The organism is Vibrio barjaei (assembly GCF_001639065.2).
Classification (GTDB): domain Bacteria; phylum Pseudomonadota; class Gammaproteobacteria; order Enterobacterales; family Vibrionaceae; genus Vibrio; species Vibrio barjaei.
This window is the reverse complement of sequence record NZ_LQXO02000005.1, coordinates 172,233-287,575: the sequence shown is the minus strand read 5'-3', so window position 1 is coordinate 287,575 and position 115,343 is coordinate 172,233. Positions and strand designations below refer to the sequence as shown.

At 43.4% G+C, this 115,343-nt stretch carries 108 protein-coding genes and 2 riboswitches (2 of these 110 cut by a window edge); of the genes, 52 read left to right on the top strand and 56 right to left on the bottom strand.

Annotated features, from left to right (window positions below):
• On the bottom strand, positions 1-1,860 hold the 5' portion of the coding sequence (locus tag AWH66_RS02255; RefSeq protein WP_063605076.1) for a hypothetical protein. 636 nt of this gene lie to the left of the window's left edge; the window shows 1,860 of its 2,496 coding nt (coding positions 1-1,860); the start codon lies at positions 1,858-1,860; its stop codon lies beyond the left edge, outside the window.
• A 659-nt stretch (positions 1,861-2,519) separates the two neighbouring features.
• Complete coding sequence (locus AWH66_RS02250; RefSeq protein WP_063605075.1) at positions 2,520-3,764, bottom strand: DEAD/DEAH box helicase; 1,245 nt, start codon at positions 3,762-3,764, stop codon at positions 2,520-2,522.
• 370 nt (positions 3,765-4,134) lie between these two features.
• Between AWH66_RS02250 and AWH66_RS02245 the strand changes: the two genes are divergently transcribed.
• On the top strand, positions 4,135-5,538 hold the full coding sequence (locus AWH66_RS02245; protein WP_063605074.1) for a uracil-xanthine permease family protein: 1,404 nt from the start codon (positions 4,135-4,137) through the stop codon (positions 5,536-5,538).
• 187 nt (positions 5,539-5,725) lie between these two features.
• Here AWH66_RS02245 and AWH66_RS02240 read toward each other — a convergent pair whose 3' ends face one another.
• The gene (locus AWH66_RS02240; protein ID WP_063605073.1) at positions 5,726-6,724 is read right to left on the bottom strand and encodes a metal-dependent hydrolase; all 999 of its coding nucleotides are present in this window, start codon (positions 6,722-6,724) and stop codon (positions 5,726-5,728) included.
• Between the two features lie 270 nt (positions 6,725-6,994).
• On the opposite strand from AWH66_RS02240, the gene AWH66_RS02235 reads away from it, so the two are divergent.
• Both AWH66_RS02235 and AWH66_RS02230 read left to right on the top strand, forming a co-directional pair.
• Positions 6,995-8,329, top strand: coding sequence for an MFS transporter (locus AWH66_RS02235; RefSeq protein WP_063605072.1), 1,335 nt, complete (start codon positions 6,995-6,997; stop codon positions 8,327-8,329).
• A gap of 190 nt (positions 8,330-8,519) precedes the next feature.
• Positions 8,520-9,233 carry a GntR family transcriptional regulator gene (locus AWH66_RS02230; RefSeq protein ID WP_006069428.1) on the top strand — a complete coding sequence of 238 codons (714 nt, stop codon included), beginning with the start codon at positions 8,520-8,522 and terminating at the stop codon, positions 9,231-9,233.
• A 36-nt stretch (positions 9,234-9,269) separates the two neighbouring features.
• Here AWH66_RS02230 and AWH66_RS02225 read toward each other — a convergent pair whose 3' ends face one another.
• Entirely contained in the window at positions 9,270-10,469 is a 1,200-nt protein-coding gene (locus AWH66_RS02225) for an enolase C-terminal domain-like protein (RefSeq protein ID WP_063605071.1), read from the bottom strand.
• A 264-nt stretch (positions 10,470-10,733) separates the two neighbouring features.
• On the opposite strand from AWH66_RS02225, the gene AWH66_RS02220 reads away from it, so the two are divergent.
• Positions 10,734-12,167 carry a PTS transporter subunit EIIC gene (locus AWH66_RS02220; RefSeq protein ID WP_063605070.1) on the top strand — a complete coding sequence of 478 codons (1,434 nt, stop codon included), beginning with the start codon at positions 10,734-10,736 and terminating at the stop codon, positions 12,165-12,167.
• A gap of 37 nt (positions 12,168-12,204) precedes the next feature.
• Here the strand turns inward: AWH66_RS02220 and AWH66_RS02215 are convergent, their stop codons facing one another.
• From AWH66_RS02215 to AWH66_RS02180, 8 genes are all read right to left on the bottom strand, one after another.
• A complete protein-coding gene (locus AWH66_RS02215; protein ID WP_063605069.1) occupies positions 12,205-13,122 on the bottom strand; it encodes a LysR family transcriptional regulator in 918 nt (305 codons plus the stop codon).
• Between the two features lie 84 nt (positions 13,123-13,206).
• The gene (locus AWH66_RS02210; RefSeq protein ID WP_063605068.1) at positions 13,207-13,965 is read right to left on the bottom strand and encodes an MOSC N-terminal beta barrel domain-containing protein; all 759 of its coding nucleotides are present in this window, start codon (positions 13,963-13,965) and stop codon (positions 13,207-13,209) included.
• 47 nt (positions 13,966-14,012) lie between these two features.
• The gene (locus AWH66_RS02205) at positions 14,013-14,642 is read right to left on the bottom strand and encodes a LysE family translocator (protein WP_063605067.1); all 630 of its coding nucleotides are present in this window, start codon (positions 14,640-14,642) and stop codon (positions 14,013-14,015) included.
• Positions 14,643-14,644: 2 nt separating this feature from the next.
• Positions 14,645-15,388 (bottom strand): 2Fe-2S iron-sulfur cluster-binding protein, encoded by a 744-nt coding sequence (locus AWH66_RS02200; protein ID WP_083399928.1) that lies wholly within the window; start codon positions 15,386-15,388, stop codon positions 14,645-14,647.
• Positions 15,309-16,016: a hypothetical protein gene (locus tag AWH66_RS02195; protein ID WP_143081449.1), complete on the bottom strand. Its 708-nt coding sequence runs from the start codon at positions 16,014-16,016 to the stop codon at positions 15,309-15,311. The genes AWH66_RS02200 and AWH66_RS02195 overlap by 80 nt, the downstream gene beginning before the upstream one ends.
• 310 nt (positions 16,017-16,326) lie before the next feature.
• Positions 16,327-17,097 carry an SDR family NAD(P)-dependent oxidoreductase gene (locus AWH66_RS02190; protein ID WP_063605064.1) on the bottom strand — a complete coding sequence of 257 codons (771 nt, stop codon included), beginning with the start codon at positions 17,095-17,097 and terminating at the stop codon, positions 16,327-16,329.
• Positions 17,098-17,115: 18 nt separating this feature from the next.
• On the bottom strand, positions 17,116-17,775 hold the full coding sequence (gene gntA, locus AWH66_RS02185; RefSeq protein ID WP_167360922.1) for a guanitoxin biosynthesis heme-dependent pre-guanitoxin N-hydroxylase GntA: 660 nt from the start codon (positions 17,773-17,775) through the stop codon (positions 17,116-17,118).
• Between the two features lie 75 nt (positions 17,776-17,850).
• Positions 17,851-18,240 carry a hypothetical protein gene (locus tag AWH66_RS02180; RefSeq protein WP_063605062.1) on the bottom strand — a complete coding sequence of 130 codons (390 nt, stop codon included), beginning with the start codon at positions 18,238-18,240 and terminating at the stop codon, positions 17,851-17,853.
• A gap of 547 nt (positions 18,241-18,787) precedes the next feature.
• Between AWH66_RS02180 and AWH66_RS02175 the strand changes: the two genes are divergently transcribed.
• The 4 genes from AWH66_RS02175 to AWH66_RS02160 all read left to right on the top strand — a co-directional run bounded on the left by AWH66_RS02175 (position 18,788) and on the right by AWH66_RS02160 (position 21,137).
• The gene (locus AWH66_RS02175; RefSeq protein ID WP_063605061.1) at positions 18,788-19,192 is read left to right on the top strand and encodes a glycine zipper family protein; all 405 of its coding nucleotides are present in this window, start codon (positions 18,788-18,790) and stop codon (positions 19,190-19,192) included.
• A 10-nt stretch (positions 19,193-19,202) separates the two neighbouring features.
• Positions 19,203-19,523, top strand: coding sequence for a DUF3302 domain-containing protein (locus tag AWH66_RS02170; RefSeq protein WP_063605060.1), 321 nt, complete (start codon positions 19,203-19,205; stop codon positions 19,521-19,523).
• 4 nt (positions 19,524-19,527) lie between these two features.
• Complete coding sequence (locus tag AWH66_RS02165) at positions 19,528-20,523, top strand: HlyD family secretion protein (RefSeq protein ID WP_063605059.1); 996 nt, start codon at positions 19,528-19,530, stop codon at positions 20,521-20,523.
• Between the two features lie 95 nt (positions 20,524-20,618).
• Entirely contained in the window at positions 20,619-21,137 is a 519-nt protein-coding gene (locus AWH66_RS02160; protein WP_063605058.1) for an MAPEG family protein, read from the top strand.
• 83 nt (positions 21,138-21,220) lie between these two features.
• Here AWH66_RS02160 and AWH66_RS02155 read toward each other — a convergent pair whose 3' ends face one another.
• From AWH66_RS02155 to AWH66_RS02080, 17 genes are all read right to left on the bottom strand, one after another.
• The gene (locus AWH66_RS02155) at positions 21,221-22,117 is read right to left on the bottom strand and encodes a LysR substrate-binding domain-containing protein (protein ID WP_063605057.1); all 897 of its coding nucleotides are present in this window, start codon (positions 22,115-22,117) and stop codon (positions 21,221-21,223) included.
• A 154-nt stretch (positions 22,118-22,271) separates the two neighbouring features.
• The gene (locus AWH66_RS02150; protein WP_063605056.1) at positions 22,272-22,808 is read right to left on the bottom strand and encodes a hypothetical protein; all 537 of its coding nucleotides are present in this window, start codon (positions 22,806-22,808) and stop codon (positions 22,272-22,274) included.
• Positions 22,801-23,130 (bottom strand): HPF/RaiA family ribosome-associated protein, encoded by a 330-nt coding sequence (locus tag AWH66_RS02145; RefSeq protein WP_063605055.1) that lies wholly within the window; start codon positions 23,128-23,130, stop codon positions 22,801-22,803. Before AWH66_RS02145 ends, AWH66_RS02150 begins: the two co-directional genes overlap by 8 nt.
• Positions 23,131-23,184: 54 nt before the next feature.
• Entirely contained in the window at positions 23,185-24,348 is a 1,164-nt protein-coding gene (locus AWH66_RS02140; RefSeq protein WP_063605054.1) for a BamA/TamA family outer membrane protein, read from the bottom strand.
• Positions 24,349-24,409: 61 nt separating this feature from the next.
• The gene (locus AWH66_RS02135; protein ID WP_063605053.1) at positions 24,410-25,222 is read right to left on the bottom strand and encodes a hypothetical protein; all 813 of its coding nucleotides are present in this window, start codon (positions 25,220-25,222) and stop codon (positions 24,410-24,412) included.
• Between the two features lie 179 nt (positions 25,223-25,401).
• Positions 25,402-25,677 (bottom strand): nitrogenase-stabilizing/protective protein NifW, encoded by a 276-nt coding sequence (locus tag AWH66_RS25290; protein ID WP_083399927.1) that lies wholly within the window; start codon positions 25,675-25,677, stop codon positions 25,402-25,404.
• 131 nt (positions 25,678-25,808) lie between these two features.
• The gene (locus AWH66_RS02130; RefSeq protein WP_063605052.1) at positions 25,809-26,906 is read right to left on the bottom strand and encodes an alkene reductase; all 1,098 of its coding nucleotides are present in this window, start codon (positions 26,904-26,906) and stop codon (positions 25,809-25,811) included.
• A gap of 10 nt (positions 26,907-26,916) precedes the next feature.
• Positions 26,917-27,303, bottom strand: coding sequence for a lactoylglutathione lyase (gloA, locus tag AWH66_RS02125; RefSeq protein WP_006069411.1), 387 nt, complete (start codon positions 27,301-27,303; stop codon positions 26,917-26,919).
• A 211-nt stretch (positions 27,304-27,514) separates the two neighbouring features.
• Positions 27,515-29,686 carry a catalase/peroxidase HPI gene (gene katG, locus AWH66_RS02120; RefSeq protein ID WP_063605051.1) on the bottom strand — a complete coding sequence of 724 codons (2,172 nt, stop codon included), beginning with the start codon at positions 29,684-29,686 and terminating at the stop codon, positions 27,515-27,517.
• A gap of 196 nt (positions 29,687-29,882) precedes the next feature.
• Positions 29,883-30,092 (bottom strand): hypothetical protein, encoded by a 210-nt coding sequence (locus AWH66_RS25850; protein ID WP_063605050.1) that lies wholly within the window; start codon positions 30,090-30,092, stop codon positions 29,883-29,885.
• 259 nt (positions 30,093-30,351) lie between these two features.
• A complete protein-coding gene (locus AWH66_RS02110; protein WP_206360032.1) occupies positions 30,352-31,524 on the bottom strand; it encodes a MerR family transcriptional regulator in 1,173 nt (390 codons plus the stop codon).
• 138 nt (positions 31,525-31,662) lie between these two features.
• Positions 31,663-32,565, bottom strand: a complete 903-nt coding sequence (locus AWH66_RS02105; RefSeq protein ID WP_063605048.1) for an AraC family transcriptional regulator — start codon at positions 32,563-32,565, stop codon at positions 31,663-31,665.
• 3 nt (positions 32,566-32,568) lie between these two features.
• Complete coding sequence (locus tag AWH66_RS02100; protein ID WP_063605047.1) at positions 32,569-34,641, bottom strand: ATP-dependent helicase; 2,073 nt, start codon at positions 34,639-34,641, stop codon at positions 32,569-32,571.
• Positions 34,642-34,786: 145 nt separating this feature from the next.
• A complete protein-coding gene (locus AWH66_RS02095) occupies positions 34,787-36,334 on the bottom strand; it encodes a glutamate synthase-related protein (RefSeq protein WP_063605046.1) in 1,548 nt (515 codons plus the stop codon).
• Positions 36,335-36,436: 102 nt separating this feature from the next.
• Entirely contained in the window at positions 36,437-38,752 is a 2,316-nt protein-coding gene (locus AWH66_RS02090) for a hypothetical protein (protein WP_063605045.1), read from the bottom strand.
• 185 nt (positions 38,753-38,937) lie between these two features.
• Positions 38,938-39,852 (bottom strand): sigma-54 interaction domain-containing protein, encoded by a 915-nt coding sequence (locus AWH66_RS02085; protein WP_063605044.1) that lies wholly within the window; start codon positions 39,850-39,852, stop codon positions 38,938-38,940.
• A 122-nt stretch (positions 39,853-39,974) separates the two neighbouring features.
• The gene (locus tag AWH66_RS02080; protein ID WP_063605043.1) at positions 39,975-40,691 is read right to left on the bottom strand and encodes a GntR family transcriptional regulator; all 717 of its coding nucleotides are present in this window, start codon (positions 40,689-40,691) and stop codon (positions 39,975-39,977) included.
• Between the two features lie 256 nt (positions 40,692-40,947).
• Here AWH66_RS02080 and AWH66_RS02075 point away from each other — a divergent pair, with 256 nt between their 5' ends.
• Positions 40,948-42,369, top strand: a complete 1,422-nt coding sequence (locus tag AWH66_RS02075; RefSeq protein WP_063605042.1) for a glycoside hydrolase family 1 protein — start codon at positions 40,948-40,950, stop codon at positions 42,367-42,369.
• A 71-nt stretch (positions 42,370-42,440) separates the two neighbouring features.
• On the opposite strand, the gene AWH66_RS02070 is transcribed toward AWH66_RS02075, so the two are convergent.
• Both AWH66_RS02070 and narQ read right to left on the bottom strand, forming a co-directional pair.
• A complete protein-coding gene (locus AWH66_RS02070; RefSeq protein ID WP_006069402.1) occupies positions 42,441-43,073 on the bottom strand; it encodes a response regulator in 633 nt (210 codons plus the stop codon).
• The gene (narQ, locus tag AWH66_RS02065) at positions 43,060-44,784 is read right to left on the bottom strand and encodes a nitrate/nitrite two-component system sensor histidine kinase NarQ (RefSeq protein ID WP_063605041.1); all 1,725 of its coding nucleotides are present in this window, start codon (positions 44,782-44,784) and stop codon (positions 43,060-43,062) included. Before narQ ends, AWH66_RS02070 begins: the two co-directional genes overlap by 14 nt.
• A gap of 240 nt (positions 44,785-45,024) precedes the next feature.
• Between narQ and napF the strand changes: the two genes are divergently transcribed.
• The 7 genes from napF to AWH66_RS02030 all read left to right on the top strand — a co-directional run bounded on the left by napF (position 45,025) and on the right by AWH66_RS02030 (position 52,923).
• The gene (gene napF / locus AWH66_RS02060; RefSeq protein WP_063605040.1) at positions 45,025-45,504 is read left to right on the top strand and encodes a ferredoxin-type protein NapF; all 480 of its coding nucleotides are present in this window, start codon (positions 45,025-45,027) and stop codon (positions 45,502-45,504) included.
• A 39-nt stretch (positions 45,505-45,543) separates the two neighbouring features.
• Complete coding sequence (locus AWH66_RS02055; protein ID WP_063605039.1) at positions 45,544-45,849, top strand: chaperone NapD; 306 nt, start codon at positions 45,544-45,546, stop codon at positions 45,847-45,849.
• A complete protein-coding gene (gene napA / locus AWH66_RS02050) occupies positions 45,846-48,335 on the top strand; it encodes a periplasmic nitrate reductase subunit alpha (RefSeq protein WP_063605038.1) in 2,490 nt (829 codons plus the stop codon). The genes AWH66_RS02055 and napA overlap by 4 nt, the downstream gene beginning before the upstream one ends.
• A 76-nt stretch (positions 48,336-48,411) precedes the next feature.
• On the top strand, positions 48,412-48,873 hold the full coding sequence (locus AWH66_RS02045) for a nitrate reductase cytochrome c-type subunit (RefSeq protein WP_063605037.1): 462 nt from the start codon (positions 48,412-48,414) through the stop codon (positions 48,871-48,873).
• 26 nt (positions 48,874-48,899) lie between these two features.
• On the top strand, positions 48,900-49,478 hold the full coding sequence (locus AWH66_RS02040) for a NapC/NirT family cytochrome c (protein WP_063605036.1): 579 nt from the start codon (positions 48,900-48,902) through the stop codon (positions 49,476-49,478).
• A 10-nt stretch (positions 49,479-49,488) separates the two neighbouring features.
• The gene (locus AWH66_RS02035; RefSeq protein WP_063605035.1) at positions 49,489-49,623 is read left to right on the top strand and encodes a TIGR02808 family protein; all 135 of its coding nucleotides are present in this window, start codon (positions 49,489-49,491) and stop codon (positions 49,621-49,623) included.
• A 156-nt stretch (positions 49,624-49,779) separates the two neighbouring features.
• Positions 49,780-52,923: an HD domain-containing phosphohydrolase gene (locus tag AWH66_RS02030; protein WP_063605034.1), complete on the top strand. Its 3,144-nt coding sequence runs from the start codon at positions 49,780-49,782 to the stop codon at positions 52,921-52,923.
• A 69-nt stretch (positions 52,924-52,992) separates the two neighbouring features.
• Here the strand turns inward: AWH66_RS02030 and secF are convergent, their stop codons facing one another.
• The 3 genes from secF to AWH66_RS02015 form a co-directional block, all read right to left on the bottom strand.
• Entirely contained in the window at positions 52,993-53,895 is a 903-nt protein-coding gene (gene secF / locus AWH66_RS02025; RefSeq protein ID WP_063605033.1) for a protein translocase subunit SecF, read from the bottom strand.
• Positions 53,896-53,897: 2 nt separating this feature from the next.
• Positions 53,898-55,721, bottom strand: a complete 1,824-nt coding sequence (secD, locus tag AWH66_RS02020) for a protein translocase subunit SecD (RefSeq protein ID WP_063605032.1) — start codon at positions 55,719-55,721, stop codon at positions 53,898-53,900.
• A 107-nt stretch (positions 55,722-55,828) separates the two neighbouring features.
• Positions 55,829-56,296, bottom strand: coding sequence for a hypothetical protein (locus AWH66_RS02015; protein ID WP_063605031.1), 468 nt, complete (start codon positions 56,294-56,296; stop codon positions 55,829-55,831).
• 158 nt (positions 56,297-56,454) lie between these two features.
• Between AWH66_RS02015 and AWH66_RS02010 the strand changes: the two genes are divergently transcribed.
• On the top strand, positions 56,455-56,850 hold the full coding sequence (locus AWH66_RS02010; protein WP_063605030.1) for a hypothetical protein: 396 nt from the start codon (positions 56,455-56,457) through the stop codon (positions 56,848-56,850).
• 31 nt (positions 56,851-56,881) lie between these two features.
• Here AWH66_RS02010 and AWH66_RS02005 read toward each other — a convergent pair whose 3' ends face one another.
• Positions 56,882-57,553: an SH3 domain-containing protein gene (locus tag AWH66_RS02005; RefSeq protein WP_071487840.1), complete on the bottom strand. Its 672-nt coding sequence runs from the start codon at positions 57,551-57,553 to the stop codon at positions 56,882-56,884.
• A 376-nt stretch (positions 57,554-57,929) separates the two neighbouring features.
• Here AWH66_RS02005 and AWH66_RS02000 point away from each other — a divergent pair, with 376 nt between their 5' ends.
• Both AWH66_RS02000 and AWH66_RS01995 read left to right on the top strand, forming a co-directional pair.
• Positions 57,930-58,889, top strand: a complete 960-nt coding sequence (locus AWH66_RS02000) for a phosphate/phosphite/phosphonate ABC transporter substrate-binding protein (RefSeq protein ID WP_063605028.1) — start codon at positions 57,930-57,932, stop codon at positions 58,887-58,889.
• A 14-nt stretch (positions 58,890-58,903) separates the two neighbouring features.
• On the top strand, positions 58,904-61,066 hold the full coding sequence (locus AWH66_RS01995; RefSeq protein ID WP_083399926.1) for an EAL domain-containing protein: 2,163 nt from the start codon (positions 58,904-58,906) through the stop codon (positions 61,064-61,066).
• A 113-nt stretch (positions 61,067-61,179) separates the two neighbouring features.
• On the opposite strand, the gene AWH66_RS01990 is transcribed toward AWH66_RS01995, so the two are convergent.
• Together AWH66_RS01990 and AWH66_RS01985 are read right to left on the bottom strand one after the other, a co-directional pair.
• Positions 61,180-62,154: a GGGtGRT protein gene (locus AWH66_RS01990; protein WP_063605026.1), complete on the bottom strand. Its 975-nt coding sequence runs from the start codon at positions 62,152-62,154 to the stop codon at positions 61,180-61,182.
• 15 nt (positions 62,155-62,169) lie between these two features.
• The gene (locus AWH66_RS01985; protein ID WP_006069385.1) at positions 62,170-62,862 is read right to left on the bottom strand and encodes an iron-sulfur cluster assembly scaffold protein; all 693 of its coding nucleotides are present in this window, start codon (positions 62,860-62,862) and stop codon (positions 62,170-62,172) included.
• 106 nt (positions 62,863-62,968) lie between these two features.
• A riboswitch (Fluoride riboswitch) is annotated at positions 62,969-63,033 on the bottom strand.
• Between the two features lie 317 nt (positions 63,034-63,350).
• On the opposite strand from AWH66_RS01985, the gene AWH66_RS01980 reads away from it, so the two are divergent.
• Positions 63,351-65,063: an ArnT family glycosyltransferase gene (locus AWH66_RS01980; RefSeq protein ID WP_063605025.1), complete on the top strand. Its 1,713-nt coding sequence runs from the start codon at positions 63,351-63,353 to the stop codon at positions 65,061-65,063.
• Between the two features lie 397 nt (positions 65,064-65,460).
• Entirely contained in the window at positions 65,461-65,640 is a 180-nt protein-coding gene (locus tag AWH66_RS01975) for a hypothetical protein (RefSeq protein WP_063605024.1), read from the top strand.
• Between the two features lie 40 nt (positions 65,641-65,680).
• Here the strand turns inward: AWH66_RS01975 and AWH66_RS01970 are convergent, their stop codons facing one another.
• Positions 65,681-66,451 carry a transcriptional regulator gene (locus AWH66_RS01970; protein WP_063605023.1) on the bottom strand — a complete coding sequence of 257 codons (771 nt, stop codon included), beginning with the start codon at positions 66,449-66,451 and terminating at the stop codon, positions 65,681-65,683.
• 288 nt (positions 66,452-66,739) lie between these two features.
• Positions 66,740-68,362 carry an ABC transporter substrate-binding protein gene (locus AWH66_RS01965; protein WP_063605022.1) on the bottom strand — a complete coding sequence of 541 codons (1,623 nt, stop codon included), beginning with the start codon at positions 68,360-68,362 and terminating at the stop codon, positions 66,740-66,742.
• Between the two features lie 165 nt (positions 68,363-68,527).
• Between AWH66_RS01965 and mpaA the strand changes: the two genes are divergently transcribed.
• The gene (gene mpaA, locus AWH66_RS01960; RefSeq protein WP_063605021.1) at positions 68,528-69,265 is read left to right on the top strand and encodes a murein tripeptide amidase MpaA; all 738 of its coding nucleotides are present in this window, start codon (positions 68,528-68,530) and stop codon (positions 69,263-69,265) included.
• A gap of 9 nt (positions 69,266-69,274) precedes the next feature.
• Here mpaA and AWH66_RS01955 read toward each other — a convergent pair whose 3' ends face one another.
• Positions 69,275-69,493 carry a hypothetical protein gene (locus tag AWH66_RS01955; RefSeq protein ID WP_124941326.1) on the bottom strand — a complete coding sequence of 73 codons (219 nt, stop codon included), beginning with the start codon at positions 69,491-69,493 and terminating at the stop codon, positions 69,275-69,277.
• A gap of 239 nt (positions 69,494-69,732) precedes the next feature.
• Here AWH66_RS01955 and AWH66_RS01950 point away from each other — a divergent pair, with 239 nt between their 5' ends.
• The 4 genes from AWH66_RS01950 to AWH66_RS01935 all read left to right on the top strand — a co-directional run bounded on the left by AWH66_RS01950 (position 69,733) and on the right by AWH66_RS01935 (position 73,612).
• A complete protein-coding gene (locus AWH66_RS01950; protein ID WP_143081448.1) occupies positions 69,733-70,134 on the top strand; it encodes a hypothetical protein in 402 nt (133 codons plus the stop codon).
• A gap of 98 nt (positions 70,135-70,232) precedes the next feature.
• A complete protein-coding gene (locus AWH66_RS01945) occupies positions 70,233-72,332 on the top strand; it encodes a protein-disulfide reductase DsbD family protein (RefSeq protein WP_063605166.1) in 2,100 nt (699 codons plus the stop codon).
• Complete coding sequence (locus AWH66_RS01940; RefSeq protein ID WP_063605019.1) at positions 72,322-72,849, top strand: protein disulfide oxidoreductase; 528 nt, start codon at positions 72,322-72,324, stop codon at positions 72,847-72,849. Before AWH66_RS01945 ends, AWH66_RS01940 begins: the two co-directional genes overlap by 11 nt.
• A gap of 25 nt (positions 72,850-72,874) precedes the next feature.
• Positions 72,875-73,612: a DsbA family protein gene (locus AWH66_RS01935; protein ID WP_063605018.1), complete on the top strand. Its 738-nt coding sequence runs from the start codon at positions 72,875-72,877 to the stop codon at positions 73,610-73,612.
• On the opposite strand, the gene AWH66_RS01930 is transcribed toward AWH66_RS01935, so the two are convergent.
• A complete protein-coding gene (locus AWH66_RS01930; protein ID WP_063605017.1) occupies positions 73,605-74,549 on the bottom strand; it encodes a LysR family transcriptional regulator in 945 nt (314 codons plus the stop codon). The two genes, AWH66_RS01935 and AWH66_RS01930, sit on opposite strands and share 8 nt — an antisense overlap.
• Before the next feature lie 100 nt (positions 74,550-74,649).
• On the opposite strand from AWH66_RS01930, the gene AWH66_RS01925 reads away from it, so the two are divergent.
• Entirely contained in the window at positions 74,650-76,002 is a 1,353-nt protein-coding gene (locus tag AWH66_RS01925; RefSeq protein ID WP_063605016.1) for an MATE family efflux transporter, read from the top strand.
• Positions 76,003-76,072: 70 nt separating this feature from the next.
• Positions 76,073-76,405 carry a zinc ribbon domain-containing protein YjdM gene (locus AWH66_RS01920; protein WP_063605015.1) on the top strand — a complete coding sequence of 111 codons (333 nt, stop codon included), beginning with the start codon at positions 76,073-76,075 and terminating at the stop codon, positions 76,403-76,405.
• A gap of 119 nt (positions 76,406-76,524) precedes the next feature.
• Here the strand turns inward: AWH66_RS01920 and AWH66_RS01915 are convergent, their stop codons facing one another.
• Together AWH66_RS01915 and AWH66_RS01910 are read right to left on the bottom strand one after the other, a co-directional pair.
• Positions 76,525-76,965, bottom strand: coding sequence for a YtoQ family protein (locus tag AWH66_RS01915; RefSeq protein ID WP_063605014.1), 441 nt, complete (start codon positions 76,963-76,965; stop codon positions 76,525-76,527).
• Positions 76,965-77,276 carry a putative quinol monooxygenase gene (locus AWH66_RS01910; RefSeq protein ID WP_063605013.1) on the bottom strand — a complete coding sequence of 104 codons (312 nt, stop codon included), beginning with the start codon at positions 77,274-77,276 and terminating at the stop codon, positions 76,965-76,967. The genes AWH66_RS01915 and AWH66_RS01910 overlap by 1 nt, the downstream gene beginning before the upstream one ends.
• A gap of 86 nt (positions 77,277-77,362) precedes the next feature.
• Here AWH66_RS01910 and AWH66_RS01905 point away from each other — a divergent pair, with 86 nt between their 5' ends.
• Positions 77,363-77,767 (top strand): VOC family protein, encoded by a 405-nt coding sequence (locus tag AWH66_RS01905; protein ID WP_063605012.1) that lies wholly within the window; start codon positions 77,363-77,365, stop codon positions 77,765-77,767.
• A gap of 18 nt (positions 77,768-77,785) precedes the next feature.
• Here AWH66_RS01905 and hutZ read toward each other — a convergent pair whose 3' ends face one another.
• Genes hutZ through hutW form a run of 3 tightly spaced genes read right to left on the bottom strand, consistent with a single transcriptional unit; the run spans position 77,786 to position 80,354 of the window.
• Positions 77,786-78,322 (bottom strand): heme utilization protein HutZ, encoded by a 537-nt coding sequence (gene hutZ / locus AWH66_RS01900; RefSeq protein WP_063605011.1) that lies wholly within the window; start codon positions 78,320-78,322, stop codon positions 77,786-77,788.
• A gap of 59 nt (positions 78,323-78,381) precedes the next feature.
• On the bottom strand, positions 78,382-78,891 hold the full coding sequence (gene hutX, locus AWH66_RS01895) for a heme utilization cystosolic carrier protein HutX (protein WP_063605010.1): 510 nt from the start codon (positions 78,889-78,891) through the stop codon (positions 78,382-78,384).
• A 35-nt stretch (positions 78,892-78,926) separates the two neighbouring features.
• Positions 78,927-80,354 (bottom strand): heme anaerobic degradation radical SAM methyltransferase ChuW/HutW, encoded by a 1,428-nt coding sequence (gene hutW / locus AWH66_RS01890; RefSeq protein ID WP_063605009.1) that lies wholly within the window; start codon positions 80,352-80,354, stop codon positions 78,927-78,929.
• Positions 80,355-80,518: 164 nt separating this feature from the next.
• Here hutW and AWH66_RS01885 point away from each other — a divergent pair, with 164 nt between their 5' ends.
• From AWH66_RS01885 to AWH66_RS01860, 6 genes are all read left to right on the top strand, one after another.
• Positions 80,519-81,277, top strand: a complete 759-nt coding sequence (locus tag AWH66_RS01885) for an energy transducer TonB (RefSeq protein ID WP_063605008.1) — start codon at positions 80,519-80,521, stop codon at positions 81,275-81,277.
• Positions 81,278-81,279: 2 nt separating this feature from the next.
• Positions 81,280-81,978: a MotA/TolQ/ExbB proton channel family protein gene (locus AWH66_RS01880; protein ID WP_063605007.1), complete on the top strand. Its 699-nt coding sequence runs from the start codon at positions 81,280-81,282 to the stop codon at positions 81,976-81,978.
• Positions 81,971-82,387 (top strand): ExbD/TolR family protein, encoded by a 417-nt coding sequence (locus AWH66_RS01875; RefSeq protein ID WP_063605006.1) that lies wholly within the window; start codon positions 81,971-81,973, stop codon positions 82,385-82,387. The genes AWH66_RS01880 and AWH66_RS01875 overlap by 8 nt, the downstream gene beginning before the upstream one ends.
• Before the next feature lie 45 nt (positions 82,388-82,432).
• Positions 82,433-83,287, top strand: coding sequence for a heme/hemin ABC transporter substrate-binding protein (locus AWH66_RS01870; RefSeq protein ID WP_063605005.1), 855 nt, complete (start codon positions 82,433-82,435; stop codon positions 83,285-83,287).
• Positions 83,288-83,349: 62 nt separating this feature from the next.
• Positions 83,350-84,384 carry a FecCD family ABC transporter permease gene (locus AWH66_RS01865; protein WP_063605004.1) on the top strand — a complete coding sequence of 345 codons (1,035 nt, stop codon included), beginning with the start codon at positions 83,350-83,352 and terminating at the stop codon, positions 84,382-84,384.
• A gap of 20 nt (positions 84,385-84,404) precedes the next feature.
• Positions 84,405-85,217 (top strand): heme ABC transporter ATP-binding protein, encoded by an 813-nt coding sequence (locus AWH66_RS01860; RefSeq protein ID WP_063605165.1) that lies wholly within the window; start codon positions 84,405-84,407, stop codon positions 85,215-85,217.
• A gap of 81 nt (positions 85,218-85,298) precedes the next feature.
• Here the strand turns inward: AWH66_RS01860 and AWH66_RS01855 are convergent, their stop codons facing one another.
• On the bottom strand, positions 85,299-85,760 hold the full coding sequence (locus AWH66_RS01855) for a TetR/AcrR family transcriptional regulator (RefSeq protein WP_063605003.1): 462 nt from the start codon (positions 85,758-85,760) through the stop codon (positions 85,299-85,301).
• 520 nt (positions 85,761-86,280) lie between these two features.
• Here AWH66_RS01855 and AWH66_RS01850 point away from each other — a divergent pair.
• Positions 86,281-86,580 carry a YfcZ/YiiS family protein gene (locus AWH66_RS01850; protein ID WP_006074643.1) on the top strand — a complete coding sequence of 100 codons (300 nt, stop codon included), beginning with the start codon at positions 86,281-86,283 and terminating at the stop codon, positions 86,578-86,580.
• 28 nt (positions 86,581-86,608) lie between these two features.
• On the opposite strand, the gene AWH66_RS01845 is transcribed toward AWH66_RS01850, so the two are convergent.
• Positions 86,609-86,860 carry a YnjH family protein gene (locus AWH66_RS01845; protein WP_420882854.1) on the bottom strand — a complete coding sequence of 84 codons (252 nt, stop codon included), beginning with the start codon at positions 86,858-86,860 and terminating at the stop codon, positions 86,609-86,611.
• Between the two features lie 83 nt (positions 86,861-86,943).
• Here AWH66_RS01845 and AWH66_RS01840 point away from each other — a divergent pair, with 83 nt between their 5' ends.
• The 3 genes from AWH66_RS01840 (at position 86,944) to AWH66_RS01830 (ending at position 89,488) form a co-directional block, all read left to right on the top strand.
• Positions 86,944-87,549 carry a leucine-rich repeat domain-containing protein gene (locus tag AWH66_RS01840; RefSeq protein WP_063605001.1) on the top strand — a complete coding sequence of 202 codons (606 nt, stop codon included), beginning with the start codon at positions 86,944-86,946 and terminating at the stop codon, positions 87,547-87,549.
• Between the two features lie 114 nt (positions 87,550-87,663).
• The gene (locus tag AWH66_RS01835) at positions 87,664-87,876 is read left to right on the top strand and encodes a hypothetical protein (RefSeq protein ID WP_063605000.1); all 213 of its coding nucleotides are present in this window, start codon (positions 87,664-87,666) and stop codon (positions 87,874-87,876) included.
• Between the two features lie 7 nt (positions 87,877-87,883).
• The gene (locus AWH66_RS01830; RefSeq protein WP_063604999.1) at positions 87,884-89,488 is read left to right on the top strand and encodes an SgrR family transcriptional regulator; all 1,605 of its coding nucleotides are present in this window, start codon (positions 87,884-87,886) and stop codon (positions 89,486-89,488) included.
• 35 nt (positions 89,489-89,523) lie between these two features.
• Here AWH66_RS01830 and AWH66_RS01825 read toward each other — a convergent pair whose 3' ends face one another.
• Complete coding sequence (locus tag AWH66_RS01825; protein WP_006074638.1) at positions 89,524-90,423, bottom strand: LysR family transcriptional regulator; 900 nt, start codon at positions 90,421-90,423, stop codon at positions 89,524-89,526.
• Positions 90,424-90,591: 168 nt separating this feature from the next.
• Between AWH66_RS01825 and AWH66_RS01820 the strand changes: the two genes are divergently transcribed.
• The 5 genes from AWH66_RS01820 to AWH66_RS01800 all read left to right on the top strand — a co-directional run bounded on the left by AWH66_RS01820 (position 90,592) and on the right by AWH66_RS01800 (position 98,195).
• Positions 90,592-92,283 (top strand): L-lactate permease, encoded by a 1,692-nt coding sequence (locus AWH66_RS01820; RefSeq protein WP_063604998.1) that lies wholly within the window; start codon positions 90,592-90,594, stop codon positions 92,281-92,283.
• 152 nt (positions 92,284-92,435) lie between these two features.
• Complete coding sequence (locus AWH66_RS01815) at positions 92,436-93,191, top strand: (Fe-S)-binding protein (protein ID WP_063604997.1); 756 nt, start codon at positions 92,436-92,438, stop codon at positions 93,189-93,191.
• The gene (locus tag AWH66_RS01810; RefSeq protein ID WP_063604996.1) at positions 93,191-94,624 is read left to right on the top strand and encodes a LutB/LldF family L-lactate oxidation iron-sulfur protein; all 1,434 of its coding nucleotides are present in this window, start codon (positions 93,191-93,193) and stop codon (positions 94,622-94,624) included. The genes AWH66_RS01815 and AWH66_RS01810 overlap by 1 nt, the downstream gene beginning before the upstream one ends.
• A gap of 14 nt (positions 94,625-94,638) precedes the next feature.
• On the top strand, positions 94,639-95,304 hold the full coding sequence (locus AWH66_RS01805) for a LutC/YkgG family protein (protein ID WP_063604995.1): 666 nt from the start codon (positions 94,639-94,641) through the stop codon (positions 95,302-95,304).
• A 17-nt stretch (positions 95,305-95,321) separates the two neighbouring features.
• Complete coding sequence (locus tag AWH66_RS01800) at positions 95,322-98,195, top strand: FAD-binding and (Fe-S)-binding domain-containing protein (RefSeq protein ID WP_063604994.1); 2,874 nt, start codon at positions 95,322-95,324, stop codon at positions 98,193-98,195.
• 54 nt (positions 98,196-98,249) lie between these two features.
• Here the strand turns inward: AWH66_RS01800 and AWH66_RS01795 are convergent, their stop codons facing one another.
• The gene (locus AWH66_RS01795; RefSeq protein WP_063604993.1) at positions 98,250-99,437 is read right to left on the bottom strand and encodes a GGDEF domain-containing protein; all 1,188 of its coding nucleotides are present in this window, start codon (positions 99,435-99,437) and stop codon (positions 98,250-98,252) included.
• Positions 99,438-99,785: 348 nt separating this feature from the next.
• Between AWH66_RS01795 and AWH66_RS01790 the strand changes: the two genes are divergently transcribed.
• Positions 99,786-100,127, top strand: a complete 342-nt coding sequence (locus tag AWH66_RS01790) for a helix-turn-helix domain-containing protein (protein WP_006074631.1) — start codon at positions 99,786-99,788, stop codon at positions 100,125-100,127.
• Between the two features lie 111 nt (positions 100,128-100,238).
• Here the strand turns inward: AWH66_RS01790 and mepA are convergent, their stop codons facing one another.
• The 5 genes from mepA to AWH66_RS01765 all read right to left on the bottom strand — a co-directional run bounded on the left by mepA (position 100,239) and on the right by AWH66_RS01765 (position 105,961).
• Positions 100,239-101,075: a penicillin-insensitive murein endopeptidase gene (gene mepA, locus AWH66_RS01785; protein ID WP_063605164.1), complete on the bottom strand. Its 837-nt coding sequence runs from the start codon at positions 101,073-101,075 to the stop codon at positions 100,239-100,241.
• A gap of 360 nt (positions 101,076-101,435) precedes the next feature.
• Positions 101,436-102,443 (bottom strand): adenosine deaminase, encoded by a 1,008-nt coding sequence (locus AWH66_RS01780; protein WP_063604992.1) that lies wholly within the window; start codon positions 102,441-102,443, stop codon positions 101,436-101,438.
• A gap of 94 nt (positions 102,444-102,537) precedes the next feature.
• A riboswitch (purine riboswitch) is annotated at positions 102,538-102,637 on the bottom strand.
• A gap of 98 nt (positions 102,638-102,735) precedes the next feature.
• The gene (locus AWH66_RS01775) at positions 102,736-104,133 is read right to left on the bottom strand and encodes a glycoside hydrolase family 1 protein (protein ID WP_063604991.1); all 1,398 of its coding nucleotides are present in this window, start codon (positions 104,131-104,133) and stop codon (positions 102,736-102,738) included.
• 4 nt (positions 104,134-104,137) lie between these two features.
• Entirely contained in the window at positions 104,138-105,040 is a 903-nt protein-coding gene (locus AWH66_RS01770; protein WP_063604990.1) for an ROK family protein, read from the bottom strand.
• A 24-nt stretch (positions 105,041-105,064) separates the two neighbouring features.
• Positions 105,065-105,961: an ROK family protein gene (locus AWH66_RS01765; RefSeq protein WP_063604989.1), complete on the bottom strand. Its 897-nt coding sequence runs from the start codon at positions 105,959-105,961 to the stop codon at positions 105,065-105,067.
• A gap of 259 nt (positions 105,962-106,220) precedes the next feature.
• Between AWH66_RS01765 and AWH66_RS01760 the strand changes: the two genes are divergently transcribed.
• Positions 106,221-107,069 (top strand): pirin family protein, encoded by an 849-nt coding sequence (locus tag AWH66_RS01760; RefSeq protein ID WP_063604988.1) that lies wholly within the window; start codon positions 106,221-106,223, stop codon positions 107,067-107,069.
• Between the two features lie 146 nt (positions 107,070-107,215).
• Here the strand turns inward: AWH66_RS01760 and ppnP are convergent, their stop codons facing one another.
• Positions 107,216-107,497: a pyrimidine/purine nucleoside phosphorylase gene (gene ppnP, locus AWH66_RS01755; protein ID WP_063604987.1), complete on the bottom strand. Its 282-nt coding sequence runs from the start codon at positions 107,495-107,497 to the stop codon at positions 107,216-107,218.
• Positions 107,498-107,628: 131 nt separating this feature from the next.
• On the opposite strand from ppnP, the gene AWH66_RS01750 reads away from it, so the two are divergent.
• The 6 genes from AWH66_RS01750 to AWH66_RS01725 all read left to right on the top strand — a co-directional run.
• Positions 107,629-108,948: an ABC1 kinase family protein gene (locus AWH66_RS01750; protein ID WP_063604986.1), complete on the top strand. Its 1,320-nt coding sequence runs from the start codon at positions 107,629-107,631 to the stop codon at positions 108,946-108,948.
• Between the two features lie 196 nt (positions 108,949-109,144).
• The gene (locus AWH66_RS01745; protein WP_370736774.1) at positions 109,145-109,537 is read left to right on the top strand and encodes a DUF2850 domain-containing protein; all 393 of its coding nucleotides are present in this window, start codon (positions 109,145-109,147) and stop codon (positions 109,535-109,537) included.
• Between the two features lie 294 nt (positions 109,538-109,831).
• Positions 109,832-110,434 (top strand): phosphatase PAP2 family protein, encoded by a 603-nt coding sequence (locus AWH66_RS01740; RefSeq protein ID WP_338062003.1) that lies wholly within the window; start codon positions 109,832-109,834, stop codon positions 110,432-110,434.
• Positions 110,435-110,487: 53 nt separating this feature from the next.
• Positions 110,488-110,781, top strand: coding sequence for an ArsR/SmtB family transcription factor (locus AWH66_RS01735; RefSeq protein ID WP_063604984.1), 294 nt, complete (start codon positions 110,488-110,490; stop codon positions 110,779-110,781).
• A 138-nt stretch (positions 110,782-110,919) separates the two neighbouring features.
• Positions 110,920-113,430, top strand: a complete 2,511-nt coding sequence (locus tag AWH66_RS01730; RefSeq protein ID WP_063604983.1) for a PAS domain-containing hybrid sensor histidine kinase/response regulator — start codon at positions 110,920-110,922, stop codon at positions 113,428-113,430.
• A 395-nt stretch (positions 113,431-113,825) separates the two neighbouring features.
• A protein-coding gene (locus AWH66_RS01725; RefSeq protein WP_063604982.1) for a methyl-accepting chemotaxis protein crosses the window boundary here: on the top strand, positions 113,826-115,343 show its 5' portion. Its footprint extends 99 nt past the window's final position; only the first 1,518 of its 1,617 coding nucleotides appear in the window; its start codon is at positions 113,826-113,828; its stop codon lies off the right edge, out of view.

Here is a 115,343-nt window from a genome sequence, read left to right as displayed (position 1 = left end):
ATATTCATCAGATATAATTACATTAGAAGATATATCTCCGTTGATAACTTCTATATTATTAGCATTGATAGACTCGACGGATATAAATATGTTTTTATTCAATTCAGGATAAGCGTTACTTATGATTTTTATTTGTGTCCCGTCCTGTACATCAGAATCAAAAATTAACGAACCGAACTTATCTACACGAACCTTTGACGCTGAATCTGTTGATACTAAAGTATCATCAAAATCAAATATTGGAATACTTTCCGCATTAAAGTCGTTCGTAGAAAGCAACGGTAACGATTCAAGAATGTAATTTCCCAACAAGGTTAAAGAAAACTTGACATCTTGACCTTGCGATTGAAAAAAACCAAATTTGTGTTCGGGTTTTAATTGCCTACTATCAGATACTCGTATCACCTGAGAATTAACAGAAGAACTACACACAAAGTCCATAACATTATCAACATTGCCATTAACATTGTTATTTACATAAATACCCCTAGAGCTAATTGATATTTGGTCTATTTCCCCAAACCTAAAACCACAAACCTCCATTCTGGGCAATTCAAAAGGGTATATTCTGTGCGACGTTCCATCACCTAGGTTAATAAATTCTAACCAATACCAATAACCATTTCTGTTCTTAACATCAGAAAATATGAACTTATCTCCATAAACTGATTTGTTTTTTTCAACATCGACATTTTCACTTGTACGTAAACGCTTAAATATAAATTCCCCATGCTCTACAATAATATGTTTACTTTTAATATGACGTCCGATTTCCAGAGTCAGTTCAAAATCATTTATATTTTTATCTAAAACCCTAATTTTATTATCAAAAATCTCAACACCTTCTATTGATGCTGAAAGCTTACCCTTTCCTTTATAAGGATACAGGTCAACCACATTCGTTAATTCAGAATAAATTTTATCGGGCAAAGAGATATTTCGAAAATTGATATCCAACCATTCACTGAACGGATTAACCGTAAGCAAAGAACTATTGGACTGCAATTCGCCACTAGATACTGAAATAGTGTAGGTCGCAGGAGCAAGTGACTCAATACGATCTAAGTAACTAAAATAATTGTAATTTTCTCCGTTAATGGAATAAGTCAAAACCTCTTCATCGACCAGGGACAATGAATTTCCTTCATCAATATTAGTGACCGAAGGAATCCATATATTTCCTTCGACCATATCGGCGTTGTTTTTTATTTTAAGAGCGCCTGTATATTCTTTGTTTTTAGCTACATCTATAACTTTCAGAAACTCCCTATCATTAAATTTAATGATCATGCTATAAGTTCCAGCTTTGGGAAATGATACTGAAGTTTGATGCCCTAAAGGGCGATTTTTTGACTTTGAAGTATCTGAATTGACCACCTCAATATATGCATTATTCAATTCAGTTATTTTTATATCCACAACTCCCTCAATATCAGAAAAAACCACTGAACTAACTGACAAGTCATATAAATAGCCTTTATAGAAAAACTCTTGAACAAGAGATTTCCTACTAAAGAAAAAATCAACCGTTTTCTCTGTAGAAATTCCTAGCTCTATCACCGAACCTTCTATATTCTCTAATAGAATTGACCCTGGCTTCTTTGCTACAAGCATATTTTCATTAATTACATCAACTATTCCCTCATCTCCACTATTAAGTTTCAGTGAGTATCCGTCTTCAATTCTAATTACTTCATCGACTTCTGCGTCAACAAAATAAACCGTACCTTTATTAGCATCATAATCCATACCATCACTAATATAATCTCCATCACTCCTACAGCCCCAAAAAAAAACAAGAATTATAGATAAAGAACCAAATTTAAAAAGGTTAAATAGATTATATTTATTCAGATTCATGGTTTAACCTTTCCTTTAGCATTTTAGACCGTGTTATTTCCATTCCACCTTTTTTCTTGAATTCATACTCCATAACTAAATCGGTAATATTAGGGTCATATGTACTAAACGTACAATGGATATTTTTCCCTTTTACTAGGTTGTTGTTACACATGTCCATAAAAGACTCATATGACTGGCAAACTATGGTTTTCACTACTAATTCTCTCGCGACGTTAGAAGACGTAAAGATAACCGCAGCTAAACAGAAAAAAAATACAATATACGCGAATTAATATTAATTAATAGATACATGGGAATAGCTTACACTTATAATGCCTAGATCGGAAAAATGGTTTCTAATGAAAATACTGCTGATATACAAACGTACTGATTTCCAGATTAAATTAGATTGTAGGGCTTTATTGTACTGTTTCCAGTTAGTGCTTTTGTAATGAAGGTTAGTCATGAGGCTACAACGATTAATGGGCGTAGCCGATCAGATCGTAACTTCGTGCTTTAGTTCCATCGATTTTAAGCAACAAAGCTAGTCATAGGTTATGAATTGTAGGTCATTGAGCCTAAATAAAGATACTCAAAGAAATGTGGATATCATTGTGGTCGAACAAAAACCACCATGATATCCACTCAATCTTAATCAGAACATTGAGCAACTTACTTTACTGATTGCGTTTTTTCTTACCCATACCAGCCGGTTTTGCTCGTGGTTTCATGGGTGCGAAATAAGCTTCACTCTGGTCATCATCCACTTCAAATCCCGCAACTTGTTCGCGTTCAAGACAGAACTTATTTTTCTTTTCTATCACTTTAAAATGATGGTAGTCGTCGTAATCGATAAGAGATAAACCAAGACCAACCTCTCCTGCGCGGCCACTGCGCCCGATACGGTGCATATAATCGGCGGGACTGCGTGGCAGGTCAAAGTTGATCACCACCGGTAGCTTTTCAATGTCAAGGCCACGAGCTGCGATGTCGGTTGCGATCAGAACTTGAATGTCGCCAGATTTAAACCCTTCTAGCACACGTGTACGGGCACCCTGCCCTTTATCACCATGGAAAACCTCTGCAGTGATCCCGCGTTTTGATAGCTTTTGTGCTAAATGGTTACAGCTATTTTTGGCATTAACAAAGATTAACGCTTGTCGCCATTGATGCTGTTTGATTAAGTGCGCGAGTACTGCCGTCTTTTGACCTTTATTAACGCTAAAAACACGCTGTACAAGTGTGCTGGCTTCAGCGCTTTGCAGTTGTACTTCAACAGGTTCATTCAGTAAATGCTGCGCCAGAGTTGTCACTTTCTCAGGGAAAGTTGCCGAAAATAATAACGTCTGTTTTTTCTCTGGTAACAAAGCGAGGATATTGTTGAGCTCTTCTGTAAAACCCAAGCTCAACATGCGGTCCGCTTCATCTAACACCAGAGTTTGTACTTGGTCTAGCTTGATAGCATTGCTCGATACCAGATCAAGTAGTCGTCCCGGCGTAGCCACAACAATATCGCTGCCACCACGAAGCGCCAACATCTGAGGGTTCACCGAAACACCACCGAATACCGCAACCGTTTTGATCTCATTTCGCAGATGATATGAGTACGATTTGACGTTATACGCCACCTGCGATGCTAGTTCGCGAGTTGGAACTAGAATTAGGTGAGAAACAGTGTTGCCACGACGACTGTTAGGTTTGTCCTGCTGATAGATTTTTTGCAGAATCGGCAGCGAAAACGCCGCTGTTTTACCAGACCCCGTATTCGCACCACCAACAAGGTCACGCCCTTCAAGTAGGTAAGGTATGGTGTGAGATTGGATTGGAGTCGGTTGGCTGTATTCCAACTCCTCTAGTCGCTCAACTAAGGTTGGAATCAGACCAAGATCGGCGAATGTTGTCGGAGATGTTTTGTCAGTCATTACTGTCTGGGCTCAGGGCTAGATAAAGGCCGTGTATCTTAGTCTATTTACGACGTTGACGTTAGTAAAAATGAAATAAACCCGTCGTTTTAACCACATCCCCAAAGCATAGCTATCAAAATGATAACCTCGTTATCGCCACTAGCTATCAACTTGACACCTTCTTACTCCTTCGACGTTAACGGTTAATTATCACTAGGCCCTGAGATCCGCCTGCTCACAAATCCATCAATCAAAATTAATTATTACCATCGCAAAACTCCAACAAGCCTCTAAAAAGCTCAACGTAATAATTGGTTATCAAAGCTCTTGGAACATAACTTGCTCTATTGCTGACGAATTTATTAAGTGGTGAATAGAAGGACGTAGTATGAAGTTAACATATGAAGTTGAGGATAAACCGCCATTTGGAACATCGTTACTATTAGCATTTCAACATATGCTGGCGGCTATGGGGGCAATCATTGCGGTGCCTCTGGTTGTAGGAAGTGCCATTGGCCTTCCGACTAATGAAATGATTGTCTTAGTTAATGCAGCGTTACTGGTATCGGGAGTCGTTACTATCATCCAATGTAAAGGCGTTGGGGTAATAGGCATTAGACTTCCGGTTGTTATGGGCACAAGCTTTACGTTTGTTGCTATCTCCATATCTATTGGGCTTGAGTCTGGAGTCTCGGCTATTTTCGGTGCCGCGTTAGTTGGCTCGTTAGTTATGATTGTCGGCTCTAAATTTATGCCGCAAATACGCAAACTCTTCCCCCCTGTCGTTTCAGGAACAGTGGTTGTATTAATTGGTCTTACGATACTTCCTGTCGGTATTGACTGGATTGCAGGAGGGTTTGTTGGTCAAGAAGATTATGGGAAAATTGAGAATCTAGCTCTTGGCACCTTCGTGTTGCTGTTGATCATTGCAATCTCAAGCTTTGGTAAGGGTATCTTCAGTGCGGCTTCTATCGTTATTGGGATAGCCGTTGGTTATATGATTGCTTTGGCTTTTGGTCAGGTCGATTTTACTCCAGTTAAAGAGGCAACTGTCTTTGCTGCTCCTGACCTGCTGCCTTTTGGTATTGAGTTTACCGTGGCTGGTATCATTGGGATGTCTATTGCCTACTTAGTGACTATTATGGAGTCTACCGGGGATTTCTTGGCATTAAGTGATGCAACTAAAACCAAACTGACTGGTAAAAAGCTTTCGAGCGGTATCCTTTGTGATGGAGTGGGAAGCGCTTTGGCATCAATCGTTGGTACCACACCGTTTTCTTCATTTAGCCAAAATGTTGGTATTGTCTCGATTACCGGAGTAGCAAGCCGCCATGTGGTTGCCTTTACGGGCGTAATTATGGTGTGTGCCGGATTGATTCCTAAGATTGGCGGTTTGGTGGTAACCATTCCTAGCAGCGTGTTAGGTGGCGCTGGCATCGTTATGTTCTCAATGATCATCTCATCCGGTATCAACATTCTGTCTCGTCTGAACTTTACCAAACGCGATATGTTGATTGTTGCCCTAGGTGTCGCCGCCGGAATGACAGTAACTATTCGCCCAGAAACGTTGACCTACTTCCCTGATTCTTTAAGAGTCATACTAGGCTCAGGAATCACCACAGGATCATTAGTTGCTCTTGGTCTCAATTTGATCTTGAAAGTAGACGTGACTGATGAAATCGAAAGTGCCGAAGAGAAGAAAGTGCTGTTTGATGAGTCATTCAAACAAACGAAAAATATGGCAGAGCTTGAGTCTGAGAAAGCGAAAACGGTAGGGGTGGAATTAGATTAGAGCAAAACAATAAAACACAGCACTCATCTTTTCCATGCTAAAGGAGCTATCTCGACAAATGTAGTTATTTTTTCGCCCTAGTGCGCGTTGAGTGTCATTAGGGCGTTTCAATTCTTCTATCCTAATACTTGCAGCTATGAGCATTATAGATAGGTTGCTGCCTATGCTGAAATGATGACAAATCAATTCAGTCGAACAACATCCCAAAAAACTCCTCTCTAGACTCGGAACTGCTGTCTCTATGAGTATGATATTCAACGTGAGATTTTATGTCCGCGGAAGGAGAAAGCTTGATGCACCAAAGCGATTTAACTTGATTTGGAATGATGGAATATCGAACGTCGATGACTCGTGTCTTGTCATCAGGGTCTTGTGCAACATATCCGTTAGAAAACCATCGAAAGCGTTCGACATCGATAGCTTGTTGTGAGTTAGGATCGAGCCAAGGAAAATCTCTATTCACATCAAGTTTAGGTACGGATTCTCCAGGATATATTTTCACTGTACTTCCTACTCTGACTGCATCGACGTAATATCGATCGTTGGTTTCGTAGACAACTTTCCAGAGTAGTATGTTGGCAAAGCTTGGCTTGGCCTCGAGTTTAATCGGGGTATGCTGTCTTTCGCTAGCCAACTGCCAACCTGCTGCTTCCGCTCGGTCTCTTTGAATCATGCCTATCGTTGGGTACACAACAGCCCACAAAAAAGCCAGTCGTGCTAACCATGTATTACGCTTGAACGTTGCTAAAGCGACTAATATCAAAATAGGCAGCGTATAAACAGGATCAATGACCGAGACCGTACTCCATGCAAAACGCTCATTGGTAAACGGCCACAACAATTGAGTACCATAACTAGTACAAGAGTCCAATAGTGCATGAGTGCTATATCCTAACGCGCAATAGAGCCAACTTTGTTTAAAGGAAAGCCCGCGTCTTTTAGCAATCAAAGGGTGTAGCACCCAAGCACAAATTAAACTACCGATAGGAATGAAGAACAGCGAATGTGTGAATTGGCGATGAAACTCTAAGAACAACAAAGGGTCATCATGCGAGCGTATAAGCACATCTAAGTCAGGGGACATTCCCGCAAGCAGACCCAATATACCAGCAACGACTATATGTTGTTTTCTAGTTAATGATTGTGACAAAGAGGCACCTAGCACTCCTTGGGATAATGGATCCATGATTAACTCATTGATTGTATTCGGCTCATGTATACAGCATAGATGCTGCTTAGCTAGAAAATCGAGTGACTAATCGTTTTTATTTAATTGTTATTAACGAGGACACTGAGAAGAGTCCTATTGGTACCAAAACCACCATGTTTGAGCCAATCTAAATCTTCAACGCTAAGTCGCTTTACAACAAACCTATGATTTTTCGACTGAAACCTTACCATCTCGCCAAAAAAGGGTTATACATAACCTTATATAAATCTAATAAATGAAAAAGTCATGACGCTTAAGGAAATCCTCCACGTTCGCAATGTGCGCTACTTCTTAATGTTTCGAAGCAGCTATTTTGCGCGTTTTTATTATCCAGTTTTCACCCTACTCTATCTGGACTATGGCTTAACACTATCGCAGTTTGCAATGCTCAATGTGATTTGGGCTGCTACCATCGTTCTTGCGGAAGTGCCGTCAGGAGCCTTTGCCGACACTTTAGGTCGCAAGAAGCTTGTGGTGCTATCTTCGATTATCATGTTCGTTGAAATCGCAATGATAGCCTTTGTTCCAACGGGTAATCCGAGTTTGGTATTCGCGGTCTTTCTGGTTAACCGGATATTAAGTGGCTTGGCCATGGCCCTAGCTAGTGGTGCCGACGAAGCTTTGGCATACGACACCTTGAAGGATCAAGGTAAGGAAGATGCTTGGCCTCATGTGTTGCAGATTCAAATACGAGTGGCGTCTGCGGTGGGTATCTTCGTTACGCTGATAGGGGCTGCTATGTATGATGTCGATGTCATGGGCTCTGTTTACCAGTTGTTTGGATGGACAGCGCCCGAGAGCACACAAGACATTATGCGTATTCCGGTCTACGCCACTTTGATCGTAGCCATGGTCGCTATTTACGCAGCATTCAATATGCAAGAAGACAAAAAGCCTATGCCTAAAAGTGGCGATAAACTAGCAACAACGTTAGCAAGCTTAAAATTGACGCTCAATACTGGCAAGTGGGTTATGTCGACACCTTATGTGTTGTTCATTTTGCTCTACTACAGTCTTTTCGAGCACACCTCACGCATGTTTCTCACCATGAATAGTCAGTATTATCGCGCCATCGATATTCCTATTATTTACATTGGATTTATTGGCGCTGGCGTGAGTATTTTTAAGATACTCTTTGCAGGACAAAGTCGTCGCTTTGCCGAAAGTTTGGCACCTAAAAAGTTCATCGCGATCATGGGAATAGCGACTATTGCGACCTACTACTTTATTAGCTTAGGTTGGTCAATTTATGGCGTAATTCCGGCGCTGGTACTGATCTTTATCATCATGACGATGAACATCTTTATTAGTTACCATCTCAATAGAAAAACCGAATCACACAACCGCGCAACCGTTCTGAGCTTCAAAGGACTGATGTTTAACTTGGGGTATGGCTCTATTGGGGTGTTGTACGCGTACTACTATAAACTGGTCTCTCAAGGCTACAGCCAAGAGCAAATTGAGCAAGGTGTTGACTTTATCGCTTCACTCTCCTCGTTCGTCTACTACTTCGCGTTTTTATTTATCCTGATAAGTGTGTGGTTTCATTTTAAAGATAGAAAAAAAGCGATTTTTGAATAACCTACACTACTTTTTCTATAGGCCACCAAGCCTACAACCTCGGCACTGAACTGGCATTCTCTTATGAAAGGAATGCCAGTTTTGCGACTTGTGAGTGTTCGCTTATCTATTAGCCGTAAAGGTGTTGCTAGTGAGACAACATAACCGCTATTATTAACTTTATTATTTTGGTCTATCAAATTAGATAAAGATGAAAAAACACGAAGAGCTGGTACAAGATTTAATAAGTAAGATCTGCAATAACGTTATCACTTATAAGCTACCATCGGAAAGAGAGCTTGTAGATAAGTACCAATTATCGCGTTTTTCTGTCAGAAAAGCCCTGTCAAAATTGGAAGCCATTGGCATTGTTAAACCAAAGACGGGTTCTGGTTATTATGTCAACACCTCTATTATCGGCTCTCCCTTAATCTACAATTCAATTACGGAAAACAGCTTCGAACAAATTTCCTATAAGAAAGTGCAATTGAATAAACGGGTACCGACTATTCATGAGATGCAAGTCTTTACTATTGGAGAGGATGACTATTTATGGCATATCAAAAGGTTACGTCTAATCCAAAATAAAATCACACAGATAGAAGAAACGATCGTTCCAGTGCATCTTTTCCCAAAAATGAACGACAGTATTATTGAGAGTTCACTGCAAAAATATGCGCTTTCATTAGGTTTGAAGATTGACAGCTACCTAACCAACTATAAAGCAATTAACTTATCAACGGAAGATGCCAACATTTTACAATGTAAACGTACCACCGCTGCTATGAATATTACCAATCGCGGTTTTTTAACATCAGGTGAGGCTTTTATTGTTAGCGATGTTATTGATATAAATTATCAATGCACTTATCACACAAAATTCAATAATGAGAGTTTGCAATATCGAGATCAAAACGACCGCTAATTATAGCGGTCGATTTTTCTAAATAGTATTTACGCCTTAAGGCGTATGAATACTGCCATCTGGAAGTCGGCTTTGAGTCCACTCATGAGGACGATATTCTACCGGGAAATCAAGTGCAGCCGCGTGGTTGATTTCTACTCCAATGCCTATCTCTTCTGAAGCATAAAGAAAACCATTTCGAGGTTCGGCAGCATTAGGGAACACTTTTCTTGTGTTCTCTTTGTAATGCACATGCTCTTGAATTGCCGCGTTATGAAGGTGTACATTCAGGTGAGTATTCACCGCTGCTCCAATTGGTGTCATATCTGGCGGACAATGCCATGCAATTCGAACACCGAAGCTTTCGCATAGATGGCCTAATTTCAACGCTGGAGTGATACCACCAATCTGAGAAACATGGCAACGAATGAAATCAATACGACGATTAATAACGACTGACTTCCACTCTTCTGGGTTATTGAAAAGCTCCCCTAACGCCAACGATACCGAGGTTTGGCTGCGTAGATTATCCAACCATTCGGTTTGATTCGGCGGCAGAATATCTTCAATGAAATATGGTTGATATTGTTCAACTTGCTTGGCAAATTGCAGCGCTTGATTAGGGAAAAGTCGTTCATGCACATCATGAAGAATGTGGAATTTACGACCATACTTCTCACGCAGTAAACGGAACATCTCTAGTGTGTTATCCATATACTGGTCTTGATCGTAGTAAGAGCCTTCTGTTGGGTTTTCTGTGGTGTGCATATTGTCTGGTACACCGCCATAAAAGCCTAACTGGCAACGAATGTGTTTATACCCCTGCTCTAGAAACTGCTCAACTTGTTCATAAAGCCCTTCCATTGTGTCACTCGTTGCATGCGTATACACTTGAATGGCATCTCTAGATTTACCACCAAATAATTGATGTAACGGCATATTAGCTAATTTGGCTTTAATATCCCAAAGAGCCATATCAACACCAGAAATAGCATTATTAATAACCGGACCATTGCGCCAATAGGCATTGACCATCATCATTTGCCAAAGGTCTTCAATATTATTCGCATTCTTACCTAATAACAAAGGCTTAATATATTCATCAACCATAGTTTTAACAGCGAGCGGACGCTGTTGGAATGTCGCACATCCATAGCCTGTTACGCCGCTTTCGGTTTCTACAATCACAGTAATTAGATTGTGTCGGTCTGGCTTAGTAATTATACATTCAATGTTGGATATGATATTTTCTTTCACGGCGTAATGGCTCTATGTCAGTGGTTTTATTCTATATAACAGCGAAAAAAACCTTATTTCAAGCGCTATTTTTTGGCAAAAAGTAACTGGTTCGTTATTGCTAAACATTCGCTAATAAAAACGAACCAATCAACGAAATTTGCTGAAAATTAACAATTTGCCGCACTTAATGTGACGGAAGTCTCTGTTTTTCCGATTGGGGTAAATATGAGTGATGGATATTATGTCCCCAACAAATAACGCAAGCACATAGGGACTCCTTAGATGCAACTTACTGAAACTAATAACGAAGTGAACTTGAATGCTCAAGCATCGAGCAACAAGGGTAGCTTCAGTGACAACCTACAAATATTAATTCAAGCACTTGGCGGCCAAGATAACATCATCAACATTACTCACTGCATGACTCGTCTTCGATTCAAGTTAGCGGATGAGACACTTGCCAAGAAAGACCAGTTGGAAGCCATTTCTGGGGTTAAAGGGGTGGTTCTTGCTCAAGGTCAGACTCAAGTGGTCATCGGTGTAGATGTAGAAAAGTGGTACAACGCGCTATCAGGTGTTAGCAAAACCAGTGATGAACCAGTGATTGAAGCTGAAAAAGGTAAGCTGTTCCAAAATGCAATGCGCATCGTAGCGGGCATTTTTGGCCCTGTGGTTCCTGCAATCGCTGGTGCGGGTATGTTGATGGGCCTGCTCTCTGGTTTAATTGCGACCAACGTTATTTCAGAGTCTTCAGATACGGTGTACTTCTTCCGCTCGATTTCTACCGCCGTATTCTTCTTCTTACCAATGTTGGTGTCTTTTTCTGCCGCTAAAGTCTTTAGGGTGAATGAATACATTGCATTGGCTGTGTCTTCCGCAATGCTTGCGCCTAAGTTAGTAGAAAAAGCGGCGTTACTCAAAGACGCTGGTAGCGTTCCGGAGCTGACTGTGCTTGGTGTGGTACCAATCGAACTGCTTAACTATGGTGGCGCAATCGTGCCTGCTATCTTGGCGGTTTGGGTACTTTCAAAAGTGACTCCGTTTGTTGATCGATTCGTCCCGTCATCCGCCAAGCCAGTATTTACTCCCCTACTCGCCTTCACGGTCACTTCAACTATCGTCTTGTCACTGGTTGCCCCAGCAGGTATGTGGTTAAGTAATGGCGCAGGTTGGGTGGTAAGCTCGCTATTAGAAATCTCTCCAACACTGACTGGCTTTGTATTTGGTTTAACTCGCCCAATTACCATCGTATTTGGTATCCACCACAGCATGACACCAATCAGCTTGAATAACTTTGCGCTGTATGGAAAAGACTTGCTTATGCCAATCATGTGCTTGGGTAACCTCGCTATCGCAGGTGCTACGATGGCGGTGTGGTACAAACAGCGTAAGAACGTTTCAAAAGAACAATCTTCTGTGACAGTAGGTTCTGGTATCACTGCAATCCTTGGTATCACTGAGCCAGCACTCTTTGGTGTGTTGACTAAGTACACTAAAGCACTGTTCATGGCGAGCTTAGCAGCAGGTATCGTTGGTGCAATCTCAGTAACTATTGACACGCATCTAACCAGCTACATTTTGTCTTCAGTATTTAGTTTGCCGGCATACCTAGCAAGCGGTACTCAAAACTTTATTCAAGCGGTTCTTGGTGTGATTGGTGTGTTTGCGCTTGCCTTTGCCTTAACATATATGTTCGTTAATGTTGATGATAAATAGCAAGCTCTAAAATTGTTCAGGGCTCATGATCTCAATATCATGAGCCTTTTTTATTAGTCGTATGGGGTGTCACTCTGAGGCGTTTCAATTGTTCGTACATCGCTAACGCTGCTGGGCCTGTTTGCGCTCCTTTAGGTAAAGTAATATGCAAAGGCAAGTGATAAGCATCAGCTTGCTTTACATCAAGGATACTTAATTGGCCTTGATCGCGTTGTTTAATAACGTGGTTAGGCAATCGGCAAAAACCGACTCCTTTTTCCACTGCTCTAAACGCATGGTCGAAGTTGTCAACAGTAATGCGCTGTAGTCCTTTAACCCAACCTGCATCTCGCTTCGCTTTACCGTCGATATCACCCCCTAAGTCACGAATCACTATCTGTACGGTGTTAGCAAGATCCGCCGGAGTCACCTTTTCTAACTGCACAAGGGGATGGTTAACGGAAACTACTGGCAGCATTGAGGTGACCGAAAAAGATTCCGCAGGGTAATTAGTAACGGGGACAGTAATAATTGCTATGTCAGCAAGACCCTGTGTCACAACAGAGGTTGTTTTCGAAAGAGAAGTCTCAATGACCTGAATAGAGGTAGAGCAATTTTTAGAAAGAAACGCCTCCATCGCTTCGTAGAGTAATGCAGGGTCACATAAATGGTCCATGGCTATAATGAGTTCTTTTTCCATACCCGCCGCAACCTGATCGCTTAACAGCTCCAACTCCTTCGCCTGCTCTAGCATTAAGTTGGCTCGGCGCAGTAACTCTTTACCCTCGGTAGTCAGTGCAGTTTTTCTCCCTTTGACTTCTAACAGTTCAACACCTAACTGCTGTTCTAGTTTTCGAACCCCATATATCACTGTTGTATGGCTTTTGTTCAAAGAAATAGCCGCAGCTTGAATACTGCCTGCCTTTTCTATTTCTCTCAGCGTCGCCCATTGGTCCAAAGTGGTTCTAAACCTCATCTCCCCTCCAAACATTTCTATGTCGGTTATCCCAACAAATCAAAACTAAAGTATCGACATCAATATTCAGTTATTGCATTCATACTATTCCAGACTTATCACATCTGACTGGTTAATCAAGAAGTCGGATAATGGTTGCAGATATACACCAAAATAAGCCCCTTTGTAGTGATTAGTTCTGTTCAAAACTTCAACTAAAGGTGAGTAATTTTTTGAGGTTAGTTTTTTGTACAATAGCGATACAGCGGAACAACGTTCAGTTCTTTCCATTACCTTAAACCTAAAGCCATTAATATTAATCTCTTGATGCAACTCTTTTTCACTAAGAAATGACTTTGATACAAGGATATTAGGGCGGAAGACAAGTGGGTCGATAGAGCGAACGTTGCACTCTCGCCGAAGAGATTCAATTTCATCTTCAAAAACCATATGCAATGGCCCTGTATCCATCAACGTTTGCTGCACGTTTTGCCTTTCTGTTCCCTTAACAAGAATTACCTGCTCACCTAGTATTTCGCTTAAAAAGTCACTGACAGGATCATTCGCTACATTAACTGTTACATTTCTTGACCACATAGTAATCGTTTTCTGATCTTCAAAATCACATGTAAAGTTGGTCTCTTCTCTATTGAAAGTAATCGATAGCTTATTAGAAGTATAGTGTAAGCGTATTTCACTAAGAGAGGGATTGTCCCGTATTGAATACAAACCATTAGTTTGTTTTTTGATGATGGCAAAGTCTCTATCATTATAGAAACCGTTGCTATCCCCCAAAGCATACTTTAATCGTGAAGGGGCACCTGACTTTAAAGGGTAATGGTATAGTCTCGTGACAAAGGTCATCTATTCTCCGTTTCTATTTCTTTTAAATGTTGTGGTTTATTTTCTTCCTACAAGTTGTTGTAAATAAGTCCCACACCAATTACTAGTAAAACAAGCCCCGATAGATAGTTTAAACAGACAGTTAACGTTCTATTGGATGTAGACAAACGAGCCAAAGTTCCACTTGTTACACCCGCAATAATATCAATGGGTAAAGCGGTAGCAGGTACAATCAGACTGACAAATAGTGCTTCTATTGGTGTGTAGCCGGAACTGATGATTAATCCTGGCAAGACCGATAGATAGAACAAAATGGTTTTGGGATTCAAGAATTCGACTGATATAGCTTGAAAATAGAGCTTTCTTAGAGGCTTTTTTGACTCTTTGACAGAGAGATTGGTAAGAGACGTTTCCCTCGCATCTTTAAGCGAATCCAGCCCAAGATATAGGATATATACCCCACCGGTGATTGCGACTACCGAAGCCATATATTGATTAGTAGCGATTATCGCGGTAACACCAATACCTGCCAGAACTGCATGAATAGAGCTACCAGTAGCAAGACCTAAGGCCGAGACAACTCCAGCGGCTTTGCCTTCTGAGAGCCCTCTAGCACTGACAAATAGTAAGGATGGTCCTGGACTTAAATTTAGTAGAAGTGCTGCTAAAGCAAATCCGATAAGACTGTTCGTCTCCATAGTTATTCTACTTCCATTGATGTTATTGCTTTAAAGCTGCACGCTAATATTTGTGTTGGTCCAATTAGTGCCGGTTCTATGATTGTAGAAGTAGCTAATGCCGTACCTGAAAGGACATCTAAACGGCACTTACCGCATACGCCTGACTTACAAAGATGTTTTATCTCGATATTTTCATTCAGAGCGGCATCTAAGATCGATTGTTGTTGGGTGCTGAATCGTTTTTTGTTAAAGCACACTTCTACCTCGTTCTCTCGATAATGGACATGTAACGCAGGCTCACCATTGAGAAACGCATGGAAAAGGCTGAGCTCATTAGTCTTATTTTCCACAGCGTACCTATCTATTAGCTGTGAAAAAAACTCATCTGTAATCCAAACTACCTCCAAGTTATTGAGATGCATGACCGACAACAACACTGCTCCAACAACCTCTGGAACACATTTCTCTATACGGTTTGGAGTAAGGGAAACAAAATCATGGCCCTCACGGGTGTGATAATTCAAAGCCAAAACTTGCTCGTCATCTACGTATGCTCTATACATCACTGTGTTAATATCGGCTTGATTAAACGACGTTATTTCAACGTGCACGAGTCGAATTTTTCCATCTTTCATCGCTCGTACAGCAATTAATTTCAGTTCTCTCATAAAATTGCGCGCCTTTTTAGAAATAGCTTTCCAGCCCGCCTTGACGGCGCACATCAAGCGAACAACAATGAAACCCTCCTCCAACAGTTCGTCCATGCCTGAATCTGGCAAGTTCTACATTGAAGCCTCTCCGACTCAAAAGCTCAGCTAGCCTCTTTTGATTTTTCTCGACAATTACGGTCTTCTCATCTATCGAAAGAACGTTCATCGAAATCCATACTGATGCTCTGCCCCAGTCGAAGGCGTATCCTATATCTTCAGGTTCATTGAACGTAATCACATCCCAACTTTGCAACTGGTCTGGTAAGTCTGAAGCATCTATTCGACCACCGTTAATTAGAACGACCCCAGGGCGGAGCAACTGTATCGTAGTACCAATGTGGTCGGCACAAACAGACATAATATGAAAATTATATTTGTCACCAAACATAGACTCCAACCATTCAAGACCCGCTCTATTGCCACTGTTACTCACGTTATAGAAAATATCTTTGCCACAGCGTAGAATATTTGCGGCATCAAATAGGGGTTCAATTTCAGCTAAATATGGCACTGTTCCATCCCATAGATAACTATCAGAAGTAAGGACCGGCTTAGGCGCCGACAACCATTTCTCTCCCTTAGAAAAGTACCGACGAGTGATGTTTCGGAACGACTGGCTTTCAAAATAACGACTCCGACTAGGCATAGGTGCTTCGATTAACGTATCTCCTAAAACCAACATACAGTCTCGAGGCATCAACGCATGCGATTGCTGTGATTCCCATTGTGGTGTCTTACAATACGTTTGGCAGTCTATAGGCTCTGCTCTTCGTACGGTTACATTGTATTTTTCGAGTAACTTGGTAAGGTCGTTAAAATCCTCCTCAAGTTCATAAATAACTTGCTCTATCTTTGATTGTGATTGGGGTGCTTGATTAAAATTACTAGGTAAGTCAAAAAAATGTCTAACTGAAACGTCAAGGTCAGGGAGGGTTAAGTTCTTTGCACTTCCTAGTATTACTTCCTCAAGCTTCCCCCTGTCGTTGTAACTACTAATTAAGCTCATCTAAAATCCTTTTACTTTTCGGCGCAAACCCCAATGCGAATGATTGACCTGTCGGCATTATTTCAATCACATTGATATTTACGTTTTCTGGTTGAGAAAATGCCCAGTAAACACTTGCTGCAATATTCTCCGCATTCAAATAGGTCTTATCTTCGTAAATTGATTCTGCTTGGTCTTTATTACCTTTAAATCTAACCAACGCAAACTCTGTCTTTGATAAACCAGGCGCTATATTGGTCACTTTAATATCTGTGCCTTCTAAGTCCGTTTTAAGGTTCAATGAAAAGTTACTGACAAATGATTTTGTAGCACCATACACGTTACTTCCCATATAAGGATAGTAAGCAGCCACCGAACTAATATTGATTATATGCCCAGAATTACGCTCGACAAATTCCTTCAATACTTTTTTGGTAATATGTAATAAGGCAAGAATATTAATATTGACCATATCCTCCCAGTCGGACAGTTCATTTCTCTGTGACGGACCAAAACCTAAAGACATCCCCGCATTATTAATTAAGGCAACAATATTACTGAATAATGGAGGTACTTCAGTTAAGGCCAGTTCAACAGCACCTTTATCGGTGAGATCTACTGCTAAAGGGAGAACTTGATCAGGATATTTGCGTTGTAACTCATGCAGTTTCTCACTGCGACGGGCTATCGCTACGACGCCATATCCATGACTAACAAACTTATGTACAATCGCTTCACCAAACCCAGACGACGCTCCTGTTACAATTATCGTTTTCATTAGAACTCTCCTTTTTACTCATCTGTTATTAAAAGGACACTTCCAGTTACTTGTCACTTTATTACCTGAGTACTGTCTCGCCTCACTGGTGTCGCCAAAGTTGCTAAGCATTGGATTGATAGAACCTTGAATCATAATTTCCCTCTTTCGAATTTCATGCTGCATTTTGCTATATATGCCCATCGACTTAAGTTCCTCAAACTGAACATGTGAGTTAAATGCAATGGCGGAAAACGAAAACCTGCGACTAATCCTTTCAGAATCCGGATTTAAACCAACAATGAAGAATGGATGCTCAACTAGAGAAAAAGCGAACTTATTCGAGGTTACGTCTCTGTCGCAAAGCGCACTCCATTTATTCCCACGAGCAAAATCTATTTCATGGAGTTGCTTCAATACCTTCCACAGAAATTTCTCAAAGCCCTCATTTCTGAACACTTTGTCACCACTAAACGTTGCGATAAAGGTACTATTTAGGCCGCTATTTTTTGCAATATCCTTAGTAAAAGTCTCTAGCGCCCGATATACACTTGTAAGTTCTTGCTCTACACACTGGCAATCATAGTGAGTTATTGAGTCTAATGCGGCCGCAGTTTTCGCGCCAACACAAGCAAACTGTTCCGAATTAATAAAATCTAAGAGAAGTTCAAATATATACTTATTATTAGTTCTGTCCAAGCGCATGTCTCCCTGTTAATACTAAGGTTGTCCTTGCTTTTTTATTCAGATAATTCCCGCGCAGAAAGTTGCAATTTATTCACTCTTACGACTAGTTGTCATTTTTAACTGCACCATTGCCAGAGCAGTCAAGACAGCGAAAAATATTGGGTCGCTCCAACCAAGTTTCACGAAAATCCCAGTAATAGATGCGTATGTGGTGATCAATACACCTAAAGCATTAGTAATCATTAGCGACTTAAGTAAGTCTCGTTTACTTTGATGATCTTTAGTATTTCGCATTAGAAAACAAATAGCCGAAATGCCTCCCAAGAAGATACTTGTGTGTTGAGAGAGAAATAATGAGTACTTATCATTTATTTCCACGCCGTAAAGCGGCCAAATCTCACTGGGAATAACAAAAAGCACTATTGCAAATAATAGATATATCAATCCGTGAGTTATTAAAAATAACTTAAAGTTCATGTATTTCTCCTAGCTAACTTAGTCGATCATAATTGTAGATTTGTTTGTCAGATTTTTGTTATTCAAAGAATTTCGAAGAGAACTTTACTAATAAGGGTATGCTAGACCACTAACTACCCCCTCCTCTATTAGGGCATACATTTGTCCTAGATTCTCATACGTTGTTCTTTTTATTTTGGCATCTTCGTGTTAGATGCCAATATTTTTACTTCTTGTCCGCCTAGCCTTTTCTTTTATCGAGTATTCCTTGTAAACAGCAAACTTGAAAGTTCATATTTTAATCAACACATGTTCATAAAATTGACAAATAGACGTCATCTATAGAGCGACTTCATGGCTCTAACAACACCTACGCTCACTTCGATTGCGCTTTGATATGCTAAACAGCTCCTATAGACAGGGCACTTTAAGTGAGAGAGTGCTTAACCAGCTGTAAACATTGATTATTTCTCACTATTAAATACCACTTAATTCACATTTAAAGACTGCGATTTGTTCAACTCCGTACACAAAAATACCATGAAGCCTCAAAACAGGAGAAAACACTATGAACATCAAAAACAGCCTTTTTATCTTATTGACTGCCATCTATTCAGCGACGTCGTTCGCTAACGTTATTGTCGATACCAAAGGTGTCGACATGGAAAAATACAACGCTGACATGTACGAATGCCAACAACTATCGACCCAGGTTCAAAGCAATCAAGTCGATAGTGTAGGTCGCGACGTTGTGGGAAGCACAGCCCGCACTGCGGCATTAGGCGCAGCAGGTACCGCCATTGCCGGCGGCCACGGTTCTAAAGGCGCCAAAGTCGGTGCAGGGGTTGGTCTGGTAGGTGGCTTACTCCACCACCGTGCTGAAGCACAATACAGTGAAGCCAAATATCAACACGATGTTGATAGTGTCATGAAGCAGTGCATGGTTGGCCGTGGCTACAACGTTTTAAACTAAGGGGGAGACTATGAACCTCACTCTAGATTATGCATCACTGGCTATTTTATTTGTTGTGCTTCTAATCCTAATTTATGGATTGATCATTTTGCACGATATTCCTTATGAGATTGCCAAAAAACGTAATCATCCACATGCCGATGCGATTCATGTTGCTGGTTGGATTAGTTTGTTTTTCCTCCATGTTATGTGGCCTGTGCTTTGGGTATGGGCAACCATGTATGACGCTGATAAACAACAGTGGCTAGGGGCTCGTTCGGCCCATTCCGATAAACAATATCAAGCATTAGTTGAACGCATTGATGCTCTTGAAAAATCAATCAAGGAGTAACGAAATGGAAACGCTCATCATCCTGAGTTACGCAGCACTTTGCGTCATTGTCTTTAAAGCTTTTAAAGTGCCGAAAAATAAATGGACGCTAACAACGGCCAGCGTTATTGGGCTATTTATCGTAGGTTGGATCTTTCTCTATATGGCGATGTATCAACCAGTTTCTCGTATGGCTCGTTTATACAGCGTCACGACTCCTATCACATCACAAGTTGAGGGGTTAATTACCGATGTCTATGTGAAAGGAAATCAACAAGTGAAAGCTGGCGATCCACTTTATCAAATCGATAAAACGCCTTTCCAAGATAAGGTGAGCCGCATAGAAAGCGACATTCAAAGAACATCCTCTGCCATTGAATTTTATGAATCAGAATTGGTTCGCTACCAGAAACTAGGTAAGAAAGGGTTTTCATCGCAAGAAAATATCGACAATATCGAAACTCAATTGTTGGAACAAAAAGCCAACCAAAGCAAATACCAATCTCAGTTAGAGTTAGCGAAATTTAACTTAGCGAAAACTACTGTAAAAGCGCCTACTGATGGCTACGTAACTCAAGTGGCACTTCGCCCAGGCATGAAAAGCCGTATTATGCCATTTCAAGGCAATCTAACGTTCGTACATAAAGAAGACAAGCAACTATTCGCTGCGTTTAAACAAGCGCCTGCGCGCTATATTAAAGCTGGGTATCCAGCAGAAGTAACCTTTAATACTATTCCAGGTCACGCGTATAAAGCCCATGTAGTACAAGTGAACGATATATTTGCGCAAGGTGCGATTACTCCATCTGGCATCATGAAGTATCCAGAACAGATACCTCATAACGGTAGGATCTTAGTAAAAGTTGAGTTGGACAACCCATCACTTTTGCAAGGTATGCCAATACCTTCGGGCACTGATGCTCATGTTGCGGTTTATTCACCTAAATGGGAGATGTTCAGTATTGTCCGTAAAGTGATTTTAAGAATGCAGAGTTGGCAGAACTGGTTATTTGAAGGTTAACCTTGTTATTTAGGGATATACATACCCGAACACGACTTCAATCACAAAGAGAGGGCTGTTTTCAGCCCTTCATAATCACATAGAAGGGCGACTTAATGGCACTTTCAACCAAACAGCAAGGCGTTGCCAAAGGCATGGGACTGGCTTTGTTCCTTTCATTGGCATCCATAGGTTATGCGATTTATTCAAACCCATTGAGTTTTGATGACAATACAAATCGCTTAGAAGTCCTGTCCTACTCGTTTATTCTACCGACGTTATTTTTACTCATATCCATTGGGCGACTGGCTAAACATCGTTTTTTTAGTGCAGAAGATATTGATGGTAGTGGCCTCACTCAAGGCTCACAACAAGCACGTATCTTGCAGAGCATCATCCAGAACACCCTTGAACAGCTTGTCATAGCTCTGCCCATCTACTTTGCGTGGAGTACGCTGGCGCCCAGCCTTTGGCTTACTGCGGTTCCAATATGCTCAGCTCTTTTCGTTATAGGTCGAATCCTGTTTGCAATAGGGTATAAATACGGAGCACCAGCACGATCATTTGGCTTCGCACTAACCTTTTACTCGTCTGCAGTGTTATTGCTAGCCTTACTCACTGCCGTCATTTTCTAACTACTTTTCGTCAGCATTCACACCAAAAAGCGACCACTGTTGGGTCGCTATCTAATTGGGATCTTGTAAAGTCGCTTTACTGTCTACAGATCAAGCGATGACACTATCGCTTGCCGAAACCACTCATGTCCTTTGTCGTTTTTTTGGGACTGATGCCACGTCATGTAAACCGGAACTTTCTGAGTTTCAAATGGTATTGGAAAGACATTTAGTCCGAGAGACTCTGCAAGCTGTTCCGCTTGCCATTGGCCACTGACAGCAAGCCAATCTGTTTGTGCCGCCATAACCAACGCCGTCGCACTGGAGCCAGTAGAATATGCGACTTGTCGTGGCGGTAGCGCGACGTCAATCGCCACAGAGTCCAATGTATTTGTATTAAGGCGTTGGGTTTTCCACGTAATGTGGCTTTCTCTAAGAAAATCCTCCATCGTCAATTCACTCTGTATTCTTGGATGATCTTTACTAACGGTAACCACCAACTCTTGCTCAAAGAGTACCTCATTGTGGTAGCCCCTATCCTCTAATGGCACCGTCGCCAATATTACATCCACACGGCGACGTCGCAGGTCGTCGTGTCGGTCTTGTTCATTCAGGTGTTCAATATCTGCCTGTATGGTGACATTCGGTGCATGCACATTTTTATAGCGAACCAAAGGGGGAACTACGATTAAGTCAATGTCTTTATGGCTGGAAATGCGAAAGGTACGTTGGCTTAACTCAGGTTCAAAGTCTTGACGTGATTTGGATCCATTCAACAACAGACTAAGCGGTTCTTGAATCTCGTTGTGAAGCTCAATAGCAAAATTGGTAGGTACAATGCCTCTTCCCTGACGAATAAACAGCGGATCTTGATACTCATCCCTTAGCCTATTGAGCGCATGACTGACCGCTGGAGCAGTTATGTTGAGAACTTCGGCCGCTTCGTTCACACTTTTCGACTTAATAACCGCGTCAAAGGTTTTAAGGAGATTTAGATCCATTATTTCCGCTCTATCTGTCTGATTCGCCTAAATTAAATATAGTCCATTCAAATCAAATTACGAATGACTAATTGCGAAAACAAAAAGACAGCCATTGGTTATAGCTGTCTTTACACGTGGTGAGTCAGTAATTTCTGTTTATTTGAAGTGAGCATTATGGTGTGGACTGAGGACTTTTTTCTACTCGGTATAAGGTGTCCTCTAACAACGCGATGGTTTCCTTATCGAGCTCTGTAGCCTCATCAAAAAGCCTTACGTATTCCATCTTTGCTTCACTTTTTGCTTCCAAAGAAAAGCTAGGATAAAGGTTTAACGAAGAAAGGTAGAGGTCATCAATGACGTTCATGAAAGACTTCGACAAACTTGCCGGCTCATCCGATATACCCATTAATAGTTGCGCAAACTTGCCCGCGACAGCTTGCTGGCGGTTAATTAGCTCTTTCAAATGAGTCAGTTCTTTATTGGAAGAATCACTTTGCTCAAGTTTACTTTGAATGGTACTCAAGCATTGAGCCAAGGATGATTTTTGTGCTAATGACAAATCCAAGTAATGCCCAAGTCGATCATAAGTGACATTGCGCATAGGGAAACCACAACATTGTAGCTCTCCACTACTTTTGCTGGTAAGCATGACACGTTGACGACAACGACCACACTCCAATAGGTCATAGGTTAAGTTATGGCTAGTCATCGTGTTCCACCTCCAATGAATGGTCTCTAAGCTCTCTTTTTGCTTTCGTTTTTTGTTTCTGAAGTTTATGCGTCATAGCAGAAAATGCTTCAGTCGCGACATGGTAGAACTCATCACCAGAGTGTTTAACGAAACACCATTGATGCTCAGCGTGAACTTTAAGCTCAACATCATATTGCCCATAAGAACGGTGGTAGATTATCGAGATGAAAATCTCCGTTGCCTGTGGGTGCAATGCGAATAAATGGTCAGCTATAGTGACACAGTGTGAACGCATGCTTTCCGATAAAACAATACCTTGTGTATTAAAGTTAATGTTCATAGTAATTACCTTTTAATGTTGTACTAAATAGAAAATATTGAATAATTTATTTTGTTAAAGTCCTGTGCCAACTTGGATGTAAAGCGCGTTATCTTCTTCGCTTTTGGCTATATCTATCCCAACTTTTAATCCATATCGACGCGCGATGAGGTAGCGAAACCCCACTCCATATGCATAGTGATTTCCGTCACTAAATAGTTCGTTTGTAGAGTCCGTAGCCGAACCTAAGCCTGCAAAGACGGAGCTAGACCAACGATTTGTGAAGCTGTAAGTAACCTGTGATTCAATTGAAGCCGTGGAAGTGCCTTGGTATCGATTTCTTGCAATACCTCGGAGTTCTACATCGGGATAAGCAGGTGGCGGTAGTAACCTCTCATCTGTGGACAATGTGTCGTACTTTCCTTTCAGAGCGATATTCCATTTTCGACTCACCGGAAAATATTGTGTGCCTTCTGCTGCAAATGTTTGAAAGTCATAATCGCTACCGAGATGGTTGCTGAAGACCGTATACTCAGCCTTATAGTCTCCCCCTGAGGTTGGGTAGAAAAAGTTGTTTCTGGTGTCGTACTCTGCAATTGCCCCAAGACCAGAAACTGTCGGCGTCATATTAAAAAGTCTATTCGCTAATTGATCAGCTTTGCTCGAGTCAATGACACTGAGTTCTGGTGCTACAAATTTCTGACTAATACCCAGTAAAACTGGCGAATCACCCAATCGAAACTGTAGTTTTTGCATAACCCCATAGCCGTTCATCCCCATCTCAAAGCCAGACGCATCATCTTTAGCAAACGGCGCATAAAAGTTCATGTGAATATCACCGTAAAACGCTCCACCTAAATAGCGGATACTGTCTTTGTTCCAAGTATGACGATGACCGATAAATCCAGCCCACGTACCATTTTGAGTTCCAAAAGCACCCGCAACCGTAATAGCCGGAGTAAGTAACTTAGCTCCACCATCTAAGGACTCTAGAGCTAGCTTTTTGCGTTTCTCTTTTTGGCTTTCAGATTCATGAAGAAACACCCCCATCATTCCTCCCCCATAACCTAAGGCGGGTTCAGTGATAAATATCGGAACTGGGAGGAAACCGTACGCATTTTCCGCCAAGTAGTTACCCATATCTAACTGCCCATCTACAGGGTCAGTAAAAGATGTCGCGTGTACATTAATGCTGATGAGCATTGTCGCTAATAAGAATAAAGACTTGGCATGTTTCATTTTGGTCAACTTAAACTATCTTGTGGTGGATATTAATCGGATTACTTCTAACGATTTGGAGTTAGAACTGATAGTTAAATTCGACGCGTTGATCACCATCAAAATAAGACTGGTCGTGTGTCCAGTTGGCAAAATAACGAACGTTAAATCGCGGTGTAAATTGGTAAGATACTGCAAACTCATTCATGAAAACCGAGCCGGCATCAGTCCAAGCTTGAGAGCCCGCTAATGGTGTCATCCACATTGGGTTGTAGTTAAGCCACAACTTATCGGTAATAGCATATTTACTGTATCCACCGACAACGGCATAGACACCTGGGACTGTAAATCCGATATATTTATCTTGAGGATTAACTTGTCCATCTGATGCGTTTTCAACTTTATCGCCCGTAAATTCGCCATTTTTAATCTGCACTCCAAGGCCTGCTAGTGGGTACAGCTGTAGCCCCCCCCAATTTGGGAGCGCCTGTATAAAGCTATAAGAAGTATTAAGAGCTTCTTGGTCGACATCATAGTTAAGGTCAATCTGTCTTCCTAAGCCGCTGGTCGTATTAATCGTAAAATTACGAAAACGAACTGAGTCGATAGAATCATCACGTTCTGCGGTACCAGACCAACCTAATGAGCTGCCAGCAAAACCTTTAATCTCCAACACGTTCATTGCCATCGTGTCGTCATTGCCAGTGTCATAAGCTCTACCGATTTTTACGTTTAAGCCTTTATCCGTCACCCCTGCTCCCGCTTGTGTGTACACAGCTAAGGGGTCAGACATGTCTTGCACGCTATCGTTTGTGTTAGCAGCGACCGCGCTCGAAACAAAGCCAGACATTAGCGTTGTCATAACAAGGGTGGAAAGAAGTTTTTTTGATTTCATCGGATAAATTCTCGTAGTGATTAACTGTTGATGAGAATCTTAAGGATTAGCCGATATATGATCGATGGAGGAGAGTTTAATAGTGGATTTAGTCTGATTTAATCAATAACAAAGCCAGATAAAACACATCACTATCAAGGCATTAGATTTTTAACATTCGGAAGGGATACAAATAATCATTATCGTCTGATGCAGGAAGTACACCCACGACAAGCTGAACGAGTATGTGGATCGAGCCGTCCCCTTTGAACTTTGCAGTAGGCATTGCGAAGGACTCGTCTCGCAGCAAACCAGTCTTCCGGCTTTTGCATAATCAAGTAGCCATTGAACCGTTTTAGTAAAGGTAAGCGATACTCTTCGACAAATTTACTGTCAAACTCAACCTCAAAGTACTCGAACACCTGCTCGATAGAGGTAAATTCAGCAAGCTTGCTTTGAATGTCAGTAAAACTCATCGGTCTTAGGTCTACGAAAATTAATACAAATGAACAGGCTAAGGATTGTACTAAAGCTACGTTTGATTGTCACAAAAGTAAAAAGCCCAAAGTACTTCTCAGCGCCTTGGGCTAATTACAATAGAAAACGATTAAGCGTGGTACTCTGGGTAGTCTAATAGGCCCACTTCGTTACCACCAAACAAAGTATTAGGATTATGTTCTGCAAGCGGGTAACCGTGTTCTAGGCGACTCGGTAAGTCAGGGTTGGCGATAAACGGACGACCAAAACCTACCATATCCGTAATACCGTCAGACAGTGCTTTTTCGGCTTTCTCTTGGTTGTAGCGACCTGCATAAATGATCGTACCTTGGTACGCTTCTCTTACTGCGGTCTTAAATTCCGCAGGTGTGTCTGGGGCATCATCCCAATCGACTTCTGCAATGTGCATATAGACTACGTGGTGTTTTTCCAATACGCGAGCCGCAGCGGTGTAAGTATCAATTGGCGTCTTATCTACTGTGCCGTTAAGTGAAGTAAATGGCGCAAGACGAACACCTACTTTGTCGGAACCAATCGCATCTACGACAGCTGCGACGACTTCATCTAAAAAGCGAAGACGATTTTCGATTGGACCACCGTATTCGTCATCACGGTTGTTTGCTTCAGAGTCAATAAATTGGTTGATTAAATAGCCGTTTGCACCATGCAATTCGATACCATCAAAACCAGCCTCGATCGCATTCAGTGCTGCTTGACGGTATTGACCAACGACTTCTTGAATATCTTCTTTTGTCATCGCACGAGGCTCGACCACATCAACAAAGCCAGGTTCGTTCGAGCCATTATCCACAAATACTTTTACGTTTTCAGCTTTTAGAGCCGAAGATGAGATAGGCTGCTTGCCACCAATATTGTCTGGATGTGTGACACGACCAACGTGCCAAAGCTGAGCAAAGATAGCTCCGTCTTTTGCGTGTACGGCATCAGTGACTTTTTTCCAACCCGCGATTTGCTCGTCTGAATAAATACCAGGAGTCCAAGCATAACCTTGTCCCATTGGTGAAATTTGTGTGCCTTCGGCAACGATTAAACCAGCAGACGCGCGCTGTGCGTAGTATTCGGCCATCATATCGTTAGCAGAGTTACCAGGTTGAGTCGCACGAGAGCGAGTCATAGGTGGCATTACGATGCGGTTTTTAAGTGTTAATGAACCAAGCTGAATTGGTTGAAGCATTGAATCTGTCATTGCGATACCCCTATTTGCTCGTTTGAATAAGCTCAATTGAATAGCCGTCTGGATCTTTAACAAAAGCGATGTGCGTTTCGCCACCTTTCATAGGACCCGGAGCGCGAGTAATGTTGCCACCAAGTTGCTCAATGCGCTCACACGCTGCATAAATGTCCTCGCAACCAATCGCAATATGTCCCCAAGCGTTACCTTGGTCATAGTTGTCTGTATCCCAGTTGTAAGTTAACTCAATAGTCGAACCTGCATCTTGACCTTCGTAGCCCACGAAGACTAGCGTATAGCGATACTCTTCATTTTCGAAACGATCCAACATTTTCATGCCAAGTACTTCAGAATAAAACTTGATGGACTTTTCTAAGTCCACTACTCGAATCATGGTGTGTAAAACTTTCATGTAACCCCTCGGCAGAACTCTTGTCAGCGCAGTAAAACAAGCCAACAACGTTAAATGGTTATTTCCAACTGACGCTAGAGTAAGGTAAATGGGAAAGTAGGTGAAATTATCTAATATTATAATTTTGATAATTTTTTGGAATGATTAAGGGGAAGAGAAAAAGTGAAAAAAGAAAGTGGCCTTGCACATTAGCAAGGCCACATTATCTTGGTTATTTCAAATCAAAACGGTCAGTATTCATTACCTTAGTCCACGCAGCAACAAAGTCGGTAACAAACTTTTCTTTGTTATCATCTTGCGCATAGACCTCAGCATACGCTCTTAGTATCGAGTTAGAACCGAATACAAGGTCAGCACGCGTCGCGGTCCATTTCACGACACCATTAGAACGATGCACGATATCATAGGAGTTTCGGCCTGTTGGCTTCCACTGATAGTTCATGTCTGTAAGATTAACGAAGAAGTCGTTGCTCAACACTCCAACACGCTCAGTGAAGACACCGTGGGCACTGCCGTTATAGTTAGTCCCTAACACACGCATCCCACCGATGAGAACTGTCATCTCTGGTGCGGTTAGCCCCATCAATTGAGCGCGGTCTAACAACATCTCTTCCGGTGTTGCAGCATAATGCTGTTTTTGCCAGTTTCGGAAACCATCTGCAACAGGTTCTAAAACTTCAAAAGATTCGACGTCAGTTTGCTCTATGGTTGCGTCACCTCGACCTGGAGCGAACGGTACGTTCACATTGAACCCAGCGAGTTTTGCTGCTTGCTCCACACCCACATTACCCGCTAACACAATCACATCAGCAACACTTGCGCCAGTATCGGCTGCGATACGCTCAAGAACAGGCAGAACCTTATTCAGCTTCTCTGGTTCATTTCCTAACCAGGCTCTCTGTGGCTCTAGACGGATTCGAGCCCCATTAGCCCCACCACGTTTATCTGACTGGCGATATGTACGTGCACTATCCCAAGCCGTTGTAATCATTTCCGTTACGCTTAAGTCTGACGCTAAGATTTTTTCTTTTACGTCTTCAATATCATAATCCGTTGAACCTGCAGGAACAGGATCTTGCCAAATTAGAGCTTCAGTTGGCGCTTCTGGACCAATATAAACTGATGATGGTCCCATATCACGGTGGAGTAACTTAAACCAAGCGCGAGCGAACACCTCAGAGAACTGCTCTGGATTATTGTAAAAGCGTTCAGAGATCTTACGATATTCTGGGTCCACTTTTAGCGCCATATCGGCATCAGTCATCATAGGGTTGTATCGGATGCTTGCATCTTCTACGTCTACCGGCTTGTTTACCTCATCAATCGCAACAGGTTCCCATTGCCATGCGCCTGCTGGGCTCTTAGTCAATTGCCACTCATGTGATAACAACATCTCGAAGAAACCGTTATCCCACTGAGTTGGATGTGTAGTCCAAGCGCCTTCAATACCACTGGTGACTGTGTTGCGGCCGATACCACGCGACTGATGGTTGTTCCAACCTAAACCTTGTTCGGAGATATCCGCTCCTTCTGGAGATTCACCAAGCTCGGCAGCGTTACCGTTACCATGTGCTTTACCAACTGTGTGACCACCAGCCGTCAACGCCACGGTTTCTTCGTCATTCATTCCCATTCGAGCAAAAGTAACTCGCATATCCTGAGCGGTTTTGAGTGGATCTGGTTGACCATCAACACCTTCAGGGTTCACGTAGATAAGACCCATCATGACCGCTGCTAATGGGTTTTCTAAATCTCTATCACCAGAATATCGACTGTTTTCACCTTTACTGTCTTGAAGCCATTCTTTTTCAGCGCCCCAGTAAATATCTTTCTCTGGCGACCAGATATCTTCACGACCAAATGCGAAACCGTAGGTTTTTAAGCCCATCGATTCGTAAGCAATATTACCCGCATAAACGATAAGATCAGCCCAGCTAATTTTGTTGCCATACTTTTGCTTAATTGGCCAAAGAAGGCGACGTGCTTTATCTAAGTTTGCGTTATCTGGCCAAGAGTTTAGGGGGGCAAATCTTTGGTTACCCGTACTCGCACCACCTCGGCCATCGCCAATTCGATAAGAACCGGCTGAATGCCATGCCATGCGAATCATTAAACCGCCGTAATGGCCCCAGTCAGCCGGCCACCATTCTTGGCTATCGGTCATTAATGCTGTTACGTCTTGCTTCAATGCGTCAAAATCCAGCGTTTTTACCGCTTCACGATAATCAAACGCTTGTCCTAGAGGGTTCGTTTTAGCATCGTGCTGATGCAAAATATCTAAGTTAAGTGCGTTGGGCCACCATGCAACATTAGAACCTTCTGAAGAGGTAACCGCTCCATGCATAACTGGACATTTGCCAGTAGTTGTATTTTCTTGCTTCATAATATTTCACCGATTTTATTTATAACTTTTAACGATTACGATAAGCACACTATTTTAAAATAATCGAAGCCAAGCATTTACCCAGCTTCAACTATGGATTTGTTAGTAATTAATATTTCATTACACCGAATTCAATCAAATATTAACTACCTAAATATAAACAATGTGACCATCTATTTATTAGTAGAGGTTTGAGTTACACCGCTATAATATAGTCACTATCATAATCCCAGTGACCATAGACTTCCGTTTCAAATCTCTTCCGTTCGCTGTTGTCGTCCGTTAAACGTCCAACGCTTTTTCGATTGTTATGCTCGAACGTGCCTTGGTTGTAGTTCTCCATCCGAACAACACTCTTAACTCCACATGAGCTAAAAAGCATATCACTGTATGGGCTCGCCCTCATGAAACACCTCCTTTGTTGTTACTAAGCAAACTATAGTGCGCTCCAGCCGTTTACACCATTGGGCTTATCCTATTTCTAGGATAGGGAAAACCTATCGATGCGTTAACTACCAAAGTTAGATTTAATATAAGTAGATTAAAAAAAATGAAATATAGTAAGGCAGATAAGAATCTTGCACGTTTTAAGGCAAAACATGCAAGATTATTGGGAGAGCGGTGAAGATAACTAAAATACGCTATTAGCTTATTGCTAATAAAGATTAACTACTCTTTTTTAGAAGGAATAAATGATAGCCAAACTCATCAGAATACTGAGTACAAATATGAACTTCGTGTTGAATATCTTTCCATGCAGGTTTATTGGACATTTCGGACGTCAGTTCAACAACTCGTTCACCCAATGGACCATAATAGTTCATCCATCCAGATTGACTCAGCGCGAAGTTATCGACTACTTCATAACCCGCCTTCTTCATTTGCGCTAACCGTGTCTCAACAAGTTGAATGTCTGGGTATTCATGGCTCCAAAACTGTTTCGATTCGTCACTCGGTGATGTCGTTTTCCATACCATGTCACTCACCATCAGATACCCTTCTTGTTCCAATAAGGGCTTCCAATTTATTAGCGCCTTTTCGATCCCCATGATGTAAGCGCTTCCTTCTGCCCAGATCAAGTCAAAGCTCTCTTTGTCGAATGGTAGCTCGGTCATGCTCGCAGTAACAGTCTTGAGCCTGTCTTGCCAACCTTGCTCAGCAAAACGTTCAGAAAGACGTTCAAGTGCTGTCGACTCATTATCAACAGCAGTGATAACGGCATTACTTTGCTCTGCCAGTACTTTTGTGGCTAGACCTTTACCGCAACCAATTTCAAGGATATTTCGTGGCGTCGTCGGTAGCAAATTCAGCGCCTTTGCTGTGTCCTCTTCACTACCTGGCCCCCAGCGTTCTAATGTCTGGAAAACCTTCATAAAATCGGCCATGTATTTGTCGTGTTCGTTCATATCTTTTGATAACCATTTCAAGTGCAAGGCGTCTTTTTCGCTAAACCCTTGCTTAATTAACCAATCTAAGTGAGCATCAGGAGCCAGTTTGTCCAAATCACCATGCCAAGCTTTAAGGTCACCTTCCCCAAGTAACGCCGCGAGTAATTGCAACGACTGCTGTTTTTGCTCAATTTCTTGTTGTAGGACTTGCAGTCGGTTCTTGAGTAGCTCTCGATCCACCTTAGCTTCTAAGCAGGCCTTACACTCTTTAAGTGTCAATCCTCCTGCCTGCAACTTCTGAATCAAACGGACTCGCTGAACATCTTTATCACTGTATACACGATAGCCGTTTTCTAGCCGTCTCCCTGAAATAAGCTTTTGCTTTTCATAATAAAGTAAAGCCGTTCGTGACAAGCCGACCATTGCTGCTAACTCTGAGATTCGATACAAAATCCAATGCCTCTATCTGTCTAGATGGTTAATTACTTTAAACTATAAAGTTATAGACAGGTCAATGAGAAAAGTGAAGAGAAAATAAAAAAGACACGAACTGCTCACACTGCTGTCCGTGCCTTTTAAGAAATAGCGTTATGCCCTGATTGCAGTACAGAAACTCACATCTGCTGTATTCGTTTCCAGATCATAAGAATGATAAAGTTCGAAACAGGGCCTGTCATCACTATCAAGCTGCTGTTCAACAACCTGCCCCATTAGCTCTTCCCACGCAGGTCCGTATTGCGACTTTTCAGTAATCGTTTTGCGAATACAAGCGTATTTACCGCCGTCAAATGACATCAACTCGACACCGTTAGAAGCGTCTACAGTTGGGTCGACCAACAAACAAATATCGGTTCGGCATTTATCTGCTGGCGTGATCTCTGGGTTATCATGATAAACGAAGATACTGGTGTTCCCAGCTAGACCTTTTGGGCCTGCCCATGTGTAAAGTGTATCGATTGCAGGCTCATAGTTTTCTCCGTATGGACCAGTCACTCGCACATAAGCTAATTGACCAGGTTCAAAAGTTTTGATATCCATCATTGTGCTCCATGTTTTTGATTCGGCTTCAGTATAGAGAGCAGTCTCGCTATTCTCGTGTCCATTATTGCGAAGCTTGTGTCCAATCTTGCTGTTTCGCATCAGACAGCTGTACTCCTCCATATCACGGCAATTACGAATGTCCGTTGGCGTGATACCAAAGTACTTTTTAAAGGCTTTTGCCAAGCTTTGAGAGCTCGCGAAGCCACTATCCAATGCTACCGTGATGATGTCTGGTTTGTTATAGAACAGCTCGTTAGCAGCTTGTTCTAGTCTCAATCGACGAATAAAGTCGTTCAGCGTCTCTCCCACCACTGCTTTGAATATTCGATGGAAATGGTACGGTGACAAATGTGCTTTCTCTGCTACCTGAACCAAATTTGTGGGATTATCATAGTGACTTTCTAGATAACGAATTACCGGTCGTAGTCGTTTGTGATAGTCAGTCTTCATCGTCTAGTCCTTCCACATTCCAAGTACGGTTTTACGGATATCGGTAATCGCTTTTGCAGCGATTATTTTATCCTGAGCATCTGGTGCTATTTTCGGATAATGCACTCGGTTTAAGTATTCACACAATGAGTCCGTCATAAAGCGGCTCTTGCCTCCATAAACATACTTATCACCCCAACTCTGTTGCTCAGGTACCCAATATTTCATCGGCTGCATGAGATGAAGTTCTTGCTTAGCACGCGTCATAGCAACATACAGTAAACGTCTTTCTTCTTCTAAAGCTCGTTTGTCGTCCACTGCGTATTCATTAGGGAAGTTGCCATCAGCGACATTGAGAACATAAACATTTTGCCACTCTTGCCCTTTAGCACTGTGTACCGTGGATAGAATTAAAAAGTCATCATCGATTTTAGGGTTGCTTGCTAAATCACCAGTCGACTGCGGTGGATCAAGAGTCAACTCAGTCAAAAAACGTTCGCGCGTACTGTATTGACTTGAAATCATCACAAGCTGCTCGACGTCACCCCAACGAACAAAATGGTCATCGTAATTCAGTTCTAATAATGGGCTGTAGAGGGTTGCCAGAAGGCTCAATTGTTCTGCCCACGGTACAGCGTTACTGTTTATCGCGAGCAGAGATTCCACTAACATTTTGTACTCTGCTCTTGCTGACATCGGGACTTTACAGTCAGACAACGCACTGAACTGATACTGATGCGCCTTTAAATGCTCGATGATATTGTTGGCGGTTTTCGGGCCAATACCGGAAAGCAGTTTCAACACTCGAAAAGCAGAAATGGTGTGTTTTGGATTGTCCGCCCAGCGAAGAACAGAAAGGAGATCTTTAACATGGGCGGCCTCAAGAAACTTTAGGCCACCATGTTTAACATAAGGAATATCACGGCGCGTTAACTCAAGCTCCAACCTGTCGCTATGATAGCTAGAGCGAAACAGCACAGCTTGTCGTTTCAGCTCAATGCCCTCTTCTCTTGCTCTTAGAATGGATTCAACAATATATTCCGCCTGCTTAACATCATCTTCCACCGTGACAAGGTGAGGTTTAGGCCCTTGTTTTCGCTCCGAATATAGCTCGACTTTATAACCTTCTTGTCCCTCACGAAGTAGTTGATTGGATAAATCCAAAATACCTTGATGTGAACGATAGTTAGTGGTGAGCGTAATGACTTTTGCAGGTGGACAAAATTGCTGCGGAAATTCCAGAATGTTGTCGACGCTCGCCGCTCGGAAGCCATAAATGGATTGCGCATCATCACCGACCACGGTTAACCCTTTTCCATCAGGAAAGAAGGCTTTGAGCATGCCCGCCTGAAGTAAGTTGGTGTCTTGGTATTCATCGACCAATATGTAATCGAACTGAGCTCGCACTTTATTTGCTATTTCTGGCACTTGAGCCATATGGAAGCAATAAAGTAACAAATCATCGTAATCTAAACAGAATTGTTCCGCTTTCTGCTCTGCATATTGAGCAAACAATACCTTTAGCTCTGAGCTCCACTCTGCACAATGTGGGAAGTATTGCGCGACAACGTCTTCGACAACAGTTTGGCTATTTACGCAACGAGAGTATATGTCTAAGCAGGTTTTCTTTTTTGGAAAACGTCTATCGGAATTGGTAAAACCAAGCTCAAACCGCAGCACATCCAACATATCCGCCGCGTCATTTCTATCCATAATGGTGAAATCACTTTCAAGGCCGATAAGGGAAGCATGTTCACGTAATAATCTTGCAGCGATAGAATGAAAAGTCCCCATCCAATCAAGCTTGACTGGGTGATACTGTTTACGCTGCTCATTAAGCTGCTGCTCTGCAATTCGATTCGCACGAGAAGCAAGCTCAGCAGACGCCCTGCGAGCAAACGTCACCAATAAGATTTTCTCTGGCGGTACACCTTGAACTAATAGCTGAGCAGTTTTGTGAGCTAAGGTATTGGTCTTGCCCGTTCCCGCACCAGCAATAATAAGTAGCGGTGAGTAGTTACTCGTATTGTCTGATTTTGGCATACCAAAATCAACGGCGAGCTGTTGTTGGTGATTAAGAGTGATGGGTTGTGCCATGGTGTGCTCATCTAACTATCTTGGACAGTATAAGATTAGCATGAGTACTGTTTTTATATACAGTAAAAATAAAAGTATGCGATCTGTGTGGTACTCAGCTGGACAAATGGTGAGTTCGTCCAGCTGAATAATGAGGTGTTAGATACTAGGTTGAACACTCTTCATAGCCAGCATAGGCAATGCCGGAAAGCCGCGCCATATTATGATTCCAAGTGGCAAGGTCATGTTTGTTGAACTTACCCAGATCATCATGACCACAGGCTCTCGCCATCACTTGCATGAGTTCCACCGACGCCTCAAAGAAGTTTTTTAATTGGTGGGATGCTTTTTCAACATTAAGTCGTTGCCTCAAATCGGCTTTTTGCGTTGCGATACCCGCAGGGCAATTATTAGTGTTACACATTCTCGCAGCGACACAACCAATAGATTGCATCGCACTATTTGATATCGCGACCCCATCAGCGCCCAATGCGAGTGCTTTAACAAAATCCATTGGGACACGAAGACCACCAGTAATGATCAGCGTAACCTTACCGCTAGCACCTTGCTGATCCAAATAACGCCGCGCTCTAGCTAGGGCAGGAATGGTTGGAACACTAATATGATCTCGGAACATTTCTGGCGCTGCGCCAGTACCCCCTCCTCGGCCATCAAGAATGATGTAATCCGCACTGGCATCAAGCGCAAACTGAATGTCCTCTTCAATATGGTTTGCACTCAATTTAAACCCAATAGGAATACCTCCCGTAACTTCTCTCACTCTGTCAGCGAATCGTCTGAAGTCTTCAGCCGTATTCAGGTCTTTAAATGTAGGAGGAGAGATTGCGGGTTCTCCTTCTGGAATACCTCTAACTTGAGAAATTTTGCCGATATTCTTGTTACCGGGAAGATGACCTCCGGTACCAGTCTTAGCCCCTTGTCCGCCTTTGAAATGAAACGCTTGTATCGATTTGAGTTTACTTTCATCGTAGCCAAACCCTGCGCTCGCTAACTCATAGAAATAACGCGAGTTTGCCGCTTGCTCCTCTGGCAGCATCCCCCCTTCACCCGAACAAATACCTGTACCGGCTAACTCCGCACCCGTTGCTAACGATATCTTAGCTTCTTCTGATAGAGCGCCAAAGCTCATGTCCGAAACAAATAAAGGAATGTTAAGCTTCAACGGTTTCTTGGCCTTAGGTCCAATGACCAATTCAGTCCCAACAGCAATGTCTTCAAGTAGAGGTTTCGTGGCCATTTGAGCAACCATAACTTGTATGTCATCCCAATGAGGCAATAAGTGCCTAGGTACGCCCATTGAAGTCATTGGTCCATGATGTCCTAGCTTAGACAGCCCTTCACGAGCAAGTTGATGTATGAGTTCGACCGTTGGTTCTTCTTTCGTTTTAACCGCAACGGGTCCATCACTCGCCTTTTGGCTCACACCAGGCCCTTCTTGACCAACTTGCTCATCATTAAACTGTTTATGTGAGCCATCGCAATATGGAAGGTTTGCTGAGTGCTTGCAACGACACAAATACGCATCGCCCGATTTATCCGCACTGAAACTTTGTGGTTTGAACTCCGTTCCTGCGTGTGAACCATCGCAGTAAGGTTGGTTTTTTGAACGTCCACAAGTGCAAAAATAGTATTCTTTATCTTGCTCTAGCTCGACTTTGATTGGGATATTACTGGCTACAACGGGTTTGCTCATAATGCTTCCTTTTAGCTAGTTAATTATCGTTATTTGCATCACTAAGCGTAGATGAAAAAAAACCAGTTATTACTAACTGGTTTTTTTTCATAGGCGTTTGCTTTAGAAAGGTGCCACGCAATCTGTATAGTTCTCCGGTGCTACCGGTAGGGCATCATTGTTATTAAATGAATCCAGTGTTGCTGCTAACGAGATGATCGCTTCAACATCTGAGCCCTGCCATGAGGTGACAGCTAAAGCAATGATGTCATCAATGGTCATCCAAGTGCCATTGATGTTGATTGTTGCGGAACCAGATAAGCCGTCAGTTCCGGGTCTATGTCTAGTATTGAAAATAAACGCAAGCAATTGCTGAGCGAGTTGCTCTTTGTGCATATTTTCTTCTGCGTTACCATTGCTATCAACTAGGAATTGCGAAACTTCTGATTGCCAGGTGCCTGCCTCCCAAATCATACCGTCGCCACTGAATGCAGCAGAAACGGAGGTTCCATCACTAAACATACCGTCGAACGGTTCATCGCCCGCACCAAAATACACTGATGTTGAACTATAAGGCGCTAAGCTATTGACATAGTCCCTATCTTCCTCGGTTAGCTCAGAGAGTCCATTTTTATTGTGCCAATAGCCTTTTGTATCGAAGTCGACAATCACGTCACACACATTGTTGAACGCAAAATTATCTCCCGCTCCACCATCATCTCGATTATAAACTTCACCATCAATGAAAGGCAGAGCGTTGTTGTCATAGCTCAAGACAGACCGGACATCAAAAGTAATCGTGTGTGGAGAAGTATTGGTCCAACCTTGCGCCACACTGAGCTGTTCCTGTAACACATATGAGGCAAGATCGCCCCGGATATTAGGCACTAAAGCTCTAAATCGAACACAGCCATCATCTTCGGTCTGTTTACTAATGACCCGGTTGTACATCCCAGCAATATCATTGCCAAAGATCTCAACTAAATCAGCCCATAGTTCTGGAGTCGCTTGAGGATTAATATTGTCTGGTAATGGCACACTTTGCGGGACAGTAAGAGTGACAGGCCAGTTTGAAATCAAGCCTTCCCCGCTATCTTGGATACCATCACGATCTTTATCAAATACTTTACACACAGTGATGTCCGCGATACCAATACTGCCGAACGCGACAACAAGAACTGGTTCAGGGTCCTCACCTTTTTTCCCCTGAGCAGCGTCCGCGAAATCACTCGGCGTAAATCCGTCATCGGTTTGCTCCCCTGAGTCACGGCTGATCACTTCGCTGCCCGTTCCTTGATCACACGCGAGTGGAGAGACAAAACCTAGTCGAAGATCACCATCATTATGAGCTGCCGCATAATTTCTCAACTCTGCAAAAGTGGTAAAGTGGGTAAAATTAGCGTTGAGAGGAGCAACATTGTTCACGTCAGCAAACCACATAAAATGATCCACCGACCATGCTAACATCTCCTGCTCTATCACACTGAAGGTAATTGGAAACGCTTCAGAATCTGTAGTTCGGAAGATATTACGTAAGGCAAGTGGGTCAGTAACGCCAAAATCCCAATTTTCTATCAACTCATCTCCATTTTCTGGTGAGGTATAGTTAGGATCATATTGGCAATTGAGGTTTTTGTCGTGGAACGAGCGTAAAGCGATATCATAGGTAACCGGTGTTTCACGCTCTCCCAAAATCACCTTAAAGTTATCCGTTTTGGAGAACTTTGGAATAAAGCCGAAAAATCCACTGCAATTTTCCCCCGTCGCTCCATTATCTACCGCTCCATTACAAGCATTTATGACACTAGCTTCCGTTGAAACCCAAGCTTTATAGACCCCTCCAGAATTGGGCGTGTTCGCAAAAGGAAAGAGCTGGATCGTATCACCTTCTGATAACTCTCCACCATTTTCGGCAATATACTCGCTGCCAAGTAGGTGAGCACAGGGACGCTCTTCTGTTACCCATTGTCCTTTTACTTTTTGAGTCACTGAATAAGTAGGGTTGCTGAGCGTAATACCGTCCTCGCCATCGAAGTAGAACAATCGACATTCGAGCGGTTCAGCGGTGAACGTTGCTGAATTCTTAGGGCCGCCCTTACCTTTGACAGATTCGTAGCAGGTACCACCATTCACATTTGCATCCGGTTCAATGCTTGATAGCAAACATCTACCCGATGGGTTGGTTACCTGAAAGTAATAGTAGCCGGCAGGTAGTGCTGCTGCCGTGCCCGGAGCATTTGGGCCTGGGCCATCATCTAAGAAGACTTCTAGCTTAGATTCGTAACGAACGTTTTCGTTAACGATTTCACCACCTGGTGTTGTAGTAAAAATAGCGCCATCTAGGCGCGCCGCAACTTGATTGGAAATCAAAATACTCGTAGCAGTAAGAGCACAAACACTAAACCGCTTGATTAAAACACGTGTCCGTTGAGAGTTCATTATTGACTCCTTAAAGTATGGAGTGAACCCTCTTAGGAGCAAGTCTCATGCCGCTCATAACTATTTGAAATAAAGTGAATTTAAAAATGGCAGTGTAACGTCAGATAACTAACCATCTGATTTTTAGGAAAGGGCTTGATACAACCGGACTTTACAGACTGTAACAGTGCAACTTGATAAAGCGGCTAGCTATCTAGTTGAATGTTGTGTTTCTTGATCAGACGATACAGTGTCGGCCGAGAAATATTGAGGGTTCTTGCAACAGCAGTCATGTTGAACTTATGCGAACGAATCACTTGCTCAAGCATCTCAGAGCGCATTCCCTTATGGTCGTTTACCTTAAAAAGTGTATCTACCTCTATCCCTAGGGACTCGGGTTCAATAGACTGACCGTGAGAAAGAACAACAGCTCGCTTAATGACATTTTTCAACTCACGTATGTTGCCGGGCCATGAGTAGTGCCTCAACACCGTATAGCAGCTGCTAGAAAACGTGCGATTGTCGATATTCAGAGACTCAATTTCAAATTGAAGAAACTCATCAGCAAGTAATAAGATGTCTTCACTTCGTTCTCGAAGAGAAGGGATAGTGATTGGCAGGACGTTCAAACGGTAGAACAGATCCTTTCTAAATTCTCCTCGTCCAATCAGAGTCTCAACGGACTCGTTGGTTGCGGCGATAATGCGACAATCAATCAAATCATCTCTATCCGAACCAACACTATGTATGCGTTTGGACTCTAAAAAATGCAGAAGGTGAGCTTGAACCTCTAATGGCATATCGCCTATTTCATCTAAAAATAGGGTGCCGTGATGAGCCCTGCGTATATAGCCTGCATGCGTTTTTATAGCACCAGTAAAGGCACCTTTCTCATGGCCGAATAATTCTGACTCAACTAACCCACGTGGAATCGAACCACAATTCAACTCCACAAATGGGCCACGGTTTCGGTTTGATAAATCGTGAATTAGCCTAGCGCAGCGACTTTTACCTACACCAGTTTCTCCTTGAATGAGTACCTCACTGTCACTGGCGGCATATTGTGAAATCCGTTTATTGGTAACTTCTATGGCTTTGCTGGCACCACTTAAGCCAGTCAAGATACCTCTCCTTCTCTAAACTTTTTTACTATGACTAATTTTAGTCATTGGAATTTCGTTTCACCCCGATGATACGTCTCATTTATGAGACTGACCTTAGCTTGCTCTCATCTGCTTGAAAACTAAAGTTGTGTATCACTCTTAACGTAAGTCGTCGAGAACTCGTAGCTATCACAGATATGTCTCGCCACTGAATATTCAAAGATTTGTCCGTTATCTAAATAGGCATTTTGAGCCACATTCACCAAATGCTCCCCTACAGGAACACTGAGGTAGTCTGTCTCTGCAACGTTTGCGTTGGCAATCGTGATACGCAAATTAGCGCTATGAATGGTGAGGTTTAATTTGTTGGATATGTAGCCATATATCGAGTCTTTGACATGTTCGATAGATAAGCCGGGAACGACTTTGGCTGACAGATAGATATACTCAACGATTGATGGCACGCCATCTAATACTCTGATTCGCGTTATGTCATAAACCGGATCGCCAACGTTGCATTTTAGTTTCTCTGCGATCAACACGTTTGCGGGCACCGAACAGAATTTAACAACACGAGTATGAACCGTTTTACCCTTATCTTGGGCTCGTTTTTTAGTTCCAAGTAAATGAGAGTCAGACACCGCATCAGGCTTTTGTTTTACGAATGAGCCAGCTCCACGCTTACGTACGACCAACCCTTCTTTCACTAAAAAGTCCATGGCTTTTTTAATGGTTATTTCACTGCATTCAAACTCCGCGGCCAACGATCTGCCATCTGGGAGTTTTTCCTCCGACGAGTACTCTCCAGAAAGAATACGTGTCTTCATTTCACTATAAATGCCCTGATACTTAATCATTTATGAATGCCTATGCTATCCAATATACATCGGCAAATAACCTGCCTTTACTCTTAGTCCCAAGGGTACTTCCTTCCGTTTCAAGACACAAGCAACGATATAAAACCATATTTAATTTAGTCCAAACATCATCACAGAATGCCAATAAAAGAGATCAAGATCACTCTATAAGGTAAATATAATTGTAAAACCATATGGTTTTAATAGTATCACCTCAAAGAGATTAGTATTTTAAACATTTCAAACTGGAGTAATCATGGCATTTCAAGAGAATTTCCTATGGGGCAGTGCGTCTGCGGCGTATCAGATTGAAGGCGCAGCTAACTTAGACGGTAAAGGTGACTCCATTTGGGACGTCTACTCTCGTGTACCAGGCAACACATTCAAAGACACCACGGGTGAAGTAGCGATCGATTTCTACCATAAGTATGAAGAAGATATTGAGTTGATGCGCGAAATGGGGTTAAAAGCCTATCGCTTTTCGGTCGCTTGGACTCGCATCATGCCTGATGGCCGCACTATTAATCCTAAAGGCATCGAGTTCTATCACAACGTTATTAATAAACTTATCGAATGTGGTATCACACCGATCCTAACAATCTACCATTGGGATCTTCCTCAAGCCCTACAAGATGAATACCAAGGTTGGGAAAGCCGTAAGATTCTGGCTGACTTTACCAAATACTGTGAAGTCCTGTTTACCGAGTACGGTGAAAAAGTACCGTACTGGGTTTGTATGAACGAGCAAAACATCTTTACTAGTCTTGGCTATGTTCAAAAAATCCATCCGCCAAAGGTTTCCGATTATCAGCGTTTTATTAATGCTAACCACATTGCAAGTCTTGCAAATGCTAATGCGGTAAAACGATTTAAAGAAATGGGCCTGCCGGGTCAGATCGGAGCGAGCTTCGCTTATAGTCCGACCTACTCTAAAACTGCTTCTCCAGAAGATGTCATCGCGGCTGAAAACGCACAAGAAATCCAAGATTTGCTTTGGATGGATGTCTACGCAAAAGGCGCATATCCAAAGATTGGCCTAAAGCTTCTAGAACGACTTGGTATTCATATCGACTTTCAAGATGGTGACAAAGAGCTGCTGAAAGCCGGTATCTGCGACTTCATGGGACTAAACTACTATCAGTCCGCTACGTTTGTAGCTCCAGAAAATAAGGCTGAGACCGCTCAAACAGGTAATGCTGCTCAAGTCTCTGTGGTTTCCGATGTTGCCGCTATCCCAACAGACAAATACTACGTACGCGCTGATAACGAACATCTAAAAATGACTGATTGGAACTGGGCCATTGATCCTGAGGGACTGCGCGTCGCCCTTCGCCGCATTACATCACGCTATAACCTTCCAATTCTTATTAGCGAAAACGGCCTTGGTGCTTATGACACACTAACGGAAGATGGCAAAGTTCATGATGACTACCGCATTGACTTTCTAAAAGCGCACGTAGAAGCAATTGGAGATGCGATTGACGACGGTTGTGAAGTTATTGGCTACTGTACTTGGTCTTATCAGGACTTGTTCAGTTGGTTAAACGGCTATGCGAAGCGTTATGGGTTCGTGTATGTTGACCGTGATGAAGAGAGCGAAAAAGAACTGAAACGCTACAAAAAAGACAGCTTCTATTGGTATCAGAAAGTCATTGAATCTAATGGTGAAGCTCTTTAGTTTTCACGAAAAAGGTCTAGCTTGAGCTAGACCTTTTTGTCATTGTAACCAAGAAGTTGTCTACGCCATGATTACTTAATTTCACCAAAGCGCTCTAAGTAAAGAATGGTGGCTGCAGTTCTTGAAGGGACTTGCAGCTTTCTCAGCAAACTCTTCATATGCACTTTAACCGTTGACTCAGAAATAAACAGTCGATCGGCAATTTGCTTGTTTCTAAATCCTTTCGCCACTTCTTGAAGAATCTGCATTTCACGCTCAGTCAGTGTCGCGAAAACATCACTAGTATTCGCTCTTTCTTCAAGGTACTTCTCGATGGCAGAACTGAAAGCTTTATTACCTGATGTCAGCCCACGAAGCAGTTCAATGATTTCATCTGGCTCGGTATCTTTAAGTAGATACCCATCAGCACCTGCTTTTACTAAGGCATCGATATCCGCTGGAATATCAGAGACGGTAAGAATGACAATGTGTCCCTGAAAGTCATCTTCTCTTAGTGCTTTGAGCGTATCTAAACCTGACATACCCTTCATATTAAGATCGAGTAAGATCAAGTCAGGTTCATGTTCTTTTGCCAACGCAATCGCATCCGAGCCATTGCTGGCTTCCGCAACAATCCCAAAATCGTCTTCAAAGCTGAGTAACTGTCCAATACCACGCCTCATTAAAGGGTGATCGTCGACTAACATGACTTTACATTCGCTCACTTAGTGGCTCCTTACTTCTTTGAAACGTTAATACCACCTCACAACCATCGTTTTCGGCGGAATCTATAGCAAGTACCGCATTAAGTCGAGCTGCACGCTCTTTCATAATGCTCATGCCATAATGATCTAATTTCTGTATATTTTGGTCGAACCCTACACCATCGTCTTTTATTTTAACAGTAACAAGGGCATTTTCATCTTCGAAACAGGTCACTTTTATAAATGAGGCTTGTGCGTGCTTCATCGCATTAAGTACGGCCTCACGAATCAGCTGCAAAATATGAACTTGTTCATTTGCGCCCAACTCCAAAGACGACATTTGATTATCGAGCTCTATCTCAGCGTCAGTTTGTTCATCCAATTGGTGAAGCATTTCAGTAATTGCTTCCCCAAACGTCCCTTCCTTGATCGATAGTCGGAAGGTAGTCAGCAATTCTCGCAGCTGAACATAGGCGTTATCCAATCCCTCGCGTATATCATTCAACACAAGTTGAGAACGACTTGATGGCGAGTCAGTTAATTCCTTAGAAATAGAACGGTTTAGTAGTGTAACCTGAATTTTTAAGTAAGACAGTGACTGAGCGAGTGAATCGTGAAGTTCTCTGGCAATCGTGGCCCGCTCTTCCATTAATATAATCTGTTCGGTTTGACGTTGCGCTTTGTTGTAGTAAATCGCTCGCGATAAGATTTGAACGAAGTTATCTATCAATTTTTCATCTGGACAAGGTAAACCAACTTGATATCTGAGTTGGCCCAGTTCTTCACCATCTAAGTGCAATGGCCTTACCCGCTCCGCTTTCCCATTGAAAGTACCTTCAGTAGCGATCCAGGGATTACCCTCTACTTCAGATACCTTGATTTCCACCGCTGAAATACCTTCAACACTGTAGATATAAGTCAGTATGGCTCGGAAGTTCTCATGGGAAATTCGTGTTGCAGTCAGCTCTTGGGACGATTGATAAAGTACTTGCAGCGATTGATGCGCATGTTGAAGCTTATGGGTTTTTTCATTTACCGCTTGTTCTAACCCACGATATAACTTGCCGAGGTCTTTGGCCATGTTTCTAAATGCGTTCCCTAAAATACCGAGTTCATTGTCAGAACGAACATCAACCTCGACATCAAACGAGCGGTTTTGAATCTGTTCACTGGCAGAGATTAGCTGTCCCAAAGGCCGAACAATTTGTTTTCTTACAAACAGTACGACATACACAGCCACTAGCAGAATTCCGCCCAGACCAACTCCCCCAGCCCATGCCAAACGGATTAACTTGTTTTCGGAGTGCTCTTGAAGTTCCAATACAAATAGGTCGATACGGTCCACAAAATCAGCGACTAGCAATAGGTACTGTTCTCTATCTTCACTGGACAGCACAGATTTGAGTTCGTGCCAGCGGATAATGAGATTGTAATAATCCTGAGTAATTTTCTCAGGCACATCCCATGACTGCAGTGCTTTCATTGAAGGAGAATATAGAGAGCGCTCAAACTGCTCGACATGTAAGAAATAGAGTGGCGAATCCGATTGCATGTCATAGGCTAATCGATAACTCTGCATTCTCATAGAACCGGAAACGTTAACGGCTTCAGCATCGTTTAAACTGGATGCCAACGTCAAGATAGCAAAGTTCGTTGTTGCTAAAGAAAGCAACAAGATGAGTATCATTGCTTTCGCTATCGTGCCGGTTACAGATTTATTCGGCTTCTTCATGACTCACTATTCTCACTTCACTTGTTTCAATCTATTCATAAGTACCGAAAACCGGACTCACACTATCGCTATCTATTGTCGGTAATTTATTGATCCAAAACAAGGATGGCCCCTATTTAACCCCTAAGAGGTATTTATCCAATTATGTCCAAACTTACAATTTATATGAATGTAAATTAAAGATTGTTAACAGATTTTTTGAACTAGACTTTCTGTAGACAGTTTTTATTGGTGAGATGAATGGTTGATATTTCCAAGCGTCGCTTTTTCACAAGAAAGCAGATCGATACTAAGCAAGCTAGGCTACCTTGGATAAAGGATTTAGCAACGTTCACTGACCAATGCACTCGTTGTGGTAAATGCATTGACGTGTGTGAAACGCAAATTATCAAGAGCGGTGATGGTGGCTATCCTGCGGTCAACTTCTCAATTGATGAATGTACGTTTTGTTACAAGTGTGCAGAAATCTGTCCAGAGCCTATATTTAATGGTAGAGACACCACACCTTGGAATGCAAAAGCACAGATCGACACTCAATGTTTGGCACAAAACAACATCGAGTGCCGCAGTTGCAGTGATAGCTGTGAAACCATGGCTATCACATTCAAGTTAAGAGTGGGCGGTGTCGCTTTACCCCAACTAGAGTTAGGAGACTGTAACGGATGTGGAGCATGTGTATCTGTTTGTCCAAATTCTTCTATCTCAGTGAGCAATGTCTAGTTCAAAGTAAAATTAAAATAAAACAAGAGAAAAAGATTTATGTCACTAAACGAAGTGCACATTTCTAGTTTGGTAGTGCATTGCAAGGCAGAGCACCTTGCAGAAATCAAAATGCAGATCGAGCAATTCGATAACGCTGAGATATACGGAGACAGTGAGGACGGCAAAATTATTGTTGTTCTAGAAACCGAGAATCAGGGTTTCGTCACCGACACAATTGACGCTATCAACAACCTACCGAATGTCCTTAACGCGGCCTTGGTTTATCACCAAATCGAGCACGGGTTAGATGACGATGAAAATAACACTGGAAGTAACCATTCCCAATTAGAGGGTGAAGTATGAAAATGACAAGACGTGCGTTTGTGAAAGCAAACGCAGCGGCATCGGCGGCAGCGGTGGCAGGTATAACTCTTCCTGCGTCAGCTACCAATCTGATTGCTAGCTCCGACCAAACAAAAATTACCTGGGATAAAGCTCCTTGTCGTTTCTGTGGTACAGGCTGTTCTGTACTGGTAGGGACACAAAACGGTAAAGTTGTTGCAACCCAAGGTGACCCAGAGGCGCCAGTAAACAAGGGTCTAAACTGCATCAAGGGTTACTTCCTGTCTAAGATTATGTACGGTAATGACCGTCTAACCCAGCCACTACTTCGTATGAAAGATGGCAAGTTTGATAAAGACGGCGACTTCACTCCGATTTCTTGGGACCAAGCGTTCGATATCATGGCTGAGAAGTGGAAAGCTTCACTAAAGGCAAAAGGCCCAACAAGTATCGGTATGTTTGGTTCAGGCCAATGGACCGTTATGGAAGGTTATGCCGCAGCTAAGATGATGAAAGCGGGCTTCCGTTCAAACAACATTGACCCTAACGCCCGTCACTGTATGGCGTCAGCGGTAGTTGGTTTCATGCGTGCTTTTGGTATCGATGAGCCAATGGGTTGTTACGACGACTTCGAAAATGCGGACGCTTTCGTACTTTGGGGTTCGAACATGGCAGAGATGCACCCTGTTCTTTGGACTCGTATCACTGACCGTCGTTTAAGCCACCCTCATGTTCGCGTAAACGTACTTTCTACGTACTACCATCGTTCTTTCGAGCTTGCTGATCACGGTTACATTTTCAATCCTCAGTCTGACCTTGCGATTGCAAACTTCATCGCGAACTACATCATTCAAAACGACGCTGTAAACTGGGATTTTGTTAACAAGCACACCAACTTCAAACAAGCTGAAACTGACATCGGTTACGGCCTACGTGATGATGACCCACTGCAGAAAGCGGCAGCTCACCCGAACTCAGGCAAAATGTCAGACATTACGTTTGAACAATACAAAGCTTCAGTCGCACCTTACACAGTAGAAAAAGCATCTGAGATATCTGGTGTTGAGCCAGAGAAACTGATTGAGCTTGCTAAACAATACGCAGATCCAAACGTTAAGGTTATGTCTCTATGGACTATGGGTATGAACCAGCATACTCGTGGTGTATGGATGAATGGTCTTGTTTATAACATTCACTTGCTGACGGGTAAGATCGCGACTCCGGGTAACAGCCCATTCTCCCTAACAGGTCAGCCATCAGCATGTGGTACAGCTCGTGAGGTTGGTACCTTTGCTCACCGCTTGCCAGCAGACATGGTGGTAGCAAATCCTAAGCACCGTGCAATTGCCGAGAAAGAGTGGAAGCTTCCAGAAGGGACTATTCCACCAAAACCAGGATTCCATGCGGTGTTGCAAGACCGAATGCTTCACGATGGAGTATTGAACTGCTACTGGATTCAATGTAACAACAATCTACAAGCAGGTCCAAACATCAATACTGAACGTCTTCCAGGTTACCGTAACCCAGAAAACTTCATCGTATGTTCTGACCCATACCCAACTGCGACTGCGCAAGCGGCTGACTTGATTCTTCCTACAGCGATGTGGATTGAAAAAGAAGGTGCTTACGGTAACGCAGAGCGTCGTACGCAAGCTTGGTATCAACAAGTTGAGACAGTTGGTGAAGCTAAGTCTGACTTGTGGCAAGTAATGGAGTTCTCGAAACGCTTTAAGATGGAAGAGGTGTGGCCAGAAGAACTACTTGCAAAAGCGCCAGAGTACCGTGGTAAAACCATGTACGACATGCTGTTCAAGAACGGCCAAGTCGATAAGTACCCTATCGAAGAATCTCGTGAGCTAAACGATGATGCTCACCACTTCGGTTACTACGTTCAAAAGGGTCTATTTGAAGAGTACGCGGCATTTGGTCGTGGTCATGGTCACGATTTGGCTCCATACGATGTATACCATCAAGTTCGCGGTCTACGCTGGCCTGTTGTTGATGGTAAAGAAACATTGTGGCGTTACAAAGAAGGCTCAGATCCATATGCGAAAGCAGGTTCCGGTTGGGACTTCTATGGTAAACCAGATGGTAAGGCTCTGATTATTTCAGCACCGTATGAAGCGCCACCAGAAGTGCCAGATGAAGAATTCGACCTATGGCTATGTACTGGCCGTGTTCTTGAGCACTGGCATACAGGTACTATGACTCGCCGTGTTCCTGAACTGTACAAAGCCGTGCCAGATGCAGTGTGTTATATCCACCCTGAAGATGCTAAGTCTCGTGGCCTTCGCCGTGGTGACGAAGTATTGATGGCTAATAAACGTGGTGAAGTACGTGTACGTGTTGAAACTCGTGGCCGTAACCGTCCGCCAAAAGGTTTGGTATTCGTACCATTCTTCGACGCTCGTATCCTAATCAACAAGTTGATTCTTGATGCGACTGACCCTCTGTCTAAACAGACAGACTTCAAGAAGTGCCCTGTGAAAATCACAAAAGTGGCTTAACAGAGACAATATTGAAACGTGGCTACTTCAATAGAGGTAGTCACCGAAGAATTAGCCTTAAGGCGGAGATAACAAAATGAAAAAACTGATTGTCGCTATTCTCTCTGTTGGAGCACTGATTGCAGGTGTTGCGCAAGCAGAATTGAATAACCCGGGTGGAACTGGTGGTCTAGATTCACTCCGTGGTAGTAGTAACCTTGAAGACACACGCCCAGCGGATGACTTCAAACATATTCCTAAAGACCAAGTGATTGAGAGTGATTTCGTGTATCAGCCTCCACTGATCCCTCATCAAATTCGCAACTATGAAGTATCGCTTAACGCAAACAAATGCCTAGCTTGCCATAGCTGGAAAAACGCGAAAGAAGCCGGTGCGACTAAAATCAGCGTAACTCACTATATGAACCGTGAAGATGCTGTTTTAGCGGACGTTTCCCCTCGTCGTTATTTCTGCTTGCAGTGCCACGTTCCTCAGGTTGATGCACAACCGCTAGTAGGTAACGAGTTTGAGCGCGTAGATTCATTGCGTACTGAATAGCCACGAAGTATTAAGAGAGGCTATATATGAAATTTCTTAAAGCGTTTTGGACTCGTTTAAAGTCACCAAGTAAAGCAGCAGCTGGTGTTGTTCTATTCCTTGGTTTCGCCGGCGGTCTACTATTTTGGGGTGCTTTCAATACGGGTATGGAAGCAACAAATACCGAAGAGTTCTGTTCTGGATGTCACGCACCAATTGTTGCTGAGATCCAAGAGACAATTCACTATTCGAACCGCTCTGGTGTTCGTGCAATCTGCTCTGACTGTCACGTTCCTCACAACTGGACAGACAAAATTGTTCGTAAGGTTCAAGCTTCGAAAGAGTTGTTTGCACATTATGTATTAAAAACCATCGATACTCCCGAGAAGTTCCAAGCACGACGTGGACACCTAGCTGAACGGGAATGGGCTCGACTCAAAGCTAATGACTCACTTGAGTGCCGTAACTGTCATGAATTTGATTACATGGACTTTTCCGAGCAAGGGCCACGAAGCGTGCAGCAACACTCTACTGCACTTGCATCTGGCGATAAAACTTGTGTTGATTGCCACAAAGGTATCGCACACAAACTGCCTGATATGAAAGATGTTGAAGGCTGGCAATAAGGAGCACTGAATGAGTACATTAGAATCGGTGATTTGGCACGTACTTGGTTACGCTGCTATGCCAGTCATCATATTGTCTGGCTTTGTAGGTGTAGCCGCGGTTTCGCTGTGGTTATTATCTCTTAGTAAAGACAAACAGCAATAAAGCTCTTAGCCCCGCTCATGCGGGGCTTTTTTATTTTCCTTCTTAACCACATGATTTCTACTATAGTTAATTTACTCCAAGAAAATGAAACAAATAGAGTAGAATCAGCTTATTAAAGCTCACGCTATCCCTTTGTTGTAGAAAGTGTCAGTGGTCATGTCCAAGAAAAACAAAACATCTAGCAAACTCTCCATACGCCGCGTTGTAGCGTTATTGTTTACTCTCGCTATCACAGCTACAGCGTTAATTTCGGCTACCGTCATTTATTCGCTTACTAAAGAACGCGAAGTCAACCATGCCTTAGCAAACTACCAGTTGATTTCGTCACTGGTTTCACAGCGATTAGAACAAATCGATCAAGTCGGAGAACAATCCGCGGTTCAACTGGGATACCTGCTGAGTACCCAGTTAAGTGAGAAGACTCCTTCGGAACTGATAGAGCTATTTGGAGCCACATTTCTCGGAAACCCGTTTATCCATAGCATTTATATCGGATTTGATAATGATGACTTTCTTCAACTCATTAATCTGAAACCTAAATACATCTCAGATAAATTGAACCTACTTGAAGGTGAATCTTGGATGGTTATCGAACATTCCAATGATACCGATGGAAACCGACTCAAACGCACACGATTCTACTTCGATAGTTTTGAACTCAGTAGAGAGCAAGAAGAAGTCAGTATTTTTTACCCAACTCGAAGGGGATGGTACACACGTGCCTCCGAAGATGAGGTCTATAAAACGACACCATATCTCTTTCATAACTTACGAGTCACTGGCCAAACATTTTCTCGAAAGATACCAAGCCTCAAGGCTGTCATTGGCGTCGATATCGCACTCGCGTCACTAAATGAACACTTTGAAGATAGCTTGTCTGATAATGTAGCGTTGGAGGGAGCGGATGCTTACATTACGGATAGCGAGGGCCGGATTATTGGCACAAACACTCTATCAGACACAGCGAATAGCCTACCCTTCATCGATAAAATGCCACTAACAAATACGCAGCTTGATCTTGTGCTCAACTCCCCTGTGCTCAAGGTATCAAATCAGTTGGATTGGGAACCTATCGATTTTACTGTGGTTGGCAATCCGGACGGACTGGCCATCGACTTATTCACGCTAATCTCAGACGCCACCGGACTACAATTTGAGTACATCAATGGACGAAGCTGGCAGGAACTCGTTAACGACTTTCGTCTGGGCAAAATTGATATTCTGCAATCTATCGCCAGTGATAATAATGTCTCTGATAACAGTATCGAAAGTGACACCCTCTACTCTCTTGATTACGCCATTGCGACGCATCAAAACGCACCACATATAACCTCGTGGGATGACCTCAAAGGCAGAACGGTTGGTTTCCTCGGTGGTTGGTCTATTGTCGAGCAACTAAGAAAAGATTACCCGAGTATCACCGTCTATACCTACGATACTTATGATGAAGCGTTCGAAGATGTACAGACCCAAAAAATAGTAGGCATTGTTGATGTCGCACCTGTAATCAAAAGTAAAGTCGAAAAGCTGATTAACTATGATTTGACGATTCAATCATTAGAAAAACATCCTGCCTTTCCAGCTGACTTCGTTTTTGTTGCTAATGAGCAGCTTAAGCCATACATAGAACTGATTAATCAGGCGTTAACCTACCTTGACCAGGAGAAAGTGCGTACCGTATTAGCAAACAATTGGCTTAATAGCGACCAACACCACACTAGCCATATTCCTTCAAATCGGTTGCTCTCTATGTTGGAAGATCCAAGCTTTCATGAAAAGATCTCCTCTGTCGATATAAAGGGACAAAAGCACTTTGTTTATATCACTGAAGTTAACGACACACCTCAAGAATATTTCGTACTGACCATACCGGAAAAGAAACTTCTAGGTAGTGCCTATCAGTACATTATCAATAGCTCTCTCTGGACCTTGGCTGCACTCGTTATCATGATTCCTCTTGTATGGCGCATCAGCACCCCGATGTCCAGTCCAATCAAGAAACTGCTCCTGCAAACTAAGCGAATTAAACACCGCCAATACCATAAAGTGAAGGCGTTCAACAGTTCTGTTAGGGAAGTAAATGAGTTATCTCATGCTATCTATGATATGTCGCAGTCTTTAGATGCATTCCAACGCTCGCAGGATGCATTTATCGAGGCAATCATTCAGCTTATCGCGCGTGCAGTCGATGAGAAATCTCCCTACACGGGCGCACACTGTCTACGAGTCCCAGAACTTGCGTTCCTCCTAAGCGATGCTGCTGAGCTATCGAACGATGGCGTCTTTGAGTCATTTGAATTCGAAAACGATGCTAAGCGTAGGGAGTTTCGTATTGCCGCTTGGTTGCACGATTGCGGAAAAATCACCACGCCAGAATATGTGGTCGATAAGGGAACCAAGTTAGAAACCAACTACAACCGAATTCATGAAATCCGAACTCGTTTTGAAGTGTTGTGGCGCGATGCTGAAATTACGGCACTAAACGTTCAGTTGAAGCAGCCAAACTTGACCGCTGACGCGAAACAGAATCTCAAACAACGTCAAGAAGAGCTACTAGAGCAATTTAGCTTTATTGCCCAATTGAATGTTGGCAATGAGTTTATCAATGAGCAAGACAAAGTTCGCATTACCGAAATAGGCAAACAAACTTGGACCAGCCACTTTGATCGTTACCTTGGTTTGTCACCGTTAGAAGAACAACGTCTATCAGCAGAAACTGGGTCGTCTGCTTGTGAACCACTACTAAGTGATAGACCAGAACATATCATCACTCGTTCTACAGATTACGAGCTAGATGAAAAGCTTGGCATCAATATGAATGTTCCTGAACACCTATATAACCTTGGCGAGATTTATAACCTCTCCGTTTCAAGAGGAACATTGACGCAAGAAGAGCGCTTCAAAATTAACGAACATATGATTGCTGGTATCAAGATGCTGAGCAGTATCCCGTTCCCTGAAGATCTCAAAAACGTGGAACGAATCGCGACCACTCACCATGAAACAATGAGGGGAGACGGCTATCCTAGACGCTTAACCGGAGACGAGCTGTCAATCCCAGAGCGTATCTTAGCCGTAGCGGATATTTTTGAGGCTCTTACAGCTGCAGATAGGCCATATAAGAAAGCTAAAACCATCAGTGAATCTTTGGATATTTTGCACAAGATGGCACTGGAAGAGCACGTTGATATGGAAGTATTCCAGTTATTTATTAAGAGTCGTGTATATATGACGTATGCGAAGCGATTCCTAGCCCCTACGCAGATTGATGAGGTTGATGAAAGTAAGTATCTCAGTTAAGGAACTTAACTTGGAACAAAAAAAACCGCCAGATATTGGCGGTTTTTCGTAAGCAACTCCAAATACTGTCTAAGGTGCTGTATCTATTTCTATCGGTTGGTAATGTTTCGCTTCTAAGTGCAACCATTCTGGGATAACGGTACCCATTGAAATTGATGACCAAGTACCGGAGAAAATACCAATAAACATTGCCGTAGCGAAGCCTTGCAACGCATCACCACCTAATAACCAAAGTGCAGCAACGGTAATCAGAGTGGTACCAGAAGTCACCATTGTTCTCGCAAAGGTAGCTATAACCGCTTGGTCGCTTACATCAGCAGTTTGCTCATTAGGACGCAACTTCAGGATTTCACGAATACGGTCTGCAATAATTATCGAGTCATTCAGCGAGTAACCCAAAATGGCCAAAATCGCAGCGAAAACCGTAAGGTTAAACTCCATCTGAGTTAACGCAAAAAAGCCCAACACTAAAATGACATCATGCAGAAGTGCCGCCAGAGCACCACTAGCCAAACGCCATTCGAATCGGAAGCTCAAGTAGCCTAAAATACAAAGTAAACAAACTAACAGCGCCAAACCGCCTTGGTCATAAAGATCTTGACCAACCTGAGCACCAACAATGCTGTCACTGACAATGGTAGAACCAGGGTATGCCTTTAGCAGTGTTTCCTTGAACTCATCGTGTTTCGCGGCACCTTGGTCTGCGGCATAACGAATAGTCCAGCGTCCTTCTTCTCCTGACTGAGTAACAGTAATCCCATCGCCCAAAACAGGTTCTAATGTCTGTTTCAGTTCATTTTGGCTGGTATTTGATGCCAGTTGCACCTCAGACACAACGCCACCAGTGAAATCCAAACCGAAGTTCAATCCTCTCATTCCAACGGCGATGATCGAAATCACAACCAAAGCAATGGAAAGAACATTGGTGAAATATCGAATGGAACGAATATTAGTTTTAAAGAAGTCTTTCATGATTAAACCCTCACCTCACGACGAGCGTCTCGTCCCCACTTCAAATTAATAATTGCACGCGATGCGAAAATGCCCGTGAACATGCTTGTTAGCAGACCAAGGCCCAGTGTTAATGCGAACCCTTGAATCGGACCATTACCAATGGCATATAGAATCACCGCCGTAATCATGGTGGTGATATTAGCATCCATAATGGTTGCCACTGCAGAATTGAAACCCTGATCTATCGCTTGAGCAAAGCTACGCCCTTCCGCTAATTTATCTCTGATACGCTCAAAAATAAGTACATTAGTATCTACCGCCATACCGACTGTAAGTACCAAACCAGCAATACCAGGAAGCGTTAAGATGGCACCCGGCACCAGTGCTATTAGACCTAATAAACAGCTCATATTTAGAATCAACGCCACATTGGCTACCCAACCTAATCGACGATACCAAAGCGCCATAAAGGTCAGAGTTAGTCCCATACCTAATGCTAAAGCCGCAAAACCATTTTGGATGTTTTCCGCACCGAGAGATGCGCCAATGGTACGCTCTTCAACAATGGTCACTGGCGCTGTCAAAGAGCCGGCACGAAGTAGCAGAGCTAGTTGCTGTGCTTCTTCTAAGTTACCTGAACCTGTGATACGGAACTGACTACCCAATTGGGATTGAATGGTTGCCACACTGATGACTTTTTCATTACGCTGAGTTTCACCTCGTGCATCCACGCCGTACTCGCGATAGACCGTCGCCATCGGCTTACCTATGTGCGTTGCGGAGAAGTCGCTCATCATTTTACCACCAGCGTGGTCGAGGGAAATATCAACCTCAGGGCGATGCATTTGGTCAAAACCAACGCGAGCGTTAACGATGTGCTCACCCGTCAATACTGGCTTCTTCACCAAAGTAACCTGTTTGCCTTGTTCATCTTTCACTTTAAGCGTAGACACAGGGTTTGATGATGTGCTGACTTCATGGAAAGCCAAACTCGCTGTAGCACCAATCACGCGTTTTGCCAATGATGGGTCTTGCACACCTGGAAGTTCGATACGAATACCTGACTCACCTTGACGCTGAACCATTGCTTCCGTGATACCTAATTCTTCAATACGCTGGCGCATGATTTTTAGGTTTTGCTGCATGGTTAGATTTTGGAAATCTGCATAGTTCTGAGCCTTCATCTTAATGGATAGCTCGTCCCCTGCTCCCTTCGCTTGCCACTCTGGGTAGTTAGCGTTAACGAATTTACGTACAGCAATCTCGCCTTCGCTGTCTTTTGAAGTAATACGAATGCCGGTATCAGTGTCAGGGCGAACTTGTACACCGAAGATACGCTCTTTACGCAAGTCTTGCTTAATCTCATCGACCACTGCATCACGCTGCTCAGAAACCGCCTGGTCAACGTCAACGTTCAACAAGAACTGAACCCCACCTCGTAAGTCCAAACCAAGTTTAATTGGCGTAAAACCCATAGTTTGGAGCCATTCTGGTGCTACTGATGTGTAAGAGTAAGACATGCTGTCATCCTTACCCACCCACTCACCAAGTGCATTTCGAGCCTTGGTTTGCTCCGCTTCATTGTCAAATACGAGTTGAGCGACATTGCTTTCCATGCTGACAGATTCGGGTTTGATACCGTCGTCATGAAGTAAGGAATTGATTTTGAATACCGAGTTTAAATGCTCGTTGTGCTCGCTCACTTTTAGCTCAATAGCAGGCTTCTCGCCGTACCAAGATGGTAAAGCACTTAGAGTCAATACCACACAGGTCACGACAAGAACGATATATTTCCAAGTAGAGTATTTGTTTAATACTGCTCTCGGTTGAGGCTTTTTACGCATAGTTTTCCCTCAGCATTATGCTGAACTTTTGATACAGATAATCACACCCACTCTCATCCATGCATTGTATAGGAGTAGAGGTGGATAAATTTATGGTAGAAAACGAACTATGCGTATTGGGTATTCAGGAAAACGTAGAGCGTGTTGCCATCTTTCCAACCACTGATACGGTGGTTGCTTTGGACATAACTAAAGAAGAAAGGAGTTATTAGCGCTTCATTAACAGCAGCGCTGCGCAACTCTTGTTGGCCTGTACAACTGTAATCGAACACCACATTATAAGTAGGTGTTTCTAATTCATGGTTCTCATTGTTGTTACCAGTCCAGCGCCAGACGGTGAGTATCGCCTTAGCATCATGGTCGCCAAATGACTTTGATTTCGGCTTTTGAGGAGTTGGGGTTTGTCTGGTTGTCTGACCAAGCCTTGTTGAAACACCAAGTGAAGCTTGCTCTTTCCACAAAGAAATACCAGAAGAGGAATTCTGTTGATTTGCCGATTCAGACGCAGCAACCCCTAGCGGCGCGAAAAACGCAACAACCAAAGAAACAATAAACTGCAAATAGAACTTAGACAAAAAACTAGCCTCATGACACTAAGGTCTGCATTATCTGCCTATGTCGGCCCAAAGACAAATAAAAAATACTAAATCGAATATTAGAAACGGTTTACTTCATGTTGAGGGAATAATTGTCGCCAACTATAGTCAAAGAGTAACGGTAGAAAGGAATGACAATGGAACTGTCACAAAACGAAAAATTGACCTTAGTGAAGTACGCGTTAAACGTACTCGATGGGTGGGGTGCATCTAATTTACAGACAGAAGCCATTTTAGAAATTTCGCCTGAACAACATGCACGCTTAAAAGTTACACCTGCCACTGTCCCTATTGGACCTTCAACACTTGAGCGCGTTCACTTAGTAGTTGAAATCGATGGCCTACTACGTAGCGCGTTTGAAAGTTCTCATTTCATCAACAACTTCATTAATGTCAGAAACAATGCCAAAAACTTGAACGGTTACGCGCCCATAGAGCATATCGAGAGAGGCGATCTCACTGCTCTTAAGCGCCTCAAACAGTATGCTAAAGAGATGGTTCGAAATGCAGAAAGGGAACAGGACGACTATTAAACTACTAGCGGTAATATTCTATCGCAGCAGATTAAAATAACTCTCCTGTCGCGACATTCAAATAAACTTTATTCTCCGATTCAATCCCACCACAATAGGTAAAATAAACACTATCTCGATGATTGATCGATTTTACCCAGCCGCTCAGTTCTTCAAAATCAGACAATCTGCATCGCTTTTGCTTTACCAGCTTAGTGGAAGCATCAAAGAATTTTTCTTGATAAAGCATAAAGTCATCGCTGCCTTCAATGTAATCAGTTAGGACATTTAACCAACGTTCGCCGCTCAGGTTAACCTCTTTAGTCACTAGGTGCTGCGTATTTACCCACTGAGATATTTCATCCGCCCCTTCTTCGAGCTGATAAATAGGCGCAATGCGTATCCACTCCCCCTCTCTCTCAAGAACTTTTAGCTTTTCACCATAATACGCCACACCATCAGGTGTGGAAGCGAAGTCGGGTTGAGTTAGGACGTTCTCGAATGATCTCGCCACAAAATAGTATTCTGGCAAAGGAGCGGAGATAGGTTGTTCAACAACAATGTCAGAAGGCGAATCTTCATTTGTATTCTGTAAATCAGGATGCGTTCGAGGCTCAATCGCTTCCATCTCATCTTGATTGAAATAGCCCAGATAATGAGCAATACCAAGACCAGCTAATACTAGCGATACGACCACTAACGCAATAACCACTACCTTTTTCACAACTGACCCATTTCATCTAATGCTTGTTATTCGTTATCGGCAACAAGTGTGAATAATTAACTCAAGATTCTAGCAGATAATCACACTTCGCCAAATTGGCTCTTTAAATCATCCGGCAATACATATAATTACATTCATTAAGTTAATGAATGTGCTAGTATTTCTTCAATGTTTACTTCGTCTGTATTTACTGCAACAGAACGACTATATTTCAATCAATAGAGCACCGAGCGCTGGTTTACGTTCTCCATACTTAATGTAATGAAGAACAATTAAGCTAATCGTTTAGGATATACCTAAGTCAGTGATTAAACTCGATTTCAAGATCTAATCGACTAGTATAGGTTTAGCACTATTGTGTAAGGGTTAGTTATCAATGCGCTTAAAGTTGTTAATAGGACTACTGATTTCTCAGTTTTTATTTGGCATTACTCTCGTCAATGCTAATACTACCGAAGGGAACAGTATAGAGGATGGTAAAACATTCACTCTAGGGGTGCTCAGTAGCAAAGCCCGAAAGCACATTGGTTTCTCTGCACCACTTGCCAGATATCTAGCCGACAATCTTAGTCAATATGGGTATGAGAAGGCCGAGGTAAAGGTGACTAAGTCGGCATTAGAGCTCGGACAATGGTTGGATTCCGGAGAAATAGATTTGGTCTCTGAAACTCTGTTTGCAGCACTCTCCTTACAAAGCGAACATAATGGTGAAATTATTCTTCGACGTTGGAAAAAGGGTGAATTTGAATATCACACCGTGTTTTTTGCCCGAAAGGACAGCGACATCAATTCACTGTCCGATCTAACCGGTAAAACTATTGCGTTAGAAGATCAAAGCTCCACTTCCGGGTTTTACTTGCCGATGATAGCACTCAGTGAGCATCACCTAGCACCAACCCATTTCGCGAGTTCGTTGACTCCAGTTCTAAAAGATAAAGTTGGTGTCGTCCTAACAGGTGATGTTCTTCGTAAAGCAGATGAAATCTCGTTATCGACCTGGGTCTATCGTTCTCAAGTCGATGCGGCCGCTTTCTCCAACACCAATTGGGATGATTTGGGTGATATGCCTCAGCATATAAAGTCGACCATGAAGATTTTCTATCGTACTGACAGTGTTCCTCGCAGTGTCATGGTTATCAGAAATGACCTACCAACAGAGGTAAAACAGGCCGTTAAAGATACGTTGCTCAAAGCGGATTCAGACCCGACAGGCGCTGCTGCACTTGCGCAATTTCAAAAAACGGCAAAGTTTGATGAAGTACCAGCATCCCAACTCACACTGTTTCCACAATATAATGCCGCTCGTCTTCAAGTCGAAGAAGCTTGGTTCAACTGATTTAGGGTAATTGAATGAAGTTGAGACTACGACTACAAGGACAATACATGCTAGTGACATTTGCACTAGCCGTTTTGATGACGTTGACCAGCGCAGGTATTCATATATGGCTTTCCTCCGCACAATCGAGTCGACTGTTAAATGAGCTAACCGTTCAAAACAGCAAGACCTTTCGAGCAGAGTTGAGTAAACGAGCTGATCAAATGTCAAGCTATCTGTCAGATGCGATGTTTGATCCTCTTTATATGTATAACCACGAAGAGGCCAGCTACCTCATTAAGCCAATTACCCAACTAGGTGAAGTTAAACGTCTGGTCATCTTTGATAAACAAGGGCGAGTATTTCACGATGGAGAAGAATCACTGGAAAACATCGGCAAGCCTTTTCCATATCCCAGCCAAATTAGCAGCGTCCTACGTTATGGCAGCTCGATTCAGTCTTTCGGACCTGATAGCCTAACCGTATTCCGCCCAATCGCAGCGGCAGACCAAGTAATTGGCGGTGTTTTTATCGAGCTATCACTCGATAAGGTCCAAAAGGATATTGATTCAGTAACAACTCTAATAAAGGCCATCGATCGACGCTCTAAAGAGGAGCTATACATCGGCGTGGCACTAGCAGCCGTATTACTGCTGACTATCTCGGCTATCATCGCAACCATCATTTCTCGCCGTTGGAGTAAACCGCTCATTAAGCTTACCGAGCAAACAGACGCCATAGGTCGTGGGGACTTCACTCGCGCGGAAAATATCACTGCGGTTGATAGACAAGATGAGATTGGAGATTTGAGTATTGCCGTACGTTCAATGGCAACCAAACTTGAGCAGCGCACGCAGAAGATCACTCACCTAGCCTACCATGATGCGTTAACTGAGCTGCCTAACCGCACACGCTTTATACAGCATTTGCAAAGCACGATTAAATCGTATCCAGCGACCTCATTTTCGGTGTTGTTTCTCGATTTAGATGAATTCAAGGTTATTAATGATAATTACGGTCATGATAGTGGTGACTTTTTACTGATAAGACTGGCTGAAAAACTCAGTTTATGTGCCCGTGACATTACCAATGACCACCCACTCACCATGATTTCTCGTATCGGTGGTGATGAGTTTTTAATGCTTATTCCGCACTTAAAAACAACAGAGGACGTAGACGCCGTAATCAAGAAGATCTTTGTCGCGGTGCGCTCCCCTATTTTGATGGAAAATGAAGAGCTCGTTGTTGGGGGCAGTATTGGTGTCGCCAGATATCCGTATAACGGCAAAACGTCTGAAGATTTAATCAAAAACGCAGACATTGCTATGTACCGAGCTAAGGCGGATGGCAAGAACACTCATAAGGTGTTTACCCCTAAGATGTTCAAGTCTGTCGTACATCGCGCCAATATTGAACGAGAATTGCGGCGTTCACTGTCTGATTTGCAACAATTCGAACTCTGGTTCCAACCGTTGGTTTGCATAAAGACCGGACGGATACTAGGTGCTGAGTCGCTGGTTCGTTGGAGACACCCAACTCTAGGCATCGTTCCTCCTGTTGACTTCATCTCTATTGCAGAAGAAACAGCGATGATATTGCCATTAGGACAATGGTTAATCGAAAGGCTTTGTATTCAGCTACAGCAATGGGCACCTTACTTCGGACCTGATTTCCATGCGTCTATCAATATCTCGTCAAAGCAGCTTTACAGGCAGAATTTGGTGGAAATGTTCGCGTTTTATATGGAGAAGTATCAAGTTCCAGCCAAAGCAATTCGCATCGAAATTACGGAAAGCTTGCTGCTTCAAGATGAAGATGAGGCAGAACGTACGCTAAAAGCGATCCGCGAGAGTGGTATAGAAGTATGGTTAGATGACTTTGGTACTGGCTATTCATCTTTAAGTTACCTGCGTAAGTTTACTGTCGATGGAATTAAGATTGATCGTTCCTTTGTAAGAGACATTATCACTGACCCTAAGGATCAACAATTGGTGCAGGCTATGGTCGCTATGGCGAAAAACCTCGACTTACTTGTTGTTGCAGAAGGAATCGAGAAAATCGAACAAGCCGAAAAACTGTCGCAGTACGGCTGTCAGATTGGACAAGGGTATTACTATGATAAGCCAATGCCTGTGGATGACTTCGTGAAAAGACTCATCAATGCCAGCGAATCTAACGTGGTTGAATTCAAAATCTAAAAAAGCCGCTCCAATGGAGCGGCAATACTCAACGACATGTTTTGTTATAGTTATGAGGAAACAAACTCTCTTCAAAATCTTGCCATGCCAATATCGTTTTCTTGATATTAAGGCTATCTATTCAGTCTTAGGTCTACTTCTACCGCTAACGCCACTGACGCTCCCACCATAGGGTTGTTACCCATCCCGATGAAACCCATCATAGCCACGTGAGCTGGCACTGAAGAACTACCTGCAAATTGAGCATCTGCGTGCATTCTGCCCATAGTATCTGTCATACCATAGCTAGCAGGACCTGCCGCAACATTATCTGGATGTAGAGTACGACCAGTACCACCACCAGAAGCTACAGAGAAGTATGCTTTACCTTGGTTAAGTCTTTCTGATTTATAGATACCCGCTACCGGATGTTGGAAACGTGTTGGGTTAGTCGAGTTACCTGTGATACTTACATCAACTTGAGCGGCATGCATGATAGCCACACCTTCACGGACATCATCCGCACCGTAGCACAAGATTTCACCGCGCTCGCCTTTACTAAAGCGTTTACGGCTAACTTCATTTAGTTCGCCAGTTGCGTAATCATACTGAGTGCGTACGTAAGTAAAACCGTTGATGCGTGAGATGAGATAAGCGGCATCTTTACCTAGACCGTTAAGGATAACTCTTAATGGCGATTTTCTAGATTTGTTTGCGTTTAGAGCAATTTTAATCGCCCCTTCTGCTGCTGCAAATGACTCATGACCAGCAAGGAATGCAAAACATTGTGTTTCTTCATTAAGCAATCGAGCTGCTAACGCACCATGTCCTAAACCTACTTCACGCTGCTCTGCTACACTGCCTGGTTTACAGAATGCTTGCAAACCTTCACCAATCGTTGAAGCCGCTTCCGCTGCTGTTACTGCCTTACGGTGAAGAGCTAGAGCAGTACCTAGAGTATAAGCATCACACGCGTTATCAAAGGCGATTGGCTGCGTGTCTAAAACCAATTGTTTTGGGTCAATCCCCATTTCAAGACAGTAATTGTATGCTTCTTCAATTGAGAGGAAGTTCATTTCATTAAGTAGTGCTTGTTTAGTAATAGTCATAATAAATTCCTCAACTTAGTCTTGACGTGGATTAACAGTTTTAACAGCTTCATCGAAGCGGCCATAAGTGCCTTTCGCGCTAGCTAGTGCTTCGTCAGCGGCCACACCACTATTGATTTGAGCCATCATTTTGCCAAGGTTAAGGTATTCATAACCGATGATCTCACCGTCTTCATCAAGTGCTAATTGGGTAACATAACCTTCAGCGACTTCCATATAACGAGGACCCTTGATACGCGTTGAATAACTCGTTCCTACTTGACTGCGTTGAGTTTTACCTAGGTCTTCTAATGCAGCGCCAACTTCAAGACCACCTTCGGAAAAAGCGGATTGAGTTCGACCATAAGCAAATTGAAGAAAAATCTCGCGCATTGCAACGTTAATAGCATCACAAACCAAGTCAGTATTCATCGCTTCTAGAATGGTTTTACCGGTAAGAATTTCAGATGCCATCGCCGCAGAGTGAGTCATGCCTGAGCAGCCAATTGTCTCAATAAGCACTTCTTCTACGATGCCATCTTTAACGTTAAGCGTTAACTTCGCTGCGCCTTGCTGTGGAGCACACGCTCCAACACCATGACTTAGGCCAGAGATTGCGATAACGTCTTTGGGATTGATCCAGCGGCCTTCGACGGGAATTGGCGCGGATGCATGAAGGTCGCCCCTTTGAATTGGGCACATGGATTGAATTTCGTGAGCGTATTGCATGTCGTTTTCCTCGATAAAGGAAAACAGGTGTAGAACGGAACTAATGATCTAACTACAGTTCGTCGATCCCAAAATAGGATCGTCCCAACAGATACACCTGTTTTCAGAAACTGTAGGAGTCATCAGCCGATTTGGCGGTTAAGTAGGTGGAACCCCATCACCTTGGCTGCAATTCTAGATCTAAATCACATTTTTGTGCAAGACCTCTGTCTAGAACCATTATTCATAAAAATATTTAGTTTTATATTCATAACGCAATAAGCATAATGATATCAACTATTACAAAGTCGATACATAATCGGCTCTAATATCAAGGTATAGTCGTGTCATTTTGGCGTTAATTATCTTGCAAAACATCGTTTATTTAGCCTGTTAGGCATTGCTGTCTCAAAGCAGTCTCTCTAGAATTTTGAGTTTTAATTAACCACCTTTATTAACAAGAATGATCGTAATGCGATATCCCTTCGCAGTGTCAACGGAGAAAAGTAGTGTCAACATCGTATTCAAGTGAGCAAAACAACAGTTGGAAGTTCGTTTTGTTGCTTGCCATCATCGCAGTGGTATTTAGTGGGTTATTCGACCACGACGTCTGGACGCCCGACGAACCTCGTGTGGCTGCCATTATTCATAGCATGTACATCACAGGTGACTTCATCATCCCTCAATTTGCTGGCATTTCATTTGTAGAAAAGCCGCCTGTGTTCTTTATCATCTCAACCGTCTTGATGCATGCAACGGGGCTTGACGCCATCATGGCAGGGCGACTTGCACTATCTCTGTTGTGTTTGGGCTCACTCGCCGCCACATATCGAATCGCTTACCTATTTAAAGGAGAGAATTTCGCGTGGATGGCGCTGGCTGTTCTTGGAACACTTGAAGGTTTTATCCTCAACTTTCACTGGTTGCGAGTTGATGCAGCACTAATGTTTACTACAATCGCCGCAACTTGGGCCTTTAGTGAAGCCTACCTGCGTCAAAAGCTAGGCTATTTAATTGTTGCAGGTGCGTTTACTGGGCTGGCCTTCTTAAGTAAAGGACCAGTCGCCATCGTGCTATGTATTGGTCTGGCATGGGTACCGTTAGTATTACGAGCTCTAACCCTAAGAAAACAGTTTCCAGAACAAGCGACCTCAACCAGCCAGTTTGTACTGATGCATGTAATTGGTATCAGCGTGATGTGCTTAGTCGCTGCGAGTTGGATTTATCCTTTCTACAAGACGGCCTCTCCAGAGCTTTGGAAAGCATGGTTTTGGGATAATCAGGTAGGCCGACTGACAGGCTCTGCAACGAACACACTTGGCCACAATAATGCTGGGAAACCATTTTATTACGTGAAAGGCATACTGGAATACAGTGCGCCATGGACACCACTATTGTTACTATGGTTAGGCAACTTTATCTATAAGTTACGCCAACCTAAAACACTCTCTTGGACAGACGGCTTCTTCGCTTTCTGGTTCGCTATCGCTATTTTTGTACTGTCTTACTCAGTGACTAAGCGTTCTATGTACTTAGCGCCGCTAATGCCGCTGTTTGCTCTTATCATTGCAGATGCGTTAACAAGCTTCTCTGGCAAATGGTTTAACTGGTACCGCAAAGGCTGGCTTGCGCTAATGTCGTTAGTTCTGATTGTATTTGCTGTCGTGCCTTTATGGTCAGGTTTGTTGCCATCGAGAAAAATACCACCAGCACTAATGGAATGGTTGAGTACGTGGCACTTGGTGGCATTGATACCTATCGCAGCAATCGTTTTGATGGTAATCGTAGAGCGTAAGCCATGGCCGCAATGGAGCAAGATGGCAATCATTACTGCTCTATTCTTCTCAAGTGCCTTTAATTACTTGTTCCCAGCGATTGATATTGCAAAAGACATGAAACCGGACCTACAAGCTTTCGTTGAGCAAGTACCGGTAGAAAAAAGAGACCGTATTGCAAGCGTACGTTTCTCAGAAACAATGACGTCGATATTCTTCCTCTACCATGACTGGGCAGTTCCACAAGTTGGTGTAGAGCGCGCACAGGCCATCCTAGACGGTGTCGATCCTGACTACGATTACCTGTTGCTCGATAGAAGTAACTCAACAACCGACATAATCAAGTTCACACCATTCCGTGAGGACACACAATATAAGATCCTCGCAAAAGGAACCCCTCGAAGTGACAAAGAAAAGGATGCGGTTTTTTGGCTTTCCGGACAATAGCCGCAACTAAATTGTCATAAAACATTTCAGCCCTCTAGAAATAGAGGGCTTTTTCTATCTAAAACTTGTTGCACAGATCACAATAACATCAACTTACATCGCTGATTTTACACAGTCGTTAATATTTAGTTGCAAACCACCCTCACGCATCTAACTGAAAATAAAGTTATTATCTTAGCGGGCTAAGGCAACAATATCCCTTCCTAATGACCTCTTTGGTTCTATATAGTCTTTGCATTTGATTGGAGTTATTGAAGCCTTTATCATTTTTCAAATACGGTTGATATACCACACGACATATTTTAAAGTCTAACACCTGACAGTCTGGCTAACTGTCATGTAAGTCAGATAGACTCAAAACCAAATATATAAAAAACAACGTCACAGGCACATAAACATGTTCGAACAAAAGACATTTCAGTTAATGAAGAACACTCTCGAAGGCAAGGTGAAGAATATCGATATCATCCCGCGATGCAGTAAAGAGTCACTTATTGAGGCCATTCATAGCGCATCTACTGTTAATGACTTAATTGGCATTAATAAAGCGATCCTGCGCCTCATCAGTAAGGCGTAGTTAGTGCTTTGGGACAGGTAGTTGCCCTGTCCCTTTTAAATTAGCGTTTAATTGATGAATGTGGACCCGGTAGTTTCAATTTAGGCTGGAATGCACCTTTCGCTCCCATATCCAAAATAGTGTACTCGTTGTAACGCTCAGCGCAGTCATAGCGACTCTGGCTTAGTTTATGAGCGTTAATCATCAGTTCTTCCAACTCAAGATTATATTGATGAAACTCTTCTTCGGTTAATGTCAGCTTTGAGCTAATCAAGTAAACATTATTATCGTCAGGGTTTATATCCTGAACTTCGGCTTTTAGAGCATCAATTACTTGGTTTTTAAAGAAATTTGCGAACTGGCTATGTTTTCCGAATGCAATGTGCCGCGGTACCGACAGCTTGAATTCCAATCCTTCAGAAAGGGTAATCAACCCAACATTTTCCAAATCACGAAAATAAAGGTACATAGATTGTTTATCTAAGTCATAACGCTGCATGAGCTCATCCGCACTGAGGTACTCATCAATAATGCCAGTCATCAATGTATACAGCTCTGGAGATTGGCAGAAGGCACTATCTTGTTGCTCAGTGTAGGTTGGCACTTCACTAACAGCGTTCTCTGCATTCAAAACAATGGTCGACAACGGTATTTGGATCAGAGCCGCAATGTCATTCATCCGACTAATAGAAAGCGGCTGATGTAAGTTCAGCATCCGTTTTACACTTACCTCCGACACCTGAAGCGCTTTAGCAACATCCAAGTAAGACATTCTTGAGTTTTTCAGCGCTCTTTTTAACTCTTCGCAAATCTGTTTAGCGATGGCATCCATTGTACAAATGTCCCAAGTTTCTTATTGTGCCACCCAAAGTATCACATTAAGACCCAACTTTGCTTCCAATTGATGAAAAGAATCAATATGCGACCATAAGAACTCAACCACACTACATTAGGTCGCCTTACGATGAACACTATTTTTGATTTTGTCCCCGAACTACAACGACGCTGCTATCAAGAGAAGTTAGCTCCAAAGGCTCAATCTGGCTTTTTCAACTCAACACAAAAAAGCCAGCTAAATTTAGCTGGCTTGGCAATCATTGTTGTGGTCTTAAGTGGACTGTTATTTAGCTTTTACATATAAGTCCTTGGAGTAGATTCGTCCTTCAACATTATTCATTGGAAACCCGCCGACCGTGGGTCTTACTAAGCGAGCTTGCATGTAATAATAGATTGGCGCTATCGGCATATCTTTAGCTAATAAGGACTCTGCCTGATCGTAAAAGCGCGCTCGCTCTTCGTCTGTTGTTGCAGCGAGTGCTCCATCAATAATCTTGTCGTAAGCCTTGCTCTTGTAAAACGCTCGGTTGCCCGCATTATCAGACGTCATTAGACTTAGGAACGTAGACGCCTCATTGTAGTCTCCACACCAAGAAGTACGAAGTACGTCAAAGTTACCTTCACGACGAGCAACCAAGTATGATTTCCACTCTTGATTCTCTAACTCTACTTTTGCGCCCAAGTTTTTGTTAAGCATTGAGGCGATGGCTACAGCAATAGATTTATTACTTTCGCTCGTATTATATAGAAGCTTAATATCTAGTGGGTTGGCATCATTGTAACCAGCTTCAGCGAGTAACTTCTTGGCCTTCTCGTCACGTTGTTTTTGTGTCCACTTGCTGTAATCAGGTTGCGTCGCGTCAAATCCCGCTACATATTTGTGAGCAAACGTATAAGCAGGAAGATTTCCAACTTGTGTTACACCATCTGTAATCACATCACGCATAATGGTGTAGGAAACCGCTTGACGCACTTTAGGATCATTAAATGGCGCTTTAGTCGTATTGAAAGCGTAATAATAGGTACACAGCAAAGGAACAACGGTATAGGCATCTGGCTGTTCTTTCTTGAGCTTTGGCGCCATTGCAGTCGGTACATCCGAGGTAATGTCCACTTCACCAGAGGCGTAACGGTTCATTGCTGCTGTCTGACTTTCAAACGGAATATAAGTAACCTGATTGAGTACCGTGTGGTCGTTATCCCAATACTGACTGTTTCTCGCTAGTTCAATACGTTCGTTAATGACCCAGTTCTTTAGCACAAAAGCACCATTAGAAACCATATTCCCAGGCCTAGTCCACTTATCTCCAAATTGCTCTAGGTTTGACTTATGGACCGGCATCATTGATGAATGTGCAGTCATAGCAACAAAATACGGCACCTGACTGTCCAGCTCATACTTTAAGGTGTAATCATCCACAGCTTTCACCCCTAACGAATCTAGCGGCACTTCTCCATTAATGATGGCTTGAATATTCTTAATTTTGGTCAGCTTTAAATACCAGCCATTAGCCGAGGCAAAGTTAGGATCCGCGGCTCTTTTAAGGCTATAAACGAAATCTTGCGCGGTAACCGGATCGCCATTTGACCACTTCGCATCTTTTCTTAAGTGAAAGACAAAGGTTTTGTTGTCACTGGTTTCCCAAGACTCGGCAACACCGGGGATTACATTTCCTTCACTGTCTTGAATCACTAGCCCTTCAAATAAGTCCCTTAGAACATGCATTTCCGGTAACCCCTCTGCATTAGCTGGGTCCAGCGTTGCTACTTCCGCATCGTTGCCGCGTACAATTTTCTGAGTCTCAGCCAGTTGTGTGCCATCGGGCACAGTCGCACTCTGTACTGAAAACGTCGCTGCAATGAGCGCCGAGAGAACCGATACTTTCCATGAAGTGGTGTGTTTCATCCTAAACCGCCTGATTGGTGTCGTTGTTATAAATTTGCCCTATCGTCATAGATAACACATTGGTTTCTTTACAACAAAAAGGCTTTCAATAGCATTGCATCACTATTTATGGCATATATAACCACAGAATGCCGTGAGGGAAGGCAAGAAGTTGGGATGTAGAAAATGGATAATGCAAATCAAACAAAGCCGCAATTACGCCCAAGAGCACTAAGGGCAGAATTTCAAAACAAACCGGAAACGTATGGTCACTCTGTTTTAGGGGCACCATTATTGTACTTTCCGGCCCAAGTCGACTCACCAGAGCGAGGACTCATTCTGGCAGGTACCCACGGAGATGAAACCGCATCCATTACCGCGTTGTCGTGTGCCCTTCGTACCCTGCACGCTGAATATCTGAAACACGATGTGATCTTATCAATGAACCCTGATGGCAATCAGTTAGGGACTCGCGCCAATGCCAATCAAGTGGATCTAAATAGAGCTTTCCCGACGAAAACATGGACGGACAAAGGGACAGTATATCGCTGGAGTACATCGGCAAGTGAACGTGACGTCAAAGTAAAAACCGGTAATGTGACCACTCTTGAACCAGAGATTAGTGCGCTTATTGACTTAATTGAGGCTCGAAGACCGCAGTTTGTCGTATCCCTTCATGAACCATTAGCCTGTATCGATGATCCGGAACATTCTGAATTAGGTAAGTGGCTTGCAAAGCGTTTCTCACTGCCTTTGATTGACGATGTCGGGTATGACACGCCTGGTTCGTTTGGGAGTTGGTGTAACGAGAAAGAATTGCCTTGTATCACACTCGAATTTCCCGCTATTTCGGCGGACAGTGCGATAGAAGAACAGTTAGAAGCACTTATCGATTTGTTGCAATACAGTTCAACAAGTGCTTAATCAACGCGGTTATTTATCATTGCGACGTTTGAATTTTCGGCCAAGATAAACCACACCGACTAGCAATGCGATGTAGTAAAAAAACTGGCTAACATACATACCAATTTCATCTTTGTTCGGTAGATTCACGTGCTCCCAAAATGTGAACACCTGTTCCGACTTACCCGAATCAAAAATCATCCAGACTGTCACCGCCAGACAGACACCCATGAATACCAAATTTCTCATTTACTACACGTGCTCCATTCATTGACTCTCTTACCTTAGCCAATTATTGGACGTGGGTGAGAGCGAGTAACCTGACAAGACTATCAGTGAAGATAAACAAAATCAGTGATTCATACCCGTTAATTTTCACTCCCGTTAAAATTAATCCAGATTACTTTACATTTTTGGACATGATTTCACTTGACGTTTATGGCTAACAAGATAACGTAAGCACTCATTTTGAACACGACGGCTTTGGTTTGCATACATTTAGGCAATCTATTTTTCGCACACTCTTCTTACTCACTGCCATTTTGGTGGTGATGTTTTGTGCGCTAAAAACGAACATTGCATACCACAGCCAATTGGTAAAAGCCGCACCAACACCCGCACCTTATATGAGCGAGGCAGCGCTGTTCAACTCGAGTTCCATCGAGAAAATCGTCCATAACATCACCCCAATTGATGAGCCATGTCGATTGACACAAAAGTTGCTTGGACAATCTTTCGCTCATTTAGAAACCTTTACTCCGCTTCTGTTTTTGGTCGCTTTGTTAGCACTGCTTTCTGAGCGCAAAGTTAAGCCAGCCCATACTCGCCGAAGCGATACCTATCCTCCTAAGCTCAGGCTTCACGTAACTCACTGTACTTTCCGGGAATAAAACGCCTCCAACTAAGGTCTATTTATTACTTATTGGAGATTACTGTGTCTTATACAAACACAATGTTAACGACTCGCATTGCGCGTAGCCGTCATTTTATGTCGCTTTGTCGACAAACACTAAGCACTCTAGTGCTAACATTCGCGCTTGTCTTTGTTGTACTTTACAGTGCAATGTCACATGCGCAATCTACAGGTTGGATTCAAGATCCAATGCATCCACCAGTGAAGGTTCGACTGCTATCTACCGGCCACCTCGATCCACAAACCAAGCAGATGGAGATGGTTCTTAATGTCGAACTAGATGGAGAGTGGAAAACCTATTGGCGTAGCCCCGGTGAAGGCGGTGTCGCACCAGAATTTGATTGGAGTGCTTCGACGAACGTCGAAGCGGTAGATTGGCAATGGCCCGTGCCCGCTTATTATGAGCAACTAGGGGTGATGACTTTAGGCTACAAACACGAAGTGAGCTTCCCGATTATTGTCACCGTGTCAGATACGTCCAAGCCAATCTCGCTCAAAGCTAACTTGCGACTGCCAAGCTGCACCAATATTTGCGTGATAGCGGATTACCCTATTGATTTAGAGATTGATCCCAACGCTCTCTCACTAGATTCCGATGCTGCGTATTTATTTGGTCAAGGTATGAGCTTGACGCCTAAAAAAGACAATCAAATCTCTGTAGAAGCAAGCTACTGGAATCAGCAAGCGCAGGAGCTTCAACTTAAGCTCACCAGCAAAACGGCTTGGAAAAAACCACAGATTTTAGTCGATGGTAATGAAGTCAGTGATGAGTTCTTCGCACAGCCCAAAATAACCATCGACGGCAATACTCTATATGCCAAATTTGATGTTAGCAATTGGCTTGGCGAAGCAGATATTAGTGACAAGAACATTCAAATTACCGTGTCAGATGAGCTAATATTAACGGAAACGTCAACACAAGTATCCACGACACCAATGGCCTATCCGGAGAGTGGAAGCCTCATTTGGATGATAGGATTTGCTCTCATAGGCGGTCTGATTCTCAATATCATGCCTTGTGTACTTCCGGTGCTTGGCATGAAGCTTAACAGCATCATCTCGGGCGTGAATCAATCGCCAAAGCAAGTTCGATTGTCATTTCTAGCTTCATCCGCCGGCATCATCAGCTCATTCCTACTACTTGCTGGTGCGTTAACATCACTAAAATTGGCTGGCCATATGGTTGGTTGGGGTATTCAATTCCAAAATTATTGGTTTATTGCCTTTATGGCGATAGTTACCCTATTGTTTTCAGCGAATTTGCTTGGTTTATTCAACATACAACTCCCAAGTAGCCTCAACACCTGGATGGCATCTAAAGGTGACCACAGCTATGGAGGCCACTTCGTCCAGGGTATGTTTGCGACGTTACTTGCGACACCATGTAGCGCACCCTTCCTTGGCACTGCCGTTGCGTATGCACTGGGAGCAAGCTACACCGAACTTTGGTTGATCTTTGTGGCACTCGGCATCGGAATGAGCTTACCGTGGCTGTTGTTTACGCTATTCCCATCCTTGGTTAATGTCTTCCCTAAACCGGGTCCTTGGATGAACAAAGTGAAGCTAGCGTTTGGTGCAATGATGTTATTGACCAGTCTTTGGTTAGTAACACTACTGTCAACCTTTATTGGCTTTGCTTTAACCGCAGCGTTGGTAGCCATTATTATCATTGCTACCTTGGTACTCATTGGCAAACAATACGGGCGCAAGGCAGTAGCAATTCTCTCTGCGCTATCGATTTTTGTCGTTGGTGGTGGACTGATCATCGGCAGTGTGACTGCAGATAAATGGTCCACACCTATCGTTGATGATCTTCACTGGCAGAAACTGGAGCGTGACCAAATATCAAAGCTCGTGGCTCAAGGAAAAACCGTTTTTGTTGATGTTACTGCTGACTGGTGTATTACCTGTAAAGCCAACAAAATTGGCGTCATTCTACAAAACCCGGTTTACGAAAAACTTCAGCAATCAAACATCGTCCTGATGCGTGGCGACTGGACAACACCAAGTGACAGCGTGACTCAATACCTGCAGAGCTATGGACGCTTTGGTGTGCCATTTAATATTGTCTACGGCCCAGAATATCCGCAAGGCATACCACTGCCCGTTATTCTAACGTCAGAGGTGGTTATGCAGTCTATAGATATGGCCAGTGGAGAAAGCCATGGGGACTAATTCAACCGATAAAAAGCCAAGGTCGAGCCGTCTTAAAAAATGGTCAAAAGAGCTCATCAGCATTGTTATTTTGATGACGTTGGTTTCAATGGCTCTGGATTGGTATCGCAGTACATCAATGCCAAGTGGTGAAGCGCCTTCGTTAAAAGCGATGACCATCCAAGGCTTGCCTGTCGATATCATTCAACAAAGCCAAGAAAAGCCGGTTGTACTGTATTTTTGGGCCACGTGGTGTGGCGCTTGTAAATTTGTCAGTCCAACAATCAATTGGTTTGCAAGCGACCATCAGGTGTTATCTATTGCCCTATCATCAGGTACAAACGATCGCGTCCAACAGTATATGACTGCTAAGGAATACGACTTTCCGGTGGTTAACGATACAACCGGGCTAATCAGTCGACAATGGAATATCAGTGTCACGCCAACTGTTGTCATCATAAACAAAGGTCAAATTGAGAGCATCTCGACCGGCATCATCACGCCCGTTGGGCTATGGTTACGAATTTTATTTGCCTAGTGTTCACTGGGCATAAGGAAAAACAATGAAAAAAACGCTTATTTCAATGGCGATCAGTGTCGCTGCGCTACTTCCAACACTATCGCATGCTGCTTTAACCGCTGAGCAACAACAACAGTTGGACAGTATTCATCAACTGCTGACTGAAAACCCAGAAATCATCGGCGATCTACAGCTAAGTCTTCAACAATATGTCGAAGGTCAAAAACAGCTTGAGAATGCAAAAAAGCAGAGTGAATCATGGCTAAACGATACGACAATTCACACTGTTCTGGGAAATACAGATGGATCGACAGTCATCGTCAATTTTACCGACTATAACTGCCCATATTGTAAGCGCTTGGATGGCGAACTGACAAAGTTAGTTGCTAACTATAACGATGTAAAAGTCATCAATATCTATGTCCCACTTAAGCAGCAAGTCATTGAAGGGCTCGATACTAACTCCGCAGCATTTGCCATTAAGGTTTGGCAGCAAGCGCCCGAAAAGTTTGTAGAAGTGAATCGTCTACTTGTCGCGAAGCCTGGTATACATACCAAAGACTCTATCGAAGCCATCGCGAAAAAAACCGGTACAACACAGTACCTAACAGGTGATACAAAAATCAACGAGTCTTTAGTTAAAAACTACAAGACATTTGTTGCCTTGGGTTTACGTGGGACACCCGCTATGTTCATTGGCGATGAGCTGATTCCAGGGTATGTCCCTTACGACAAACTGGAACAGGTCATCAAAAAGAACATAGCTGAAAACGCTAGCTAATTGGCCCCCAACCATAATGCTCAGAAAGCTGATTGAGCTTTCTGAGCTCGTCTTTCGTTTCGGTCATTAGCCATTGCGCTAACTCCTCAACAATCGGTGAGCCCGTCCTCTTATGGCAGAAATAGCGCCAACTACTAAAATGGATCTGCGCATTTTTAGGGCACACAAGATACTCTCGTTCCAGTTCCGGTAAAGCGAGCAGTAAATCGGTAACCGCAACACCATGGCCTGATAAGCAAGCACTCAAGGTTAAATCCAAGGTAAAAAATGTTGAATTTCGCACCGGTTGATTACTCTTGTATTGGATTTTATCCAACCACACTCGCCAATCAATATGATCAAGTGTTGGATGCAGTCTTGGTAGCGTCAGAAGGTGTTCAATATCGCGGTTTTCACCAAGTAACTGCTGAGTACAAACTGGTGCCATGTACTCTTCTCGCATAAAGGATATTTCCGGATCGTTTTGATAAGCTTCACTTTCACGTGTGGTAAAAACGAATAGGTCATAATCGCCTTTCCTTAAACTTTCCTCTTCATCAATTACTGGAATAACGGCAATTTCATAATCAGGGAAACGCTCGTTTAGCTTCTGTATTTTCGGTAATAGCGCCCGAGTGGCATAACTTAACGCTGCGCGAATCACTATCTTATTACTTTGGACTTCTTTCCACGACTCAAGCAAGGACTGAAGAGCCTGATAATTACGTCCCAAAACTTCAAACAGTGCCTGTCCTTTCAACGTCAGCTGAATTGAACGATGACCACGAATAACCAATGATGCATTGAGATCATCTTCAAGTTGCTTAACTTGGCGGCTCACTGCACTTTGAGTAACGTGAAGCTCTTGAGCTGCAGAAGTAAAGCTCATATGCCTTGCTACGGCTTCAAAGACTTTTAGTGCATTGTGTGAATAGGGAATATTCGAATATAGATTCATAATTGCTCACATGATCTGAAGTCATTCCAGAGTGACACAAATGTTAATTGAACACCATAGTTATGCATATAAAATGACCTCATCATAACCTGAGGCTATCATGAAGAAAATTCTATCCCTTGCTGCACCACTTATTGTTTCTCAGCTAATTTCAATGGCGCTGGTCCTTACTGATGTTTGGATGATGGCACAATTGAGTGTGAGTGATCTTGCGGGTGGGGGTCTTGGAGCCTCAGTCTATACGTTCATTTTCCTCATCGCAGGTTCAACCGTAGGATGTGTCGCTAACCTCATAGCTATTGCCTATGGACAAAGTGTGGCTCGCCCTGAGTATGGGTTAAAACAAGTCCGATTAGCAGTAAAAGGCGCACTGATGTTAGCCGTGTTTCTGACTATCATCCTAACGACAGCTTTTGTTTTCGCCCCAGATTTTCTGAGAGTTGCTCAACAGCCTGAAGAAGTGATTACGGTAGCCATGATCTACCTTGATACTTTGAAGTGGGCCATGTTACCAACGTTACTACTACTTATCTTGCGTGGCCTGACAAGCAACTATGGCGATGCCAAATCCGTGATGATTATGTCTCTGGTTACCGTCATTTTGAACGTGCCTTTCAGCTATTGGCTGGCATTTACTTTGGATTGGGGTATTGCCGGGCTCGGCATAGGTACCGCTCTTGCCGCAACACTGGTCTTAATTGGTTATGCGACTTGGGTATTCAAACGCCCAGTGTACTATCGGTTTGCACCTTGGCTCCATCTTGAGGAATACAACTGGCGTTTAATGCTACCGTTGCTGTCGATGGGTATCCCTATTGCTATTGCAGGAGCTCTAGAAATGGGACTGATATACGGTGGTACCTTGATGGCAGGGTTTATTGGCGTAACTGCTCTGGCCCTGCATCAAATTCTATTACAATGCTTAAGTTTCACTTGGAATATTAATTTTGGTTTTTCTCAGGCCGCCGCCATCCTTGTGGGCAAAGAGTTCGGCAATGATAACCTCATTGGAGTCAAAGCCGTTGCGAAGCGAAGCTTCTCACTAGTGACGATACTAAGTGCTGTACTAGCCGTAGTCTTCATTGTTTGGCCGGACGCGATTGCCAGTTTGTTCCAGCTGGATGGAGAAGGTGAACATGCGTTAACGGACATGTTGTCTTCATTGATTTGGGTTGTCGCACTGTGCTTCGTAGTAGATGCTTGGCAGTTGTTAGCCATTAACCTGCTTCGTGGCATGAAGATCGTCAAGCTTCCAACTCTCATGACTGCCATAGGCTACTGGGCATTTGGCCTACCTGCCGCATGGTGGTTGATGGAACGCTATGAGCTTGCTGGTATCTGGGGCGGTATATTGGTGGGTTTGGCAGTAACCGGGTTATTGCTACTGGCGCAACTTATTGTCGAACTGCGTCCTTCAAAGACGCTAAGAGACAACATGGTTGGCGTTGGTTAATAAACTGCTCGCATCATACCAGCAGAGTTATTACCATACTCACAAACTATACTGAAATCAGGATTTAACTATGTCTCTTCCTCCTTGCCCAAACTGTCAATCTGAGTATGTGTATCAGGATCAAAGCCAGCTCATCTGCCCTGAATGTGCTCATGAATGGAATCCTAATGAAGTGCCAGAAGATACCATCATCGTTAAAGACTCGAACGGTGCAGTATTGGAAGCTGGTGACAAGGTGACGATGATTAAAGACCTTAAAGTTAAAGGCAGCTCTCTGGTCATCAAGATCGGCACGAAAGCTGTTGTTCGTAATATCAACGATGGTAAAGACCATCAGCTTGATTGCAAGGTGGATGGTGTCGGTGAAATGATGGTGACAGCAAAGTTCGTTAAAAAAGCCTAGTGCCCCATAACACAAACTACTATCACAGCTGATAAATCAGCAGTTTTCTAGATTGCCTAATAAAAACGCACACTTTTTCACTCTTTAAATGAAAAATGTGCGTTTTTCGTTATCTGGCGTTAATTGTTAGTCACGTATCGTAGAATCTCTACTATCTGCTGTGGTGTTTCAGCCCATGCCATCGCCGCGGCATCCACCTCTTTAAGGGGATGAATAATCCCTTCGTCGTGTAAAGTAATAAATGGTTTATCTAACGCGGCCAGCATACCGGCATCAAAGGCAGCATTCCATTGACGGTATTTATCGCCAAACCTGACTACACCAATATCGCATTGTTTAATTAGGTTTTTAGTTCGAATCGCATTCACTTTCGATGATTGATGATCGCGCCAAAACTGTACGTCGTTAAATCTAAGGTGATCGCCCGCTGCATCGCTAGATTCATGATCTGTATTCGCGGAATAAAACTCGATATCTAACTTAAGCTCTGCGGCACCTGCGATGATTTGTTCACGCCAGTCGGTATGAATCTCTCCGCTCAAATACACTTTCCAACTCATTATATTTCCTTGTTTTCTGGGTTTGTCGCAATCACATCGGCTCTTATCACCGTGGTGTCGAGCACCAAATCTGCAAGCAATTTACGACTGTCTAAGTAATGCGATGTCTGTTTATGTACCTGCAATGCGTGCAGGTCTTGGTAGATTTCATATAGGTAGAAATCTTGGGGTGCTTCCTGATCTTGAATGACGTCAAACCGATAACACTCAGGCTCGTTTGTCACTGAGGCTTTAGCATTCTCCATCATTACCGATTTATAGCACTCCTCGCTACCCTGTTTCACCCGATTTCGAACAATAATACAATACATCTTACCCTCTCCTTGGCATGAATTTGAAATCACATACATTTATTGTATACAATTTAATTAAAAATAGAATACAAAGGATGTAAAGAATGAAAAGACCGTCTCCATTTAATGGTATGAGACACATCGCGTTAGTAGTGGAAAAGTTTGAGGAGTGTGAAGCGTTTTATACCGATATCATGGGTATGGATGTGTTAAGAAGAGCTAATGAAAACTTGGTTTACCTAACGTGTGGCAACGATAACCTATCGCTAGGAAGAGCAAAAACTCAGCGGATCTGCTCACCCACCAGCGTCGACCATTTTGGGTTTATCGTCAACAGCAAGAAAGAGCTTCAAGAATGGTACGAATTTATGAAGGCGCGAGGCGTGACGCTATTGGACGAGCCCCACGACCATAGCGATGGAGCGCGGAGCTTTCATTGTAAGGATCCCGAGGGGCACGTCATTCAGCCCCTCTATCATCCTGGTATTTCACACCAAACGTTCATTTAGAGCCGACTTTCTCGTCGCTTAAGCTTTAGATTTTTCGACTTTACGATGACCTTCTTGAAGATGGACAAAATCAACAAGGTCATCGCCAGACACTTGATATGCCTGCCCAAAGCCTTTCACAAAAAGACCTTGTTCAGCCTTCAAGTTAAACAGAATGAAGTCTTGTAGTTGACTTAAACCATCAATGATTTCACCAAATCGATCTTGCATTTGAGCAATAACAGCTTGCCATTGCTCAGTATCGCGCTCGACAATGGACGCTACAGCGTCAAACGTCAGTCGTTTACGTGCAAAAAGCTGTTTACTGTCGCTTTCATCTTCAATCATCATTAAGGATACATTAGGATTTTTCTCAAGGTTGCGAGCATGACGAGCAATCTGAGAGATCAGAACAAAGTATCCATCCTGATTTTGGACGTAAGGCGCATAACTGACGTTTGGTCGCCCCTCTTCATCTACCGTTGCCAATTGAATGGTTTTACGTTCTTGACGAAACTCTTTGATTTCTGGCCCAAGTCGACCTTGTAAGCGTTCTTGCTTAACTTGTTGATCCATGTTGAATTCCTCACTTTCTCTAATAATTATAATTTTAAATTTGAATTTTGGTTGAGCGTTTACTGGCTAGATAGCCTTTGCTTAAGAGTGTTAAATTGTTCTACCTGCTCAGGAAATAGGACTCGCTTCTTGTCACGACCTAGGTAAACCTTAAACACGTTATGACCTGTTTCATCGAAGAATCCAAAATAGTGGCTTTCGCTGCCCATAAAAGGTTTGCTCACTAAAGCCACTTTAGTAATTAAGTCGAGCTTCAAATGTCCATGAAGTTCCCCTTCCTTGCCCATCAGGTTGTAATAACCTCGAGCAACTTTACCTTTAGGGAACGGCGCTTTTACTTCAAAGATTGAGCCGAACGAATGAACAATTGTCGTCACAGGGCCCCAAGTTGTTAATGATTCCAGGAGCTCCTGTGCAACGCTGCCCTCTGCAATAGCAACCATCTCGTCTGGCAGTGCACAAACAACGTCACATTCGGTCACGTGGAGCTTCTCAGCAATAGCCGCTGGCAATAGTGACGGTTCTTGTTCCAGTATCTCAGCAACTTGCTGTTTTAAACTTTTTAACATTTTATTTTCCGTGATAGGTTTCCAATATTTACAAGCTAAGAGACCATCTTCGATGGATGTCCTTTGCCACTTTGACCATGGCCATGACCATGACCATGCGGATGTGTGTTCATACTTTTACGAGGGCTCAACGTATTAATCGCTTCAATGGCGCCCTGTGCGAGCGTCACAGCCCAAAAACTGCCAGCTAGAGTCAGCACCAGATAATCTTGTTCTAGCTCCACCAATCCATTTCTACTCCAAATAGCAAATAATGGTTTAAGCAGCTCGAATGTATTCTGTCCTTTGAAACTTGGTAGTGTGCTGCGACGTACAACACCACTATCAAAGCCCGCTTTGAGTGCCGCATTGATGGACTCAGTCGGCCCTTGTTTCACCATCATCGCTATCATAGAACGACCACTCTTCATTGCGTCCATATACGCATCAAGTGAGCGGTGATGCATCAACCCATAGCCACCAATGTTGCCACCCGCACCGCAACCAACAGGTAATACCTCCGCATAAGTTTTCGCCAAGCTGTTATATTGACTACGTTCACGATTGTCGCGAGCCCAATGGTTAACACTCAGTTGTTTAATATGATGCTTATCCATAAAGGCAACACCACGTTCGTACATACTGGCTTTGTCCGGGGTTGTTGCCGGCGCTGGTATTCTTCCTCTCTCGACCATGTTTAGCATCGGTGCACTACCACCAACCACTAACTGATAAAGATCCGCGCCATGTGCTCCCGTATCCAAAAAGTCTTGTAAGTCTTGCTCAAACACATCCAAGGTTTGGTATGGAAGTCCGTAAAGCAAATCGATAATTATAGGAGCCTCGTCCCTTGCACTTAGCGCAGCAACTCGCTCCAGCACGACTTCACGGTCATCCAATCGCTTGGCGCTACGGCGAACTTTCGTGTCAAAGCTCTGAATTCCGAACGAAAAACGGTTGAAGCCTCCTTCAAGTGCTTTATCAAACATCTCATCTGTGAAACGGTTGGTTCGACCTTCAAGCGTTATTTCACAATCACTAGACAACGGAAATGAAGAACGAATAGTTTTGCCGAGTATCTCTACCTGATCTGGCGACAAGTCCGTAGGCGTTCCCCCACCGATATACACAGCGTGAAATAATCCAGATTGCGTCCACGCCAAACGGGACTTTATTTCTATCTCCTTTAATAGAGCCTCGAAATAGTCATCAACAAGCTGGCGACTCGCGGCGTTTTGAAAAAAATTACAGAATGTACATCTGACCCGACAAAACGGGATATGGATATAGAGACACCGCTTATTTGCTTTAGACACAGAAGTAGACGTGATGTTCTCAAAAATCTGAGATTGCTGCTCAGCAGCGATTGGCATCGACATTCCTCCGGCATGAGGAGATGACTTTTTATTGAATGCAAAACGGAGTGGATCCGGCGTCGATATACCAAAATGAGAATCATTTAATTGATTCAAGTCAATTTTCATAACTAGTCTCAAAAGAGTTCAAAGCCCGTAAAATAAAGGGCTGTTCCAAAACTTAAATGATCATAAATAGACTTAAATGATAATGCAATTGATAATTGATCTTATTTTCATTGTGATACATAATCTCAGTTGTGAATTGATTTGAGGGATAGGCTGGAGTTGTTGTGAATATTACCCGCTATGTTGTTACTGGCGTTGTTTCTGTTGCCTTACATATGAGCTTGATGTTGGCTTATAAAGAACAACAAGTATTTGCTATGCCTTCCGGAAGCACTTCTCAATCAGTTTCTCTTAACTTTGTCGCTCCAAAAGCACCGTCCGCTGAGAAGCCTGCCGAACAGCAAAAAACAAAGCCTACGCCGCAAGAAAAACCGGTAGCGAATGAAACAGCACCCGGAGTGGTTAAGAAAGAGGTGGTGAAAAAGAAGCCGCAACCCGTTAAGAAACCTGAACCGAAGAAAGTGGTTAAGAAGCCTCAACCTAAACCGGCCGTTCAGAAAAAGCCTGTCGAAAAGGTGGTGAAGCAAGAAAAAACCAAACCACTAAAGCCACAGAAAACCGCAGAGAAGAAAGTAGATAAAACACCATCTAACTCTGACAGTGCGCCTAAAGCGGTCGTAAACAGTGGTGTCAGCAGCGAACCCATTTTGGTGACTGAACCAGCGTTTCTATCAAAACCAGTGCAACCGCGCTACCCACGTATTGCCCGTAAACGTGGCATTGAAGGTGTTGCAACGTACGAAATTTGGCTAGATGAAAAAGGTCGTCAAGTAAAACAGGTGCTTATCTCCTCTTCTGGCGCGACTATCTTAGATAAATCTGCGCTCGACGCTATCAAACAATGGCAATTCTCTACACATACTGTCAACGGTGTGGCGATGGCACATCGAATTCAAATACCCGTTCGTTTTAAATTGGATTAATCATGGAACAACTGCATTATCTCGAAGAGCAACTTGGCTTGATGGCATGGCCACTTATCATCTGCTCTGCCTTAACCGCAATGATCGTCATCGAGCGTCTATTTCAAATCGCTATTAGTAGTGGTGTAGGAAAGAGTGCTATTCGACAAGAGCTCAATCAAGCATCTCCGGTAAACGAAAAAGAGATCGAAGCACTGGCGAAAGATTTAGTTCAGAAACGCCCGCTTCTTTACAAAGGAGTGGCAATGCTCCTCGCACACCACTCATTTGCCAAATCACTTCGAGAAGACGCTGCTTCCATCTGGCTGCAAGATAAACGTCACCAACTCCACTCTGGACTACGCATTTTAGGATTGATAGGTGTTATCAGCCCGCTTCTAGGCCTTCTTGGTACTGTGCTAGGTCTGATTGAGATGTTCAAAGGTATCGCGGCTGCCTCTGGTAACGTCACCCCGAATGATCTGGCTGACGGTCTTGGGCTGGCCATGAGAACCACTGCGGCAGGTCTCATCATTGCACTACCTGCTATCGCAGGTTCACAACTCATTGGGCTTTGGGCTGACAGAATTGTTGCCAAACTTGAGCACACTCTTAACTACGTTAACTTATGGTTAGAAGGCGTGGAAATGCAGCACTCTGATAAAGATCCACTCGTTGTAGACAATATCGATAAACTGCCAGCGAGAGCGGCACATGATTAAAGTCAGCCAAAACCACCAGCAGAGTTCGCTCTATCCAGATTTGACCCCACTTCTCGACATCATCTTCGTCGTTATGGTTTTTCTGATGTTGACGGCATCTGTTCGTTTAGAGTCACTGCAAGTCGACTTACCCACTACCGAGTCTTCTGCCGTTTCTGAGGTAGATACGCAGTCCATTACCGTCAACATTCTGGCTCAAGAACCCTATTGGGCTATAGATGGTAAACATTATATCGACTGGGAAAACTTCAAATTGGCCTTACTCGAACAATCCAGTTCAAGCAAAAGTCCAATCATTATTGGAGCTGAGAAAACGGCAGACGTTCAACATCTCGTGCAACTACTTGCTTTTATGCAAGAGAACGGTATATCAGCGACCCAATTGCTCACCGACGAACCAACAGACTAATAATGATTCAAGTTAAGAATCACACCAGTTAACAAGGACTATTCAATGAACAAAACGCTTAAAAACCTTATGTTGGTTGGCACACTTTCCACTATTCCTGCGGTTTTCTTTAGCGCAACTGCAGCAGAAAAAATCGTCAGCGCTGGCGCATCCGTAACTGAGCTGATTTACGCGCTGGATGCTCAATCTAAACTCGTGGGGGTTGATGTAACAAGTGTTACGCCAGAGGGAACCACTATTCCTAAGGTTGGCTACCATCGTGCTCTTTCTGCGGAAGGACTATTGGCACTAGAACCGACTCTGGTTATTGGTTCCGATGAGATGGGACCAAAACCAGCCCTCGACCAGCTAAGTCGTGTGGGTGTTGAGGTTGAGGTGGTCGATACGTCTTCAACCATCGAAGGGCTGAATCATCGTATCGACCAGATAGCCAAGCTAACTAACAGCGAAGCAAAGGTTGGTGAACTAAAAGAAAAAGTAGCTCAGCAAGTGGAGGCACTCAGCAGTAACCAGCCTAGTCAATCCAACATGAAAAAAGTGCTATTCCTTCTGATTCACGAAGGACGCCCAGCTAACGTTGCAGGTAATGGTACTACTCCAGACGCCATCATTAAGCTTGCGGGAGGTATCAATCCAGCGGCTAGCCAAATTGATTCGTACAAACCGCTATCTAATGAAGCCATGCTAGAAATGCAACCTGATGTGATTCTTGTGAGCGGTAGAAGCTACGAGAAAATGGGCGGAATCGATGCGGTATTAAAAGCGCTCCCTCTGTTAGCCGCAACTCCAGCAGGGAAAAATGGTGACATAGTGACGATTGATGGTCATGCCCTTGTCGGTGGATTAGGTCTCAAGAGCTTGGCGGAAGCCAAACGCATTAACGAAATACTTTATCCATAATCACCATAACAGCGTGGTGTTTGCCGCCACGCTGTGACCTTTGAAAGAGATATTCAACTTTTATGTTAAGACGGTTCTCTAATACCTACGTTTTCGGCGGCTTCGCAGTTTTACTCTTCTTTTCTGCTGTTTACTCGATAACAGTTGGTCCAATGAATATTACCATTATGGACAGCGTTATTGCGCTCACCAGTCGAAGTAATACCCTAGCCCCGCATATCAATCTGATTATTCACGATATCCGATTACCACGAACCATGCTTTGTATGTTTGTTGGGGCTATTTTGGCTGTAAGTGGGACGGTCATGCAGGGTTTGTTTCGAAACCCACTTGCGGAGCCAGGTATTATAGGTGTCTCGGCCGGAGCTTCTCTTGGCGGAGCGATTGCGATTGTAGGTTTTTCAATAATCGGAGTTGACTTTCCTCAGTTTATGGCTTTAGCCGTCGTGCCTGTTTTCGCGTTTTTTGGTGGCGCACTGACAACTCTGCTCGTATACAAACTTGGCACTAGCAAATTCGGAACGTCGGTAACTATTATGTTACTTGCTGGGGTGGCTATTAGCGCACTTTCTGGTGCTGGTATCGGTTTTCTTAACTTCGTTGCCGACGATCAAATGTTGCGCGATCTTTCCTTATGGTCAATGGGCTCATTAGCAGGAGCAACTTGGGGCAAAATTGCTTTGTCAGCCGTTACACTTATCGGGTTGTTTTACTTTTTCTATAAAAAACCAATGTCGTTAAATGCTCTACTTCTTGGGGAATCAGAAGCAAAACACCTTGGTATCCCAGTTCAAAAACTCAAACGTCAATTGATTTTGCTTACTGCCGTTGGGGTAGGCGTCACCGTGAGTGTCTCCGGCATGATTGGGTTTATTGGGCTAGTCATTCCACATCTAGGACGCATGTTGTCTGGCCCAGATCATCGCACTTTGCTACCACTGTCTGCCTTATTGGGGGCGTTACTGATGATCGCCGCTGACATGTTTGCTCGGGTTGCGGTTGCTCCAGCAGAGTTACCCGTAGGGATCGTGACCGCCATTATCGGCGCGCCCTTCTTTCTCTACTTATTATTCCAGCAGAAAGGGAAAATCCTATGAGCGCTACTATGGTAGATACGATGGCAGCAGCACAGCCTTTAGTGTTAACCCAAGAAGAATCTCCTGCCATATCCGCCAATGATGTCAGTGTTAGTTTCGGTGAGCGGGTAATTTTGGACAACGTAAGTATTGAGTTGAATTCGGGAGAAGTCACCACGTTGCTAGGCCCGAATGGTGCCGGAAAAAGCACCTTGTTAAAGCTGCTTTGTGGTGAAACAGACTCTGAGGCCAACGTTGCTTACTTTGGTCGGTCAAGAAAACAATGGAACCCCAAAATACTATCAAAGCATTTGGGCTTATTACCCCAACACAGTACGTTATCTTTTCCTTTTCTTGCTTCGGAAGTGGTCGAACTTGGGGCCATTCCGCTTGGCATGCCTAATAAGGACACCAAAAAGCTTGCTCTACAGTACATGCAACAGGCCGACATAGTACATTTGGCGAATCGCCTCTATCCTTCACTATCAGGTGGCGAAAAACAACGAGTTCACTTAGCTCGTGTACTAACTCAATTACATCTTTCTGGCGACAAGAAGATCCTAATGCTTGATGAACCAACATCTGCACTTGATCTTGCTCATCAACACAACACATTAGCTATCGCTCGTGAGCTAGCTGACAACCACAACACTGCGGTAGTGATTGTTTTGCACGACTTGAATCTCGCCTCTCAGTATTCCGATAGAATCATTATTTTACACGACGGCAAATTGGTCGCCGATGGTGCTCCAAAAGATGCCATCAATAGTGAGATGATTGAGCGAGTATATGGCTACAAAACCATAATTACCCAGCATCCGCAGCTTGGCTTTCCCGTCGTCTTAGCAAGTTGATTAAACTGACATCTCTATTGGTGTTCACCCGCAATAAAAAAACCGCTTGTGAACAAGCGGTTTTTTTTATTCAAGCGTTGGTTATTTTGACAACTGAATCAGTGAACGACCAATTAACCATTCTAGTTCTTTGTCGCTGCCTGCGCCGTACTGAGACTCAACCAGTTTGTATAGCCTATCTATTCCTTTCGACGCAAACTCATGCGAGTTTTCAGAAGTGACAATATGATGGAAAAGTAGCTTTAAGATCGCCAAGAATTCTGGATTCTTCAACGACTCAATCCAACTGCCAGTAAAACCATTGATTCCTTTTTCAAATTCCAAGTGTTCCACGAACATCTTGAAAATTCGACCATCAAGCGCTGCCGTAAAGTCCGTTTTCTTTGGAAAATGGTGACTAATACCGGTTCGCGAAATACCTGTCTGTTGGCTCAAAGTGGTGTACGACATCTTGTCGTATCCTAGTCGGATGATCTGATCAACGACCGCTTCCATAATTTTCTGGATCGTAATCTCAGTATCTTCTTTACTACGCTTTGGCATCTTAAAGCTCTTCTCTTATCGTTATGTGCGTTCACTGTATGCTATACCATAATTAAAGCAGTACTCGGTATAGTTTTCTATTCATTAACGTATCGATTTGTTAAAACTCAGTTTACGGCACCTGAGGCGAATTATTGGCTAAACTCATGAACACCATGCGTTTCATTGAGAATATTATAAAAAACAAACCATTGATTAATAAGTTATAAAGTCTAACACTTCTCTGATATTGATAAACTAGTCTGTACTACATCACTAGTGCGCAAGTCTCATTTATGAGAACTCGATCACAAAGATGCACTATTACTTGCATAATAAAAAAATATTAAAAAGCAATGACTTATAGTAATTTGATATATCACTTATCGCTTAATTAGATAAAAATAATTAACAATTAGAAAATTTCTGTTACAAAACCATATCTTAACGCAATGGCCTAATCCTTTGATCAGGTATTTATTACTGGATACCTTATTTCCACAGATATAGAATAACCACAGATTTTGTAAGAGGTATCGTTATGTCAAATACATATGAAGAGCCAACCGTATGCGACGCATGTGGTGTAGCTGGTGAAATGGGCTTTATCATCAAAGAAGGCGACGACGTCGCCGAGGTTCAGCTATTCAGTGATTCAAAAGCACAGTTAGAAGTTGAACTTCAAAAGTATGTTGAACTTGCTCAAGCTGTCTGTAAGAACGTAGAGTTTGAAGTTTCACCACTTGAAGAAAGCTCAAAAGAGCTCACTGCTCGATTCAAGTTCGAAGTCAGTGCGGAAAAACTGATCTTCGAACTAAAAACACGTTCTCTAGCAAGATAACTAGAGTTTACGCTGCATCAAGCGAGCATCATTGCTCGCTTTTTAATTGCTTCCACTTAAGCTGACCATTCATTTCAAAGTCCTGCTCCGCCACACATTGCAACACTACGCCTTCCACATTTATCACCGATCCTAAAGAATACGCTTTGTCGTTGTAATAACAGACTCGCTTACCTAGCTTGGAATCCGATAACAATACCGCAGCTCCAACATCTGCTCCTGGGGTGGTGATGGTTTTGGCCGACAAGGGCACGGCGAAGGCACACATTATCGCGGTCACAAGGCCCAGTGATTTCCGTTGTTTTCTCTTAATTTCCATTGCAAACTACCTACGTCGTTCTGATTGTATGGTATCTCGTTATTATGATTCGTTTTTTTGCTGCAGTAACTGCAGTCTTTCTGTTCACCACCTTCTCTGTTGTGGCACAAGATCTCGATCATTATAAGCTACTTAACCATCTTGATAATTATGGCAACCTTGACCTGAGAAATAAGCCATATACAACACTTCCCGACGGACTAATCGTAAAAGGCAACCTCAATATCGCAAAGACACCTATTAAAATGCTACCCAATAATCTTGAAATCAAAGGTAGCTTAGATGCCTCAGATAGTTTAGTGGAATTCATGCCAAGAGGAACCAAAATCACAGGATACGCTAACTTTCTCGGAAGCCGATTAAAAGCTTGGCCAGCTGGTGTTGTTCCTGGTGGCTATATCAACCTCACGGATACACCCATAGCCAAATTACCAAATGGTATGTATGTCAAAGGCGACCTAAGTGTCATCCGCACTAAATTAACTGAACTTCCTAATGGTTTGGTCGTTGAAGGCAACCTTTATCTGGGCGGTTCGCAAATAACCACTTTTCCCCAAAAGCTCACGATCAAAGGAAATATCTATCTAGGCGGTAACATCATTACTCAATGGCCAGACGACTTAACCTTAGGTGGCGCCGTCGCTCGTTAATGCATTAAATTAACCATTCATTTATAAAACCGGAACAGTGTAAAAATCTGTTCCGGTTTTTCAAATCCTACCAAGTGTAAGCTTTTGCTATCGAAACAACAGAGGCTTTACACTATGACATTTTTCAATTTCGTTGCTAATTACTTTCAAGCCACCTATAAATATGAGGACGATAATAGCTTACTTGGAAAGCTGTTTTACATCTCTCCAGCGGAGCGTGCCGAGCGACTGAACGAGCTGTTTGGTACTGATGCGTTTTGGGGTTTATCTATATCTTCAGAGCGACATAAAGACTCCATCACAGAAAAACCGGAACAACGAGATTAAATAATCAATGGCAGCAGACAGACGTAAACTTGAGCTCTACGAAAACCTTTTTAAGCAATTAGGGCCGGGAGATCATCGTATTACTATCGGCACAATTGCGGAGCATTTTCAATGCAGCGAGCGACATGCGCGAACGCTACTTAATCAAATGGAAGCTAAGCAATGGTTGTCCTGGACTCCTCTTCGTGGCAGAGGAATGAAGGGCAAACTTGTCTGCCTACAAGAACCTATTGAGGCCTGCTACAAAGAGGTAGAACAAGCAACTGTAGAAGGCAACTACGATATGGCGCATAAGCTGATTGGCTTCAACAACCGCAATGTCGCTAGTGGCCTAAAGCAATACCTTACGCATGCGACAACAGCCAGTGAAGATACCATTTTTGCTCCATTTCATCGCAAGCTCAGTTGGCTACACCCCCATCACACTATGGAGCGTACTGAACGTCACCTCATTCACGAGGTGTTCCAGACTCTAGTAAATGTCAGGGGAACTGAGTTAAGTGGTAGCCTCGCTCACGCCTGGGAAAGTGATGATGGGAAGACTAGCTGGGTCTTTTATCTGCGCAGTGGGGTCGTCTTTCATGATCAGTCTCCAGTCACCACCAATGACGTAGTAGAGAGCCTAAAGGCGCTAACTCTCTCACCTTATTGGCGTGCGTTGTACGATCATATCGCTGACATTACTAGTCATACTGCTAACCAAATCCAGATAACACTTAAGCACCCTGACCCACATCTACCTAAGCTGCTGAGCAGGGCCGAGGCATCCATTATGCCTAAACAGTTTATCTATCGTGCCGAGAGTCACTTCAAACCAATAGGCTCAGGCCCCTTTATAGTCGATGTGAGTTCCGAGAAACTGCTTCGCTTGAAACGCAATCCGAACTTTTGTGGTCAGTCGGCTCTGGTCGAACATATCGAACTTTGGATTCACAAGGAGTGGGCAGAAGATAAGAAATGCGCTGAAAACTTCTTCTTCCTTAGCGATGAGCAAGTGCAATACATGGCTTCAACCTCTGATATTGGCTACTTTTTCCTACTCATCAATAACAGAGCCCTGCAGAATTCGTCGTTTCAAAACAGTTTGGAGAGGTTATTTAGCGATCGACTAGACTCACCGATCCCCTGCGATACGCATGTCGATTTTTGCTTTGAAAACAACAACGAAAACCGTTGGTTTTCACGCAAACTCGTTAGTGCTCTCAAACAACAAAACGTTACTGCAACCGGTACCCAAGTCGTCTATGGTCACCCTGAACCGAAACAAGACCTAGCCATTGGTGGTATTCGCTTAGAAGGAGATAGAACCACTAGCCTAATAGCGTTTTTTAAACTCTACCCATATTGGCAAGCAAACCTAACCTGGAAGCAACAAGACCATTTGAAGCACACTCTGTCGGCCGCACGTTCGGAGACGGACACATCAAAGCAAAAGCAGATTCTCGACGCGTTGCTTACTTGGTTACACAAAAACCATGTACTGACGATTATTAAGTCCGAAGATCTTTCTTTGAGTATCCCTTCTCGTATTCGAGGCGTGGAAATCAACTCTATTGGTTGGTGTGATTTTTCCAAGCTATGGATCAAACAGAGAAGGATACGTTCTCACTAGGTCAATATTCGCTCCTCTTCAGAAATAGTGAGATATCAGAAGTAGTGAGATATCGCTAAATAGCGGGTCCGGATATGCTCTATCAACAGCCTCACTTTGTTCGGCGGTTGTCGAGTAAAAGGATAAACGGCGTAAATTCCTAAACGTTTACCCACTTGGTCAGGAAAAATATCCACCAGCTGACCATTACGTATGTCATGGTATACCAAGCAGCGCGGGACATACGCGATACCATGTCCACCTAATGCCGCCTTTCGCAGCGCAGTGGCATTATCAGTAGAAAATGAGCCTGAAACGCGCACGATATAGTTACCTTTATTTGCCTTAAACTCCCACTCTGAAGCTCCGGTGGTTTGATAAGCGTATTGCAAACAATTGTGTTGCGTAAGATCTTCGGGCTTAAGCGGTTTGCTGTTTTTCGCTATGTAGGAAGGAGAAGCACAAACTACCCACTGAGAATCCAAGATATGACGCGCTATCAAACTTGAGTCCTCTAGATATCCAGTACGAATAACAAGATCAAACCCGCCATCCACCAAATCCACAAATCGATTATCCAACGACATATCGACAGTGAGCCCGGGGTGCATGTTACAAAATTCGGCCACGGCATCGGCTAAGATCAAATCGCCGGAGATAGACGGCACAGACATTTTGATATGACCACTAATATTCTCGCCGTACCCTGAAACTGATTCCATAGCCTCTTGGGTGGCTTGCTTCACATTTTTCGCACCATGTACAAGTGCTTTACCCGCCTCAGTGAGCGTTAATTTGCGCGTTGTTCGATATAATAATTGGACACCCAGCTCCTCTTCTAAACGCGCAATTCGTTTGCTAACTACCGAATTTGTAAGGTTATTTTGCTCTGCCACTCGGCTAAAAGCACCTGTTTCTACCACTTGGTAGAACAGAATCAAGTCGTCTGCTCGCATCACATTATGCCAATTTTGGAAATAATCATTTTCATTATTTCTCTATATCAACAAAAAATAAAGGGATAAATTCACCCCACCTTAACAACCCTATTACAAAAATAATAAAGACAACTTCGCCCATTCACATAGTTGGAGTGGATGAGCTAAGACAAAAGGAAGTAACCCATGTCTGAAACTCTATTAGCCCTCGTGGCATTTTCGCCTATCGTTGTCGCGGCCATCTTACTGGTCGGTCTCAATTGGCCCGCAAAAAAAGCCATGCCTGTTGCATTTGGACTTACCGTAATTATTGCCTTATTTGCTTGGGATATGTCTGTCACTCGCGTTCTCGCGTCGGTATTTCAAGGCTTTGGAATTACCGTCTCCGTACTCTGGATAGTGTTTGGTGCAATTTTCTTGCTCAACACCCTCAAACATACAGGAGCCATCACCACAATTCGTAACGGTTTCACCGACATTTCCCCCGATCGTCGAGTGCAAGCTATCATCATCGCGTGGTGTTTTGGCTCCTTCATTGAGGGCGCATCTGGGTTTGGGACCCCTGCGGCAATTGCAGCACCATTGCTTGTCGCCATTGGCTTCCCTGCGCTAGCCGCGGTATTAATGGGTATGATGATTCAATCCACGCCCGTCTCTTTTGGCGCTGTAGGTACACCTATCATAGTCGGTGTAAACAAAGGTCTAGATACCCACAACATCACCGAGTCTTTGGTTTCTCATGGCGCTTCATGGGACATGTATTTACAGCAAATTACGGCTAACGTTGCCATTATTCATGCCTGTGTTGGAACACTCATGCCAGTGCTCATGGCAATGATGTTAACCCGTTTCTTTGGTAAGAACCGCAGCTGGACAGAAGGTTTAGACATCCTGCCATTTGCACTATTTGCTGGGGTTGCGTTTACGATTCCATATGCGCTCACAGGTATTCTTCTCGGCCCTGAGTTCCCATCACTCATTGGCGGGCTTGTCGGCTTAGCCATCGTTGTCAGTGCGGCAAAAAAAGGCTTCCTAGTGCCGAAATCAAAATGGGATTTTGAAAGCGAAGATAAATGGCCAACTGAATGGCTAGGTTCGTTAAAAATGGATCTTTCAGAATCAAACGGAAAACCGATGTCAATGGCCGTTGCATGGTTACCTTATGTGCTATTAGCAGTCATCTTGGTTGCTAGCCGAGTGAGCTCTGAGTTTAAAGGCTTCCTGACCAGTGTGAGTCTATCGTTCGGCAATATCCTTGGAGAGACCGGCATTAGCACCGCTATTCAACCCCTATATTTACCCGGCGGTATCCTAGTATTCGTTGCCCTGTTGGCAGTCATTATTCAATCACGTAGTACGAAACCACTGGCCGCCGCTTTTGGTGAATCGAGCAAAACGCTAATAGGAGCTGGCTTCGTTCTTGTGTTTACCATCCCGATGGTTCGTATCTTCATTAACTCTGGAGTAAACGGGGCCGATTTAGCCAGCATGCCAGTGACCACGGCTAACCTTGCCTCAGCCATGGTTGGTGAAGCCTTTCCTGCGCTAAGTGCAACAATCGGTGCTCTAGGCGCATTCATTGCGGGCTCAAATACGGTGTCGAACATGATGTTCAGCCAGTTCCAATTTGAAGTTGCACAGACTCTTACTATTTCAACCACTGCCGTGATTGCATTGCAGGCGGTAGGAGCAGCAGCCGGTAATATGATCGCTATTCATAACGTCGTCGCCGCCTCTGCTACCGTAGGACTGCTGGGCCGTGAGGGCCTAACGTTACGCAGAACAATTATCCCAACATTCTATTACCTAGTCGTTACTGGCCTTATTGGATTGGCTCTGGTTTACGGCTTCCATTTCACTGACGCCTTAATGAACTAATTTAGGTTCAATTAACCACGCACTTACCTCGTTTTTTGAGCGAAGTTGTGAATTATCTCAAGAAGGTAAGTGCGCTTATTTTTCAGAATGTTACAACTAGTCTATATAAGAATATAAACCCATAAAAATGGGTCTGGTGCTGGAGCAAAGCAATGCGAATCTATCCCTCAAAACCGAGCAAAATTTATTTTTATGCCACTTGCCTCGTCGATGTATTTGACCCTGAAGCCGGTCTTGATGCGATGACATTGCTGAAGCAACAAGGTATCGATGTGGAGTTTGTTGAAAAACAAACATGCTGCGGCCAACCAGCCTATACCTCAGGTTATGAAAATGAAGCTAAGCAAGTCGCGCAAAGCCAAATGGAACTATTCTCAGAAGAAATTCCTGTGATCGTATTATCAGGTTCATGTGGAGGAATGATGCACCATCATTATCGCCGATTGTTCAAAGGCGATAAGAACCAAGCTCAAGTGGATAGCTTCTGTGACCGCGTCTTTGAACTCACTGAATTTTTGGTGAATGTATGTCGTGTAAGGCTAGATGACAAAGGTCAACCAACGAGCGTTGTCATGCATACCTCCTGCGCTGCTAGGCGCGAAATGAACGTCCACGTTACCGCCACAGAATTACTGAACCAACTATCCAATGTCGAACTGAGAATGCAAGACTACGAGAGTGAGTGTTGCGGCTTTGGTGGCAGCTTTTCGGTCAGGCATCCAAATATTTCCCAAGCGATGGTTGAAGACAAAACTCGACATATCGAAGCAACAGCATCAGATACTTTAGTCAGTGCTGACTGGGGTTGCTTACTCAATATTAACGGTGCTTATGAATATCAAGGCAAAGCCATCAAAGGCCGCCATTTAGCCTCATTTTTGCTAGAACGTACCCGAGGAGAATCCTAATGAGCCAGACTCCTGAACAGTTTCACGCCCTAGCAAAAGATGCCTTAGCCGATAAGCAGCTTAGAGCTAATTTCCGTGGCGCAATGGACTACCTGCGCGATAAACGTAAAACAGCTTTCTCTGATTTGGATGAAGAGAAGCAGACTCGCGATTTAGCCGAAGCTATTCGTCAGCGCTGTCTTAGCAAGTTACCGGAACTACTCGAACAACTGGAATTCAACTGTTATCGAAACGGTATCCAAGTCCATTGGGCAGAAAATCCCGAACAAGCTAATGCGATTATCGCCTCTATCGCTTCCGAGCATGACGCCAAAAGCATCATCAAAGGTAAGTCTATGGTCAGTGAAGAAATTGAGATGAACCATGAGATGGCAAAACTGGGTATCGAATGTCTTGAAAGCGACATGGGCGAGTACATAGTACAACTTGATGGTGACAAACCATCGCACATCATCATGCCGGCTATCCACAAGAATAAGCAAGAAGTCAGTGACACATTCGAAGCAAATCTTGAGGGGTTTAGTCCTACCACCGACGTTGATAGCTTGATTCAGACCGGACGTACTCGCTTGAGACAAAAGTTCTTTGAAGCCGACATCGGCTTATCGGGCGTGAACTTTGCCGTAGCTGAAACGGGAACGCTGTGTTTGGTAGAAAATGAAGGCAATGGCAGGATGTCTACCACAGTACCTAACGTCCACATTGCGATTACCGGTATCGAAAAAGTCGTTGAATACCTCACAGACGTGCCGCCTTTGTATAGCGCGTTGACTCGTTCTGCCACTGGGCAGGCAATTACGACCTACTTCAATATGATCAGCTCTCCTCGTAAAGCAGGAGAGAAAGACGGACCTCAGGAAGTCCACTTAATTCTGCTCGACAACGGCCGTAGCCAAGCCTTCCAAGACGAAGAGCTACGCAAAACGTTGCAATGTATTCGTTGTGGAGCATGCATGAATCACTGCCCTGTTTATACCAAGATTGGTGGCCACGCCTATGGCACCGTTTATCCCGGCCCAATTGGCAAGATCATTTCTCCTCACCTATTGGGAATCGATAAAACTAAAGATCTCGTGACGGCTTCAAGTCTATGTGGCGCGTGTGGTGAAGTGTGTCCGGTACGCATCCCTATTCCAGAAATGCTGTTGCGCCTTCGCAAAGAAGCGAAGAATAAAGCGAGTAAAGATAACCTTGAACTCAACGGACAGAACGCAGCACACAGCAAAATGGAGTCTGCGGCGATGAAAGGGTTTGCTTTAGCCGCAAGTTCATCCCATCTCTACCATGCAGGGACATTTATGGCGACCAAACTGCAGAGCTTAATTCCAAATAAACTGGGTGCTTGGACACAATGTCGAACCAGTCCTAAGCCAGCTAAGAAAACACTGCACCAGATTATGGTTGAGAAAAATAAGACCGAGCCTAAGAAGTAACAGAGGAAATGAGCATGAATACGAGACTTGCGAAAGATAACATTCTTGGGCGTCTAAAACAGGCAAAGCGAACCCCCAAATCAGCCGAAGAGATGGCATTTTTTCCTTGGGGTAGTCACCCAGATATTACGACCGATGATAAAGCTCAGCGCTTCATTGACATGATGACAGCAAACCACGCCGATGTTCGAGTCACCACAAGGGCGGAATTAAGCCCTACTTTACAATCCGTTATGGAGCAATATCAATTTCAGAACATCGCAATTGGCACGGCTGGTGAATACATCAACGATTTTGAAGTCGCCACCAGCACACGAAACGTGACCACATTCAATAAAGAAATTGAGCAATGGAAATCTGAACTGTTTAACGATATTGATGTAGGTATCACACACGCCCTCGGAGGTATCGCTGATACTGGTGCTTTGATACTTTGGCCTACAGAGCATGAGCCTAGAACACTATCGCTAGTGCCACCGAGCCACATTGCCGTCGTTAAGAAATCAGCACTGTATGGTCATTTCTTACAGGTGATGCAGGAGAACAACTGGAATCACTACATGCCTACAAACGCGTTATTAATATCCGGCCCGTCAAAAACTGCTGATATTCAACAAACGCTCGCCTATGGCGCACACGGACCAAGCCAGCTGATCGTTTTACTGCTGGAAGACGAATAAAAATAAAGGACACTGGAATGAGCCATGTAGACACTAAGACACAAGAAGAACTTAATACCAAAGAACAACGCTATTCAGTAGTAAAACAACAGCTCGCCACCAAGATTGATAGCGAGCGCATCATCACAGACGATGCACAACGACTGGCTTATGGCACCGATGCCAGTTTCTATCGACTCATTCCTCAGATCGTTCTAAGGCTCAAAGACCTCGACGAGGTGGTGTTCGCTATCCAATGTTGTAAAGAACACAACGTCCCTTTCACCTTTCGCGCGGCAGGGACTAGTCTTTCAGGGCAAGCGGTATCGGACTCTGTATTGATTGCTCTTACCGACGACTGGCGCGGTCATACCATTATCAATGATGGCGCACAAATCAAACTGCAACCTGGTGTCATTGGCGCTGATGCAAATAAGTATCTACTGCCTTTCCAACGAAAAATCGGGCCAGATCCAGCGTCGATCAATACCTGTAAAATCGGCGGAATTGCAGCTAATAATGCCAGCGGCATGTGTTGTGGTACGGCACAGAACTCCTATCGTACTGTTGAGAGCATGAAATTAGTGTTCGCAGATGGCTCAATTTTGGATACGGGGAGTCAACAAAGTATTAAGAGTTTTAAACAGACCAACCCGAGTTTGATTGAAGGACTCAAAACATTAGCCGAAGAAACGCAAGCCAATAACGAACTTGCTAGTAAAATTGCCCACAAGTACCGATTAAAGAACACCACTGGATACGCTTTAAACGCACTTGTCGATTACTCTGATCCTATCGAAGTCCTTGAACACCTTATGATTGGTTCAGAAGGTACATTAGGTTTCATTGCTGAAATTACTTACAACACTGTAGTAGAACATGAGTTCAAAGCCTCTACTTTACTGGTCTTCTCTAACATTGAAGAAGCAAGCCAAGCAGTGACAACACTATCGAGTACCCCAGTCGCTGCCGTGGAGATGATGGATGGTCGAGCGCTGCGCTCAGTAGCCGACAAACCGGGTATGCCAAGCTTTATTCAGCAACTCGACCTAGAAGCAACCGCTCTGCTTATCGAAGTTCACGCCTCAGATAAAATCACACTGGATACTCACACCACGAAAGTAATGGCATCACTTTCGGATTACACCATTATTGAATCGGTGCCGTTCACCCTTGACCCGAATACTGTCGCAACGCTCTGGGGGATTCGCAAAGGCATGTTCCCTGCTGTTGGTGCCGTGCGCGAAGTGGGTACCACCGTCATTATTGAAGACGTTGCATTCCCAGTAGAAAATTTAGCAGCTGGAGTGCGAGATCTGCAGCAACTGTTTGACAAATATCAGTACGATGAAGCCATCATCTTTGGTCATGCGCTTGAAGGCAACTTGCACTTTGTCTTCACTCAGGGTTTCGATAGCCAATCGGAAATCGAACGCTACGGTGGTTTTATGGATGATGTGGCTGATTTAGTCGCAGTAAAGTATCAAGGTTCATTAAAAGCCGAGCACGGTACAGGGCGAAACATGGCACCTTACGTGGAACTTGAATGGGGACAAGAAGGCTATGCCTTAATGCAACGCATCAAGACCTTATTCGATCCTCAAGGATTATTGAATCCGGGCGTAATCATCAATGACAACCCACATTCGCACATCGAAAATCTCAAACCTATGCCCGCGGCCGACGATATTGTTGATCGTTGCATCGAGTGTGGCTTCTGTGAACCCGTATGCCCATCACGTACTCTCACCCTCTCTCCTAGACAACGTATTGTTCTATTCCGCGAGCTGCAACGTCGCCGAGCCAATGGCGAATCAACTCAAGCTAGCGAGCTAGAAAAAGTATTTGAATACCAAGGATTGGATACCTGTGCAGCAACTGGTTTATGTGCTGATCGCTGTCCTGTCGGTATCAATACAGGGGAGTTGGTGAAGAAGCTGCGAGCTCCTAAGTATGAGAAGTTTCGACCCATTGCAAAATGGACCGCTGATCACTTTAGTGCGACAACCACTATTGCCAGGTTTGGCCTTAAAAGCGGTCACGTCGCCTCTAATCTCCTTGGAGCACAGCGAGTGGCGAATATCGCTAAAGGAATGCGCTCAATCACTAAAGACGCCACACCTGCATGGCTCGCCGAGACACCAAACGGGAGTCACTTCGATCTTGTCAAAGCACTCGATGACAGACCGACTTCAAACTCAACACTAAAGAAAGTCGTATATCTCCCATCATGTGCAAGTCGCAATATGCAAACTCAACCCGCAGCATGGGATCAACGCTCGCTAGAGGAGGTGACATTGTCACTTATCTCAAAAGCTGGATTTGAATTGGTTACTCCTAAAAAGCTGAGTGACCAATGTTGTGGTATGCCCTACGACAGTAAAGGCATGGTGGATATAGCGAAACAAAAGAGTCTTCAACTTGAAGACGCGTTATGGGACGCCAGCGAAAACGGTACATACCCTATTCTCATGGACACCAGTCCATGCGCAAAACGCAGTATTGAGCAATTCACCAAACCCATGACCATTGTTGAGCCAGTCAAGTTTACCCACGATTACTTGTTAGATACTTTAACATTGGCACCGATAGACGAGACTGTGATGCTTCATGTAACCTGCAGTTCTAGACGTATGGGTTTAGAGCAATCAATGTTGAATCTCGCTAAAGCTTGCGCCAGTGACGTGGTTTTACCCGAACACATTCAATGCTGTGGCTGGGCAGGAGACAAGGGTTTTACCACTCCAGAACTTAATGAAGCGGCGGTTGCTCCGCTCAAGCAGCAAGTTCCAAGTGGATGCACACGAGGCTTTAGCAACAGTATTACTTGCGAAATTGGCCTGTCTCATCACAGCGGTATTCCTTACCAATCCATCCTCTATCTGGTGGATGAAGTTGCCCAAGCTAAATAGCAAAACGCCCCTCACTAATGAGGGGCGTTTCTTTAATTATATTCCACACGCCAACTACGCATAGCGCATGTCCAAAGACGTCAAAGTGCACGAGCATACCCTGTTTCGCCCGGACTCTTTAGCTTCATAAAGCGCTTTATCTGCTCGCCCAACCAATGAGTCCCAAGATTCATCATCAACAAGCTGAGCAACTCCAAAACTGCAACTAATGGAAAAATCTTCGCCCTTGATGCTTCCGTACTGTTCCACTCGACTTCGTAGCTGTTCGGCTAATGCTCGCGCTTGGTGTAAATCCATATCGTAAAGCACCACCATAATTTCATCCCCACCAAAGCGAAACGTTGTATTGCCACCGTTTAATGAATCTTGAATGATGTCTGATACTTTGCGAATCACCTTGTCTCCAGCGATATGCCCGTACCTGTCATTGATCATCTTGAAGAAATCAATATCAAGCATAATGACACTCACGTTGGTTCCCCGAGCAAGCTGCTTTGGTAAGTCTTCTTCAATGTAAACTTCAAGAGCTCGCCTATTACCAAGCTGAGTTAAGGGGTCAAAATAAGAAAGCGCGTTAATAGCACTCACTTGTCTACCGTTGATCATCCACAGCATACTGAAGCTAATAGAAACAATGAGAAAAATACTAAGTAAGAAAGCCATCGAATGCACAAAACCAGCGTCCATAAACTGCACGATCGCCTCTCCCGAAATAGCGTAGTAACTTCGATAAACCATGAAGCTGCCATATAGTACAAACGTCAACACCATAGTTCTTACTGCGAGAGGTAAGTCTTGTTGCTTTCCTACTGACATAACCCTCGCCGACACTAAAGTAACTAAAGCTAAATAGCTAGTTATAGCCACAACTCGGTTCTCAATAGACGCTTGGTAATAGGTAAAATAAACAAAAGACAAAAACACCAAGGGAATCGTCGTCATACACCAATACGAGTATTGCAGCTTGGCTTGTCTAAACTCACATAGGCTGTGCAGTATCATTTGAAATGCACAGGCAATCAGCATGTTAGCCGTAATGACTGTCAGAAACTCTGGCAAAAGCCCACGAAAGCTTATCAAAAGCGGTCCCGTCCCCATCACCAACAAAGCCAATGAAAACATGGTCAAACCCGCAACTTTTTGCTGTGAACGCTGGTAGAGCAGGAGTCCGATACAGTAGACACAACTAAAAAGTATAATGATAAAATTAAGCGTTCTCATATCGAGAGAAAACGCATCCATAACCACCGCCCGAAGTACTATTCCTTATCAATTAACAACAATTCATTCATCAAACAAATTGAATATACTCAGGGATACTAGAATAAATAGTCCAGTTTTGTCTGCGACTGGTAAGAAATGAGATCCACCTCACTAATATATTTGTCATTAGATTGTTTGTGTTATATCAGCATCCTTTGATACTGCATCCAGTTTGGATGAAAATTGCATAAACCTTTCTCTATTCGCACATGACATTTACTTGGTTTGCATGTTGTTGACAACCGATTTGACCAATTAGGTTTGAATAGGCAGCAATTAAATGAAGAGGGAACCTACCCTCTCGGCATTGCAGGGGTTAAACAAATAATGAATTTTACGCAACAGGATACCGAAGCGCTTTATCGGGTCTGGATGTCTCAAAAAGCAAAGATGCATATCACACAAATGGAAGTGGCTAAACGTTTGAATTTGAGTCAACTTGAACTATCCAACCGCCTTAACGGAAATGTGCCACTAGATACCACTTTTATAGACCGATTTTGTAAACTACTGCACATTGATCCGACATACCACCTGCCATCTCTTCGCGGCTCAGTCGAGGCTGTGTCTAGCACTGATCGCCTTTTCAATACTCGCCTCACAGTAGATGGCGACATCACCAACATTCGTGTCGATGGAAATCAAGTAACGATAGAGTACCGTATCTAACTGTTATTTCAATGTTTCCAACGCGCCTATGTCCAGCCGTCTTCTGGCTGGAGCAAGCACCGAAGGGGATCACTCCCCTTCAACCTGCTTAGGTAGAAATTTGACCCAGCATTATGGTTCACTGAGCAATGCGACACATTCGTTGTATTTGGGTCGAGGTGTTTTCTTTTTCTTCACTACCACTTTCTCGGGCTTCGAAACCTTTTTCGTCGGAATATAGGGTTTCCAAGAAGCAAGCTCTGCACCACAGCCATCTCCAGGTGGAGGCGCATTTTGCGCTACACATTGCTCATCCCCTTCTGGACAATGCAACCTTACGTGAAAATGGTAATAGTGCCCCCACCATGGCCGTACTTTTCGCAGCCAGTCTCGTTCTTTCCATGACACTTCGCACAACTGTTTTTTAATGAGTGGGTGAACGAAAATTCTCGCGACACGATCGTCAACCGCCGCAACCTGAATCAATAATGAGTGATTACTGGTCCATTTGTCCTTTTTGAAACGATACTTGTCGATGTCGACCACCGGATAGGGTTCTGGGTCTTGCAATTCTTGCTTTGACAGTGGCTCATTGGGTAGTCTTAACCAGATATCTGCATCCAGCCCAGTTTGATGACTGGCATGTCCTGATGTGAATCGTCCTCCTCGTGGCATAGCAATGTCACCCACCAGAAGTTGCCCCATGCCCAGCCGATCGACCTTGCTCGCTAGATCGGTTAGATAGTGGATCATATCTTGATGCCCGTAATAACGATTACGCTGAGCACGAATGACCTGATATCCGGTGCCATCTAGAGAGAGCTCTTCTCCTCCAGCTAAACATCCGTTGGCGTAGCTGCCAATTGATGAGGAAGCGCCTTTACTAGGAACCGTAACTTCATCCCAAGAACGGTCAAGCGCATAACTGCTGATTGGTATGAGTAACGACAGCAACACTCCATATTTCATCATCATGTTCCCCTGCATTCCATATGAAACTAGAACAGACCACTAAAAGCATAGTGCGAACCCGATATGATTGCCTGCTCACATTCGAGAATAAAGTAAATCAGAGAATAGACCTGGCTCGTGATCTCAATCCGAGTAGTGGAGCGAATTTGATATACAGAAGTTGAAATGTTTCACAAATGTAAAGAAAAACAGCGTTATTGTGCTAGTTATTATTGAAGCCAAAAGAGTAACGCGCTAAAAATAAGGAACTCAATTACCCTAATGACAATTGAGTAACTGTATAAGTCGTCATTCCTTTTTTGAGGCTGCCACCTTTTTCGGGAGTGACGACTTTGCTTTTCCTACCGATTAATGCCTTTAACGAAAACGCGCCACAAAATTAGCAACCCTGCTGCGATACTCTCGCTTCGTTGACTCATCAATAAAACTTGCGTTAATCGCGTTAATTGTCAGTTGCGCCAATTCTTGGTGGGTCATTTCATGTGCTTCACTTACCGCTTTGAAATTGTCCGTCATGTAGCCACCAAAATAAGCAGGGTCGTCTGAGTTAATAGTAACCGCAACACCTTTGCGAAGTAGGCTCACAATATTGTGCTGCGACATATCATCAAATACACACAGCTTGATGTTTGATAGTGGGCAGACAGTTAACGGCATTTTCGTCTCAATAAGACGCGCAACGAGTTCGTCACTTTCCACACAGCGAACACCATGGTCAACCCGGCTTACGCCTAATAGTTCTATGGCATCAACGATGTTCTGAGCAGGCCCCTCTTCTCCAGCATGAGCGACAGTCAAAAAGCCATGTTCTTTAGCCATTTTAAACACACGCGCGAACTTCTCTGGTGGATGGCCTTGCTCAGAAGAATCCAACCCCACCCCTACAATCAGATCTTTGTATGGCAAAGCTTGTTTGAGCGTCTCGATGGCAGAGTCTTCAGAAAGATGTCTTAAAAAGCACATAATGATTTGTGAGGTCATACCCAGTGTCGTTTCACCGTCTTGCAGTGCACGGTGAATACCTTTGATCACCGTCTCAAAGGCTATCCCTCTCTCTGTATGTGTTTGAGGGTCAAAAAAGATCTCGGTATGAATAACATTATCCGCTTTACAGCGCTCCAAATAGGCCCATGTTAAGTCGTAAAAATCTTGCTCGGTAATAAGAGCATTCGCACCTTGATAGTAGATATCGAGAAACGACTGCAAATCTTCAAAGTCGTAGGCCGTGCGCAGCGCTTCAGGTGAGGCATAAGGAAGTGAGATACCATTTCTTTGTGCCAGTTTAAACAGAAGTTCTGGCTCTAATGACCCTTCGATATGGAGGTGCAACTCTACTTTGGGAAGATCTTGAATAAATGCGTTCATATTCCACCTATTATGATTGTTGTGGGTGCACTTACTCTAAGTATAGGAATAGTTTGAGGTAATTTTCGAACGCCAATACAAAGAGCAAGACACTAATGTGATCTTGACTCTTCGTAATCAGCACTTTGCGGGAGCTGGTAGAGACCCCCAAACCATATCATTGGGGTTATACGAAGCAAACGTTTGGTATTGTACACGACCGCCACTTACGTTCAATAGCCTCGACGGACAAACGAAAACGGTGTCACACTGGACACCGTTTTTTATCTACTTGCTACCAATGCCAATAAGCTTAGTCTTCAAAGCTGCCCGTTGTCGCCAGTTCTTTGAACCACAAACCGTGTTTTTTTGGAATTCGATTACCCGTTTCTAAATCCAAGCGATAAAAGCCATAACGACGTTTAAACGAGTTTAACCAAGACCAGTTGTCGATAAATGTCCACTGATGAACACCAAAACAGTTTGAACCTTCTTGGATTGCTTTATGCAGTTGAACTAAGTGCTCTTTCATCAACCCTGTGCGGAATGAATCGTCAATCAGTCCATCCTCACCCGGTTCACCTTCTGATTCGACGTCCATAGCAATGCCGATTTCAGCTAAATACCAAGGGATATTGCCGTAGTTTTCCTGAACATTCTTAGCAATATCATAAACGGCGGTGGGTAAGATCTCGTTATTATCACGATAAGGATTGAATCGGCCTTCGGGGTTCACATAGTTCTCAAAATAAACCTCTGGCGTAAAGTAATCCAAGTCATAGCTCGCTTCACGTGCTTTCACGCGACGTGGAACGTAGTAGTTCACACCTAGAAACTCAACTTTGGCGGTTGTGATTAACTCAACTTCCTTCGATGTCGTCTCTGGTGTTACGCCCTGCTCTTCAAGAACATCACACAATTCTTGTGGAATTTCATTTTTCACCATTGGGTCTAGGAAGCTGCGGTTAAATAGTAAGTCGGCATACCATGCCGCTTTCTTGTCTTCTTCGCTGTCGTTGCGCGTATAGGACGGCGTTAGGTTAAGCACAATACCAATCTTTGAGTTCTCAAGTTCCAGCGCATTGAAGCGATGAACGGCTTTAGCATGAGCAAGAATGATATTAAACGCTACTTGCACCGCCAACTTGCCATCCTTCTTGCATGGATAATGGAAGTCATACAGATAGCCGCCTTCTACCGGAACAATAGGCTCATTAAACGTGATCCAGTATTTCACTTTATGGCCGAACAGTTTGAACGCTGTCTCGGCATAATCGGCAAACATATCGACCACTTTTTTCGATTCAAAACCACCAAATTTCTCTTGCAACTCCGCTGGCATATCGAAGTGATATAGGTTCATCATTGGCTCGATGCCATTAGCGATCATTTCATCTATGTAGTTGTTATAAAATGCCACAGCATCCTGACACACTTCGCCCGTTTCATAATCTTTGATCAATCGAGACCACTGAATAGAAGTTCGGAAAGAGTTAAAGCCAACTTTCTTCATGTTCTGAACATCTTCTTGGTATCTATGGTACGTGTCCGTCACCGTCTCTGAACTAATTCCACGGTAAAAACGCTCAGGGCTCTTTTGATGCCAAAGATCCCAAATAGAGTCGTTTGCTTTATTGGTAGAGCCTTCTGTCTGAATGCCAGACGCAGCCGCGCCCCACATGAAATTCTGTGGAAAAGTGTACTTAGTCATATTACTAACCTTGTGTATTCAAAAAATGTTTCAGTGCCCCAATCAAATTGGCATCGTTGCCAAATTGGGTCAGTTTTGGATTTGGACGAACTTTCGCAATGGGGTGTTGAGCTAAAATGGCATCCAGCTTTTGATTAAGCTTGTCGATCAAACCCGAACTGCGACTGATAGCACCGCCTAAAAGGATGTATTGCGGGTCTACTGAGTATTGGACATTGATAAGTACGGTTGCCAAGTCAAAGTACCACTGCTCAACGGCAGCGATAACTGCCTCATCACCTTGTTCATATAGCTCAAAAACTTTAAGGCCATCTAATTCTTTTGGTGATATCTCTTTAGCGCGAGCGGTTTGTTCAATAATGCCTCGCGTTGAGGCCAGATCAGAATATGTTAATGGTTTCCCTTGCTCAAAACGCAAGATGCTATAGCCAAATTCTCCACCATGAAGATGATGCCCTTTCAGGATATGACCCGATTTGACGATAGCACCGCCTACACCAGAGCCTAGTACCAATAAACAAAACTCATCTGACTCACTGGCGGCGCCTAACCAATCTTCTGCTAGTGCAGCGCAGCAACCATCATTCTCAAGCTCTGTAGGTAGCCCAAAGCGTTCTTGGTATAGCGACTTAACATCAAAGCCATGGATGTAATCGAGTGCACTTGAGCCTTCGATCACGCCCGTTTCAACGTTCACAGCACCACAAGTGCTGACAGCTATACCTGCTAACGCGTAATCTTGTTTCAGCTGTTGCAACTTCGGAGCTAAAGAGTCCAGCCAAACGTCATAAGACGCCACTCGACTTGGCAAAGAGAAGCGTTCGAAAATCTTTGCTTCGTGATTCATCACTGCACACTTTACTGATGTGCCTCCAAAGTCTAAGACCAGATAGTAGCGTTCTGTCATCAACGAATTCTTCCTATCAAAGCATTACAGCGAATGTAAAAAAGCAGCGCCGCGAACACCGGAAGAGTCGCCATGAACACTCTTCACTACCTTGGTTTTTACCGATTTAGTAAACGTATATTGAGATAGCTTATCTTGGACCAGAGGATAGATTTCATCGACATTAGACATTCCACCACCTAGTACTATGACCTCGGGATCAACAAAATTCACCACACTAGCGAGCGTCCTTGCTAACTGGTCACAGTAGAGCTCCAAGTGCACAGTGGCTCTGCTATCACCCGATGCATGTAATGCCATGATTTGCTTCGAATCTGCTGATGAATACTTTTCTGAGAAGGTGCGACCGAACCCAGTACCGGAAACAAACGACTCAGCGCAATTCATCGACCCGCAATAACATTTAACCGGCTTACCATCAACTTCTGGACTGTAATTAGGCAGTGGATTGTGGCCGATTTCGCCACCTAATCGATTTAACCCCGTGACAATGCCGTTATTGATAATAACGCCTGAACCGCAGCCAGTACCTATGATTACGGCAACACAAGAGTGCTTGGCGTGCTTGGCAGCTCCATCCTTAAACTCCGATAGCGCCAAACAGTCAGCGTCATTAGCAATGGCGACTGGTACATCGATTTGTCTTTGGATGTCACCGATAAAGTCATGGCCGTTTAGCACAGTGACATTCGCGCCTTGCATCAGCCCGTCATTACCAACTGAACCACAACATCCGATACCAATAGATTCTATTTCGCCCTTTTCTAATACTGTGTTAATTACCGACATCACGGACGCGAGAAAGCCTTCATACGAACCAGTCTCTGTCGGTTCACGATGCTTCACAATGGTTTGATAACTAGCAGAATCGAGTGCAACACCTTCAATTTTAGTGCCGCCAATATCCAGTCCTACAATCATGATGAATTCTCTCTAAAGTAGATTGCGCCGAATTAAACCCAGCGATTTACTGTACTTAATCAAATTTCATTACGGATCTAAAGCACGTGTCTTCTAAAACCTCGGCGTCGTCACAAAAACTATATACTTTTAAATATTAAAACTATATAGATATTCATGAGTGTACTCATTCGAAGTTATTGAACGACTCTTTCATTTTTTCCCCCTCTAGATTGTTTCATTACCCGCCTATAGTGAATAACAACAAAGGAGGTCAGCGATGACACTGGTTAGAACAATTGAACAAGTCATTCCATCCCATGCCACATCAGATGGTGATGGTGTGAAAATTCGACGAGTACACGGCTTCGATAATGCGGCATTTTCACCGTTTTTGATGATTGATGAACTTAAGTCCGACGACAAAAAAGACTATGTGGGCGGCTTCCCTCCCCATCCACATCGAGGTATCGAGACGCTAACCTACATGATGAAAGGTCACTTTCAACATAAAGATCATATGGGCAACGTAGGCGAACTACGCTCAGGGGGAGCACAATGGATGGCAGCAGGTCGCGGTGTTATCCATAGTGAAATGCCAATCATGGAAGAAGGTGATCTACATGGATTTCAAATTTGGATCAATCAGCCTGCCAAAAACAAAATGACGCCGGCGCAATACCATGATTTTCAACCAGAGACCATTACTGAATATGAGCAACAAGGGAGTGGCTTGATTCGTTTACTCTCCGGTGAAATCAGGGTAAATGGCTCGCTACTCACTGGGCCACTGACAAATACAGGGGTCCCTGCAACGGTAGCGGACTGGCGCAGCAATCTAGGAGATTCGGTACAACTGAACGTTCCTTCAGAACACAATATGATGCTTTACGTTTACAAAGGAGCTTTGAGTGTTGCGAATAAAAGTTTGAAAGAAGGCGAACTTGCACTAGTTTCAAAAGGAGAAGCAATGGAGATGACAGCAAGTTCTGAGTCTGGGGTTTTAGTCTTTGTTGGTGAACCGATAAATGAACCCGTCGTTCACTACGGACCTTTTGTCATGAACAGCACGCAAGAGATTCAACAGGCGATTAATGATTATAACTCGGGCGTATTCGATACTTACTAATCAATCCGAGTTGAAGATTTAAATTTGACACCTCAATCCACTGCCTCTGTGTCACGCATCGACGAGATCGTCGATGCGTTCTTTTTTCTGACGTGTTCTAATCACAAGCCAGACGCAGGAACAATGGCGCTTTACATTGTAAATCTCTATAGATATTCACACAAATAAGCGGTCGCTTGTTCCACTTTAAGATCAAAACTGGAGTCACCAGCCACATTAAAATGTTCACCCGACGAATACGTTTTCCATTCTTCCTCACCAGCAAGGCGAACCGTTAACGTTCCTTTCACTACCGTCATTTTTTCAGGGGCAGCCGTCCCAAACGTATACTCGCCTGCAGCCATCACACCAACACTGCTGTCGCCATCTGCTTGGGTAAAACCCAGTGATTTCACAGAGCCTTCGAAATAGGTGTTTTCTTTAATCATTTTTGACTTCCTTGTTAGTTAAACATCGTAAAAGCATGGTTTTACCTCACAAATTGCCGTAAAACAAGAGAATGATCAATTGCTAAGATCAATTGGTATAAACGAGTAACATGATTTAACAAGGTTCTGATATGTCGGACAAAGCAACTCGAGTACCCACTCATCGCATAAGTCGCTTAAGTAAGTTAGCGTCTCTGGCCACACGTGTGACGGGAGCAATGGTAACGGAGGGCGCTAAACAATTAGCCCAAGGTAAGCGCCCTGTCGCAAAGGATTTATTGCTCACCCCTGGCAATATCAAGCGAGTGGCCGACCAATTAGCGCATTTGCGAGGAGCCGCAATGAAAGTAGGACAACTCATGTCCATGGACGCGGGCGACCTCATTAGCCCTGAGCTTGCAGAAATTCTTGCTCGCTTACGATCCGACGCTTCCCCTATGCCCGCAAAACAACTCGCAGCTGTGCTAACTCAAGAGCTAGGGGGCGACTGGAAACACAATTTTGTTGAGTTTAATTTTAAACCTATAGCCAGTGCCTCTATAGGCCAAGTTCATCAGGCACACTCTGATGACGGCACTAAACTGGCTATCAAGGTCCAATATCCAGGCATCAAAAAAAGCATTGATAGTGATGTCGACAACGTAGGCACCCTGCTCAATGTCGTCGGCTTGATTCCTAAAGGCGTCGATTATCGTAGCTTACTTGAAGAAGCAAAAAAACAGCTTCATGCTGAAGCAGACTACCTTCTGGAAGCCGAGCTTCTAGAGCGCTATCGCGACTATTTAGGAGATAATCCAGATTTCATTCTACCCATAGTGCAAAGAAACCTCACCACTGATAATGTATTGGCTATGACTCATGTATCAGGCATACCCATCGAGTCTCTTATCAATGCAGACCAAAGCACTCGTGACCGAGCCATGTGGCTACTGTTACAATTGCTGTTCAAAGAGATATTTGAATTTAAGTTGGTCCAAACTGATCCAAACTTCGCCAACTTTCTGTTTAATTCAGAGCAACGAAAAATCGTATTACTCGATTTTGGTGCTACCCGAAGCTACAGCGACAATATCAGTAACGGATATCGCCATGCATTCAGTGCGATTTTAGATGCCGATACGCAACGACTGGACGCTGCGTTGCAGCAGATTGGTTTCTTCAATCAAGACATTCTTCCAGAGCAGAAACGTGCAATCTTTGACCTCGTCACTTTAGCTTGTGAACCGTTAACGACATCCGGCCTCTATGATTTTGGTTCTAGTAATTTAGCACAGCGCTTGAGTCAAGCTGGTACGGTACTTAGCATGGAAAAAGACTATTGGCACACGCCGCCTGCTGACGCTCTATTTTTGCACCGCAAAATTGGTGGACTCTATCTGTTAGCGGCCAGATTGAAAGCAAGGGTTGACGTGCAAAGCTTGTTTTCGCCATACGTTCTCAACGCGTTTTAAGGTGCCAACTCACAAACAACAATGTGTTACAAACAATCAAGACATTTATAAAACGGCGCGTTTTATTCTTAAGTAATCGTCACAATTGCCGATACCATTTAAAAGCCCACAAGGAAGTGCTTGAATGACAAAACTAGGCAGAACATCCAGTAACAATGACTCGTTAGTGTTAATTGTCATTTTGGTAATTTCGATTATGCTGGCATCTGCTTTGGGGTTTGCTTTCTACACTAGCCATCAAAATCATATTTCGCCTAGCCGAGTGTATGGTAACTGGATAGAAATTGGAGCGCCCAAACAAAGCACCGAAATTTTGACCTTTACTGATTATGGAGCCTTGCGTAACCACAGATTGATAGCAACTTCTTTCGAATTTGATGGTCGAGTCGTCAAGTTGAAAACAGGCAGTGGATTATGGGTTTATGAACGAGTGGGCACTCCTAGGTCACCGCAGTTACGCAGAATCTCCCCTGCTCTACCCCCACAACGATTCATTTTTGAAGGCTATGAACACACAGTACCGATGGATGGCTATAACCCAGGGCAAAATCGACGTTCGGCACTTAGGGAACATTTCTCCACTAAATAGCACTTAGGCAGCAGGTCCGGTGAATCTTTTTCTCCTGAAATTTCTAAGCCTGTGAAAAACAATGCCTTTACATCACATTATGACAGAACTCTGAATTACAACGCTTGATAGTTTACTATGATAGCGCCCTTTATAATCGACCCAGCCTATAATATGAAGTTAACGTCCATAAAAGAATCTAAGATCGCGGGCATTCTCTGTCTTTCAGCATTTGCTTCCCTAACATTCATCGTTTCGCTGGTGTTTTTTCCTAGTCACCTCACTTCCGTTGTCACAAAGGCAATTGGAGCACTAATGCAAAACCTTACCTATTCTGCTGGGCATCAAGGTTTTCTGATTTCATTAGCTTTCCTCGTGGGACTTAGTGCATGGTATCGTCGTCATGCAACTAACAAACTGCATCTATTAATTCAGCTAGGATTACTACTTGTACTGAGTTTTGGAGCAAAAACCTTTCTCAAAGAATTTACCCAAAGTCCGCGACCTTACACAGAAACACTCACAGAGCTTCATGTCATCGACTCCCCACAGAGTTTCTACAGCCTCACCGTTGATGAGAAAAACGACAGGATTCATCAAGTGGATGAGCAGGTTAGTGAATGGCGTACTAAGCACTGGATTGGAGAGACTGACTATTCGTTTCCATCAGGTCATACTATTTTCGTTTCTGTATGTGTGCTGTTTTTTGGTGGGCTTTTCGCAAGCCAAGGCCGTTATGTACTCGCTTCATTGGTCGTAGTATGGGGCGTCGGCGTGGCAGCAAGCCGTTTGTGGTTAGGCATGCATAGACCTGTCGACCTTTTCGCTTCGATGTTATTTGGGCTTATCCTCTATATCATCATACCTTCTCACTACCCCATACTGGACAAGATGCTGTTCAAGATCAAAAATCGCTAGAGACTGCAATAAATTTCCATTATTATCGAAATACTGATTTTGGAGAGTGTTGTATGCAAATAGAAGTCGCTGCGAAAGCCCTAAAAGAACTTGGCCACGTTACTCGCTTGGCGATATATCGACAGGTTGTGAGAGCTGGACACAAAGGGACGCCTGTCGGTGAGATTCAAGAGCGATTGAATATCCCAGGGTCTACGTTGTCACACCATATCTCAAGCCTAGCGTCGGCAGACCTTATTCAACAGCGCCGAGAAGGAAGAACGCTCTATTGCGTTGCCAATTATGAACACTTAGAAGGTGTGATTAGCTTCTTACAAGATGAATGTTGTATCGACGAATCTTGCTAAAACCCAACTCAAGGCTTTACGTTTACGTAAAGCCTTTTTTCTTATAATTAAGACTTCCCCCTTATTTGCTGCTTCACTACTTAGCGATATTTCCCAATGGTTCGTACAGTTTTACTAAAGCCACAGGGAGATGTGTCCATGAAAGCGTCAAAGGCGGCCGATTATTCCGGTCGAGCGCTCCTTATTATATTTATGGTGATAACATTCAGTATCACGGCGATTGCGGTGTTGTTGGTTGTCGACCGTGAAGCAGAGAAGACTATTGCTAAGCTGCAGTCCAATAGTGCGCAGACTGAAATCCAAGCGGCTAAAAACTTTATGGATCAGTTTTTTATTGCAACAGATATGCACATCTCTCATCTTGTAGAAGAACCAGCCATCGTTGGAGCCGTAAGCGGTGGTACACAAAGAAATAACCATCAGCATCAAGCCCACACGAATACAAACCATTCACACAACAGTCATGGACACCAAAGCGGTAAGGATGTATTCAAACATCTCCATCAGTTTCACCTTTCGAATGTTGAAGTTAAATTTTGTTTGTTTAACTCAGAGGGTATCGTTGTCTTTAATACACTTCCTCAAGAAGGTCCTATTGAGCAACGTCTCGAATTGTTAGAGCTTATTAAGTCCAACTCAACCAGAGAAACCGTTTACCTCTTAAGAGAACAAAACAATCAGAAAATCATAAAGTTCTATAAACCCATTTATGTCAATGACCACCTTCAAGGCGTTGTAGTCGGTGCGTTTCCCTACTTCAATGATAGTTTCTTCAGCAAACTAAATAGTAATAACTCTCGTTGGTTTTCTTTAACACAACCCGGTTCAAACTGGCTAGAAACACCTCCAGGAAATAACTGGAAAATCGAGAGTATCCAGTTGGCGAAATCAAACATTTCGTTAGTTTTTGGCATTAATAACAATGCCTCAAATGCGCAACGAGAAGAGCTCCTAAGTCGTCTTGCTATTGCGCTTATTATCGCCCTCTTAATCAGTTCAATTATTGTCTATCTTTTTGGCCGTAGGCTAATCATCAATCCTTTCCAAAAGCTTGAGCAGTCTAGAACTCAGTTAGCACAACAAGCTGAGTTATTGATGAATAAAGAGCGTGAAGCAACTCGCTTGGCCAACGTCGTAAAACATACGAGAGACGCGGTGTTGATCACCGATAAACAAGGTCGTATCGAATGGGTCAACCAAGCTTTCGAAAGTATGACTGGCTTTCGTAAAGATGAAATCATAGGAATTAAGCCAGGCACGCTGTTACAGGGTAAAGGTTCAAATGAAAAAGCGATTGAGAAACTGAGAAAAGCAGTGAAAGAGCAGCAACCTACAAGAGTTGAGATCCTTAATTTTTCGCGAACTAAGCAGGCCTACTGGGTTGATATTGAGATTTCTCCAGTTTTTGATGCTAACGGTGAATTAGACAAGTTTATTGCTGTAGAACGAGATATTACCGCAACGAAGAAACTACAGAGAAAGCTGGAAAATGCTGTGGTTGCAGCTGACTCCGCTAATATCGCTAAAACCCAATTCCTTGCCACCATGAGCCATGAAATAAGAACCCCGATGAACGGTGTCCTAGGGATGGTTCAAGTAATGTTGTCTGAAGCGAAGGACAAGCAACAAAAAGAAAACCTCTCACTCATCCTAGAATCAGGCAATCACCTCATATCTATTCTTAATGATATTCTCGACCTAACCAAAGTGGAACAGAATAAAATCGAGCTTGAAAGCTGTCCTTTTAATATTGAGCAGATCATTGCACCGCTACGCTCTACTTACCAAGCGGTCTGTCAAGAGAAAGGGATAGAACTCAATATTGAATGCCATATTGATGCGAATATGACCTTTTTAGGTGACCGCAACCGTGTAAGGCAGGTACTGTACAATCTTCTCAACAATGCCATTAAGTTTACTGATCGCGGAGGAGTTACGGTAGCAATAACCAATAATCCAACCACTCCATCATTACTTAGGTTTTCAGTGCAGGACAGTGGTATTGGTATTGAAACCAGTGCGTTGGAGAGAATTTTCGAGCCCTTCGTACAAGCTGATGCCTCAACAACAAGAGAATATGGAGGGACAGGTCTTGGGTTAGCTATTGTGAAGCAACTTGTTGAGAAAATGGGGGGCACTATTAATGCCACTAGCGAGCAGGGGCAAGGAACTCGGTTTGAGTTTGAGATTAAGCTACCTGTGACCGATGGTGAACATATTAAACTAGTAGGCAATAAACAACGTCACGCATCAGCAGTTCGTCCTCACCATATTCTGATCGTAGAAGATAATCGTGTAAACGCTATTGTTGCTTGCAAGCTGCTGGCGCTAGAAGGACATACCACCAACACCGTTACTAATGGCGCTCTAGCATTAGAAGCTCTGAATGAGCAACGATACGATCTTGTTCTTATGGACAACCACATGCCAGTCATGGATGGGGTGGAAGCCTGTACCCGCATTCGTGAACAGTTTGGATCTGATGTACTTATTTTTGGCTGGACCGCAGATGTTTTCGCTGATTCAAAACAAGCGTTTATTGATGCTGGCGCCGATTGTGTTCTGCACAAACCACTTAAGAAAGACGAACTATGTGATGCCATTATGCAATTTTCTGGTACTCAAAAGCATAGTCGTTATAAAGATTAACTTCGACAAATTATAAAATAGCTGAGTCTGAATGTTATGTAACGTCAAATATTCTTAGATTTAGGTTAATAGCAAAGGACTCATTCTATCAATAATCTACATATAGCATGATATTCTATCCTGTTTAATACCTTTCAAAATAACAATAGTATTATCAACAGATGCATTTACCTCTTAATTCATGTGGTTATATTTATCTACAGAAAATTTAACTTACATCACATATATAACTCACCATTGATTAAAAATAACGCAACTAACACGTAAGGCATTATATTTAATGAGAAATTTATCTATTAGTTCGTTAAGATGCATGTAAATAATATTAATAATCTACTTTCATTCGTCAGCCAAATGGAATTTGGTCTAATTATAAGTTGGAGAGGAAACCTTCAGTGAAACTGAACAATCTGTCTATTCGTACCAAGCTGCAAGCTATTGTCGCCTTCGCAGTTTTAATTCTATTTTCTCTTGGAACATTTAATCTATTAATACAAAAAGAAGCGAGCTACGATCAAAGAAAAGATCGAGTTCGCTCAAATGTTCAAATCACCTACGAGATTGCGAAACATTATCAAAAACTCGAATCTACGCTTGGCAAACAAGCTGCACAACAAGCTGCGATAGATGCAATTAGCCAAATTAGATACGACGGCAGTAACTATTTCTGGATAGCGAGTGCTTCTAATACAATTGTAATGCACCCTACGCAGCCGAAACTAAATGGCACTAGTACAAACACACTTACAGATTCTAGGGGCAATCACTTTTGGCAAGAAATGTCATCCATTGCCAAAACCACTGGCAGTGGTTTTCTTACCTACTACTGGCTAGGTCCGGACGGTGAAGAGTCCGAAAAGATTTCATTCGTAAACTATATCCCGGAATGGGACTGGATTATTGGTTCAGGCGTTCAAACCTCTGATATTGATAAAGCGTTTCAGAGCCAGCTTATAAAAGAGCTTGTCGTAGACTCCGTAGCAGCACTTGTGCTCATCGTCATTTGCTTGCTTGTTGCACGTAACATCATCAAACCCATTGAATCACTCGTAACACAGGTTCATAAAGTCGCAGATGGCGATCTCACTGTTGATATGCAAACAGAGCGTCGTGACGAAATAGGTTATTTGAGTAACGAACTGAGTCGAATGATGGATAAACTCAAAGAAACCATTAGCGCTGCCAAACGTTCAGCGGACTACTCTGGTCAATTATCCAGTAGCATTGCGGCAGCAAGTGAAGAAACCTCAACGAGCATAGATTCACAAAGCCAACAACTTGAGCAACTCGCTACCGCGATGAATGAAATGTCATCAACCATTCAAGATATCGCGGGTAACTCTGAAAGAACATCAGCAACCACAGAGGAAAGCAAAGACTTTGCTGCTCAAGGTAGCCGAAGCATGGGTTATACACTTAACAACATAGCTGGGATCTCCGATGACATCTCCAGTACCTACCAGTTAATGGAAGCATTGAAGCAAGGCGTCAATGATATTAGTAATGTCGTCAATGTTATTCATGAGGTCTCAGAGCAAACCAATTTACTCGCACTTAACGCCGCGATTGAAGCAGCACGCGCTGGCGAGCAAGGTCGTGGTTTTGCGGTAGTAGCAGACGAAGTCAGAAACTTGGCAAGCAGAACCCAAGAGTCAACAGCTCAAGTACAAACTACCATCGACAAACTCAACGAACGTACAGATAGCGTGCTGTCTGTTATGGCTTCAAACCAAACCAAAGTGACAGAGAGCGTGGACCTTGCCTCACAGACTCAAGACAAACTTGATACTGCTGTCGCTAAGCTCAACGATACTTATGACATGGTGGCACAAATTGCGGCAGCAGCGGAACAGCAAGGAGCGGTTGCGAATGAAGTGAACGAAAATGTCAGCATCGTTCATATGTCCATTAGC

Bases quoted from the DNA above. Each gene is read 5' to 3' on its own strand.
- AWH66_RS02200 (WP_083399928.1), bottom strand. From the start codon at position 15,388: ATGGACGAACTGTTGGAGGAGGGTTTCATTGTTGTTCGCTTGATGTGC.
- AWH66_RS02175 (WP_063605061.1), top strand. From the start codon at position 18,788: ATGAACATCAAAAACAGCCTTTTTATCTTATTGACTGCCATCTATTCA.
- AWH66_RS01745 (WP_370736774.1), top strand. From the start codon at position 109,145: ATGCTGGCATCTGCTTTGGGGTTTGCTTTCTACACTAGCCATCAAAAT.
- AWH66_RS01940 (WP_063605019.1), top strand. From the start codon at position 72,322: ATGGGGACTAATTCAACCGATAAAAAGCCAAGGTCGAGCCGTCTTAAA.
- AWH66_RS01740 (WP_338062003.1), top strand. From the start codon at position 109,832: ATGCAAAACCTTACCTATTCTGCTGGGCATCAAGGTTTTCTGATTTCA.
- AWH66_RS01780 (WP_063604992.1), bottom strand. From the start codon at position 102,443: ATGAACGCATTTATTCAAGATCTTCCCAAAGTAGAGTTGCACCTCCAT.
- AWH66_RS02240 (WP_063605073.1), bottom strand. From the start codon at position 6,724: ATGGATCCATTATCCCAAGGAGTGCTAGGTGCCTCTTTGTCACAATCA.
- AWH66_RS01905 (WP_063605012.1), top strand. From the start codon at position 77,363: ATGAAAAGACCGTCTCCATTTAATGGTATGAGACACATCGCGTTAGTA.
- AWH66_RS02180 (WP_063605062.1), bottom strand. From the start codon at position 18,240: ATGAACTTTAAGTTATTTTTAATAACTCACGGATTGATATATCTATTA.
- AWH66_RS01800 (WP_063604994.1), top strand. From the start codon at position 95,322: ATGAGCCATGTAGACACTAAGACACAAGAAGAACTTAATACCAAAGAA.
- AWH66_RS01855 (WP_063605003.1), bottom strand. From the start codon at position 85,760: ATGCCAAAGCGTAGTAAAGAAGATACTGAGATTACGATCCAGAAAATT.
- AWH66_RS02165 (WP_063605059.1), top strand. From the start codon at position 19,528: ATGGAAACGCTCATCATCCTGAGTTACGCAGCACTTTGCGTCATTGTC.
- AWH66_RS01875 (WP_063605006.1), top strand. From the start codon at position 81,971: ATGATTAAAGTCAGCCAAAACCACCAGCAGAGTTCGCTCTATCCAGAT.
- hutZ (WP_063605011.1), bottom strand. From the start codon at position 78,322: ATGGATCAACAAGTTAAGCAAGAACGCTTACAAGGTCGACTTGGGCCA.
- AWH66_RS01775 (WP_063604991.1), bottom strand. From the start codon at position 104,133: ATGACTAAGTACACTTTTCCACAGAATTTCATGTGGGGCGCGGCTGCG.
- secF (WP_063605033.1), bottom strand. From the start codon at position 53,895: ATGAAAGACTTCTTTAAAACTAATATTCGTTCCATTCGATATTTCACC.
- AWH66_RS01910 (WP_063605013.1), bottom strand. From the start codon at position 77,276: ATGTATTGTATTATTGTTCGAAATCGGGTGAAACAGGGTAGCGAGGAG.
- AWH66_RS01955 (WP_124941326.1), bottom strand. From the start codon at position 69,493: ATGAGAAATTTGGTATTCATGGGTGTCTGTCTGGCGGTGACAGTCTGG.
- AWH66_RS02095 (WP_063605046.1), bottom strand. From the start codon at position 36,334: ATGAGCAAACCCGTTGTAGCCAGTAATATCCCAATCAAAGTCGAGCTA.
- AWH66_RS01750 (WP_063604986.1), top strand. From the start codon at position 107,629: ATGTCGGACAAAGCAACTCGAGTACCCACTCATCGCATAAGTCGCTTA.
- AWH66_RS02130 (WP_063605052.1), bottom strand. From the start codon at position 26,906: ATGACAGATTCAATGCTTCAACCAATTCAGCTTGGTTCATTAACACTT.
- AWH66_RS01915 (WP_063605014.1), bottom strand. From the start codon at position 76,965: ATGAGTTGGAAAGTGTATTTGAGCGGAGAGATTCATACCGACTGGCGT.
- AWH66_RS01765 (WP_063604989.1), bottom strand. From the start codon at position 105,961: ATGATTGTAGGACTGGATATTGGCGGCACTAAAATTGAAGGTGTTGCA.
- AWH66_RS01935 (WP_063605018.1), top strand. From the start codon at position 72,875: ATGAAAAAAACGCTTATTTCAATGGCGATCAGTGTCGCTGCGCTACTT.
- AWH66_RS01810 (WP_063604996.1), top strand. From the start codon at position 93,191: ATGAGCCAGACTCCTGAACAGTTTCACGCCCTAGCAAAAGATGCCTTA.
- AWH66_RS01970 (WP_063605023.1), bottom strand. From the start codon at position 66,451: ATGGATGCCATCGCTAAACAGATTTGCGAAGAGTTAAAAAGAGCGCTG.
- AWH66_RS01945 (WP_063605166.1), top strand. From the start codon at position 70,233: ATGTCGCTTTGTCGACAAACACTAAGCACTCTAGTGCTAACATTCGCG.
- napF (WP_063605040.1), top strand. From the start codon at position 45,025: ATGGTTGATATTTCCAAGCGTCGCTTTTTCACAAGAAAGCAGATCGAT.
- AWH66_RS02135 (WP_063605053.1), bottom strand. From the start codon at position 25,222: ATGAAATCAAAAAAACTTCTTTCCACCCTTGTTATGACAACGCTAATG.
- AWH66_RS02155 (WP_063605057.1), bottom strand. From the start codon at position 22,117: ATGGATCTAAATCTCCTTAAAACCTTTGACGCGGTTATTAAGTCGAAA.
- gloA (WP_006069411.1), bottom strand. From the start codon at position 27,303: ATGAAAGTTTTACACACCATGATTCGAGTAGTGGACTTAGAAAAGTCC.
- mpaA (WP_063605021.1), top strand. From the start codon at position 68,528: ATGGATAATGCAAATCAAACAAAGCCGCAATTACGCCCAAGAGCACTA.
- AWH66_RS01925 (WP_063605016.1), top strand. From the start codon at position 74,650: ATGAAGAAAATTCTATCCCTTGCTGCACCACTTATTGTTTCTCAGCTA.
- AWH66_RS02230 (WP_006069428.1), top strand. From the start codon at position 8,520: ATGAAAAAACACGAAGAGCTGGTACAAGATTTAATAAGTAAGATCTGC.
- AWH66_RS01815 (WP_063604997.1), top strand. From the start codon at position 92,436: ATGCGAATCTATCCCTCAAAACCGAGCAAAATTTATTTTTATGCCACT.
- AWH66_RS02045 (WP_063605037.1), top strand. From the start codon at position 48,412: ATGAAAAAACTGATTGTCGCTATTCTCTCTGTTGGAGCACTGATTGCA.
- AWH66_RS01990 (WP_063605026.1), bottom strand. From the start codon at position 62,154: ATGACTATTACTAAACAAGCACTACTTAATGAAATGAACTTCCTCTCA.
- AWH66_RS01975 (WP_063605024.1), top strand. From the start codon at position 65,461: ATGTTCGAACAAAAGACATTTCAGTTAATGAAGAACACTCTCGAAGGC.
- AWH66_RS01760 (WP_063604988.1), top strand. From the start codon at position 106,221: ATGACACTGGTTAGAACAATTGAACAAGTCATTCCATCCCATGCCACA.
- narQ (WP_063605041.1), bottom strand. From the start codon at position 44,784: ATGAAGAAGCCGAATAAATCTGTAACCGGCACGATAGCGAAAGCAATG.
- AWH66_RS01830 (WP_063604999.1), top strand. From the start codon at position 87,884: ATGGCAGCAGACAGACGTAAACTTGAGCTCTACGAAAACCTTTTTAAG.
- AWH66_RS01860 (WP_063605165.1), top strand. From the start codon at position 84,405: ATGGCAGCAGCACAGCCTTTAGTGTTAACCCAAGAAGAATCTCCTGCC.
- AWH66_RS02030 (WP_063605034.1), top strand. From the start codon at position 49,780: ATGTCCAAGAAAAACAAAACATCTAGCAAACTCTCCATACGCCGCGTT.
- AWH66_RS02210 (WP_063605068.1), bottom strand. From the start codon at position 13,965: ATGACCTTTGTCACGAGACTATACCATTACCCTTTAAAGTCAGGTGCC.
- AWH66_RS01930 (WP_063605017.1), bottom strand. From the start codon at position 74,549: ATGAATCTATATTCGAATATTCCCTATTCACACAATGCACTAAAAGTC.
- AWH66_RS01735 (WP_063604984.1), top strand. From the start codon at position 110,488: ATGCAAATAGAAGTCGCTGCGAAAGCCCTAAAAGAACTTGGCCACGTT.
- AWH66_RS25290 (WP_083399927.1), bottom strand. From the start codon at position 25,677: ATGAGTTTTACTGACATTCAAAGCAAGCTTGCTGAATTTACCTCTATC.
- AWH66_RS01825 (WP_006074638.1), bottom strand. From the start codon at position 90,423: ATGCGAGCAGACGACTTGATTCTGTTCTACCAAGTGGTAGAAACAGGT.
- AWH66_RS02055 (WP_063605039.1), top strand. From the start codon at position 45,544: ATGTCACTAAACGAAGTGCACATTTCTAGTTTGGTAGTGCATTGCAAG.
- AWH66_RS01770 (WP_063604990.1), bottom strand. From the start codon at position 105,040: ATGACAGAACGCTACTATCTGGTCTTAGACTTTGGAGGCACATCAGTA.
- napA (WP_063605038.1), top strand. From the start codon at position 45,846: ATGAAAATGACAAGACGTGCGTTTGTGAAAGCAAACGCAGCGGCATCG.
- AWH66_RS02105 (WP_063605048.1), bottom strand. From the start codon at position 32,565: ATGAAGACTGACTATCACAAACGACTACGACCGGTAATTCGTTATCTA.
- AWH66_RS01795 (WP_063604993.1), bottom strand. From the start codon at position 99,437: ATGGATGCGTTTTCTCTCGATATGAGAACGCTTAATTTTATCATTATA.
- AWH66_RS02170 (WP_063605060.1), top strand. From the start codon at position 19,203: ATGAACCTCACTCTAGATTATGCATCACTGGCTATTTTATTTGTTGTG.
- AWH66_RS02245 (WP_063605074.1), top strand. From the start codon at position 4,135: ATGAAGTTAACATATGAAGTTGAGGATAAACCGCCATTTGGAACATCG.
- secD (WP_063605032.1), bottom strand. From the start codon at position 55,721: ATGCGTAAAAAGCCTCAACCGAGAGCAGTATTAAACAAATACTCTACT.
- AWH66_RS02080 (WP_063605043.1), bottom strand. From the start codon at position 40,691: ATGATTAAGTATCAGGGCATTTATAGTGAAATGAAGACACGTATTCTT.
- AWH66_RS25850 (WP_063605050.1), bottom strand. From the start codon at position 30,092: ATGAGGGCGAGCCCATACAGTGATATGCTTTTTAGCTCATGTGGAGTT.
- AWH66_RS02190 (WP_063605064.1), bottom strand. From the start codon at position 17,097: ATGAAAACGATAATTGTAACAGGAGCGTCGTCTGGGTTTGGTGAAGCG.
- AWH66_RS02215 (WP_063605069.1), bottom strand. From the start codon at position 13,122: ATGAGGTTTAGAACCACTTTGGACCAATGGGCGACGCTGAGAGAAATA.
- AWH66_RS01840 (WP_063605001.1), top strand. From the start codon at position 86,944: ATGATTCGTTTTTTTGCTGCAGTAACTGCAGTCTTTCTGTTCACCACC.
- AWH66_RS02235 (WP_063605072.1), top strand. From the start codon at position 6,995: ATGACGCTTAAGGAAATCCTCCACGTTCGCAATGTGCGCTACTTCTTA.
- AWH66_RS02075 (WP_063605042.1), top strand. From the start codon at position 40,948: ATGGCATTTCAAGAGAATTTCCTATGGGGCAGTGCGTCTGCGGCGTAT.
- AWH66_RS02205 (WP_063605067.1), bottom strand. From the start codon at position 14,642: ATGGAGACGAACAGTCTTATCGGATTTGCTTTAGCAGCACTTCTACTA.
- AWH66_RS01805 (WP_063604995.1), top strand. From the start codon at position 94,639: ATGAATACGAGACTTGCGAAAGATAACATTCTTGGGCGTCTAAAACAG.
- AWH66_RS02220 (WP_063605070.1), top strand. From the start codon at position 10,734: ATGCAACTTACTGAAACTAATAACGAAGTGAACTTGAATGCTCAAGCA.
- hutW (WP_063605009.1), bottom strand. From the start codon at position 80,354: ATGAAAATTGACTTGAATCAATTAAATGATTCTCATTTTGGTATATCG.
- mepA (WP_063605164.1), bottom strand. From the start codon at position 101,075: ATGAAATATGGAGTGTTGCTGTCGTTACTCATACCAATCAGCAGTTAT.
- AWH66_RS02000 (WP_063605028.1), top strand. From the start codon at position 57,930: ATGCGCTTAAAGTTGTTAATAGGACTACTGATTTCTCAGTTTTTATTT.
- AWH66_RS01790 (WP_006074631.1), top strand. From the start codon at position 99,786: ATGAATTTTACGCAACAGGATACCGAAGCGCTTTATCGGGTCTGGATG.
- AWH66_RS01820 (WP_063604998.1), top strand. From the start codon at position 90,592: ATGTCTGAAACTCTATTAGCCCTCGTGGCATTTTCGCCTATCGTTGTC.
- AWH66_RS01965 (WP_063605022.1), bottom strand. From the start codon at position 68,362: ATGAAACACACCACTTCATGGAAAGTATCGGTTCTCTCGGCGCTCATT.
- AWH66_RS02100 (WP_063605047.1), bottom strand. From the start codon at position 34,641: ATGGCACAACCCATCACTCTTAATCACCAACAACAGCTCGCCGTTGAT.
- hutX (WP_063605010.1), bottom strand. From the start codon at position 78,891: ATGTTAAAAAGTTTAAAACAGCAAGTTGCTGAGATACTGGAACAAGAA.
- AWH66_RS01850 (WP_006074643.1), top strand. From the start codon at position 86,281: ATGTCAAATACATATGAAGAGCCAACCGTATGCGACGCATGTGGTGTA.
- AWH66_RS01880 (WP_063605007.1), top strand. From the start codon at position 81,280: ATGGAACAACTGCATTATCTCGAAGAGCAACTTGGCTTGATGGCATGG.
- AWH66_RS01865 (WP_063605004.1), top strand. From the start codon at position 83,350: ATGTTAAGACGGTTCTCTAATACCTACGTTTTCGGCGGCTTCGCAGTT.
- AWH66_RS02040 (WP_063605036.1), top strand. From the start codon at position 48,900: ATGAAATTTCTTAAAGCGTTTTGGACTCGTTTAAAGTCACCAAGTAAA.
- AWH66_RS02035 (WP_063605035.1), top strand. From the start codon at position 49,489: ATGAGTACATTAGAATCGGTGATTTGGCACGTACTTGGTTACGCTGCT.
- AWH66_RS02140 (WP_063605054.1), bottom strand. From the start codon at position 24,348: ATGAAACATGCCAAGTCTTTATTCTTATTAGCGACAATGCTCATCAGC.
- AWH66_RS02195 (WP_143081449.1), bottom strand. From the start codon at position 16,016: ATGTTGGTTTTAGGAGATACGTTAATCGAAGCACCTATGCCTAGTCGG.
- AWH66_RS02250 (WP_063605075.1), bottom strand. From the start codon at position 3,764: ATGACTGACAAAACATCTCCGACAACATTCGCCGATCTTGGTCTGATT.
- ppnP (WP_063604987.1), bottom strand. From the start codon at position 107,497: ATGATTAAAGAAAACACCTATTTCGAAGGCTCTGTGAAATCACTGGGT.
- AWH66_RS02160 (WP_063605058.1), top strand. From the start codon at position 20,619: ATGGCACTTTCAACCAAACAGCAAGGCGTTGCCAAAGGCATGGGACTG.
- AWH66_RS01835 (WP_063605000.1), top strand. From the start codon at position 87,664: ATGACATTTTTCAATTTCGTTGCTAATTACTTTCAAGCCACCTATAAA.
- AWH66_RS02090 (WP_063605045.1), bottom strand. From the start codon at position 38,752: ATGAACTCTCAACGGACACGTGTTTTAATCAAGCGGTTTAGTGTTTGT.
- AWH66_RS01995 (WP_083399926.1), top strand. From the start codon at position 58,904: ATGAAGTTGAGACTACGACTACAAGGACAATACATGCTAGTGACATTT.
- AWH66_RS02145 (WP_063605055.1), bottom strand. From the start codon at position 23,130: ATGAACATTAACTTTAATACACAAGGTATTGTTTTATCGGAAAGCATG.
- AWH66_RS01920 (WP_063605015.1), top strand. From the start codon at position 76,073: ATGTCTCTTCCTCCTTGCCCAAACTGTCAATCTGAGTATGTGTATCAG.
- AWH66_RS01870 (WP_063605005.1), top strand. From the start codon at position 82,433: ATGAACAAAACGCTTAAAAACCTTATGTTGGTTGGCACACTTTCCACT.
- AWH66_RS02150 (WP_063605056.1), bottom strand. From the start codon at position 22,808: ATGACTAGCCATAACTTAACCTATGACCTATTGGAGTGTGGTCGTTGT.
- AWH66_RS02010 (WP_063605030.1), top strand. From the start codon at position 56,455: ATGGAACTGTCACAAAACGAAAAATTGACCTTAGTGAAGTACGCGTTA.
- katG (WP_063605051.1), bottom strand. From the start codon at position 29,686: ATGAAGCAAGAAAATACAACTACTGGCAAATGTCCAGTTATGCATGGA.
- AWH66_RS01730 (WP_063604983.1), top strand. From the start codon at position 110,920: ATGAAAGCGTCAAAGGCGGCCGATTATTCCGGTCGAGCGCTCCTTATT.
- AWH66_RS01985 (WP_006069385.1), bottom strand. From the start codon at position 62,862: ATGCAATACGCTCACGAAATTCAATCCATGTGCCCAATTCAAAGGGGC.